Source organism: Qipengyuania marisflavi (assembly GCF_005884405.1).
GTDB lineage: Bacteria > Pseudomonadota > Alphaproteobacteria > Sphingomonadales > Sphingomonadaceae > Qipengyuania > Qipengyuania marisflavi.
In genome coordinates this window covers 397,395-512,737 of the sequence record NZ_VCAO01000001.1, presented here as the reverse complement: position 1 = coordinate 512,737, position 115,343 = coordinate 397,395, and the positions used below count along the sequence as shown (strand labels likewise).

At 62.2% G+C, this 115,343-nt stretch carries 106 protein-coding genes and 1 pseudogene (2 of these 107 cut by a window edge); 77 read left to right on the top strand and 30 right to left on the bottom strand.

Going from position 1 to position 115,343, the window contains the following annotated elements:
- A pseudogene (locus FEV51_RS13275) lies at positions 1-1,751 on the top strand (lipoxygenase family protein) (it extends 1 nt beyond the left edge of the window).
- A 72-nt stretch (positions 1,752-1,823) separates the two neighbouring features.
- Here FEV51_RS13275 and FEV51_RS02500 read toward each other — a convergent pair.
- Positions 1,824-3,089, bottom strand: a complete 1,266-nt coding sequence (locus tag FEV51_RS02500; RefSeq protein ID WP_138615643.1) for a glutamate-5-semialdehyde dehydrogenase — start codon at positions 3,087-3,089, stop codon at positions 1,824-1,826.
- Positions 3,090-3,335: 246 nt separating this feature from the next.
- Here FEV51_RS02500 and proB point away from each other — a divergent pair, with 246 nt between their 5' ends.
- Positions 3,336-4,496 (top strand): glutamate 5-kinase, encoded by a 1,161-nt coding sequence (proB, locus tag FEV51_RS02495; RefSeq protein ID WP_171033012.1) that lies wholly within the window; start codon positions 3,336-3,338, stop codon positions 4,494-4,496.
- 25 nt (positions 4,497-4,521) lie between these two features.
- On the opposite strand, the gene FEV51_RS13450 is transcribed toward proB, so the two are convergent.
- A complete protein-coding gene (locus FEV51_RS13450; RefSeq protein ID WP_425466586.1) occupies positions 4,522-4,620 on the bottom strand; it encodes a hypothetical protein in 99 nt (32 codons plus the stop codon).
- 276 nt (positions 4,621-4,896) lie between these two features.
- On the opposite strand from FEV51_RS13450, the gene FEV51_RS02485 reads away from it, so the two are divergent.
- Positions 4,897-5,700, top strand: a complete 804-nt coding sequence (locus FEV51_RS02485) for an outer membrane protein assembly factor BamD (protein WP_138615642.1) — start codon at positions 4,897-4,899, stop codon at positions 5,698-5,700.
- A gap of 54 nt (positions 5,701-5,754) precedes the next feature.
- Here the strand turns inward: FEV51_RS02485 and FEV51_RS02480 are convergent, their stop codons facing one another.
- Positions 5,755-6,924 carry a GGDEF domain-containing protein gene (locus FEV51_RS02480; RefSeq protein ID WP_171033011.1) on the bottom strand — a complete coding sequence of 390 codons (1,170 nt, stop codon included), beginning with the start codon at positions 6,922-6,924 and terminating at the stop codon, positions 5,755-5,757.
- A 170-nt stretch (positions 6,925-7,094) separates the two neighbouring features.
- Between FEV51_RS02480 and FEV51_RS02475 the strand changes: the two genes are divergently transcribed.
- The 5 genes from FEV51_RS02475 to FEV51_RS02455 all read left to right on the top strand — a co-directional run bounded on the left by FEV51_RS02475 (position 7,095) and on the right by FEV51_RS02455 (position 15,419).
- The gene (locus tag FEV51_RS02475) at positions 7,095-9,158 is read left to right on the top strand and encodes a CapA family protein (RefSeq protein ID WP_138615640.1); all 2,064 of its coding nucleotides are present in this window, start codon (positions 7,095-7,097) and stop codon (positions 9,156-9,158) included.
- Positions 9,159-9,228: 70 nt separating this feature from the next.
- Complete coding sequence (gene recN, locus FEV51_RS02470) at positions 9,229-10,893, top strand: DNA repair protein RecN (protein ID WP_138615639.1); 1,665 nt, start codon at positions 9,229-9,231, stop codon at positions 10,891-10,893.
- A 30-nt stretch (positions 10,894-10,923) separates the two neighbouring features.
- Entirely contained in the window at positions 10,924-11,787 is an 864-nt protein-coding gene (locus tag FEV51_RS02465) for an alpha/beta hydrolase family protein (protein WP_138615638.1), read from the top strand.
- Positions 11,784-13,844, top strand: a complete 2,061-nt coding sequence (gene ligA, locus FEV51_RS02460; RefSeq protein ID WP_138615637.1) for an NAD-dependent DNA ligase LigA — start codon at positions 11,784-11,786, stop codon at positions 13,842-13,844. The genes FEV51_RS02465 and ligA overlap by 4 nt, the downstream gene beginning before the upstream one ends.
- Positions 13,845-13,949: 105 nt before the next feature.
- Entirely contained in the window at positions 13,950-15,419 is a 1,470-nt protein-coding gene (locus FEV51_RS02455; RefSeq protein ID WP_138615636.1) for an FAD-binding protein, read from the top strand.
- Positions 15,420-15,426: 7 nt separating this feature from the next.
- Here the strand turns inward: FEV51_RS02455 and FEV51_RS02450 are convergent, their stop codons facing one another.
- The 3 genes from FEV51_RS02450 to FEV51_RS02440 form a co-directional block, all read right to left on the bottom strand.
- Positions 15,427-16,119, bottom strand: a complete 693-nt coding sequence (locus FEV51_RS02450; RefSeq protein WP_246034398.1) for a DUF2459 domain-containing protein — start codon at positions 16,117-16,119, stop codon at positions 15,427-15,429.
- Positions 16,092-16,994, bottom strand: a complete 903-nt coding sequence (locus FEV51_RS02445) for a 50S ribosomal protein L11 methyltransferase (RefSeq protein WP_138615635.1) — start codon at positions 16,992-16,994, stop codon at positions 16,092-16,094. The genes FEV51_RS02450 and FEV51_RS02445 overlap by 28 nt, the downstream gene beginning before the upstream one ends.
- Before the next feature lie 65 nt (positions 16,995-17,059).
- Positions 17,060-17,770 carry an SDR family NAD(P)-dependent oxidoreductase gene (locus FEV51_RS02440; protein ID WP_138615634.1) on the bottom strand — a complete coding sequence of 237 codons (711 nt, stop codon included), beginning with the start codon at positions 17,768-17,770 and terminating at the stop codon, positions 17,060-17,062.
- Between the two features lie 110 nt (positions 17,771-17,880).
- Here FEV51_RS02440 and sdhC point away from each other — a divergent pair, with 110 nt between their 5' ends.
- From sdhC to FEV51_RS02415, 5 genes are read left to right on the top strand one after another with little or no spacing between them, the layout of a single operon-like run.
- On the top strand, positions 17,881-18,261 hold the full coding sequence (gene sdhC, locus FEV51_RS02435; RefSeq protein WP_138615633.1) for a succinate dehydrogenase, cytochrome b556 subunit: 381 nt from the start codon (positions 17,881-17,883) through the stop codon (positions 18,259-18,261).
- Positions 18,262-18,270: 9 nt separating this feature from the next.
- Positions 18,271-18,657, top strand: coding sequence for a succinate dehydrogenase, hydrophobic membrane anchor protein (sdhD, locus tag FEV51_RS02430; protein WP_138615632.1), 387 nt, complete (start codon positions 18,271-18,273; stop codon positions 18,655-18,657).
- A complete protein-coding gene (gene sdhA / locus FEV51_RS02425) occupies positions 18,657-20,489 on the top strand; it encodes a succinate dehydrogenase flavoprotein subunit (protein WP_171033009.1) in 1,833 nt (610 codons plus the stop codon). Before sdhD ends, sdhA begins: the two co-directional genes overlap by 1 nt.
- 1 nt (position 20,490) lies before the next feature.
- Positions 20,491-21,354, top strand: a complete 864-nt coding sequence (locus FEV51_RS02420) for a glycoside hydrolase (protein WP_246034397.1) — start codon at positions 20,491-20,493, stop codon at positions 21,352-21,354.
- Between the two features lie 56 nt (positions 21,355-21,410).
- Positions 21,411-21,869, top strand: a complete 459-nt coding sequence (locus FEV51_RS02415; protein WP_138615631.1) for a hypothetical protein — start codon at positions 21,411-21,413, stop codon at positions 21,867-21,869.
- Here FEV51_RS02415 and FEV51_RS02410 read toward each other — a convergent pair.
- Complete coding sequence (locus tag FEV51_RS02410) at positions 21,866-22,501, bottom strand: peptidylprolyl isomerase (RefSeq protein WP_138615630.1); 636 nt, start codon at positions 22,499-22,501, stop codon at positions 21,866-21,868. The two genes, FEV51_RS02415 and FEV51_RS02410, sit on opposite strands and share 4 nt — an antisense overlap.
- Positions 22,502-22,628: 127 nt before the next feature.
- Between FEV51_RS02410 and FEV51_RS02405 the strand changes: the two genes are divergently transcribed.
- Both FEV51_RS02405 and FEV51_RS02400 read left to right on the top strand, forming a co-directional pair.
- Positions 22,629-23,018 (top strand): BlaI/MecI/CopY family transcriptional regulator, encoded by a 390-nt coding sequence (locus FEV51_RS02405; protein ID WP_138615629.1) that lies wholly within the window; start codon positions 22,629-22,631, stop codon positions 23,016-23,018.
- Positions 23,015-24,658, top strand: coding sequence for a M56 family metallopeptidase (locus FEV51_RS02400; RefSeq protein WP_138615628.1), 1,644 nt, complete (start codon positions 23,015-23,017; stop codon positions 24,656-24,658). The genes FEV51_RS02405 and FEV51_RS02400 overlap by 4 nt, the downstream gene beginning before the upstream one ends.
- Positions 24,659-24,729: 71 nt before the next feature.
- Here FEV51_RS02400 and ypfJ read toward each other — a convergent pair whose 3' ends face one another.
- The gene (gene ypfJ, locus FEV51_RS02395) at positions 24,730-25,581 is read right to left on the bottom strand and encodes a KPN_02809 family neutral zinc metallopeptidase (RefSeq protein WP_138615627.1); all 852 of its coding nucleotides are present in this window, start codon (positions 25,579-25,581) and stop codon (positions 24,730-24,732) included.
- Between the two features lie 88 nt (positions 25,582-25,669).
- Here ypfJ and FEV51_RS02390 point away from each other — a divergent pair, with 88 nt between their 5' ends.
- From FEV51_RS02390 to FEV51_RS02370, 5 genes are all read left to right on the top strand, one after another.
- Entirely contained in the window at positions 25,670-26,425 is a 756-nt protein-coding gene (locus FEV51_RS02390) for a 3-hydroxybutyrate dehydrogenase (protein WP_222927433.1), read from the top strand.
- Positions 26,426-26,611: 186 nt separating this feature from the next.
- Positions 26,612-28,066, top strand: a complete 1,455-nt coding sequence (gene guaB / locus FEV51_RS02385; RefSeq protein ID WP_138615625.1) for an IMP dehydrogenase — start codon at positions 26,612-26,614, stop codon at positions 28,064-28,066.
- A 15-nt stretch (positions 28,067-28,081) separates the two neighbouring features.
- A complete protein-coding gene (locus FEV51_RS02380) occupies positions 28,082-29,260 on the top strand; it encodes an RsmB/NOP family class I SAM-dependent RNA methyltransferase (RefSeq protein WP_138615624.1) in 1,179 nt (392 codons plus the stop codon).
- Positions 29,261-29,321: 61 nt separating this feature from the next.
- The gene (locus tag FEV51_RS02375; RefSeq protein WP_138615623.1) at positions 29,322-29,828 is read left to right on the top strand and encodes a tetratricopeptide repeat protein; all 507 of its coding nucleotides are present in this window, start codon (positions 29,322-29,324) and stop codon (positions 29,826-29,828) included.
- 2 nt (positions 29,829-29,830) lie between these two features.
- Complete coding sequence (locus tag FEV51_RS02370; RefSeq protein ID WP_138615622.1) at positions 29,831-30,346, top strand: hypothetical protein; 516 nt, start codon at positions 29,831-29,833, stop codon at positions 30,344-30,346.
- Positions 30,347-30,356: 10 nt separating this feature from the next.
- Here the strand turns inward: FEV51_RS02370 and FEV51_RS02365 are convergent, their stop codons facing one another.
- Positions 30,357-30,830 (bottom strand): RNA pyrophosphohydrolase, encoded by a 474-nt coding sequence (locus FEV51_RS02365; protein WP_138615621.1) that lies wholly within the window; start codon positions 30,828-30,830, stop codon positions 30,357-30,359.
- 190 nt (positions 30,831-31,020) lie between these two features.
- Between FEV51_RS02365 and FEV51_RS02360 the strand changes: the two genes are divergently transcribed.
- From FEV51_RS02360 to FEV51_RS02345, 4 genes are all read left to right on the top strand, one after another.
- Entirely contained in the window at positions 31,021-32,958 is a 1,938-nt protein-coding gene (locus FEV51_RS02360) for a 2-oxoacid:acceptor oxidoreductase subunit alpha (RefSeq protein WP_138615620.1), read from the top strand.
- Positions 32,955-33,989, top strand: a complete 1,035-nt coding sequence (locus tag FEV51_RS02355; protein ID WP_138615619.1) for a 2-oxoacid:ferredoxin oxidoreductase subunit beta — start codon at positions 32,955-32,957, stop codon at positions 33,987-33,989. The genes FEV51_RS02360 and FEV51_RS02355 overlap by 4 nt, the downstream gene beginning before the upstream one ends.
- A 135-nt stretch (positions 33,990-34,124) precedes the next feature.
- On the top strand, positions 34,125-34,751 hold the full coding sequence (locus tag FEV51_RS02350) for an EF-hand domain-containing protein (RefSeq protein WP_138615618.1): 627 nt from the start codon (positions 34,125-34,127) through the stop codon (positions 34,749-34,751).
- A gap of 87 nt (positions 34,752-34,838) precedes the next feature.
- The gene (locus FEV51_RS02345) at positions 34,839-35,753 is read left to right on the top strand and encodes a metal-dependent hydrolase (RefSeq protein ID WP_138615617.1); all 915 of its coding nucleotides are present in this window, start codon (positions 34,839-34,841) and stop codon (positions 35,751-35,753) included.
- Between the two features lie 8 nt (positions 35,754-35,761).
- Here FEV51_RS02345 and FEV51_RS02340 read toward each other — a convergent pair whose 3' ends face one another.
- Positions 35,762-36,532 (bottom strand): phosphatase PAP2 family protein, encoded by a 771-nt coding sequence (locus tag FEV51_RS02340; RefSeq protein ID WP_138615616.1) that lies wholly within the window; start codon positions 36,530-36,532, stop codon positions 35,762-35,764.
- Between the two features lie 41 nt (positions 36,533-36,573).
- Between FEV51_RS02340 and FEV51_RS02335 the strand changes: the two genes are divergently transcribed.
- Genes FEV51_RS02335 through FEV51_RS02325 form a run of 3 tightly spaced genes read left to right on the top strand, consistent with a single transcriptional unit; the run spans position 36,574 to position 40,428 of the window.
- Positions 36,574-37,956 carry a cryptochrome/photolyase family protein gene (locus FEV51_RS02335; RefSeq protein WP_138615615.1) on the top strand — a complete coding sequence of 461 codons (1,383 nt, stop codon included), beginning with the start codon at positions 36,574-36,576 and terminating at the stop codon, positions 37,954-37,956.
- Between the two features lie 37 nt (positions 37,957-37,993).
- Complete coding sequence (locus tag FEV51_RS02330) at positions 37,994-39,241, top strand: SAM-dependent methyltransferase (protein ID WP_138615614.1); 1,248 nt, start codon at positions 37,994-37,996, stop codon at positions 39,239-39,241.
- Positions 39,238-40,428, top strand: coding sequence for a serine hydrolase domain-containing protein (locus FEV51_RS02325; RefSeq protein WP_246034396.1), 1,191 nt, complete (start codon positions 39,238-39,240; stop codon positions 40,426-40,428). Before FEV51_RS02330 ends, FEV51_RS02325 begins: the two co-directional genes overlap by 4 nt.
- Before the next feature lie 110 nt (positions 40,429-40,538).
- Here FEV51_RS02325 and FEV51_RS02320 read toward each other — a convergent pair whose 3' ends face one another.
- The 3 genes from FEV51_RS02320 to purF all read right to left on the bottom strand — a co-directional run bounded on the left by FEV51_RS02320 (position 40,539) and on the right by purF (position 43,172).
- On the bottom strand, positions 40,539-40,886 hold the full coding sequence (locus FEV51_RS02320; RefSeq protein ID WP_138615613.1) for a PilZ domain-containing protein: 348 nt from the start codon (positions 40,884-40,886) through the stop codon (positions 40,539-40,541).
- Between the two features lie 103 nt (positions 40,887-40,989).
- Entirely contained in the window at positions 40,990-41,700 is a 711-nt protein-coding gene (locus FEV51_RS02315) for an SDR family NAD(P)-dependent oxidoreductase (protein ID WP_138615612.1), read from the bottom strand.
- Entirely contained in the window at positions 41,700-43,172 is a 1,473-nt protein-coding gene (gene purF / locus FEV51_RS02310) for an amidophosphoribosyltransferase (RefSeq protein ID WP_138615611.1), read from the bottom strand. Before purF ends, FEV51_RS02315 begins: the two co-directional genes overlap by 1 nt.
- Positions 43,173-43,357: 185 nt before the next feature.
- Here purF and FEV51_RS02305 point away from each other — a divergent pair, with 185 nt between their 5' ends.
- From FEV51_RS02305 to FEV51_RS02270, 8 genes are all read left to right on the top strand, one after another.
- Entirely contained in the window at positions 43,358-44,599 is a 1,242-nt protein-coding gene (locus FEV51_RS02305) for a lipoprotein-releasing ABC transporter permease subunit (RefSeq protein WP_138615610.1), read from the top strand.
- Entirely contained in the window at positions 44,592-45,269 is a 678-nt protein-coding gene (locus FEV51_RS02300) for an ABC transporter ATP-binding protein (protein ID WP_138615609.1), read from the top strand. The genes FEV51_RS02305 and FEV51_RS02300 overlap by 8 nt, the downstream gene beginning before the upstream one ends.
- A 107-nt stretch (positions 45,270-45,376) precedes the next feature.
- A complete protein-coding gene (locus FEV51_RS02295; RefSeq protein ID WP_138615608.1) occupies positions 45,377-45,916 on the top strand; it encodes a hypothetical protein in 540 nt (179 codons plus the stop codon).
- The gene (locus tag FEV51_RS02290) at positions 45,913-46,392 is read left to right on the top strand and encodes a glutathione peroxidase (RefSeq protein ID WP_138615607.1); all 480 of its coding nucleotides are present in this window, start codon (positions 45,913-45,915) and stop codon (positions 46,390-46,392) included. Before FEV51_RS02295 ends, FEV51_RS02290 begins: the two co-directional genes overlap by 4 nt.
- Positions 46,393-46,470: 78 nt before the next feature.
- A complete protein-coding gene (gene dnaE, locus FEV51_RS02285) occupies positions 46,471-49,944 on the top strand; it encodes a DNA polymerase III subunit alpha (protein ID WP_138615606.1) in 3,474 nt (1,157 codons plus the stop codon).
- 35 nt (positions 49,945-49,979) lie between these two features.
- Positions 49,980-51,584 (top strand): long-chain fatty acid--CoA ligase, encoded by a 1,605-nt coding sequence (locus FEV51_RS02280; RefSeq protein ID WP_138615605.1) that lies wholly within the window; start codon positions 49,980-49,982, stop codon positions 51,582-51,584.
- The gene (locus FEV51_RS02275; protein ID WP_187695306.1) at positions 51,581-52,129 is read left to right on the top strand and encodes a pseudouridine synthase; all 549 of its coding nucleotides are present in this window, start codon (positions 51,581-51,583) and stop codon (positions 52,127-52,129) included. The genes FEV51_RS02280 and FEV51_RS02275 overlap by 4 nt, the downstream gene beginning before the upstream one ends.
- 10 nt (positions 52,130-52,139) lie before the next feature.
- Complete coding sequence (locus FEV51_RS02270) at positions 52,140-52,568, top strand: DUF1330 domain-containing protein (protein ID WP_138615603.1); 429 nt, start codon at positions 52,140-52,142, stop codon at positions 52,566-52,568.
- 22 nt (positions 52,569-52,590) lie between these two features.
- On the opposite strand, the gene FEV51_RS02265 is transcribed toward FEV51_RS02270, so the two are convergent.
- The 4 genes from FEV51_RS02265 to FEV51_RS02250 are packed head-to-tail and all read right to left on the bottom strand — an operon-like array spanning position 52,591 to position 56,806.
- On the bottom strand, positions 52,591-53,676 hold the full coding sequence (locus FEV51_RS02265; RefSeq protein WP_138615602.1) for a PA0069 family radical SAM protein: 1,086 nt from the start codon (positions 53,674-53,676) through the stop codon (positions 52,591-52,593).
- A 40-nt stretch (positions 53,677-53,716) separates the two neighbouring features.
- Positions 53,717-54,244 carry a molybdenum cofactor biosynthesis protein B gene (gene moaB / locus FEV51_RS02260; RefSeq protein WP_138615601.1) on the bottom strand — a complete coding sequence of 176 codons (528 nt, stop codon included), beginning with the start codon at positions 54,242-54,244 and terminating at the stop codon, positions 53,717-53,719.
- Position 54,245: 1 nt separating this feature from the next.
- Positions 54,246-55,967: a lytic transglycosylase domain-containing protein gene (locus tag FEV51_RS02255; RefSeq protein WP_342773719.1), complete on the bottom strand. Its 1,722-nt coding sequence runs from the start codon at positions 55,965-55,967 to the stop codon at positions 54,246-54,248.
- Entirely contained in the window at positions 55,964-56,806 is an 843-nt protein-coding gene (locus tag FEV51_RS02250) for a hypothetical protein (RefSeq protein WP_171033008.1), read from the bottom strand. Before FEV51_RS02250 ends, FEV51_RS02255 begins: the two co-directional genes overlap by 4 nt.
- 26 nt (positions 56,807-56,832) lie before the next feature.
- Here FEV51_RS02250 and FEV51_RS02245 point away from each other — a divergent pair, with 26 nt between their 5' ends.
- From FEV51_RS02245 to FEV51_RS02215, 7 genes are all read left to right on the top strand, one after another.
- Positions 56,833-58,482, top strand: coding sequence for an electron transfer flavoprotein-ubiquinone oxidoreductase (locus FEV51_RS02245; protein ID WP_138615599.1), 1,650 nt, complete (start codon positions 56,833-56,835; stop codon positions 58,480-58,482).
- 247 nt (positions 58,483-58,729) lie between these two features.
- Positions 58,730-59,545: a 4-(cytidine 5'-diphospho)-2-C-methyl-D-erythritol kinase gene (locus tag FEV51_RS02240; protein ID WP_138615598.1), complete on the top strand. Its 816-nt coding sequence runs from the start codon at positions 58,730-58,732 to the stop codon at positions 59,543-59,545.
- A complete protein-coding gene (locus FEV51_RS02235; protein ID WP_138615597.1) occupies positions 59,542-60,261 on the top strand; it encodes an N-formylglutamate amidohydrolase in 720 nt (239 codons plus the stop codon). Before FEV51_RS02240 ends, FEV51_RS02235 begins: the two co-directional genes overlap by 4 nt.
- A 123-nt stretch (positions 60,262-60,384) precedes the next feature.
- Positions 60,385-62,100 carry a dihydroxy-acid dehydratase gene (gene ilvD, locus FEV51_RS02230; RefSeq protein WP_138615596.1) on the top strand — a complete coding sequence of 572 codons (1,716 nt, stop codon included), beginning with the start codon at positions 60,385-60,387 and terminating at the stop codon, positions 62,098-62,100.
- A 7-nt stretch (positions 62,101-62,107) separates the two neighbouring features.
- The gene (locus tag FEV51_RS02225) at positions 62,108-62,425 is read left to right on the top strand and encodes a hypothetical protein (protein WP_138615595.1); all 318 of its coding nucleotides are present in this window, start codon (positions 62,108-62,110) and stop codon (positions 62,423-62,425) included.
- Positions 62,388-63,806, top strand: coding sequence for an NAD(P)H-hydrate dehydratase (locus tag FEV51_RS02220; protein ID WP_246034395.1), 1,419 nt, complete (start codon positions 62,388-62,390; stop codon positions 63,804-63,806). Before FEV51_RS02225 ends, FEV51_RS02220 begins: the two co-directional genes overlap by 38 nt.
- Complete coding sequence (locus tag FEV51_RS02215; RefSeq protein ID WP_138615594.1) at positions 63,803-64,999, top strand: class I SAM-dependent RNA methyltransferase; 1,197 nt, start codon at positions 63,803-63,805, stop codon at positions 64,997-64,999. Before FEV51_RS02220 ends, FEV51_RS02215 begins: the two co-directional genes overlap by 4 nt.
- Here FEV51_RS02215 and FEV51_RS02210 read toward each other — a convergent pair.
- The 4 genes from FEV51_RS02210 to FEV51_RS02195 are packed head-to-tail and all read right to left on the bottom strand — an operon-like array spanning position 64,991 to position 67,803.
- Complete coding sequence (locus FEV51_RS02210) at positions 64,991-65,764, bottom strand: hydrolase 1, exosortase A system-associated (protein ID WP_138615593.1); 774 nt, start codon at positions 65,762-65,764, stop codon at positions 64,991-64,993. The two genes, FEV51_RS02215 and FEV51_RS02210, sit on opposite strands and share 9 nt — an antisense overlap.
- A complete protein-coding gene (locus FEV51_RS02205) occupies positions 65,761-66,441 on the bottom strand; it encodes an alpha/beta hydrolase family protein (RefSeq protein ID WP_138615592.1) in 681 nt (226 codons plus the stop codon). The genes FEV51_RS02210 and FEV51_RS02205 overlap by 4 nt, the downstream gene beginning before the upstream one ends.
- Positions 66,442-66,777 (bottom strand): phosphopantetheine-binding protein, encoded by a 336-nt coding sequence (locus FEV51_RS02200; RefSeq protein WP_138615591.1) that lies wholly within the window; start codon positions 66,775-66,777, stop codon positions 66,442-66,444.
- A 36-nt stretch (positions 66,778-66,813) separates the two neighbouring features.
- Complete coding sequence (locus FEV51_RS02195; protein ID WP_246034394.1) at positions 66,814-67,803, bottom strand: GNAT family N-acetyltransferase; 990 nt, start codon at positions 67,801-67,803, stop codon at positions 66,814-66,816.
- Between the two features lie 25 nt (positions 67,804-67,828).
- Here FEV51_RS02195 and FEV51_RS02190 point away from each other — a divergent pair, with 25 nt between their 5' ends.
- The 12 genes from FEV51_RS02190 to FEV51_RS02135 all read left to right on the top strand — a co-directional run bounded on the left by FEV51_RS02190 (position 67,829) and on the right by FEV51_RS02135 (position 82,893).
- On the top strand, positions 67,829-69,343 hold the full coding sequence (locus FEV51_RS02190) for an acyl-CoA ligase (AMP-forming), exosortase A system-associated (RefSeq protein WP_138615590.1): 1,515 nt from the start codon (positions 67,829-67,831) through the stop codon (positions 69,341-69,343).
- Complete coding sequence (locus FEV51_RS02185) at positions 69,340-70,566, top strand: pyridoxal-dependent decarboxylase, exosortase A system-associated (protein WP_138615589.1); 1,227 nt, start codon at positions 69,340-69,342, stop codon at positions 70,564-70,566. The genes FEV51_RS02190 and FEV51_RS02185 overlap by 4 nt, the downstream gene beginning before the upstream one ends.
- 165 nt (positions 70,567-70,731) lie before the next feature.
- Positions 70,732-71,376 (top strand): XrtA/PEP-CTERM system exopolysaccharide export protein, encoded by a 645-nt coding sequence (locus FEV51_RS02180; RefSeq protein ID WP_138615588.1) that lies wholly within the window; start codon positions 70,732-70,734, stop codon positions 71,374-71,376.
- Positions 71,377-71,390: 14 nt separating this feature from the next.
- Positions 71,391-72,911 carry an XrtA system polysaccharide chain length determinant gene (locus tag FEV51_RS02175; protein ID WP_138615587.1) on the top strand — a complete coding sequence of 507 codons (1,521 nt, stop codon included), beginning with the start codon at positions 71,391-71,393 and terminating at the stop codon, positions 72,909-72,911.
- 7 nt (positions 72,912-72,918) lie between these two features.
- Positions 72,919-73,935, top strand: a complete 1,017-nt coding sequence (locus tag FEV51_RS02170; RefSeq protein ID WP_138615586.1) for a nucleotide-binding protein — start codon at positions 72,919-72,921, stop codon at positions 73,933-73,935.
- 3 nt (positions 73,936-73,938) lie between these two features.
- Complete coding sequence (locus FEV51_RS02165) at positions 73,939-75,600, top strand: preprotein translocase subunit YajC (protein ID WP_138615585.1); 1,662 nt, start codon at positions 73,939-73,941, stop codon at positions 75,598-75,600.
- Positions 75,601-75,618: 18 nt separating this feature from the next.
- Positions 75,619-76,839, top strand: a complete 1,221-nt coding sequence (locus FEV51_RS02160; protein WP_138615584.1) for an XrtA/PEP-CTERM system-associated ATPase — start codon at positions 75,619-75,621, stop codon at positions 76,837-76,839.
- A 19-nt stretch (positions 76,840-76,858) separates the two neighbouring features.
- The gene (locus FEV51_RS02155; protein ID WP_138615583.1) at positions 76,859-77,731 is read left to right on the top strand and encodes an XrtA system polysaccharide deacetylase; all 873 of its coding nucleotides are present in this window, start codon (positions 76,859-76,861) and stop codon (positions 77,729-77,731) included.
- Positions 77,728-78,792 (top strand): FemAB family XrtA/PEP-CTERM system-associated protein, encoded by a 1,065-nt coding sequence (locus FEV51_RS02150; RefSeq protein WP_425466585.1) that lies wholly within the window; start codon positions 77,728-77,730, stop codon positions 78,790-78,792. The genes FEV51_RS02155 and FEV51_RS02150 overlap by 4 nt, the downstream gene beginning before the upstream one ends.
- A complete protein-coding gene (locus tag FEV51_RS02145; protein ID WP_342773718.1) occupies positions 78,785-80,017 on the top strand; it encodes a TIGR03087 family PEP-CTERM/XrtA system glycosyltransferase in 1,233 nt (410 codons plus the stop codon). Before FEV51_RS02150 ends, FEV51_RS02145 begins: the two co-directional genes overlap by 8 nt.
- A 40-nt stretch (positions 80,018-80,057) precedes the next feature.
- A complete protein-coding gene (gene xrtA / locus FEV51_RS02140; protein ID WP_246034392.1) occupies positions 80,058-80,984 on the top strand; it encodes an exosortase A in 927 nt (308 codons plus the stop codon).
- Between the two features lie 10 nt (positions 80,985-80,994).
- Complete coding sequence (locus tag FEV51_RS02135; RefSeq protein WP_138615582.1) at positions 80,995-82,893, top strand: XrtA/PEP-CTERM system amidotransferase; 1,899 nt, start codon at positions 80,995-80,997, stop codon at positions 82,891-82,893.
- On the opposite strand, the gene FEV51_RS02130 is transcribed toward FEV51_RS02135, so the two are convergent.
- The 4 genes from FEV51_RS02130 to FEV51_RS02115 all read right to left on the bottom strand — a co-directional run bounded on the left by FEV51_RS02130 (position 82,890) and on the right by FEV51_RS02115 (position 86,018).
- Positions 82,890-83,588, bottom strand: a complete 699-nt coding sequence (locus tag FEV51_RS02130) for a pirin family protein (protein WP_138615581.1) — start codon at positions 83,586-83,588, stop codon at positions 82,890-82,892. The two genes, FEV51_RS02135 and FEV51_RS02130, sit on opposite strands and share 4 nt — an antisense overlap.
- Before the next feature lie 68 nt (positions 83,589-83,656).
- A complete protein-coding gene (zapE, locus tag FEV51_RS02125) occupies positions 83,657-84,775 on the bottom strand; it encodes a cell division protein ZapE (RefSeq protein WP_138615580.1) in 1,119 nt (372 codons plus the stop codon).
- The gene (locus FEV51_RS02120) at positions 84,772-85,227 is read right to left on the bottom strand and encodes a PaaI family thioesterase (RefSeq protein ID WP_138615579.1); all 456 of its coding nucleotides are present in this window, start codon (positions 85,225-85,227) and stop codon (positions 84,772-84,774) included. The genes zapE and FEV51_RS02120 overlap by 4 nt, the downstream gene beginning before the upstream one ends.
- An 8-nt stretch (positions 85,228-85,235) precedes the next feature.
- On the bottom strand, positions 85,236-86,018 hold the full coding sequence (locus FEV51_RS02115; RefSeq protein WP_138615578.1) for a succinate dehydrogenase iron-sulfur subunit: 783 nt from the start codon (positions 86,016-86,018) through the stop codon (positions 85,236-85,238).
- Between the two features lie 139 nt (positions 86,019-86,157).
- Between FEV51_RS02115 and FEV51_RS02110 the strand changes: the two genes are divergently transcribed.
- From FEV51_RS02110 to FEV51_RS02100, 3 genes are all read left to right on the top strand, one after another.
- On the top strand, positions 86,158-87,711 hold the full coding sequence (locus tag FEV51_RS02110) for a lipopolysaccharide biosynthesis protein (protein ID WP_138615577.1): 1,554 nt from the start codon (positions 86,158-86,160) through the stop codon (positions 87,709-87,711).
- Positions 87,712-87,797: 86 nt separating this feature from the next.
- Complete coding sequence (locus FEV51_RS02105) at positions 87,798-88,538, top strand: methyltransferase family protein (RefSeq protein ID WP_138615576.1); 741 nt, start codon at positions 87,798-87,800, stop codon at positions 88,536-88,538.
- Positions 88,539-88,567: 29 nt separating this feature from the next.
- On the top strand, positions 88,568-89,236 hold the full coding sequence (locus FEV51_RS02100; RefSeq protein WP_138615575.1) for a nucleoside/nucleotide kinase family protein: 669 nt from the start codon (positions 88,568-88,570) through the stop codon (positions 89,234-89,236).
- On the opposite strand, the gene mobA is transcribed toward FEV51_RS02100, so the two are convergent.
- Positions 89,176-90,000, bottom strand: coding sequence for a molybdenum cofactor guanylyltransferase (mobA, locus tag FEV51_RS02095; RefSeq protein WP_138615574.1), 825 nt, complete (start codon positions 89,998-90,000; stop codon positions 89,176-89,178). The two genes, FEV51_RS02100 and mobA, sit on opposite strands and share 61 nt — an antisense overlap.
- 143 nt (positions 90,001-90,143) lie before the next feature.
- Between mobA and FEV51_RS02090 the strand changes: the two genes are divergently transcribed.
- Positions 90,144-90,779, top strand: a complete 636-nt coding sequence (locus FEV51_RS02090; protein WP_246034391.1) for a class I SAM-dependent methyltransferase — start codon at positions 90,144-90,146, stop codon at positions 90,777-90,779.
- A gap of 85 nt (positions 90,780-90,864) precedes the next feature.
- Here FEV51_RS02090 and FEV51_RS02085 read toward each other — a convergent pair whose 3' ends face one another.
- Entirely contained in the window at positions 90,865-93,687 is a 2,823-nt protein-coding gene (locus tag FEV51_RS02085; RefSeq protein ID WP_138615573.1) for an Rne/Rng family ribonuclease, read from the bottom strand.
- A gap of 446 nt (positions 93,688-94,133) precedes the next feature.
- On the opposite strand from FEV51_RS02085, the gene FEV51_RS02080 reads away from it, so the two are divergent.
- From FEV51_RS02080 to FEV51_RS02055, 6 genes are all read left to right on the top strand, one after another.
- The gene (locus FEV51_RS02080) at positions 94,134-94,988 is read left to right on the top strand and encodes an N-acetylmuramoyl-L-alanine amidase family protein (RefSeq protein WP_138615572.1); all 855 of its coding nucleotides are present in this window, start codon (positions 94,134-94,136) and stop codon (positions 94,986-94,988) included.
- Between the two features lie 69 nt (positions 94,989-95,057).
- A complete protein-coding gene (locus FEV51_RS02075) occupies positions 95,058-97,568 on the top strand; it encodes a penicillin-binding protein 1A (protein ID WP_138615571.1) in 2,511 nt (836 codons plus the stop codon).
- 43 nt (positions 97,569-97,611) lie between these two features.
- Positions 97,612-98,166, top strand: coding sequence for a peroxiredoxin (locus FEV51_RS02070; RefSeq protein ID WP_138615570.1), 555 nt, complete (start codon positions 97,612-97,614; stop codon positions 98,164-98,166).
- A 109-nt stretch (positions 98,167-98,275) separates the two neighbouring features.
- Positions 98,276-99,403: a peptide chain release factor 2 gene (prfB, locus tag FEV51_RS02065; protein WP_138615569.1), complete on the top strand. Its 1,128-nt coding sequence runs from the start codon at positions 98,276-98,278 to the stop codon at positions 99,401-99,403.
- Positions 99,400-100,119 (top strand): class I SAM-dependent methyltransferase, encoded by a 720-nt coding sequence (locus FEV51_RS02060; RefSeq protein ID WP_138615568.1) that lies wholly within the window; start codon positions 99,400-99,402, stop codon positions 100,117-100,119. Before prfB ends, FEV51_RS02060 begins: the two co-directional genes overlap by 4 nt.
- 39 nt (positions 100,120-100,158) lie before the next feature.
- Positions 100,159-101,565, top strand: a complete 1,407-nt coding sequence (locus tag FEV51_RS02055) for an NAD(P)H-dependent flavin oxidoreductase (protein ID WP_138615567.1) — start codon at positions 100,159-100,161, stop codon at positions 101,563-101,565.
- A 48-nt stretch (positions 101,566-101,613) separates the two neighbouring features.
- Here FEV51_RS02055 and FEV51_RS02050 read toward each other — a convergent pair whose 3' ends face one another.
- Positions 101,614-102,633 (bottom strand): 2-hydroxyacid dehydrogenase, encoded by a 1,020-nt coding sequence (locus tag FEV51_RS02050; protein WP_138615566.1) that lies wholly within the window; start codon positions 102,631-102,633, stop codon positions 101,614-101,616.
- A 113-nt stretch (positions 102,634-102,746) separates the two neighbouring features.
- Here FEV51_RS02050 and FEV51_RS02045 point away from each other — a divergent pair, with 113 nt between their 5' ends.
- Positions 102,747-103,214, top strand: coding sequence for an SH3 domain-containing protein (locus tag FEV51_RS02045; protein ID WP_138615565.1), 468 nt, complete (start codon positions 102,747-102,749; stop codon positions 103,212-103,214).
- Between the two features lie 70 nt (positions 103,215-103,284).
- Here the strand turns inward: FEV51_RS02045 and FEV51_RS02040 are convergent, their stop codons facing one another.
- Positions 103,285-103,707 carry a hypothetical protein gene (locus tag FEV51_RS02040; RefSeq protein WP_138615564.1) on the bottom strand — a complete coding sequence of 141 codons (423 nt, stop codon included), beginning with the start codon at positions 103,705-103,707 and terminating at the stop codon, positions 103,285-103,287.
- 108 nt (positions 103,708-103,815) lie between these two features.
- Positions 103,816-105,012, bottom strand: a complete 1,197-nt coding sequence (locus tag FEV51_RS02035) for a thiolase family protein (protein WP_138615563.1) — start codon at positions 105,010-105,012, stop codon at positions 103,816-103,818.
- A gap of 103 nt (positions 105,013-105,115) precedes the next feature.
- Between FEV51_RS02035 and FEV51_RS02030 the strand changes: the two genes are divergently transcribed.
- The 12 genes from FEV51_RS02030 to nuoG form a co-directional block, all read left to right on the top strand.
- Positions 105,116-106,546 (top strand): coniferyl aldehyde dehydrogenase, encoded by a 1,431-nt coding sequence (locus FEV51_RS02030; protein ID WP_138615562.1) that lies wholly within the window; start codon positions 105,116-105,118, stop codon positions 106,544-106,546.
- The gene (locus tag FEV51_RS02025) at positions 106,543-107,805 is read left to right on the top strand and encodes an SMP-30/gluconolactonase/LRE family protein (RefSeq protein ID WP_138615561.1); all 1,263 of its coding nucleotides are present in this window, start codon (positions 106,543-106,545) and stop codon (positions 107,803-107,805) included. Before FEV51_RS02030 ends, FEV51_RS02025 begins: the two co-directional genes overlap by 4 nt.
- A 156-nt stretch (positions 107,806-107,961) precedes the next feature.
- Positions 107,962-108,336 carry an NADH-quinone oxidoreductase subunit A gene (ndhC, locus tag FEV51_RS02020; RefSeq protein WP_138615560.1) on the top strand — a complete coding sequence of 125 codons (375 nt, stop codon included), beginning with the start codon at positions 107,962-107,964 and terminating at the stop codon, positions 108,334-108,336.
- A gap of 1 nt (position 108,337) precedes the next feature.
- Positions 108,338-108,892, top strand: coding sequence for a NuoB/complex I 20 kDa subunit family protein (locus FEV51_RS02015; RefSeq protein WP_138615559.1), 555 nt, complete (start codon positions 108,338-108,340; stop codon positions 108,890-108,892).
- Between the two features lie 10 nt (positions 108,893-108,902).
- On the top strand, positions 108,903-109,829 hold the full coding sequence (locus FEV51_RS02010; protein ID WP_138615558.1) for an NADH-quinone oxidoreductase subunit C: 927 nt from the start codon (positions 108,903-108,905) through the stop codon (positions 109,827-109,829).
- On the top strand, positions 109,826-110,380 hold the full coding sequence (locus FEV51_RS02005; RefSeq protein ID WP_138615557.1) for a hypothetical protein: 555 nt from the start codon (positions 109,826-109,828) through the stop codon (positions 110,378-110,380). Before FEV51_RS02010 ends, FEV51_RS02005 begins: the two co-directional genes overlap by 4 nt.
- Positions 110,377-111,588, top strand: coding sequence for an NADH-quinone oxidoreductase subunit D (locus FEV51_RS02000; protein WP_138615556.1), 1,212 nt, complete (start codon positions 110,377-110,379; stop codon positions 111,586-111,588). The genes FEV51_RS02005 and FEV51_RS02000 overlap by 4 nt, the downstream gene beginning before the upstream one ends.
- Positions 111,589-111,715: 127 nt before the next feature.
- Positions 111,716-112,387, top strand: coding sequence for an NADH-quinone oxidoreductase subunit NuoE (gene nuoE, locus FEV51_RS01995; protein ID WP_138615555.1), 672 nt, complete (start codon positions 111,716-111,718; stop codon positions 112,385-112,387).
- Positions 112,384-112,524 carry a hypothetical protein gene (locus tag FEV51_RS13095; protein ID WP_171033007.1) on the top strand — a complete coding sequence of 47 codons (141 nt, stop codon included), beginning with the start codon at positions 112,384-112,386 and terminating at the stop codon, positions 112,522-112,524. Before nuoE ends, FEV51_RS13095 begins: the two co-directional genes overlap by 4 nt.
- Positions 112,524-113,828 carry an NADH-quinone oxidoreductase subunit NuoF gene (gene nuoF / locus FEV51_RS01990; RefSeq protein WP_138615554.1) on the top strand — a complete coding sequence of 435 codons (1,305 nt, stop codon included), beginning with the start codon at positions 112,524-112,526 and terminating at the stop codon, positions 113,826-113,828. Before FEV51_RS13095 ends, nuoF begins: the two co-directional genes overlap by 1 nt.
- Positions 113,825-114,568: a hypothetical protein gene (locus FEV51_RS01985; RefSeq protein WP_138615553.1), complete on the top strand. Its 744-nt coding sequence runs from the start codon at positions 113,825-113,827 to the stop codon at positions 114,566-114,568. The genes nuoF and FEV51_RS01985 overlap by 4 nt, the downstream gene beginning before the upstream one ends.
- Positions 114,561-115,343: the 5' portion of an NADH-quinone oxidoreductase subunit NuoG gene (nuoG, locus tag FEV51_RS01980; RefSeq protein WP_138615552.1), read on the top strand. The gene runs 1,227 nt beyond the window's last position; the window shows 783 of its 2,010 coding nt (coding positions 1-783); the start codon lies at positions 114,561-114,563; its stop codon lies beyond the right edge, outside the window. The genes FEV51_RS01985 and nuoG overlap by 8 nt, the downstream gene beginning before the upstream one ends.

Genomic DNA, 115,343 nt, shown 5'->3' with positions numbered 1-115,343 from the left:
TGCTGCTGGTGAAGATCGCGCTGGATCTTGTTGTCAACCAGATCGAAATCCAGAAGACCAACGCGCAGGCGGCAGAAGATCCCGAGGCTTTGGCCGTCGTTCAGGCACATCAACCGCTGGTGGGCGCGATTGCCAAGGATGTCTCAGAGTTGGAAAGTCGGTTGAATGCCGCGCGCCCGCCGCACAGCGGACTCGGTCAAGACATTGCAGCAACGGTTGACCATGTCGCGCAGGATATTGAAGTCCTCACGCTTCGCGCACATGCCAAAAAGCTGGCCGCATTGCTCGAACCGACCGGTCTGGACCACAGCGCACAGGGTGCGGACGAACGCTCGCTTGAAGATTATGAAGCGATCTTCAAGACAATTGAATGCCCCCCGATTGCCTATGATTTTCAGGATGATCTCGAATTCGCGCGGCTGCGCGTGGACGGACCGAATCCGATGCTGATCGAAGTCGTCAGCGCGGTCCCTGCGGGTTGCCAGATAACGTCCGATGATTATGCCGCAGTGGTTTCAGGCGATACGCTTGCCGCTGCACTTGCCGACGGGCGGCTGTTCCAGTGTGACTATAAGGATCTCTCAGCGATTGCCGAGATCGGCACCACCAACGGTGTGCAGAAATATCTCGCCAGACCAGTCGCATTGTTCGCCGTTCCCCCGCAATCAGAGGTGCTGGTCCCCGTTGCGATCCGCTGTGAGCCTGACAATCCGGCCTGTCCGGTGGTGACCCCCACCAATTCCACTGCAGGGCAGTGGGGGTGGCAGATGGCAAAGTTCTTCGTCCAGGTGGCCGATGGCAATTATCACGAGCTGTTTGCGCATCTGGCGCGTACCCATCTGGTGATCGAAGGGGTCGCTGTGGCGGCCCACCGGCATCTGGCAAACCAGCATCCGATCTGGGCGTTGCTGGTGCCGCATTTCGAAGGGACCATGTTCATCAACGATGCGGCTGCCAACAGCCTCATCGTCGCCAATGGCCCTATCGATCATATCTTCGCCGGGACGATAGAAAGCAACCAGCAGGCAGCGGCAACGGCGCGGCTCGATTTCGATTTTGCATTAAAGATGCTGCCAACCGATCTGGAGGCGCGCGGTGTCGGCGTTACATCGGCTCTGGCCGATTACCCCTATCGCGATGACGGACTGCTGGTGTGGCAGGCGATCCATGACTAGGTGTTCGCTTATGTCACTGTCTATTACGATGGCGACGAGGCGGTCGCGCAGGATAGCGAGCTGTCGCAATGGGCGATTGCGGTCGCAGGGGAGGGCAAGCTCAAGGGTTTCCCCGATCCGCAGACGGTGGGCGATCTGGTGGCGATCTGCACCATGATCATCTTCACCGCCAGCGCGCAGCATGCCGCTGTGAATTTCCCGCAGAAGGCCATTATGGAATATGCGCCGGCGGTGACAGGAGCAGCCTGGCAGCCGGTCCCCGCCAGCTTCGACGGGCTGACAAAACAGAAATGGCTGGCGCTCATTCCCACGCAGGCGGAGGCGATCGAACAGCTCAAGGTGCTCTATTTGCTGGGATCGCTCTATTATCGCCCGCTGGGTTGCTACAAATCGCCCGACAAACCCTATCCCGACTGGTTCACAGATCCGCGCATAGTCGGGGCTGGCGGACCGCTTCCGGAGTTCCAGTCCGCGCTGCAAACGGTCGAGCAAGAGATTGTCGCGCGCAATTCAGAGCGGCGCTGGCCCTATCCCTTTCTCCAGCCAAGCCTGATCCCGACCAGCACCAATATCTGATCGGGTGAGGTCAGACAGGTAAGCGGGCGGACTTCCGGTTGGATGACCGCCCGCTTGTTATAATCGCAGGGTTCAGGGGCGGATTTGCCCGCTGCCGTGAACCAGATATTTGAAGCTGGTGAGCTGTTCCAGCCCAACCGGGCCGCGCGCGTGCATCTTGCCGGTGGCGATGCCGATTTCTGCGCCCATGCCAAATTCGCCGCCGTCAGCAAACTGGGTGGAGGCGTTGTGCATGACAATCGCGCTGTCGATTGCAGTCATAAAGGCGCGTGCGGCGGCGTCGTCCTGCGTCAGGATGGCATCGGTGTGGTGCGAGGAGTGCTGCTCCACCCAGGCGATGGCATCCTCCAGCCCGGCGACGATCTTTACCGAGGCGATGGGGTCGAGATATTCGGTGTTCCAGTCCGCCTCGGTGGCTGGGACCAGGCGCTGGTCAAGCGCGCAGGCCTCGGCATCGCCGCGAAGCTCGCAATCGGGCGTCATGGCTTCGGCGAGCAGGGGGACAACCTCTGCGGCAATTGCGCGGTCGATGACGATGCTCTCAGTCGCGCCGCACACGCCGGTCCGGCGCAGCTTGGCGTTGCGAATGATGGCGACGGCCTTGGCGATGTCGGCGGCTTGGTGGACATAGCTGTGGCAATTGCCGTCAAGGTGGAGAAGCGTGGGGACCTTGGCAGAATCGCGCACCAGCTCGACCAGTCCGCGCCCGCCGCGCGGGATGACCAAATCGACATGTTCGACCGCCTGCAGCAAAGCGGCGACGGCGGCGCGGTCGGTGGTCTGGACGGTCTGCACCGCATCTTCGGGCAGGCCGGCAGCTTTCAGCCCGGCGCGCATACAGGCGACAATCTCACGCGTGGAATGGCGGCTTTCCGAACCGCCGCGCAGGATGATCGCATTGCCCGATTTCAGGCACAGCGCGCTGGCATCGGCGCCGACATTGGGGCGCGATTCGTAAATCATGCCGATCACCCCGATGGGCACGGCGACACGCTCTATCAGCAGGCCATTGGGCCGTTCAAACCGCGCCAGTTCGCGGCCCACGGGGTCTGGCAGCTCGGCAATCTGTTCCAGCGCGGCGGCCATGCCTTCGATGCGGTCTTCGGTCAGCCGCAGGCGATCGATAAAGCTTTCGGGCTTGCTGCCTGCAACACTGGCAACATCGGCGGCATTGGCTTCCAGAATGGCGGGCGTGGCCTTGCGCAGTGCCACGGCGGCTTCGCGCAGCGCAGTGTTCTTGGCATCGGTGGTGGCGGACAGCAGACGGCGCGCAGCGGCGCGGGCGCGGGATCCGAGTTCGTCAATATGAAGCTGCGGGTCTAGCGTCTCGGTGGTCATGGAAGTCCTTTGGTAAGATACACGATGAATTGCTTGTTTAAACCGGCATGGAAAGACTTATGAAATTGCAAAAGCCTTAGGAAAATCGATTAAAGATTTGCCAAATTGTATTGAGGCTTAGGATTTTTCGCTATCCACAATCCATATGCGATTAAGCGCCGCGCATTCCAATTCTTTCAATCAGCCCGGTTGTGCGCTGCACAATCCCTACCTATAGATCAGGAGACATTTTTCAAGGACAGCATTTTGGATACCGAAACCGAAGCCCGCAGCATTGTCGTCAAAATTGGCTCAGCCTTGCTGGCCAATGCCGATCTGTTGACGCCGCGGTTCGGCTTTATCCAGCGGCTGCTGGAAGATGTCACGCGGCTGCGCAGTCAGGGCTACAATGTGATTCTGTGTTCGTCAGGCGCGGTGGCATTGGGGCTGCGGATCGTTGGCGAAACGCCCGAAAGCGCAGGCGTCAGTGATAAGCAGGCCGCCGCCGCCTGCGGCATGCCGCTGCTGCTCAACGCCTATAAACAGGTGGGGCACGAATATGGTTTCGAGATCGCACAGGTCCTGTTGACGCTGGGCGATTTTGAACATCATCGCCGCTTCCTCAACACCCGCAATACGGTCCACCGGCTGCTGGAGGCGGGCGTGGTTCCGATCGTCAACGAAAACGATTCGATCACGACCGAGGAAATCCGCGTCGGTGATAATGACCGGCTGGCGGCCAAGGTCGCGCAGATGATCGGGGCCAATGATCTGATCATCTTGACCTGCGTCGATGGCCTGTATGATCGCAACCCCGATGAACCGGGGGCGGTGCTGGTCGAAGAGGTCGAAGATGTGTCGGTCTATATGGAGGCGACTATCGGCATGAGCGCGCTGGGTTCGGGCGGCATGACCACCAAGCTGAAAGCCGCCAATATGGCGCAGGAGGCGGGCTGCACGACCTATATCGCCAATGGCGAGGCCGACCGTCCATTGTCCAGCGTGTTGAATGGCGAGCGGCGCTGTACCAAATGCCTGCCGCATCCCAACCCGCTATCGGGCAAGGACAGCTGGATCGCCAACCGTCTGCAGATGGCGGGCAGTCTGGAGATTTCGGGTAAGGTAGCCGCTGCGCTGGCAGGCGGCAAGCGGTCGCTGATGCGCGAAGATGTTGTGTCGATGGACGGTGACTTCACCCGCGGGGACGTGCTGCATCTGTATGATTGCGATGGGGTGGAGCTGGCGCGCGGACTGAGCGATTTCACTTCGGAGGAAATCAGAGTGATGATTTCCAACCCCGATACGCTGGCTGATCAGTTGCTGGGCTATAAAACCAAGGGCGAGATCATTCGCAGCAACAATCTGGTGCTGCTGGACAACCGGCATTTGCTGTGGGCGGCGCCGGAGGCGATGACGCCTGGCGGTTGAGTCGCAAAAAAGGCGATTGCGGCGATCAGGCTGCCGTGGCGGCCCCGTCCATTGCGGAATCGGCTTTGGTCAGTGTGGACGAAAACTCGGTGTCCAGCGCCTGCAACGCGGCAATTATGGCCACTGCTATCAGCGCGACGTTAAGTCCGTATTCGATCGCGGTCGCCCCGCTTTCATCGCGTTTCAGCGTGCCGAAAAATGCCGTAAATGTCCCGTTTGTGCGGTGTCCTGTACCGTCATGAATGTAGATTAACGCGACCCGGTTACCAAGTTTGCGGTGAAGGCGGTAAATCCAAATTTACCATAAGCAGCGATTTTAACGCCCTGTCGCGTCAGCAATGGGGATGTCTGCAACAACTTCACTTGGCGTTCAGCAGGGCGCTGGCTATAGGCTAGCCCCATGACGACATCCGCACGCCGCCCCACCAGGCTTGTCCTCGGCACCGCTCTTGCTGCCGCCACTCTTCTCACCTCCGGCTGTGCCGGGCGCGGCGGGGGTCCGAAGGACACCGCCTATGTCGCGCGCGATGTCGAATCGCTTTATAGCGAAGCGCGCCGCCGGCTCGATCGCGGGCAGCCTGCATTGGCTGCAGCGCTGTTTGATGAGGTGGAGCGTCAGCACCCCTATTCGCCATGGGCGCGCCGCGCGCAGCTGATGAGCAGCTTCAGCTATTATGTGGCCAAGGACTACAACAAGGCGATCCAGGCGTCGCAGCGTTTCCTGTCGATCCATCCGGGCAATAAGGACGCGCCTTACGCCTATTATCTGATCGGCCTGAGTTATTACGAGCAGATTAGCGATGTGCAGCGTGACCAAAAGGTGACCGAACAGGCGCAGACCGCTTTGAACGAAGTGGTGCGCCGCTTTCCGACCACTGAATATGCTGCCGATGCGCGGCTCAAGATCGACCTTGTGCAAGACCATCTGGCTGGCAAGGAAATGGAAATCGGCCGGTATTACCAGCGGTCGGGCAAATGGATCGCGGCGCAGATCCGTTTCCAGAACGTGGTCGATAATTTCCAGACCACTGGCCACACGGCAGAGGCGCTCTATCGCTTGACCGAAACCAGCCTGGCGCTGGGCATCCCTGAAGAAGCGGTGAAATATACCGCCGTGCTGGGTGCCAATTATCCGGGTAATGAATGGTACGAAAAGGCGTTTAAACTGGTTGGCAAGCACGCTGCGGGCGTCACTGCCAGCTAAGCCGGGACACCTGCTGCGGCAGCGGTGTGGGCCAACTTTAACCGATATTACTGCTCAGGCGGCGCGTGATGTGCTTTTCGCGTCGCCAGTGACTTGCGCAGCGTCTTCCAGCGGCGGGCACTGCCCGGTCTGAACCTGATCGCGGCCTTCGCGTTTGGCGACATAGAGCGCCCGGTCAGCCGTCTCATAAACCCGGCGCCAGCTTGGTTCGTCAGTAATGCTGCCCTCGGCCACGCCCACGCTGACCGTCAGCACATCGCCATGTGGCATGGCGGTGCTGCGCACTTCCTCGACCAATTGCAGCGCCACCGCTGCATCAAGCTGCGCCTTGCTGCCGAGCAGCGCGAATTCCTCGCCGCCGATCCGCGCCACGGCAACATCGCCGCGCGCATGGCTGAGCATCAGCTGCGCAACCCGGCGGAGCACCTCGTCACCCTTGTCATGCCCGTAACGGTCATTGACCGCTTTGAAATTGTCGATGTCGACCAGCATCAGGCGCATGGCATCGCCCTGCGCGCCCATCACATAGCCATCGTCCAGAAAGGCGCGCCGGTTGAGCAGCCCGGTCAGCGGATCAAGCCGCGACAGCGTGCGCGCCTCCGCCTTGTGCTCCAGCAATTCGACCAGCAGCGCGTGATGGCGGTCCAGCATGAACAGCTGGAACACACCTGCAATCAGAAAGGCCGTGCCCGCTGCGGCATCCATCCTGTCGCCGGTGGAAAACAGCATGATGGCCAGCGGCACGATCATCAGGAACAGCGCGCACAGCGCGGCGTGGCGAATGCTGGCGAGGCAATATCCCATTGTCAGCGCCCCGACGATCATGATCAGCGGGTAATAGATGCGCGTTTCGGCTGGTGCTGTTGCCCAGCTTGCGATGGCCCAGGTCGTCGCCATGACCGATAAGATACTGCACCAGATCCAGGTCTTGGTCAGCAGCGATTGCGATGATGCAAGTTTTTCGTGCGGCGTAGAATCGCGCAGGGTAATTCCAAGCCCCACCACGCAAATAGCCGCCAGCAACAGCGGCAGGCCAACGCCGATAAACGGCCCGGCATTCTCGCTCGCCGCAGCGATACCCACGGGAATTGACACCAGGAAACCGAAGAACATCAGCCGCCCCTGCGCGCGCAAAAGATCGGCTGCGACAATCGCAAACTCGTCGCGAATATGCGCGGGCACGTGCGGGCGCACCAATTTGTAAAGGCGTGTGAGTATTCTCATCAATGCGCCACCTACTACCCAATGTTTGAAGACTTGGTTAGGGCGCGCGGGATTTTCTGGAAGCGGCAAATCTGCACAGGATGCTCGTCGTGGGCAAATCCCGCCGCCGTCGAGCGTCTTCGAGTGGCGGTTAACCGTTTTTTCCCGCATCAATGCAATAAGCATGGCCGATGCGTGTGTTTCCGACAATTCTTGCCCGTGCCGCTACCGCAGGTGCGCTGCTGCTTGCCGCTATCGGCGCGATGCCGCTTGCCGCGCATACGGATGACGCGCTGGTCGGCGGTGAGCAGCTGGAGCCGGGGCAGGTGCGCTTGGCCGGAGCGCTCGACGCCCGCCGTGACCGGGTCGATCTGTCGGGTATCACAGTTACTGTAAACGGCACGCAGGCGACACTGTCGCGCAACGGACATTTCCAGGCGGACATTGCGCGCGCGGCATCGTACCGGATCGCCATAGACGGTGCGGCGATCTTCCGCATGGTCCAGACTTTTGGCACTGCCGAGGTTTACGCAGCGGCATGCCAATGCCTCGCCATTCCCGCAATTGAGCTGGTGGCGCGCAAGAAGGGCCGGATCGAACTGTTCTTTGGCGGCGACGCGATGGCAGGGCGGCGGTATTTCGCGCCGACCGATGGCGGTCATGTCCTGCTGCATCCCGAAACCGCCGCGACCGATCTCGACCGGCTGCTGGCGCTGATGAAGCCCTATATCGAAAGCGCCGACCTCGCCTCGATCAATCTGGAAACGGTGTTGTCGCATGAACCGCCGGGACCGATGCTGCCGGGCAAGAAGATCGCATTCACCTCCACCCCGGCGCTCGCCGCCGCTTTGGTGCGGGCCGGAGTGGACTACGTCACGCTGGGTAACAATCACGTCTATGATTTCCAGGAGCAGGGCGTAGCCGTGACGCTGGCCGAACTTCAGGGCGCAGGTCTGGCCTATTCCGGTGCCGGACATGATGAAGTGTCAGCAGAGCGGGCCGCGCCGGTCGATATCGGCAAGCAGCGGCTGGCCATGCTGGGCTTTGTCGGTTGGGAAGGCTCCGGCGGCGCACACCAATCGGCCACCGCTGACAAGGGCGGTGCGGCGCTGGGCACGCGCGGGCAGATCCGCCGCAGCACATTGGCGGCCAAAAAGAATCGCCGGATCCCGATCGTCCAATATCACGGCGGTGCGGAATATATCGACCGGCCAAGCGACACGACCATAGGGCGGCTGCGCGCCGCAATCGACAATGGCGCACCGATTGCGTTGGGGCATCACCCGCACATGACAATGGGCGTTGAGGTGTATCGCGGCGCACTGGTTGCCCCCTCGATCGGCAATTTCATGTTCGATCAGGAATTCCTGCGCACGCAGGTCAGCTATGTGGTCAAGGCGTGGCTGGAGAAGGGGCGCTTTATCCGCGCCGAGATCGTGCCCATTGCGCTGGTCGATTATCGTCCCGTTCCAGCGACCGACCGCGCGCGAGAAGCGTCGCTGCGGCGGTTGTTCGGGCTGTCGGCAGAGCGCGGGACCAGACTGGAAATGAGCGGCGGGCACGCGGTGGTACGGCCCAATGCCATGCGGCAAATTGGGCCTGCAGCGAAGTGCGAGCCAGCGGTAACGGACTTCCGGCTCGCCAATTTTGCGCCGCTGTGTTCGGCGGCTGGACGGTTGGGCCGCGAGGTGATCACACGCGGCGATTTCGAACTGGCACTGAGCGGAACGGCGCGAGAACGGGCCTTTGGCGCGCAAAATGCGGCGGTGGATTTCGCCTATGTTCCGGGCGAGGGGCACCACGCCGAGCTGCGCGCGGACAAGGCGGATGATTTCGTGGCGTTCTACACTCAGGGCTATGTCCGCGATGTGCCTGCCGGGGATTACACATTGTCGGCACGGCTGCGCCTGCCCCGCGCCGCGCGGGCCGAATTGCTGCTCAAGGATCAGCCGCGCCGGGGCGACAAACCCAGCGCGCGCTGGCGCGGGGTCACAGTGGGCACGGCGCAATTGGCGGCCGGTGATGGCTGGCAGGATGTCGCCTTTTCTTTCACGCGAGAGGAACAGTCAGCGGGCATGACGCGGCCATTCCGCCCGGTGCTGCGCATCGTCTGGCCCGATGGCACACGCGAATTGCGCCCGGTCGCGATTGACGATTTTGCCATGGTTTCGTGGGGGCGCCCCGGCACGCCAGCGGACATCGCCGCTGCCTGGCGCGCGACCCATGTACAGGGCGATACCGTGGCCGCCCGCTAAGCGGCTGTTCGTATCCTGCACACGGGGCGGTGACGCGCCGCGCAGCTTCGGCTAGAGACTCGCTCTGCCCATGCTGACCCATCTGGCCATCCGTAATATCGTGCTGATCGAAGCGCTTGACCTGACCTTCGGGCGCGGGCTGGGGGTGCTTACGGGTGAGACGGGCGCGGGCAAATCGATCCTGCTCGATGCGCTGGGGCTGGTGCTGGGCAATCGCGCCGACAGCGGTCAGGTGCGCGCCGGTGCGGACAAGGCCAGCGTGGCGGCCAGCTTTGAATTTTCCGCGATGCCAGCGCCGCTCGCCGCATTGCTCGACGATGCCGGGATCGAGATCGAGCCGGGCGAACCGCTGATCGTGCGCCGTCAGCTGAAGGCCGATGGCGGCAGCAAGGCCTTCGTCAATGATCAACCGGCGGGCGTGGCGCTGCTGCGCGAATTGGCGGCGTGGCTGGTCGAACTGCACGGCCAGCATGATGATCGCGGACTGGTCAATCCGCGCGGCCATCGCACATTGCTCGATCGCTTTGCCGGGTCCGATACCGCCCGCGTCGCCAAGACGTGGGACGCGTGGCGCGCGGTCGAGGGTCGGCTGGCTGCAGCGCGCGATGCGCTGGATCAGGCGAAGCTGGATCAGGATCTGTTGCTGGCACATCTTGCCGAACTGACCGCACTCGAACCGCAAGCGGGCGAGGAAGCGCGGCTGGCCGAGGCGCGCAGCTCGATGCAGAAGGGCGAACGGCTGTCGGGCGATCTGGAGGAGCTGCGGCATCTGTGGGAGGGGTCCGATTCTCCGCTCGCCAGTCTGCGCGTCGCCGCCCGGCGGCTCGACCGCATCGCGCCCGAACATCCCATGCTGACCGAAGCGTTGGCAGCGCTGGACCGCGCGGTGATCGAAGCCGGCGAGGCGGAGGACCGGCTGCGCGCTGCGGCAGAGGCGCTGGTTCACGATCCGCAGGCGCTGGATTCCGCAGAAACGCGGCTGTTCGAATTGCGCGCGCTGGCCCGCAAGCATCGCTGCGAAGTGGACGAGCTGCCCGACAAGATGCGCGATTTCCGCATGGAGCTGGACAGCATCGAAGGCGGCGAGGCGGAGCTGGACGCGCTGGAGGCGGCCGCAAAGGATGCGGGCGAACGCTACCGCGCCGCTGCCGAGGCATTGCACGCAGGCCGCGTCACGGCAGCGCAGAAGCTGGATGAGGCAGTCGCGCGCGAGCTGGCACCGCTCAAGCTGGACACCGCGCGGTTCCGCACGGCGATCACCGATTTGCCCGAAGAACGCTGGGGCGCGGCGGGAATGGACGGGGTAGAATTCCTTATCTCCACCAATCCCGGCGCGGATTTTGCGCCGCTGGGCAAGATTGCCAGCGGCGGCGAATTGTCGCGTTTCATTCTCGCGCTCAAGGTGGCTCTGGCCGAACAGGGCGGCGCGGCGACTGTGATCTTTGACGAGATCGACCGCGGCGTGGGCGGCGCTGTCGCCAGCGCCATCGGTGACCGTCTGGCGCGGCTGGCCGACGCCGGGCAATTGCTGGCCGTCACCCACAGCCCGCAAGTCGCCGCACGCGGGGGCACGCACTACATGATCGCCAAAAGCTCCGAAGGCACCGTCACCAAGACCAGCGTCGCGCTGCTCGACGATGCGGGCCGACAGGAAGAAATCGCCCGGATGCTGAGCGGGGCAGAGGTAACGCCAGAAGCGCGCGCACAGGCGGACCGCTTGCTGGAGGGGGTGTGACGCTTTGCCGTGTCGCAACCCATACCTTTGATGCCCACAACCACTGGCAATTCTGAGCAATCGCAATCGGACATTCCGGTGGCAACGGGCGATATGTTCGGCACCGACACGCACCTGTCGCCCAGCGAACCCACATCGATCCTGCGCTATGCCGAACCCTCGCGTGGGTTTGCCGAACTGCGGGTGCCCGGGGGTGCGGGGCCGTTTCCACTGGCGGTGATTTTTCATGGTGGGTGCTGGAAGGCGGGCGTCGCCAATCAGGCCTATATGGCACCGTTGGCGACGCATTTGCAGCAGCAGGGGGTCGCCAGTCTGAATGTCGATTACCGTGAAATTGGTGATGGCGGCGGGTGGCCTGGAAGCTTTGCTGATTGGCAGGCGGCGGCTGGGCTGATCGAGCAGCTTGCGGCGCAATATCCCATTGACCGGGAGCGGGTGACTTTGCTCGGCCATTCGGCGGGTGCGCTGCCGGCGCAGTGGTTGGCGATGGCGCAGGATGCTGATGGGCCGCTGGGCGCGCGTGAGCCGCTGAGCGTGCGGTCGGCGATTGTGCTGGACGGGCCGGCCGATGTGGGACGCGAGCGGATGGCGTTCGATGCTTTGTGCGAGTTTTCCTCTGTCGGGCCATTTATGGGCGGTGATCCTGCGGCCACTTTTGCGCGCCATGCTGCGATTTCGCCGGTGACCCACCCGCCGCAACTGGCGGAATTGCTGTTTGTGCAGGCTGTGCTGCCCCCCGCGCCCAAGGATGTGCAGGACGCGATCCGGGCGAGTGGCACAAAGCTTGAAATTCGCAGCAATCCGGGGGCGGGCCATTTCGCGGTTCTCACACCGGGCAGCGAAGTCTATGCCGCCAACGAGGCTGCTATTCTGAGGGTGTTGCGCGGGCAATGACGGGTTTGAGCGAGGCAGAGGCCGCCAATGAACTGATGCGGCTGGCGCGCAACATTGCGCGGCATGACCGGCTGTATCACGCCGACGATGCGCCCGTAATTACTGACCAGGAATATGATGCGCTGGTGCGCCGCAATGCCGAGTTGGAAGCTGCCTTTCCGCAGCTGGTCCGCCCAGACAGCCCCAGCAGCAAGGTGGGCCATAGCGCCGCCGCCTCACCGCTCAGCAAGGTCCAGCACGCGGTGCGGATGATGAGCCTCGACAATGCCTTTTCCGCCGAGGAAGTCGCCGAATTCGTCGCGCGAGTGCGGCGTTTCCTGGCGCTGGCGGACGATGCGCCGGTGGCGTTCACTGCCGAGGACAAGATCGACGGCCTCTCCTGTTCGCTGCGTTATGAGCGCGGCAGGCTGGTCCGCGCAGCGACGCGCGGTGATGGGATGGTGGGCGAAGATGTCACCGCCAATGTGCAGCATATTGCCGATATTCCTCAGCAACTGGCCACCGCAGCGCCGCCCGAAGTGTTCGAGGTGCGCGGCGAGGTTTATATGGCGAAACAGGACTTTACCGCACTCAATGCTGCACAGGACGCGGCAGGCGGCAAGCTGTTTGCCAATCCGCGCAATGCGGCGGCGGGATCGCTGCGGCAAAAGGATGCCAGCGTCACGGCGCAGCGCCCGCTGCGGTTCTGGGCGCATGGCTGGGGCGCGGTCAGCGCGGTGCCGGGGGATACGCAGCACGCGGTGGTGGAGCAATTGCGCGGCTGGGGCTTCCCGGTTTCGCCGCTGTTTGCGCAGGTGAGCAGTGTTGGCGAAATGCTCAGCGCGTATGAGCGGATCGGCGCGGCGCGTCCTGATCTGCCGTATGAAATTGATGGCGTGGTTTACAAGGTTGACCGGCTCGATTGGCAGGAGAGGCTGGGCTTCGTGGCCAAGGCTCCGCGCTGGGCGCTGGCGCACAAATTCCCTGCCGAGCGGGCGGAAACAACGCTGGAGAGCATCGACATCCAGGTTGGCCGGACGGGCAAGCTGACCCCGGTGGGCAGGCTCGCGCCGGTACTGGTCGGCGGGGTGACGGTCACCAATGTCACGCTGCACAATCGCGATGAAATTGCGCGGCTGGGCGTGCGGCCCGGTGACCGTGTGGTGGTCCAGCGGGCGGGCGATGTGATCCCGCAATTGGTGGAAAATCTGACGCGAGAAGCGCCGCGCGATCCCTTCCAATTCCCCGATCATTGCCCCGAATGCGATAGCGAGGCGGTGGCCGAGGAGGGCGAAGTCGATGTGCGTTGCACCGGCGGGCTGGTGTGCCCGGCGCAACGGACCGAACGGCTGAAGCACTTCGTCAGCCGCGGCGCGTTGGACATCGACGGGCTGGGCGAGAAAACCATCGACCAGTTCTTCGCATTGGGCTGGCTGGAAAGCCCCGCCGACATCTTTCGCCTCAAGGATCGCCGCGAGGAAATCCTCGCGCTGGAGGGGTGGCAGGACAAGTCTGTGGAAAAGCTGTTGGCAAGCATCGAGGTCAAGCGCGCGCCCGACGCCGCGCGGCTGTTGTTCGGGCTGGGCATTCGCCATGTCGGCGTGGTGACAGCACGCGATTTGCTGAAATATCTTCATGAATTGCCCGCAGTACGCGTACTCGCCGAAAAGGCACGCGCTGGCGACGAGGATGCGGCGGCGGAGATCACTGCCATCGACGGGATCGGCCCAGCTGTGGTGGGGGCGCTGGGCGATTTCTTCCATGAAGATCACAATATCGCCGTGTGGGAAGACCTGCTCGGCCAGGTCACGCCGCCGCGTTACGAGGTCGAAACCCGTGACAGCCCGGTCAGCGGCAAGACGGTCGTCTTCACCGGCAAGCTGGAAACTATGAGCCGTGACGAGGCCAAGGCGCAGGCTGAAAGGTTGGGTGCAAAGGCCGCCGGGACTGTCAGCGCCAAAACCGATTTGCTGGTCGCTGGACCCGGCGCGGGGAGCAAGCTGAAAAAAGCCGCCGAGCTGGGCATTGAAGTGATCGACGAAGCGCAATGGGCGCAGATCGTGGCTGCGGCGAAGTAAATCTCCGCCGCATACTCGCTTTCGTAACCGGGCTATTCCCGCGCGCGTCTCGCCAGCACTGGCAATTACTGTTAGGCTGCGCGCTTCACTGGTGGGGCGGGGCAAATGCTGAAATCGGTCGAACGCGCATTGCGCAATCGCAAAGTCGCCAAGGGCGAGGGCAAGGCGGGACTGCGCCGCATCTATTCATGGATGCATGTGTTTCGCGGCGATGCCGAGGCCTGCATTCCGGCGACCGAGGCGGAACTCGCCAGCAAGGTGCGCGAAGGCGGCTTCAGCTGTATCGGCAAGGCGCATTCTTATAACGGGGTGCAGGTGGTGCCGCGTGTCAACGCGATGATGATGCGCGAGGGCGGGCTGACGACGCTGGCATACGACCCGCAATCACATATAGCGACTGTGGGCGCATCGGTTTCGATCGAGGAGCTGAAGCGGTTCCTGCTGACCAAAGACCGCCGGATGCTGAACAGCGGCAATTATATGCAGCAGACCGTGATCGGCGCGCTGCTGACGGGCACGCATGGCTATGGCGCGGAGCCGGTGATGGCGCATGGTCTGGTCTCGCTGACCTTTCTGGACGGAGATGGCCTGCGGGTGCGGCTGACCCGCAACGACCCCGATTTCCGCTATGTTGCGCTGTCGTTCGGGGTGATCGCGCCGATCATCGAGGTGGAATTGCGCACTGCGCCGCTGGAGGCGTTTGAATCGGTTGCGCACATTACGCGGCTGTCGAAGAAGCGGTTGCTGCAAAATGGCGCGGTGGCGTCCAGCTGGGCGGCGGTGCCGTATTCCAGCGCCGCCGACCCGATGATCATGCTGCACACGCTGACCCCGTGCGAGGAGGCGGAGCGGCTGCCCGACTACAAATCCCGCATCTTCTCCGGTGGCTGGCTGGCTGAGGTGTTCCTGAAACATTATTGGGCGTTCGACCGCTTTTTCCCCAGCGCGCGGCGCAAGATGCAGCATTTTGTGGACCGGCTCGACATTACCAAACGGCAGAGCGTCATCACCGACCCGCACGATCTGGATTATCTGTACGACCCGCAGCCGGGGCTGATGAATGAGCGCGGGCCGGATGTACTGCGCGGCGTATTCTCGACCACGCATACCGCTTACAATCTGGCGTTCCATGTCCCGCTCGACCGGGCCGAGGCGGTGGTGAAGTTCATCATGCTGGAGGTGGAGGGTCTGCGCGATCTGGGGTTTTATTTGAAAAGCCTGATCGGGGTGCGCGAGCTGGAGGGCAGTTCGCATCTGCCCTTTGCCGCCAATTTCAAAGGCCCGGTTGCGGCCATCGATCTGTTTGCCGATCCGCGCGATTATGCCTGGCTGGAGCGGATCCAGCGGCAGGTGATGCAATATGAGCCGGATACCCGCCCGCATTTTGGCAAGAGCGCGCTGGTCCCGGGGTTTCGCGCCGCGCTGGGCGAGGACGAGCTGGCCCGGCTGTTCGCCATTCACTGCAAGCATTATCCGCAGCAGCGTTTGATCTTCAACGAAAGCGTGCGCGGATTGCTGGATGTCGGGCGGCCCACAGCGGGCAATGCGGTGGCGGAGGCGGCGCTGGCGGTGTGATGCCGGGTCAGTCGGCGTCAGGAATCCACTTCATCACCCCGCCCGGAAGCGGGGTCCACGATCCGATGCGCACCCCGGCAGCGGCCAGCGTATCGCTGGTCCATTGGTTGCAGGTATTGCCAAGGTGATAGCGGCCGGGCGCGTCGTAAAACACATCCCAGCTGGCATAGCCGCGGTGGCGGATACGCTGCGCTGGCGGCAGCACCTGCGCCTCTATCGCCGCGACCAGCCGCGCATACTGCGGCTCGGTCAGCATCAGCGGGCGATTTTCGGGGCCGGGTGCAGGACGGACATAATGCGCGACATGGAGCAAGCCGTCGCCGCCAATCGCGGCACCCACCGCAGTGGACAGTTTGAGATCTGACCATGTCGGCGTGTTCAGGAACACCTCACGCTCGCCCCAGCTCACCGCGACATGCGTGTAAGCGCGCGCCGGGTCAAGGATATCGGATGCGGGAAAGTCGGCGCGCCAATCCTTGATCGGGGTGACCAGTGGCAGCACCAGTTCGGTGTGGATGCCATTGGTGCCGACCATGATCTCGACCCCCTCGGCAGGTTCGACCCATGCGGTGTTGCGCGACACCGAGCTGCCGACCCAGGTCGCCACGAAGAACCCCGCAACCAGAAATGCGATCACGGCGACAAAGCCGCCAAGCCAATGGCGCAGCCGCGTCACCGCACCAGGCTTCGGCGCAGCCACAGGATCGACCAGTCACCCTTGACCAGACGGTGCGACAGGCGGAAGCCCATCCGCAGATAGGCTGCGCGGATGCGGGGCTCCTGCGTTTCGAGCAGCCCGGCGAGCAGCAGCTGACCACCCGGCGCAACGGCGGCACCCAGTGCGGGTGCCAGCTCCACCAGCGGACCGGCCAGAATATTGGCGATCAGCAGATCGTAAGGGGCCCGGGCGGTCAGCAGCGGGTCGGCCATCCCGTCGGCAATCACTATCGTCAGCGCGCCGGGCGCAGTGCCCATTGGCACGTCGTTAAGCGCCGCATTGTGCACCACTACATCGCTGCAAACCTCGTCAATGTCGGAGGCAATCGCATCGGCTTGCGGCCACAGATGCATGGCGGCAAAGGCCAGCAAGCCTGTGCCCGTGCCGATATCGGCATGGTTGCGCACAACGATGCCGCGCCGCTTCATCAGGTCCAGCATGGCCAGACAGCCCGCAGTGGTCTCGTGCTGTCCGGTGCCGAATGCCTGACTGGCGGGTATCACGAAATCGGCTGTATCTGGCTGCGGTTCATGCTCGGGCGTGCGGACGGTAAAGCGGCCCGCATGGATAGGATCGACACCCAGCTGGCTGGCGACAACCCAATCGGTTTCAGGCAGTTTCTCCGCCTTGAGCGGCGGCGGTGAGGCCCCGAACAGTGCGGCCAGGCGGCGCTTGTCGGCAGCGCTCGGCTTATGCGGCAGGAACACTTCGACCACCCAATCCTCGGGCCGACCGTCAGCGATCTCCATCCCGGTCAGCACCCATTCGCCGGGCCAGTCCGCCGCATCCTCATGCGCCACCAACGCCGCGCGGGCGACGTCCTTGGAAACCTCGGCGGTGATTTTCCAGCTATCCAAAAGTTTTTACCCTCGTCTTCCCCGTGCAGGCGGGGGTTGCGATCGCGTGCCGATGTATTGTGGTCCTACCGCACATAGCTCGCTCCATTGGCATCCAGCGTCGCCCCGGTCAGCGAAGGCGGCGCGTCCAGTGCGCAGAATTCTATCAGTCTGGCGATTTCCTCTGGCTGTGCCACGCGGCCCAGCGGGATGTCGGTGAGTAGTCCGGCGCCGCCGCGGCTTTCCAGATAATCGCCTGCCATCGCGGTATCGGTGAAGCCCGGTGTGATCGCGAAGCTGAGGATGTTTTCCGCAGCATAAGCCCGCGCGATGCTCTTGTGCATGGCCAGCATCCCGCCTTTGGACGCGGCATAATGCCAGTGCGCGGGCGAATCTCCGCGGTGCCCGGCGCGGCTGGCGACGTGGACGATGCGGCCCGCAGTGCCGCGTTCCTGCCAGTGGCGGATCGCAAAGCGGCTCAGCTGGGCCGCAGCGGTCAGATTTATGCGCATCGTATCCTCCCACGCATCCAGCCAGGCGATGTCAGAGCTGGCCACGGGATTGGCGGCGAACAGCCCGGCATTGTTCACCAGCACATCAAGAGTGCCGCCAGCGCGGGCGAGCGCGGCCTCCCACAGTTCATGCGGGGCGGCGGGGTCGCGGAAATCGGCGGGCACGGTGTCGATTGCATCGCTGCGCGTCGCCTGCCCGATAACGCGCACGCCGCGCGTCTCCAGGGCGGTTTTGGCTGCTGCGCCGATGCCGCGGCTCGATCCGGTGAGGAGTATGTTGGTCATGGCCAAGCGCTATCCGAAAATTTCGCTGCCTTGTCGAGCGGGCCTGCCTTGCCTCATGCGCCAGCTTCGCTAAGGGATGACCTTCCAAATTCACCAATCGGACAAGTATCATGGCCGAGCGCCCGCTCTCACCGCATCTTTCGATCTGGAAATGGGGACCGCATATGGCGGTCTCGATCCTGCACCGGGTTACCGGCGACGGGCTGGCGCTGGTTGGTCTGGGCGTGCTGCTGTGGTGGTTGGGCGCGATGGCAGGCGGGGAGGAAAGCTATGCGACCTTTACTGCTGTGATGACCAGCCCGATTGGCTGGATCGTCATGGTCGGCCTGTCATGGGCGTTTTTCACCCATATGATGAGCGGGCTGCGCCATTTCGTGCTGGATATTGGCGCGGGTTACGAACTTGACACCAACAAGATGTGGTCGGTGCTGGCACCGGTCCTCGGCATTCTTCTCACCATCGCCTTCTGGGCGGTCATCTACCTCAAGTGAGCTGCACCCATGGGTAACGGAACCTCAATCGGCCGCGTGCGCGGACTGGGCAGTGCGCATCATGGCCCGCACCACTGGCTGCTGCAACGCTTTACCGCCATCGGCAATCTGGTGCTGATGATGTTTCTGGTTGTCAGCTTCGCGCTGCTGCCAGCATATGATTTCACCACGGTAACAGGCTGGGCGTCCAAGCCGATCCCGGCAACCGCGCTGGCGCTGCTGGTCATCTCGACCTTCTGGCACGCCAAGCTTGGCCTGCAGGTGCTGGCTGAAGATTACGTCCACACACCGGGCAACAAATTCGCCGTGCTGGCGCTGCTCAATCTGGCGGCCATTGGCGGCGGGGTATTCGGACTTATTTGTATTGCGCGCCTCGCGCTTGGAGGAGCCGCCTGATGGCCCACAGCGACACTTTCACCATTGGCGACACGGCCTATCCGATCATCGACCACACCTATGATGTGGTGGTTGTGGGCGCGGGCGGTTCGGGCCTGCGCGCCACGATGGGGGCTGCCGAAGCTGGTCTGAAAACCGCCTGCATCACCAAGGTGTTCCCGACCCGCAGCCACACTGTGGCCGCACAGGGCGGGATCGCCGCATCGCTGGGCAATAACACCCCCGATCACTGGCAGTGGCATATGTATGACACCGTCAAGGGATCTGACTGGCTGGGTGATCAGGACGCGATCGAATATATGGTGCGCGAAGCACCGCAGGCGGTTTACGAGCTGGAGCATGCGGGGGTGCCGTTCAGCCGAAATGCCGACGGCACCATTTATCAGCGCCCGTTTGGCGGGCATATGCAGAATATGGGCGAAGGCCCGCCGGTCCAGCGCACCTGCGCCGCCGCCGACCGTACCGGCCACGCCATGCTGCACGCGCTCTATCAGCAGAGCCTGAAATACGCTGCGGACTTCTTCATCGAATATTTCGCCATCGATCTGATCATGAAAGATGGCGCCTGCGTCGGCGTGATCGCGATGTGTCTGGATGACGGGACGATCCACCGCTTCCGCTCGAAATCGGTCGTGCTGGCAACCGGCGGTTATGGCCGCTGCTACTTCACCGCGACCAGTGCCCATACCTGCACCGGCGACGGCGGCGGAATGGTGCTGCGCGCGGGCCTGCCGATGCAGGATATGGAGTTCGTCCAGTTCCACCCCACCGGCATTTACGGCGCGGGCGTGCTGATTACCGAAGGCGCGCGGGGCGAGGGCGGTTACCTCACCAATTCCGAAGGCGAGCGGTTCATGGAACGCTATGCCCCATCGGCCAAGGATCTCGCCAGCCGCGATGTCGTATCGCGTTCGATGGCGCTGGAAATGCGCGAAGGGCGCGGTGTCGGGCCAGAGAAGGATCACATCTTCCTGCACCTCGACCATATCGATCCGGCCATTCTGGCGGAACGGCTGCCCGGCATTACCGAAAGCGGCAAGATCTTTGCCGGCGTCGATCTGACGCGCCAGCCGCTGCCCGTGACACCCACGGTGCATTACAACATGGGCGGCATCCCCTGTAATTATCACGGCGAGGTCGTGACCATCGGCGCGGACGGCAATCCGGAAACTGTGGTCCCCGGCCTGTTCGCCGTGGGCGAGGCGGCGTGCGTGTCGGTGCACGGTGCCAACCGGCTTGGCTCCAACTCGCTGATCGATCTGGTGGTGTTTGGCCGCGCGACCGGGCACCGGCTCAAGGAATTGATCAAGCCGGGCACCTCCCATGACGAATTGCCCAAGGATTCGGCAGAGATGTCGCTGTCACGCCTCGACCATTTCCGCCACGCCTCCGGCGGTTCGCCCACCGCACAGATTCGCGGCGAGATGCAGAAGACCATGACCCGCCACGCGGCGGTGTTCCGCGACAGCGCACTGTTGTCCGAAGGTGTCGAGAAGCTGACACAGATCAACAGGCGGATGGAGGACGTCCACGTCACCGACCGCTCGCTCATCTGGAACAGTGATCTGATCGAGACACTCGAACTCGACAATCTGATGGCGCAGGCCAATGTCACGATGGCGTCGGCAGAAAACCGTAAGGAAAGCCGCGGTGCCCACGCGCACGAGGACTTCCCCGACCGCAACGATGCTGAATGGATGAAGCACACTGCCGCTTGGTTTGAAGGCTGGGGCGGCAAGGGCGGCGGCGTCAAGATCGACTACCGCCCGGTGCACGAATTCACCCTGACGGATGATGTGGCTTACATCGAACCGAAGAAGCGGGTTTATTGATTTGCAGCGGCGAGTTTTATGGCTCGCCTCGCTGGTGCTGTGCGGCTGCACAACTGTGCCCGCCGCACCACCCAGCGCGCTAGGTCTCGACCCGTTTTACCGGAGCTATCTGGCTGCTGAGGGTATCCCGATCATCGCGTCTGCAAAGGTGCCGCAGGAGGCCCTCCTAGCCGCGCGCGACATGGCGCAAGGGATGATCGCCCATCGCCCTGACCTGGCGCGGTGGCTGGCGGCGAACGATTACCGGATTGCGTTGATTGCCGAGGACGAGGCGCTGCTCGACCTGCCCGAATTGCGCGACTGGAAGAAACCGGCGCGTGATGATGTGCGGCTGACGCGGTGCGAGCTGAAGCATTACGACGTGCGGATCGGCGCGCTGTCCGACCGCGCCTATTGGAATGCCCGCGCACGGGGCACTGGCGGGCGGCATATGGTCGGGTCCGAAGAGGATGTGCTGGGCCTGCCCACCACCCGCTATTGGGGCGAGACGATTTTCGTCCACGAATTTGCGCATCAGATACTCGACGCGGTGCGGCATACCGATCTGCCGCTCTATGCCGAGATTGAGAGCGCCTATGCCGATGCCAAGGCGGCGGGGCGGTTCCAGAACGAATATACTATGACCACGGCAGATGAATATTGGGCCGAGGGCACGCAGTTCTGGTTCAATTCCAACCGGCTGCAGGTGTTTGGCGGGCGCCGCATTTTAAATCACACCGATTTGGCGGAATACGACCCTGCGCTCTACGCCGCGCTGGGGAGGGTCTATGGCGACAACCATCAGCTGAAATCCGATCCGTTCTATATGCATTCGGGCCGCGTACCGCCCGGTCCGCCGCCCGAGAACACTGCCGAAGTCTGCTGAGTGTAACCATTTGCCGTCTTGCCACGAACCTGAGGGGACGTTTCAGGAGGCAAACCATGACGATACGCAATGGAATTATCGCAGGACTGGTCGCGGGGCTGGTGTTTCTGCTGGTCGAAATGATGCTGGTGCCGACCGTTGGCGGCGGAGCATTATGGGGTCCGCCGCGCATGATGGCGGCGATCGGCATGGGGCCCGATGTCCTGCCGCCGCCTGCAACTTTCGATGCAGCTATCGTGATGGTGGGGATGATCATCCACTTTGTGCTGTCAGCCGTGCTGGGCGCGCTGTTCGCTTTGGCGATGCGCAGTCTGGACCTGTCGCGCAACATGGTGATGCTGGTTGGAATGCTGTTCGGGCTGGCAATCTACTTCGTTAATTTTTACGGCTTTACCGCCATGTTCCCGTGGTTCGCGATGGCGCGCGGCGCGATCACCGCTTTCGCGCATCTTGTGTTTGGCGGCGTGCTGGGCTGGTGTTTGGTGCGCAATAAGAGTGCGGGTGTTTCCACTTAGTCGGACGTAGCAGAGGCCTCCACCCGCCGGGCGCTGATGATCGTTACCGGATCGGCCAGCATCTGGCCTTTCATCCAGCCTTCGCCCTTATCGGGATCGGTCGGCGCGGCGTGTATTGCCTCGATCACAGCCATGCCTTCGGTGACGAAGCCGAACACCGCATAGCCATCGCGCCAGACCTGCTCCTCCGCCTCGGGATTGGCGTCCAGAGCGGGCTGGTCCTGTACCATGATCGAGAAATCGCCGGTCGAACTGCCCGGCAAATCCATCGCCATTGAAACCGCGCCGCGCGTGTGGCTAAGCCCGGTCAGCGTGGTCGGCTCATGCGCGATCGGCGGCAGAATACGGTCAGGGTCATACTGCGTGCCCGCCTGCACCAGGCCATTTGGCTGCTCGCCAAAATCCAGCCGCATCGCGCGATAGAACACTGTGCCATCGAAGCGTCCATCGTCGACATAGCGCAGGAAATTTGCCGCCGTGATCGGCGCGCGCTCGGCCTCCAACGTGATCGTGATCGCGCCCAACGAGGTTTCCAGCACGACCTGCGGCAGCGGCGCAGCATCATCATGCGCGGCCAGCGGGGCGGTGAAGAACAGCGCAAGCAGCGCGACGAAGCGGGCAAATGAAGTCATTCGTCTATCGTGATCACTCACTGGTCGAGAAGCAAGCGTGATCGCGTCTGGTTCATCTGTGGTTTAGATTTACAGGCGTAATCGTAATGGCTACAGACGTAATCGAGAACGAGGCGCGGGAGGTCCCATGAGGAAGCGTAACGAAGCCAAGGGTGAACGGATCAGCGAGGCTGAGCTGGCCATTATGGAAGCCCTGTGGAGCCAGAGCCCGCTCACCGCCTCCGAAGTGTGCGACGAAGTTTGCGCCGCGCGGGGCTGGTCGATGCCCACCGTCAAAACGCTGCTCAGCCGGCTGGTTGCCAAGGCCGCAGTGGCGACCGAGCCGCAGGGCCGCCGCTTTCTCTATCGCCCGCTGATTGCACGTGCCGACTATGTTGGCGGCGAATCCCTGCGGCTGGTCGACCGCCTGTTCGGAGGCCGCGCAGCACCCTTGTTCGCGCATCTGGCCGAGCGGGAGGCGTTGACCGATGAAGACCTCGCCGAAATCGAGGCGCTGCTCAAGGAGATGCGCAAATGAGCCCGCATCTCTCCCAATTCCTGATCGACACCCTGCTGTGGACCGGTGCGCTGGTCGCGCTGGTCCTTGTCCTGCGACGCCCGGTGGCCCGGTATTGCGGGGCGCGTGCGGCCTATGCCCTGTGGCTGCTGCCCGTGCTGCGCCTCGTGATGCCGCCGCTGGTACTGCCCCGCTGGTTGCAGCCAATTGGTGAAGCGCAGGCCCCGGTGCAGGGATTGGCTGGCGAGGCGATGACCGTGGCGGCTTCGGGCGCTGAAATTGCCGGACGGGTCGGCGCTGTGCCGGAAGCGCTGCCATCCCCCGTCGATCTGACCACACCGCTGTTGACGCTGTGGCTGGGCGGTGTTGCGATCTTTCTGGCGCGGCGTTTTGCCCTGTATCACCAATTGCGCCGCGAATTGCTGGACGAGGCGCGCCCGGTGGGCGAATCCGGCCGGGTCCGCCTGATCGAAACCCCCGCCATCTCCGGCCCGATTGCCTTTGGCGTGCACGACAAGGTTATCGCCTTGCCGATGGGTTTTATGGTCAGCCGGGACAAGCTGTCGCGCGATCTGGCGCTGGAGCACGAGCTGGCGCATCACCGCGGGCAGGATCTTCTGGTCAATATTCTGGTCCAGCCACTGTTCGCGCTGCACTGGTTCAACCCGCTGGGCTGGGCCGGTTGGCGCGCGCTGCGCCGTGATCAGGAGGCGGCCTGCGATGCCCGCGTGGTCGCCGCCCGGTCCCAGACAGAGCGCGCCGCTTATGCCGGTATCATCGCCGATTTCGCGCGCCGTCCGGGGGCAGCCCCGCGCTTTGCTCTGGCTGCGCCCATGGCGTGCCCGGTGCTGGGTGACAAATCGATTATTCACCGTTTGAGGAGCCTGTCCATGTCCGATATTTCCCCGCGCCGCCGCTTGGCCACCCGGCTCGCCTTTGGCACTGCGCTGGTGGCGCTGCCACTGACGGCATCGATCAGCTATGCGGAGATTCCGGCTCCAGAGGTGCCGATTGCACCGGCACCGCTGGTTTCGCTGACCTCTCCGGTCCCGCCAATCGCGCCACTTGTGCCGCCCGCTCCCGAAGCCCCTGCTGCGCCGGACGTTCAGAGTGTCGAAATCGATACCATGGCCTGGACCAGTGAGAGCGATGAGCTCGAAGAAGAATTGTCCGAACTGGATGAGGAATTGCGCGAAGTCGATCGCGAGCTTGCAGCAGCCGAGCATGAGATCATCCACGTCCAGCGCAAGATTGATAAGAAAGGTCACAAGCATGTGACGCGCCATATCCATCGCCGGTCTCACGACGGGATGACCGCGGAACAACGGGCAGAGCTGCGCACCGAAATGAAAGAACTGCGCAAGCAATTCGGCGAAAATGGCGAAGTGCGCCGTCAGATGCGGATTGCCATTCGCGAGGCTAAGGCCAATGCGCCTGAGGTTGTGGTCAGCTGCCGCAGTCCCGACAAGCCAGTGACATCCGAGACCACCGCCGATGGCAAGACCCGGCTTTACGTCTGCGAAAGCGCCGCAGCCAATATCTCGCGCGATGCGATCAGCAAGGCGCGTGCGGCCATCGCGGCGGAGCACAATATTCCCGCCGAAGCCCGCGCCGAGGCATTGAGCGCTCTGGACGAGGAATTGGCACAACTGCCGCGCTGACAAGAGGTCCCCCAAGGAAAGGGCGCCGCCAGCGATGGCAGCGCCCTTTTTTGTGGCTCGATTAGGTCAGATTACCCGATATTCGTGATCCGGTCACAGGCGCGGTCATCGCCCTGAAGCCCCAATCGCAGGGCATCGCTGCGCTGCTTGCTGGTGCCGTGGGTGAAGTTTTCCTTGCTCACCCGTCCGCCGGTTAGCGCATCGTCGCCAATAGCAGAGGCGGCGCGCAGACCTTCCTCCATATCACCCGGTTCGATCAGATTGCGGTTCTTGCCCGCCCAGACCCCGGCATAGCAATCTGCCTGAAGTTCCATCAGCACCTGCAGCTGGTTGGCCTGACGCTGGTTTTGTTGCTGCGCACTGGCAATCTGGCCCGCGATGCCGGTGATCGTCTGGATGTGATGGCCATACTCATGCGCGATTACGTAATAGCGCGCGAAATCACCCGGCGCGCCCAGCTTGCGGTCAAGCGTCTCATAAAAGCTGGTGTCGATGTAAATCGTCTGGTCGCCGGGGCAGTAGAACGGCCCCATTGCTGCGCTGCCCGAACCGCACGCGGTCCGAACGCCGCCCTTGAACAGGTCCAGCGCGGGTTGTTTGAACTGGTATCCCTGTTCCTGAAACACGCGGCCCCAGGTCTGGTTGAGCGATTGCAGCGCGTTGCATGCCTCGTTGGAATATTGGCTGCTGGTGCAGATCGCCTGTTCGTCTGTGCTGGATGGACCGGCTTGCTGGGTGCCCTGAACGCCTTCGACCACACCGATGGTCTGCATGGGGTTGATCCCGAAGACCAACGCACCGATGGCCGCGATAACCAGCGTGCCGCAGCCCACTTTACCGCCGCCACCACCAGGAAACCCGCCGCCTCCTCCGCCACTTGAACGGACATTGATGTTGCCGGTGTTGAATGGATTGAGACGCATGAATTCCCCCAAAATTTAGGCCGCTGGACAGCGCGGCAAAACCACGCGATGGCCGCTGTCGATATTTCTTAAACGCATGGAGGCCATTTTGTTTCTCGAAGGAAAGCGCGCACTTGTTACCGGCTCCACCTCGGGCATCGGCCTGGCGATCGCTCGGGCGCTGACGGCGGAGGGTGCGAAAGTGGTGCTCAACGGCTTTGGCGATGCGGACGAGATCGCTGGATTGTGCGAAGAACTGGGCGCCACCCATTCGGGTGCCGACCTGACCGATGTGACTCAAGTCGAAGCGTTGATGGCAGAGGCTGGGCCGGTTGATATCCTGGTCAACAATGCCGGAATGCAGCACGTCGCGCCGGTTGAGGAATTCCCGGTGGATCGCTGGGATTTGATCATGGCGCTCAATCTGACCGCCGTGTTTCACACCTCGCGGCTGGCAGTGCCGGGCATGAAGGCCAAGGGGTGGGGGCGGATCATCAACACCGCCAGCGCGCATTCCAAGACCGCCTCGCCCTTCAAAAGCGCCTATAACGCCGCCAAACACGGGCTGGACGGATTCACCAAGACCATCGCACTGGAACTTGCAACACACGGCGTTACCGCCAATTGCATCAGCCCAGGCTATGTCTGGACCCCGCTGGTCGAAGGCCAGATACCCGACACGATGAAAGCGCGCGGCCTGTCGCGAGACGAAGTAATCAATGACGTGCTGCTGGCGAAGCAACCGACCAAGAAATTCGTTCAGCCCTCCGAAGTGGGCGCATTGGCCGTGTTCCTATGCCGCGAGGAAGCGGGCAATGTGACAGGCGCAAACTGGAGCATCGATGGCGGGTGGACGGCGGGATGAGGATTTAAGGCCTCTGCAATACGATCACCCCGGATCAAGTCCGGGGTGACGTTTGGAGGGGGTGGCGGGAAGCTGTGGGTTTGATGGAGTGGGTTCTGCACTAGCGCCCGCGCCAAAGCGTCGTTACATGGGCCGCCACGAATCCTCCCCTGCATCGGGGGCGCGAAGCACTAGAAAGTGGCAGTTATGGACATCCCTATTGGCCTGACATTTGACGACGTTCTGCTGCGTCCGGCCGAGAGTGATATTCTGCCCTCTATGGCCAACACTGCCACGCGGCTGACGCGTTCTATCTCGCTCAATATTCCCATCGTATCCTCAGCAATGGATACCGTGACCGAGGCGGATATGGCGATTGCTATGGCCCAGCTGGGCGGGATTGGCGTGCTCCACCGCAATATGGAAGTGGACGAGCAATGCGCCGCTGTGCGCGCGGTCAAGCGGTATGAGAGCGGCATGGTGGTCAATCCGATCACCATCCTGCCCGACGCCACGCTGGGTGATGCGCAGGCGCTGATGACGCAGCACCGCATCAGCGGCATCCCGGTTACCGATCGCGGCGGCAAGCTGGTGGGTATTCTGACCAATCGCGATGTCCGCTTTGCCGAAAACCCGCGCCAGCCGGTTCACGAACTGATGACCGTTGAAAATCTCGCCACCGTGCCGCTGGGCACCGGGCAGGAGGAGGCACGCCGCCTGTTGCACCAACGCCGGATCGAAAAGCTGCTGGTGGTCGATGATGCGGGCAAATGCGTTGGGCTGATCACGGTCAAGGATATCGAAAAGGCGGTCGCCTATCCCAGCGCCACCAAGGACGAAACCGGCCGCCTGCGCGTCGCCGCAGCGACCACTGTGGGCGACAAGGGGTTCGAACGGACTCAGGCACTGATTGATGCCGAGGTGGATGTGATCGTGATCGATACTGCGCACGGCCACAACAAGGATGTCGCGCGCTCGGTTGAGCGGGTGAAGAAACTCTCCAACGCGGTGCAGGTTATTGCCGGCAATGTCGCCACCGCAGAAGCCACTCGGGCGCTGACCGGAGCGGGTGCGGATGCGATCAAGGTGGGCATAGGCCCGGGATCAATCTGCACCACCCGTGTGGTGGCGGGCGTCGGCGTGCCGCAGCTGACCGCGATCATGGATTGCGCCGAGGCGGCGGACAAGGATGGCGTGCCGATCATCGGCGATGGCGGCCTGCGCACCAGCGGCGACGCGGCCAAGGCTCTGGCGGCGGGCGCATCCTGCGTCATGGTCGGATCAATGCTGGCGGGCACTGAAGAGGCGCCGGGCGAAACCTTTATCTATCAGGGCCGCAGCTACAAAAGTTATCGCGGGATGGGCAGCGTCGGCGCAATGGCGCGCGGCAGCGCCGACCGCTATTTCCAGCAGGACGTCAGCGCGCAAAAGCTGGTGCCCGAAGGGATCGAGGGGCAGGTGCCTTACAAGGGCTCTGCCGCGGTTGTGATCCACCAATTGGTGGGCGGCGTTAAGGCTGCAATGGGTTATACCGGCGCGGCCACCATTGAAGAACTGCGCAAGCGCGCCAAATTCGTCAGGATTACCAATGCAGGTCTCGCCGAAAGCCACGTCCACGACGTTGCCATCACGCGTGAAGCGCCCAATTACCCCTCACGCTAAGACCGGGGCAGTACTGTGACGCCCGCCGCGCGGGTCCAGACCGCCATCGAATTACTCGATTCGATCATTGAGGCGGCACGGGGCAAGGGCGCGCCTGCCGACCGCATTCTGGCTGAATGGTTCCGCTCGCACCGCTTCGCCGGGTCCAAGGACCGCCGCGCGATCCGTGAACTGGTGTACGCCGCCATCCGCGCTTGCGGCCCGGTGCCCGCCAATGGCCGCGCCGCGCTGTTGCGACTGGGCGAGGTGGATGCTTCGATAGTCCCGCTTTTCGACGGGTCGAATTATGGCCCCGCCGCCTTGGAAGATGACGAGCAGGCCGCCAAAGGCGGTATCGCGCCAGAGTGGCTGGAGCAGCGGCTCGCCGCCTCTGATGTGACCGGCGATGAAGCTGCCGCAATGCTGGGCCGGGCACCGCTCGACCTGCGCGTCAACACGCTCAAGGCGCAGCGGCCGACGGTTGAACTGCCCGTGGATGCCGAGCCAACCGCAGCGCCCAATGGTCTGCGGATGGCAACCGGCACGCAGGTTGAACAATGGGCGCAGTGGCGTGACGGGTTGGTCGAAGTGCAGGACACCGGTTCGCAGTTGGCATGCCTCGCCGTTGATGCCAAACCGGGTGAGAACGTGATCGATTTGTGCGCTGGCGGCGGGGGCAAGACGCTCGCGCTGGCGGCGATGATGGACAATCTGGGCGCGCTGATCGCTGCCGATACCGACCGTGGCCGCCTCTCGCGCCTGCCCCCGCGTGCCGGACGGGCCGGGGCCACTATGATCGAAAGCCGCCTCCTCGATCCGGGCCGCGAAATGGACGTGCTTGCCGATCTGGCGGGACTGGCCGACGCGGTGCTGGTCGATGCTCCGTGCTCGGGCACCGGCACATGGCGCCGCAATCCTGAGGCACGCTGGCGGTTGGACGAGGCAGAGCTGCAAAAGCTGGCCGCCACGCAGGCGCATATCCTCGATCTGGCGGCACAGCTGGTCAAACCCGGCGGGCGGCTGGTCTATGTCACCTGTTCGCTGCTCGATCAGGAAGGGGCGGGGCAGTTCGATGCATTCCTGACGCGCCACCCCACTTTCGCACCGCATCCGCTAACCCTTCCGCTGGGCACGCCGCGCGGCCACGGTGTCCGGCTCAGTCCGCTGAGCGACGGGACCGACGGATTTTTCATCGCCTGTGCAGCAAGAGCATGATAGCCTGAGCATCATGGCCGACTTGCCACCACGCGAACGATCTGCCGCTTTGGAGACAATCATGCGTTTTGCCCCCGCTGCCGCCGCGCTGTCGCTGGCCCTTGCAATCACCGCCAGCACCAGTTGGGCGACCGAACGTGATCCCGATCCGCGCGCCGGTGTGCTGATCGCCGAAGGCCGCGCCGCACTGGCCAATGACCAGCCGCAAGAGGCGATTGACGCCTTCGAAGCCGCATTGGCAGTCGATCCCGGCTACACCCCGATCTTCCTTGAACTGGCCGCTGTCGCGCGCAGCGAGCAATTGCAGGGCAAGGCAATCCGCTATTACCGCGAAGCACTGACGCGCAATCCCGGCAGCCTGGCCGCGATTGCAGGCGAGGGTGGGGCGCTGTTGGAAAAGGGCGCAGTCGAGAAAGCGCGCGCCAATCTGGCCAAGCTGGAAAGCCTGTGCGGAACGAATTGCCCCGAAACACAGCAACTGGCCACGATCATCGCCGCCGGTCCGCAGCCGCGTGTGCTGACTGCCGAGGCAGTGCTGCCGGAAACACAGGTTACTCAGGACAATTGAGCATGGACCGCCGCCATGCGCTTGGCCTGGCTGTTGCCCTGCCTGCGCTTGCAACCGCGGGGCGCGCTGCCGCCTGCTCCATCGCAGTCGACAGCCCTGAAGTTTACGCCGAGCGTGTCCCGCAAGTTGTGAAGCTGTTCAACAGCTGGTGGCAGCGCGATGAAATCGGATTTCTCGGCGCGCTGGTCGGTCCGCGCAATACCGACGGCACACCCACTGAAGCAATGATCCGCCAATACATCGCAGTGGCGGAAGATCGCGAACCGCAACGGCTGTTCGACACGATGTTCACTGAAAAGAAAACCTACAAGCAGCTTGTCACTGTGACAGCCGTGGGCGAGCGGGTGTTCGTCGCCGCAAGCGAGCAGGGCGCTGGCGGGATCGGCCCGGATTGTTCCAATATGCCAATCCTGCACTTGTTTCTGGTCGGGTATGAATACGGCCGTCCGCGAACAATTCGCCTGATCGAAAGCGAAGTGTGGAGCGGTTACGGACAGGCTTCCAGCTGGAATTTGTAAAACAAGCCGGTCAAACCAGCTCGCGGAATGCCTCGACCACGGCGCGATAGACGCGTTTTTTGAATGGGACGATCAGCTCGGGCAGCTGGTCTGCATCAACCCATTTCCACTCGCAGAATTCGGCGGGATCGTGCGCGTCCAGGTCGATATCCTCGTCCTGCCCGGTAAACCGCGCCAGAAACCACACCTGTTCCTGCCCGCGATATTTGCCGCCCCACAGCTTGCCAATCAATTCTCCGGGCAGATCATAGCGGATGGATTCGTCCATCTGGCGCAGGATCGTGACGTGTTCCGCCCGCGCGCCGGTTTCCTCGGCCAGTTCGCGCAGCGCCGCCTCGCGCAATTCCTCGCCCGGATCCACGCCGCCTTGCGGCATCTGCCAGAAATCGCCCTCCCGGTTGTCGATCCGGCGGCCGACGAAGGCCTTGCCGTCGCTGTTCACCAGCATGACCCCGACACAGGGGCGATAAGCCAATTTCGTCATTTCGCGTGATTGCCCCTGACATTGCATGGTTTCGTTGCTTTTCGGGACTTAGCGAAGCGACAAGGCTTTGCCAGCCGTGAATTTGCAGGTAGCAGAGAAATTGTTGATTGCGAGAGGCAGGGGCGGCCCCTAGGTCGCCGTCCCGACACAAGGGCGCCAATTTCGACGGCGCGCAACAAGGATACAACGGATGGCCACTGCCGCCGCCACGCCTCAAGAGGCGCTTCCCCATTCTCCCGAGGCCGTAGTCGTGCGTTTTGCCGGCGATTCGGGTGACGGAATGCAGCTGACCGGCGGACAGTTCACGCTGTCAACCGCGCTGGCGGGCAATGATCTGGCGACTTTCCCTGATTTCCCCGCCGAAATCCGTGCGCCGCAAGGCACGTTGTTCGGCGTGTCGGCGTTCCAGATCAATTTTGGCAGCCGCTCTATCGACACTGCGGGCGATGCACCCGATGTGCTGGTGGCGATGAACCCGGCGGCGCTGAAGGTGAATGTCTCCGCGCTCAAGCCCGGCGGACTGATCATTGCCGACACTGGCGAGTTTTCGAAGCGCAATCTCGACAAGGCGAAATACGACAGCAATCCGATTGAGGATGGCAGTCTGGCCAAATGGGATGTGCTGGCCTTCGACATAAGCGAGCGCACGATCGAGGCGGTCAAGCCGTTCGGCCTGGGCAAGAAGGACGCGCTGCGCTGCAAGAATATGTGGACGCTGGGGCTGGCGCTGTGGATGTTCGACCGTCCGCGTGAGCCGATCCATGACTGGCTGCGTGCCAAGTTCAAAAGCAAGCCCGATCTGGCAGAGGCGAATATCGCGGCGCTGGATGCGGGCCATGCCTATGGCGAAACGGCGGAAATCGCCGGGCCGCTGCGGCAGGTGCATGTCGATCCCGTACCGTCGGAGCCGGGTCTCTATCGCACGATAACCGGCGCGGAGAGCGTTAGTCTGGGTCTGGTCGCAGGCGCGCAACTGGCCGAACTGCCGATGTTCTTCGGCGGCTATCCCATCACGCCCGCCAGTGCGATTTTGCATCATCTGGCGCGGCTCAAGGAATTTGGCGTCACGACCTTCCAGGCGGAAGACGAGATCGCCGCGATCTGTGCTGCCATCGGCGCCAGCTATGCCGGTCAGCTGGGTGTCACCAGTTCCTCTGGCCCCGGCATCGCGCTTAAGGGCGAGGCAATGGGGCTGGCGATCATGACCGAGCTGCCGCTGGTCATCGTCAACAGCCAGCGCGGCGGGCCAAGCACCGGCCTGCCCACCAAGACTGAGCAGAGCGATCTCTATCAGGCGGTCTATGGTCGCAATGGCGATGCGCCGATGCCCGTAGTGGCAGCGTGCAGCCCCGGCGATGCGTTCGATTGCGCGATCGAGGCATGCCGCATTGCGGTGGAATATATGACCCCGGTGATGCTGCTGACCGATGGCTATATCGCCAATGCGGCGGAGCCGTGGAAAGTGCCAGATCCGGCGACCTACACGCCGTTTCCGGCCAAATTCCTCGAACAGAAGAACGCTGGCGACACTCTGCTGCCCTACAAGCGCGATGCCAAGGGCGCGCGGCCGTGGATCAAGCCCGGCACACCTGATCTGATGCACCGCATCGGCGGGATCGAAAAACAGGTCGACACTGGCCATATCGACTATGCGCCCGACAACCATCAGGCGATGACCGACGCGCGCCGCGACAAGGTGCTGGGCGTCCGCATCCCCGATCAGGAGGTCTGCCTGGGCGAGACTTCGGGCAGGCTGGCGGTCGTCGGCTGGGGTTCAACCTTCGGCCCGATCCATCAGGCCGTGGGCCGCGCCCGCGCCAAGGGGCTGGACGTCAGCCACATCCACGTCCGCCACATCTGGCCGTTGCCCGCCAACCTTGGCGATTTGCTGAAAAGTTTCGATCATGTGCTGGTGCCGGAAATGAACACCGGCCAATTCAAGACCGTATTGCGTGACCAATATCTGGTCGATGCGCAGCCGCTGACCAAGACCAGTGGGCAACCCTTCCAGATCGCCGAAATGGAGGCGGCTATCGCCAAGTTCTTTGACGGTATCGAGGGCAATGAGGGCGGCGAGGTGCCAGCGAACAATCAGCAGCTTCCGAGCACAGAGGGCGGAAATCCATGAACGCACCCGTAAAATTTGAAACCACGCTCAAGGACTGGGAAACCGATCAGGAAGTGCGTTGGTGCCCCGGATGCGGGGACTATGCGATCCTGAAGGCGGTGCAACGCACTTTGCCGCAGCTGGGTGCTGATCCGAAGAACACCGTGTTCATCAGCGGTATCGGCTGTTCGAGCCGGTTTCCCTATTACATGGAGAGCTACGGCTTTCATACCATCCACGGCCGCGCGCCTGCTGTGGCGACGGGGGTAAAGCTGGCCAATCCCGATCTCGATATTTGGTTGGTGACGGGCGACGGTGACGGATTGTCTATTGGTGGCAATCACTTGATGCATGTTCTTCGGCGCAATGTGAACATGCAGATCATGCTGTTCAACAACGAGATTTACGGACTCACCAAGGGCCAGGCATCGCCGACTAGCCGCGAGGGGACCAAATCGCCTTCCACCCCCCTGGGCAGCTATGACCATCCCGCTCGCCCCGCCGCGTTTGCGCTGGGCGCGGGGGCGCGCTTTGTCGGGCGCGGGTTCGATGTGTCGAAGAAACTGCCCGAAGTGCTGACCGCAGCGCACGCGCATCAGGGTGCTGCCTTCATCGAGATTTTCCAGAACTGCATCGTTTACAACAAGGACGTGTTCGAAGATTTCGCCGCGCCCAAAGGCGCCGAAGATCGCCAGCTATGGTTGGAAGATGGCGAGCCCATGCTGTTCGCCAAGGATAGCAAGGGCATTGCCGTGGACCGCGACCGGCTGGAATTGAAGGTCGTCGATGTGGTCGATGGGGACTGGCAGGCGGCGGGCGTGATCGTCCACGACGCCACCAACCGCTCGATCGCACACATGTTGGTTGAAATGCCGTTTGGCCCATACCCGATGGCGCTGGGCGTGCTCTACGACGATCCGCGTCCGACTTTCGAAGCTGCCGTAATCGACGAACGCGCGCGCTCTAGCGAGGGCAAGGAACCCAATCTGGCGCGGCTGCTGGCCAAGGGGCAGACTTGGACTGTGGACGGGACTGCCCAAGATCCGATCTGACTTGGCATAGCGCGGGCAAATTTTGGCTGCCGAACAATTGGTTAGCGCTCCGGACGCCTTTTTTTGAACAGAATTGAGAATACTGCGTTGTCATATCATCGAAGCCGAAAATTCGGCTTTCAGACGCAGGAGACGATGATGACCAACAAGCTTCTTTTTGCCGCAGCCAGCGGCATGGCACTGATGTTGTCGGCGTGCGGCGATGCCGACACGGTCGACAATACTGACATGGCGGCTAGCGAAATGGACACTGGCGATTTGACCAACATGGACGGTGATATGGCTGCAGTGAACGATTTCGATCCAATGAGCCGCGACTACACGTTGTCGGCCGAACAGAAAACACGCCGCGATGCTTTTGACATGGCCGCTTTTCGTACCGATTACGACAAGTATCGTATGGAAATGGACAAGGATAAGTCCATGAGCGAAATGACGCGCGACAAGTGGGAATATTCCGCGCTTGACCGCAACCGCGACGGCAAGCTCTCGGCAGCTGAATACGCGTTCTATGCCGCTCCGATGGGTTCTACCAAGATGGATGATGCCCAGCTCGGTAAACTGGCGGATTCGTACTATTTCTACGACGCCGATGGTGATGGTTATATTTCGGATAGCGAATTTACCAGCATTCGCAGTGGCAGCATGAATGACGACAAGACGATGTCCGATGGCAACATGTCGGGTGACAAGATGGGTAACGAACGCCCAATGACCGGCAAGGACAAGAACGATCCGACCTACGGTCAGCCGCAAACCTGAGCTGCCGATAAATAATCTGAGGGCGGCGGGGTAATTTCCGCCGCCCTTTTTTGTTGCACGCGTTCGTTGCAGTGACAAAATGCGGCGATGGACAATCTTACCCACTCACTCGTCGGGGCGCTGCTGGGTCAGGCGGGGCTGAAGCGCAAGACTGGACTGGCGATGCCCGCGCTGATTATTGGCGCGAATTTGCCCGACGTGGATGCGGCGTGTTTCCTGTGGCTGGAGGGGGTGGAGCATCTCGGCTTCCGGCGCGGGATTACGCATGGGCCGATTGCCTGGGTGCTGCTTCCGCTGTTGCTGGCCGGCGCGCTGTGGTGGTTCGACCGCTGGCAGGACAGGCGCGGTAAGCGGCCCGAGGGGCGGCTGCCAATGCATTTCGGCTGGCTCTACGCGCTCGGCTTCATCGCCTGCCTCACCCACCCGGCTCTCGACTGGCTCAATGTTTACGGCATCCGTTTGCTGGAGCCATTTTCCAGCCAGTGGTTCTATGGCGATGTGCTGTTCATTATCGACGTCTGGCTGTGGGCGCCGATGGGCTTTGCAACATGGTTTTCGCTGCGGCGGGAGAAGCGGGGCGGGGAATGGCGGAAGCCTGCGCGCGTGGCGATTGCAGTGGCACTGGGGTATGTTGGGGTGAATGGCGCGATAACCTTTGCAGAAGAAAAAACTGGACCGCAGATATCCGGTTACACAACTATCGAAAGCCCTGTGCCGCTCGCATGGTGGCGTCGTGAGACACTCACCAAGGAATCCACTGGCAGATGGTGGATCGAGAGTGAAATCGTCGGAGAATGCGATGTTGCAGCGATACTTATGGAGCGGAACGGTGGAGACGCGCTAAACGCCTTCCTCTTCTGGTCCCGCGCACCCTTCGCTGAACGTGCGCCAGACGGATCGGTCCTGCTCCGCGATGCGCGCTTTTATGATCCCCGTGCACGTGATCGGTTTACTGTCGCGCTACCCGATGTGAAATGCGAGCCGCTTGCTCCCCTTCCTTGAGGGAGGGGTTAGTCCGTCGCCGGGTCCAACTTCTCCGCCGTGGGACTATCGGCTGCGGCCTTGGCGGGCTTGTACAGCAATGCTGCCGCCAGAAACGCCCACCCAGCGCCGCCCAGCCACCCGGCGGTCACATCGCTGGGGAAGTGCACGCCCAGCATCACGCGGCTCCAGGCGACCATCGCGGACAGCACCATGGCCGCCACGATAATCGTGTAGCGCACCGAATGACGCTGGCTCAGCGCGGCAAAGGCGAGCGCCATGCCGATATAGACGACGGCGGCACTGAAGCTGTGACCGCTGGGGAAGCTCTCGCCGCCGGCATGGGTGAGGTGCGGGACAATTTCAGGACGCTCGCGCCCGATCAGCGATTTGACGGCTGTATTGGCGATCCAGCCGCCCACCACGGTCAGCGCGAACAGTACCGCCTCGCGCCGCAGCTTCAGGAACAGCAGCGCCGCCACAGCGCCGATGGCGATCAGATTGCGCAGGAACACCCCGCCCAGCGAGGTCAGGTCGCGGACAGATTCCAGCAGCAGCTCGGACCCGCGCGGTCCCAGCTCGTCACCCGTGCGATAGGCGAGCAGGCCCATCTCGTCGAAGCTGCCGGTCTTCCCGTGCGTCACCAGATAGACCATGATCGCCCATCCGGCCCAGCACACCGCCGCAGCGATCAACGCCTTGTTACGGTTGATGGTGAACCCGCGTTCCGGCAGCCGCACGGTTTCGGCGGGGACGGGGGGCTCTTCGGGCGTGACAGTGTCGCTGGATGGGCTTTGCATGACAGGGGAACCAGCAGGCGTGGGCTTGGGTTCCTTGGGACATGACATCCCCGCAAATCGTATGGCTGCGGCGCGACCTGCGCCTGGCCGACCAGCCCGCCCTTTATGCCGCCGCACAGGCTGGCCCGGTGATCCCGGTCTATGTGCTCGATGATGATGCAGCAGGCGATCACGCCTATGGCGGGGCGTCGCGGTGGTGGTTGCACCATTCGCTCGAAAGTCTGGGCAATTCGCTGGCCCGCCGCCACTCGCAGATCGTGCTGCGACGGGGTGATGCGGTGGAGCAATTGCTGAAGGTCGCGGAGGAGGCCGGCGCCAGCTGTATCCATGCAATCCGTCATTACGAACCGTGGTGGCGCAAGGCGCAAGGGCGGCTAAAGGACAGCATCGAGCTGTGCCTTCATGACGGCAATTATCTGCTTCCCCCCGGCGCGGTGAGGACAGGGGCAGGCACGCCGTACAAAATCTATACGCCGTTTTCCAAATCGCTGCTGGACCATATGCCGCCGAACGACCCTATGCCCGAGCCGGAGACGATTTCCTCGCCAGAGAAATGGCCACAGAGCGACAGCTTGGACGATTGGCAATTGCTGCCAACCAAGCCCGATTGGGCGGGCGGGATACGCGAGTTCTGGCGGGTTGGCGAAGCCGCTGCGCATGAGCGGCTGGCCGAGTGGGAAGACGAGGTTGCGGACTATGACGATGCGCGCAATCTGCCGTCGGTCGATGGCTCCAGCCGGTTGTCCCCGCACTTGCACTGGGGCGAGATTTCGCCCGCGCAAGTGTGGCACGCGTTGGATGGTCGGCGGGGCAAGGGCTGGGAGGTCTATGCCAAGGAGCTGATCTGGCGGGACTATGCGCAGAATGTGATCTGCCAGACGCCCGACTATGCGAAGCAAAGCTACCGTGATGGCTATGCGGATATATGGCGCAACCCCAATCGCGGGCATCTGATCGCGGAGGATCTGCAGGCGTGGCAGCGCGGCCTGACCGGATATCCTATTGTCGATGCCGGAATGCGGGAGTTGTGGCAGACCGGGTGGATGCACAACCGGGTCCGCATGATCACCGCCAGCTTTCTGGTGAAGCATCTGCTGATCGACTGGACCCACGGCGAGCAATGGTTCTGGGATTGTCTGGTCGATGCCGATTACGGCAGCAACGGCGTCAACTGGCAATGGACCAGCGGGACCGGCGTCGACAGCAATATGTTTGTGCGGATCATGGCGCCGCTGACCCAGAGCAGCAAATTCGATGCGGCGGACTATATCCGCGAATATGTGCCGGAAATTTCGCATCTGTCGGATGATGACATCCATGATCCAGCAGATGAACTGCGCGGTGACTATCCGGTCAAGATGATCGCCCACCGCGAAGCACGCGAACGCGCGTTGGCCGCCTATCGGCAGAGCAGGAACGGCTAGCTTGCGTCCCGCCGCGCTGCACAGCATAGGGACGGCAATGGATGCCATCACCACGTTCCGCGGCCGCGAATTGATCGAAGGCGCCAACAGGTTCGCGCGCAAGCCCGGACTGCTTGCGCGTCTGGTCGCGCCGCGCTTTGAAAAGATGCTGGACCGGATCGATGCGGGACTGACTACAGGTTCGCTGAAGGTGATCCTGCCCGATGGTACGCCGCGCATTCTGGGTGGCCGCGCGGCGGGGTTCGATTGCACTGTGGAATTGCGCAGCTTCAACGCGCTGGTGCGGCTGGCCAGCAATGGCTCGGTTGGCTGGTATCAGGCGTGGGAGGCCGGCGAATGGGTCAGCCCCGACCCGATGTTACTGTGCGCCCTGTTTGTGCAGCACGCGCAATCGCTGGGCGACACAGCGCGGGCCAAGGGGCCGTTCCGTCACGCACTGAAGCTGGCGCATCTGGTCAATCGCAATACACATCAGGGCGCGCAGAAAAATATTTCTGCGCATTACGATCTGGGCAATGATTTCTATCAGGCGTGGCTCGATCCGACGATGAGCTATTCCTCCGCCGTTGCTGTGTCCGGCGATGATCTCGAGACAGCGCAACGGGGCAAGTGGGACGCACTGGAGCGGCGGATCGGCAATCCGGATACGCTGCTGGAAATCGGCTGCGGTTGGGGCGCGTTGGCGGACCATTTTGCGCAAGGCGGCAGCGCGGTTACCGCAATCAGCCTGTCCGACGAACAATTGGCCTGGGCGCGAACGGATCACCATTCTGACGTGGATTTCCGCAAGCAGGATTACCGCGATGTCGCCGGGCAATATGATGCCATCGTCAGCGTTGAAATGGTCGAGGCGCTGGGGCGCGAATACTGGCCGACTTTCATGGACAGCATCGCACGCAATCTGAAGCCCGGTGGGCGTGCGGCGATCCAGTATATCTCTCTGCGCGATGATCTGTTTGACGAATATGCCCGCAGCGCCGACTTCATCCAGGCCTATATTTTCCCCGGCGGGCTGTTGATCCGCACCAGCGAATTTCGCCAATTGGCAGAGGAACGCGGGTTGGCATGGCGGGATCAGGCCGATTTCGGTCTCGATTACGCGGAGACCTTGCGGCTGTGGCGCGACAATTTTGAACGTGCGGTGGCAGATGATCGGCTGCCGCAGGGGTTCGACACGCAATTCGTCGATCTGTGGCGCTTCTATCTGATGTATTGCGAAGGCGGGTTTCGTGGGGGCGGGATTGATGTCCACCAAGTGACTTTGATCAAAGGGGAACAGGAATGATGCGCAGGGTATTTGTCTCGGCATTGGCGGTCGCGCTGGCGGGCTGTGCCACGGCCTATGAAACGCCGATTGCCAAAACGCCGCCAGCGGTGACGCAGAGCACCCCAAGCCAGCAGCTCAGCTTTGCGGAGCAATCCTCGATCCTGTTCTGGAACGACCCGCGCCGGTCGGCCGCGTTCCGCAATATGGAGGGATCGTTCGCCGGTCTGGAGATCGCACCAGCCAATGCGCCGCGTGTATTGCAGCAGTCCAGCAATCCGCTTCCTGCCGAAGTTCAGCAGGCGATCCGCACGCATATGACGCAGACCAGCGCGGCGGGCTTCATGGTGCTGGATGATGGCGAGGTGGTGTTCGAGGAATACGGGCTTGGCTTTACGCCAGAAGGGCGCTGGACCAGCTTCTCGGTGGCGAAGAGCTTTACCTCGACCCTGCTGGGCGCGGCGATTGAGGATGGCTTTATCGGCAGCCTTGATACCCGAGTTACCAGCATCGTCCCGGCACTTGCGGGCACCGCCTATGACGGCGTTACCGTCGGGCAGGTCGCCTCGATGACCTCGGGCGTCGCCTGGAACGAGGATTACTCCGATCCGAACAGCGATGTCGCCAAAATGCTGGCGGTTACGCCTGTGGCGGGGGAATCGCAGGCGGTGACCTATGCCAAGACGCTGCGCCGTGAAGCCCCGGCGGGGGAGAAGTGGGTTTACAAGACGCTGGAGACCAATCTGCTGGGCCTGCTGGTCGAACAGGCGGCGGGCAAGTCGCTGGCGGCCTATGCAGCGGAAAAGATCGTCGATCCTGCTGGCTTTGCAGGCGGCATGTTCTGGATGCAGGATCTGACCGGCAACAATATCGGCGGCTGCTGCCTGTCCTTGCGGCTGTCGGACTATGCGCGCTTCGGCCAGTTCGTGCTGGAAGGCGGAGAGGGTGTGGTGCCGCAGGGCTGGTTCGCCGCTGCTGGATCGCCGCAAGTCGCATTCGACACGCCCGGCTACGGCTATGGCTATCAGTGGTGGAGCTATCCCGGCGGCAATTACGGCGCGCGCGGGATCTTTGGCCAGGCGATTGTGCTGGTGCCGTCAAAGCAGCTGGTGATCGCGCTGGTCAGCAATTGGCGGACCGCATCAAGCGGCCCGAACAATCGCCAGATGGCGCAATTGGTTGAACAGATCGCTGCTGTGCGCGACTGATTATTCAGGGATAAAAGTGGTGGCGGTGGTCGGCAAGCGGCGCACCGCCACCGACGACGAACGCGAAGCGCATGGTTCAGGCCAGCGCCCCGACGCGCCGCCGTCAAACCTTAGTAAGGGCGATAAGCACCTTCGCCGCTGTAGCGGGCGAGGATGTTGTCATGCACGATCGGGCTGAGCAGCTCGCTAAAGGCGCAGCCGACCATGCAGTTTTCCCACCAGACAACCTGGCCCTGAAGCGATTCGAGGCCGGGCAGTGTTAGCCAGCATAGCTGACCATCATGCATCCGGTTGATCGCCGCGGCGGAAAAGCCCGAAATCGACAGATCGTGAACCACAGTCTGAAACGCGCGGCCACCCGAGGCGCGCAGCTGGCCCGGAATGGTCAGCTTGGTGCGCGGCGAACAACGATCTTCCTGCGCGGCGAGCGTATAGCTGTCCTGGGTTTGATAGTTCATGGCGATGTCTTCCTGCCTGAATATGGCCCCGCATCGGGCGCGGGTGCCTAAGGGAGGAATCTGGGCCAGCGAGGTTGCCAAAACCTTTGCGGCGTTGGTTAATTCAACCTTCTACGCGCCCTCGGTGGAATGACGAATAATCATTAACAAGCAGCTTTATGAGCATATCTGCCACATCCTGCGGCGGCTTGACCGTTTGCGGGTCTTCGCCCGGATAGGCTTTGGCGCGCATGGCGGTGCGGGTTTTGCCCGGATCGATCAGAGCCACACGGACCTTGGAAATCTTCTCGACCTCCTGCGAGTAGCTTTCGAGCAGATTGTCGAACGCCGCCTTGGTCGCGCCATAGGCCGCCCAATAGGCGCGCGGGGCCGCGCCGACGCTGCTGGTCAGGCCAACCACCCGCGCGGCATCGGCGCGTTTGAGCAGCGGATCGAACGCCGCAAGCAGTGCCTGCGTTGCCAGCAGATTGATCGTAACCGCTTGCCCGAATTGCTTGGCATCAATCTGGGTAACCGATGTAAGGGTTGGCAGGTAAGCTGCGGATATTACAAGAATATCCAACTTATCCCAGCGTCCTGAAATGGCTGCGGAAAGGCGCGCGATACCGTCGCTTTCAGCCAGATCTATGGGGGCGATTGTGGAACTGCCGCCTGCCGCATGGATCCTGTCTTCAACCGCCTCCAAAGCTCGGACATCGCGGCCCGTCAGCACGACATGCGCGCCCTCTGCCGCCAGTGCCACGGCAGTGGCTGCGCCGATCCCCTTGCTCGCCCCGGTGATCAGGGCAAGCTTTCCATCCAGCCGCTTCGCCATCAGCTGGCCTTCGCTGCCGGAAATGCGAGCTGCTGCTGGCGTTCGTCACGCCGCGCCAGATCAGTGAGCGAGGTGGGATAATCGCCGGTGAAGCAGGCATCGCAAAACTGCGGGCAGCTGCCCTCGCGCGGGCCTTCACCCACGGCGCGATAGAGGCCGTCGATGGATACAAACGCCAGACTGTCGGCGCGGATAAACTGGCGCATCGGCTCAAGCTCCATCCGTGCGGCGAGCAGTTTGGAGCGTTCGGGTGTGTCGACCCCGTAATAGCAGCTGTGCGCAGTGGGCGGGCTGGCGACGCGGAAATGCACCTCGGTCGCGCCCGCATCGCGCATCATTTCGACAATTTGCAACGAGGTGGTGCCGCGCACGATGCTGTCATCGATCAAGACGATTTTCTTGCCTTCGACCAGCGCGCGGTTGGCGTTGTGCTTGCGCTTGACGCCCGCATGGCGCGCGCCGTCCGAAGGCTGGATAAAGGTGCGCCCGACATAGTGCGAACGGATGATGCCAAGCTCGAACGGAATGCCCGATGCCTGAGCATAACCGATAGCCGCCGGAACGCCGCTGTCCGGCACCGGCACCACCAGATCGGCATCCACCGGAGCCTCGCGCGCCAGTTGCTCGCCAATGGCTTTGCGAGCCTCGTAAACGCTGCGGCCGTCAAAGACCGAATCGGGGCGGCTGAAATAGACATGCTCAAAAATGCACGGGCGCGGGCTGTGCTTGCCGAAGGGATGCAGGCTTTCGACATTGCCGTCGAAATCCACCCGCACCAATTCGCCCGGTTCGACCTGGCGGACGAATTCGGCACCGATCACGTCGAAGGCGACGGTTTCCGAAGCGAACAGGATGGCGTCGCCGATGCGGCCCATTTGCAGCGGGCGGATACCCAGCGGGTCGCGGCAGGCGATCATGCCCTCTGGCGTCATCACGACCAGCGCATAAGCGCCTTCGAGCATCCGCAGCGCATCGACCAGCCGGTCCACAATCGTGGGATAGCGGCTGGTGGCGACGAGGTGAATGATAACTTCGGTGTCGCTGGTGGACTGGAATATCGAGCCGCGCTGGACCAGTTCGGACCGGAGCGATCCGGCGTTCGAGATATTGCCATTGTGGGCCACCGCAAACCCGCCGCTGGCCAGTTCGGCATAGAGCGGCTGGACATTGCGCAAGCCCGCGCCGCCGGTTGTCGAATAGCGCACATGGCCCGCAGCCATGAAGCCCGGCAATTCGGCAATAGCGTCAGAGGATGAGAAGTTCTCGGCAACATGGCCCAGCCCGCGCCGGGCGTAAAATTCTGCCCCGTCAAAGCTGATAATGCCCACCGCTTCCTGACCGCGGTGCTGCAAGGCGTGCAGCCCCAGCGCGGTTGCGGCGGAGGCATCGGTTGCGTTGATCGCGCCGAAAACGCCGCATTCTTCGCGCAGGCTGTCGCCATCCGCATCGTGAAAGGGGTGAGTTAGGTTCATGCCGCTGCGCGCGCCCGCTTTTGGTACCCTGAAGATGCCCAGCCCAATGGCGATGTTACAGCACTATTACAAGGCTGGTGCGGTAACCTTGCGGTGGGTTGCTGGCGGATAGCCGTTGCGCGCCGCCGCCGCCGTGCCTAAACGCTGGCGCAAGCTTCCTGTAAAACCATAGCAATCGAGCCGTCTTGATCCTCTCCCCCTTCGAATGGACGATTACCAAACGCTACCTGCTTCCGGGCCGGAGCGAGGCTTTTATCGCGCTGGTCGCGGGCATTTCGATCACGGTCGTGATGCTCAGCGTGGCGATGCTGGTGATCGTGATGAGCGTGATGAACGGCTTCCGCGCCGAATTGCTCGACAAGATTGTCGGCCTCAACGGCCATGCCATCGTCCAGGCCTATGGCGGGCGGATGGATGATTGGGAGGATGTCCTTCAGGAAGTGCGCAAGACACCCGGCGTGGTCGAAGCATCGCCGCTGATCGAACAGCCGCTGCTGACGACCTTCAATGGCCGGGTGGAAGCGATCCTGCTGCGGGGCAATACCATGCAGGACATCGCCGATCTGGGCACCAAGGTGGTCAGCGGCAATATCTCCGAGCTTAAGGCAGGCGCCAGCAAGGTCGCCATTGGGGTCCGGCTGGCCGAGAATATCGGCGCGCGGGTCGGCGATACGATCACGATCATCAATCCGCAGGGCCGCAGCACGCCCTTTGGCACTGTGCCCCGGCAGGTCGGCTATGAAGTCGCTGCGATCTTTGAAGTGGGCGTGTACGATTACGACGGCGCGTTTGTGGTCATGCCGATGCAGGATGCGCAAACGCTGCTGCTGATCGGCGAGACTATCGGCATGATCGAGGTCAAGGTGGAGGATCCCGATAAGGTTGGCGAGATCCTCGAACCGGTGCAGCGCGCGGTGGCGGGCCGGGCGGTGGTGTCCGATTGGAAGACCATCAATTCCACCCTGTTCGAAGCCTTGCAGGTTGAACGGGTGGCAATGGCCTTTGCCTTGAGTTTCATGGTTTTGGTTGCGGCCTTTAATATCCTGTCGAGTCTGGTCATGCTGGTCCGCGCCAAAACCCGCGATATCGCGATCATGCGCACGATGGGGGCGACGCGGCAGAGCCTGCTTAAGATATTTGTCACCACCGGCTTCACCGTCGGGGCAATTGGAACTGTCGCCGGATTGATCCTCGGCTTCGTGGTACTGTATTTCCGCGAAGGCATTGTGGAAGTGATCGGCGCTGTAACCGGGCAGGAGCTGTGGGACCCCAGCGTGCGGTTCCTGACCACGCTGCCGTCCAAGACCGATCCGGTCGAAGTGGCGATGATTGCTGGTCTGGCGCTGGTGCTTAGCTTCCTGGCCACGCTGTACCCCGCGCTCAAGGCGTCGGGCACCGATCCTGTGCAGGTGCTGCGTTATGAGTAATGTCCCGGTGGTCGAATTGCGCGGCCTGACCCGCAGCTTTGAACAGGGCGGAGAGCGCATCGACGTGCTGCGCGGGGTCGATCTGGCGGTGCAGCCGGGCGAGATTGTGGCGCTGCTCGGCCCCTCGGGCTCCGGCAAATCGACTTTGCTGCAAGCGGTCGGCCTGCTGGAAGGCGGCTTTGGCGGCGAGATCGTGATTGCCGGGCACGCGGCGGAGAAAAGCAACGCCCGCGCGCGGACCACGCTGCGCCGCGATCATCTGGGCTTTGTCTATCAATTCCACCATTTGCTGCCGGATTTTGACGCGCGCGAAAACGTCGTGCTGCCGCAATTGGTTGCTGGCAAGCCGCGTGAAGAAGCGCGAGAACGCGCCGAACTGCTGCTCACCGCGCTGGGGCTGGGGCACCGCATGACCCACCGGCCCAGCCAGTTGTCAGGGGGCGAACAGCAACGTGTCGCGGTTGCGCGCGGGCTAGCTAACCGGCCTGCACTGGTGCTGGCCGACGAGCCAACCGGGAATCTGGACGAAGCCACCGCTGATAAGGTGCTGGCGCAATTCCTCGAACTGGTGCGCGGCGAAGGCAGCGCAGCGCTGATCGCGACGCATAACGAGCGGTTGGCAGCCAAGATGGACCGTGTGGTCCGCCTGCATGAAGGGCTGTTCGAATAACTCTGCGGTAAGGCCCGTTCGCAGGATTGACTGCGCATCCGGTCGAAAGCGGTTTTCGACCGCTCCCATGATCTGCCAGCGTCATTCGTATCAGGGAAGTCTGCACCATGCTTTACGCCGCCATCGCCCTTATGCTTGCCCAGTCCGCCACTGCTGCGGCACAAGCAGCCGCACCGCCGCCGCGCCCGCCGCAATGCGACAGCGCGGCCCATGCAGCGTTCGATTTCTGGGTTGGTGAGTGGGATGTCTATCCTGCCAGCGGCGACACGCCAGTGGCCGCAAGCCGCATCGAACGGCTGTATAATGGCTGTGCGGTGCGCGAAAACTGGATGCCGCTGAAGGGGACGGGCGGGGGCAGCCTGAACAGTCTGGACCCGGATACGGGCCGCTGGCACCAGACCTGGATCGGCAGCGCGCCGGGGCGGGTTGAATTTGTCGGCGGGCCAACCGGCGCGGGCCGCATGGTGTTGACCGGCTATTGGGACAATGTGAACGGGCCGGGGCAGGATGCGCTTGTGCGGATGAGTTATACGTTGCAGGACGATGGCTCGGTCCGCCAGCATGGCGAGGCCTCGACCGATCACGGGCTCAGCTGGCAAACCAGCTTCGACCTCATTTATCGTCCCAAGGGAAGCACCGCGCCATGACCACCATTGCCGATTTCACCGCCAAGACCAATCGCGGCGAGGAACTGGATCTGAGCGACAAGCTGGGCAAGGTGCTGTTGGTGGTCAACACCGCCAGCAAGTGCGGCTTTACCCCGCAGTACGAAGGGCTGGAAAAGCTCTATCAGGATTTTGGCGACGATGGTTTTGAAGTGATCGGCTTCCCCTGCAACCAGTTCGGTGCGCAGGAACCCGGCGATGCGGACGAGATCGACCAGTTCTGCAAGGTCAATTTCGGCGTGACCTTCCCGCTGATGCAGAAGGTGGACGTCAATGGCGGCGATGCCAGCCCGCTGTATGACTGGATGAAGGCAGAAGCGCCCGGCCTGATGGGGTCGAAAACCATCAAGTGGAACTTCACCAAATTCCTGATCGACCGCGAAGGCAATGTGGTGAAGCGTTACGGCCCCGCCGATGCGCCTGCAGGGATCGCCAAGGATATTAAAAAGCTGCTGTAAATGCGGAGCTGTCCACAAGTGGACAAAATCACCACGTCTGGCTCTATCGAATCGCGCCACTCGTCCTAATGTAAGCGAATGCCTTACAAGCCCTTCGTCCCGCTGCGCGTGCTGTCCGCCTATTCCATGCTGGAGGGCGCGATTGAGCCCAAGGCGATGGCCAAGCTGGCGAAGGAACGCGGCTTCCCCGCTATCGCCATTTGTGACCGCAACGGGCTGTACGGCGCGGTGATGTTCGCCAATGCCTGTATGGCCGAGGGTATCCAGCCGATCATCGGGACATTGCTGGGCGTCGTGCGCGAGCATGAGGGCCGCCATGTCGATTATTTGCCGCTCTATGCGCAGGACGAGGCAGGCTACGATAATTTGTGCCATCTGGTCAGCAAGGCGCATCTGGGCCGCCCGCTTGAACTGGAGCCGCATGTCACGCTGGATGATCTGGAAGGTCATACCGACGGGCTGATTGCGCTGACCGGCGCGAGCGAGGGCGGGGTGACGCGGTTGCTGGCAGAGGGGCAACGCGATCATGCCGAGGCGCTGCTGACCCGGATCGAGGCACTTTTTCCCGGCAGACTGTACATCGAGTTGTCACGACGCGGCGATCCGGTGGAGGAAGCGGCGGAGGCGGCGCTGGTCGACCTTGCCTATGCCCGCGATTTGCCGCTGGTGGCGACCAACCCTGCCAATTACGCCGAACCGCATATGCACAAGGCGCATGATGCGATGCTGTGCATTGCCGGTTCGACCCATGTTGATGCCGAGGACCGGGCGCGCTCCAATCCGGAAAGCTTCGTCAAAACCGCACATATGATGGAAGAGGGCTTTGCCGACCTGCCCGAAGCGGTGGAGAATTCGCTGGTCATCGCCCAGCGCTGCGCCTTTGCGCCGCCCTATCGCAAGCCGATCCTGCCCAGTCTGGCAGGCGATATCGAGGGCGAAGCGCGGATGCTGGCGGCGGATGCGCGCAAGGGTCTTGAGGCCCGGCTGGCGCCTTATGGCGAATTGGGCGAGGATGAGCGCCAGGCCTATTTCGACCGGCTGGATTTTGAAGTCGGCATCATCAACCAGATGGGTTTCCCCGGCTACTTCCTGATCGTTGCAGACTTCATCAAATGGGCCAAGGATCACGACATCCCGGTAGGTCCGGGGCGCGGTTCGGGCGCTGGTTCAGTGGTCGCCTGGGCGCTGACGATTACCGATCTCGACCCACTGCGGCTGGGGCTGCTGTTTGAACGCTTCCTCAACCCGGAACGCGTGTCGATGCCTGACTTCGACATCGACTTCTGCGAAACCCGCCGCGGCGAAGTGATCCGTTATGTGCAGGCGAAATATGGCCACGACCACGTCGCGCAGATCATCACCTTCGGCAAGCTGAAGGCCCGTGCGGTGTTGCGCGATACCGGGCGCATCCTGCAAATGAGCTACGGCCATGTTGACCGCATCTGCAAGATGATCCCGAACCATCCAACCGATCCGTGGACCCTGCCGCGCTCGCTCAATGGAGCGGCCGAATTCCGCCGCGAATATGACAATGATGATCAGGTGAAACGACTGGTCGATCTGGCGATGCAGCTGGAGGGTTTCCCGCGCAATTCGTCCACCCATGCGGCGGGCGTGGTGATTGGCGACCGGCCGCTGGCGCAGCTGGTGCCGCTATACCGCGATCCGCGTTCGGATATGCCGGTGACGCAATACGACATGAAGCATGTCGAAAGCAGCGGGCTGGTAAAGTTTGACTTCCTTGGGCTGAAAACCCTGTCAGTGCTCAAGAAAGCGGTCGATCTGCTGGAAAAGCGCGGCGTGACCATTGATCTGGCGGGTCTCGAACTGGACGATCCGCGCGTTTATGAACTGATGAAGGCGGGCAATACGGTTGGTGTGTTCCAGCTGGAATCCGAAGGGATGCGCCGCACGCTGACGGCAGTGAAGCCCACCAATTTCGGCGACATTATCGCGCTCGTTTCGCTCTATCGCCCCGGCCCGATGGACAACATCCCGCTGTTCGGCAAACGCAAGGCGGGCGAGGTGCCGATCGAATATCCGCACCCCAAGCTTGAGGGCATTCTCGCCGAAACCTACGGCATCTTTGTCTATCAGGAACAGGTCATGCAGGCCGCGCAGATCCTGGCCGGATACTCGCTGGGCGATGCCGATTTGCTGCGCCGTGCGATGGGCAAGAAGGTTCAGGCCGAAATGGATTCCCAGCGTCTGCGGTTTGTCGATGGCTGCGGCAAGGTCAGCGGGATCGAACCGGCAAAAGCCAATGAGCTGTTCGATTTGATCGACAAATTCGCCGGCTATGGCTTCAACAAATCGCACGCTGCGGCCTATGCGTTGCTGGCGTATCAGACCGCGTGGCTGAAGGCGCATTATCCCGAGGAATTCTTCGCCGCATCAATGTGCTTCGATATGCACCAGTCGGAAAAGCTGGCGGTGTTTGTCGATGACGCACGGCGCAGCGAAGTGGCTGTGCTGGCCCCGTCGATCAATCATTCCGAAGCAGAATTCACTGTCGAACAGACCGACGAAGGATACGGCGTGCGCTATGCGCTGGCAGGCATCCGCAATGTTGGTGAGAAGGCGATGGAGGCGATTGTCGCCGAGCGCGAGGCCTCCGGCCCGTTCGACAGTCTGCAAGATTTGTTTGAACGGCTGCCCAAGGGCGCGATGAACTCGCGCCAGCTGGAAGCGCTTGCCAGTGCCGGTGCGCTTGATGATCTTGAACCGGACCGGGCCAAGGTGTTCGGCAATGCCGATATGCTGCTGGCCGTGGCCGACGCTGCTGAACGCGAGCGGTCGAGCGGGCAGCACGGGCTGTTTGGCGGCGAGGACACGCAGGGGGAAACCCTGCGGCTTAAACAGGTGGAGCCGTGGTCCCGCGCTGATCAGATGGCGAACGAGAAGGAATGCTTCGGCTTCTATTTCTCCGCCCACCCGGTCGAGGCATTCCGCCAGATCGCCTCGGCACAGGGTGCGCGCAGCTATGCCTCGTTGATGACCAGCGGTGCGCCATCCGGCGGGCGGTCGGGCGCAGTGATGGCGGCGATGGTGGAAGGCGCTAAGAAGGGCATGACCCGGCGCAACAAGCCGTTCGTGCGGGTCGATTTCTCCGACAGTTCGGGCCAGTTCAGCGCCGCCTGTTTTGAAGAGGGCATGGTCGACAGCTTCCTGAAATGGGCGGACGAGCAGACCTGTGTGAAGCTTTCGGTAGAACTCGACAGCCCCAGCCCCGATGAACCGCCGCGCATCACTGTGCGCGGCGCAGTTCCGCTCAGCGAAGTGCGCGGATCGATGCCGATGCAGCTGACACTCGACGTTACCGATGTGGCGGCGTTCGAGGCGCTTAAGCTGGAATTGGGCGCAGGCGGCAATGGCAAGGACGAGGTGCTGGCGACGCTGATGACCGGCGCCGATGTGCCGCCGCTGCTGCGCCTGACTGGCGGCTATACGCTGGACGGCGACATGGCGGAGCGCTTGGCAAGTGTGCCGGGGCTTGGCAGAGTGGAATTATCGGCGCGGCGCGGTGCGCCCAATCTGCGACTGGTCGCTTAACCGCGAACCGGCGCACTCACAGGAGAGACAGGCGAATGCTCGGAGCGATGCAGGACTGGACCATGCGTGTCACCACGGTGATCGACCACGCGGCGCGGGAAGCGGGCAGCCGCGAGATTGTCACTCACTGGGGAGATGTTAGCGAAACCCGTACCGATTGGGCCGGCATTCGCCGCGACGCACTGAAAATGGCGCAGGCCTTGCAGTCACTGGGCGTCAAACCGGGCGACCGCGTGGCCAGTCTGGCGATGAACCATTCGCGCCATCTGGTCAGCTGGTACGGCGTGGCGGGCATGGGCGGGGTGCTGCACACTGTGAACCCGCGCCTGTTCGATGATCAGCTGGAATATATCGTCGGCCATGCCGAGGACCGCGTGCTGCTGTATGATGCCGCGTTTCAGCCCATCGTTGACCGGATGCGCAGCAAATGGCCAACCATCGAGCATTACATCTGCTACGACCCGCCAGCCGGGGCCGATGCCACCGGCTTTGAGGATTGGATCGGCGCACAGGACGGCGATTTTGCCTGGGTGCAGGGCGACGAGCGTGATCCCTGCATGCTCTGCTACACCAGCGGCACCACCGGCAATCCCAAGGGCGTGCTGTACGAACACCGCTCCACCGTGTTGCACGCGATGGCGGGCTTGCAGCCTTCTGCGTTCAACTTCAGCGCGTCCAGTGTGATGCTGCCCGTGGTGCCGATGTTCCACGCGGCCAGCTGGGGCCTGCCCTATGCGGGTGCGATGGCGGGTGTGAAATTCGTGTTCAGCGCAGTCAACGATCCGGCGGTGCTGGACGATCTGATGAAGCGCGAAAACGTGACCGACAGCGCAGGCGTGCCCACCGTATGGCTCGCGCATTTCCAATATTGCGATGCGCAGGGGATCGAACTGCCCAAACTGCACGCCGCCACCATCGGCGGATCGGCCGCACCAAAGTTCATGATCGAACGGCTGATGAAAAACGGCACCCGCGTCCAGCACGCCTGGGGAATGACCGAGACCAGCCCCATCGGCACGGTCGGCGGGCCAACACATGATTGGGACCAGCTCAGCTTTGACGAGAAAGTCGCCAAAACCGCCATGCAGGGCCGCCCGGTCTTCGGCGTGGAACTGCGTACAGTCGATCTCGACGATTTCACTAAGGAACTGCCCCGAGATGGCGAGAGCAGCGGTGCGCTGCAAATTCGCGGGCCTTGGGTGATCCGGCGCTATTTCAAGGCTGAGCAGGATGCAGTCACGGCGGATGGCTGGTTCGACACCGGCGATGTTGGTATCATCCACCCCGACGGCACGCTGCAATTGACCGACCGCACCAAGGACGTGATCAAATCGGGCGGCGAGTGGATCAGCTCGGTCGAACTGGAAAACGCCGCCGTCGGGCACCCCGCAGTGGCGGAAGCCGCAGCGGTGGGAATGTACCACCCCAAATGGGACGAACGCCCGGTACTGTTCGTGGTTCGCAAGGCAGGCGCTGATCTGAGCGCGGATGAGGTGATCGACCATCTCAAGCCGCTGGTCGCCAAATGGTGGCTGCCCGATGCGGTCGAATTCGTCGACGATATCCCGCACACGGCGACGGGCAAGATCAGCAAAAAAGACCTGCGCGAACGCTTCGCGGATTATGTTCTGGCAGAGTGAGCCGGCTGATCCTCCTCAACAAGCCGTTTGGCGTGCAGTCGCAGTTCAGCGGCGGCGCGGGCGGTGATGCGCGCGATACGCTGGCGCATTTGGTGGCGGTGCCCGATGTCTATCCCGCCGGGCGGCTCGACAAGGATAGCGAAGGGCTGCTGTTGCTGACCGATGACGGGCGGTTGCAGGCGCGCATTGCCGAGCCCCGGCACAAGATGCCCAAGACCTATCTGGCACAGGTGGAGGGTGTTGCTGACGAGCCGGCGCTGGCCCAATTGCGCGGCGGAGTGATGTTGAAAGACGGCATGACCCGGCCCGCTCAGGCCGAGGCTATCGAGCCGCCCATGCTGTGGGAGCGTGATCCGCCGGTCCGCTATCGCAAGACTGTGCCTGATAGCTGGCTGTCGCTGACCATTACCGAAGGCAAGAACCGCCAGGTGCGACGCATGACCGCAGCGGTTGGCCTGCCCACGCTGCGGCTGGTCCGCTGGCGCGTGGGGGATTGGACTGCCGATGGATTGGCACCCGGCGAATGGCGCGAACTGTACGTATGAGGAGATCCGCATGACGCAGTATATCGATCCTAGCCCCGCCAATTTCGCGCGCTTCAAGGACTTGCCGCGCGACCAGCCGATCCACATGCTCAACCTGCTGCGCTACCGCGATCAGGCGGCCTATCCCGAGGGGCACGGACATGCTGGCAAAGGCTGGAGCGGCCAGCGCGCCTATCAGGAATATGGCAAAACCAGCGGCCCGATCTTCCGCCGCGTGGGCGGCAGCATCGTGTGGCGCGGCGCGTTCCAGACGATGGTGACCGGGCCGGATACGCAGCGATGGCACGATGGCTTCGTGGCGCAATATCCCAATGCGGACGCATTTTTCGAGATGATCAAGGACGCGAATTACCAGCAAGCGGTGGTCAACCGTACGGCGGCGCTGGCGGACAGCAGACTGATGCGGTTTGAACCGGGCGAAGGCGGGGCGGGGTTTTAATCTTCTGTGGCACCGGGAGTGGTCACAACAACCGCAACTGCCCGCCCATCGCTGGGCGTCTGAACTGTGTGCAATCCAGCGCGAATTTCGCCTTGCCCAACCCCGCGCGTTTGCAGGCCAGAGCGAATCGGGCGCGGAAGAGGTCGGCCCATACGCCGCTGGGTTTGAAGCGGGTGTGGAAATTGGGATCGTTGTCTTTGCCTCCGCGGATTGAGCGGACGATGCTCATCACCTTGTCGCCGCGCTCAGGGTAATGGACTGACAGCCATTCGCGGAACAACGGGGCGACTTCATGCGGCAGGCGCAGTGGTATCCAGCCCACGCTGTCCACGCGCAGCGCAGCGGCGCGGCTGACGATGTCCTCCATATATTCGTCGGTGATTGCGGGGATAACAGGCGATATCATGCAATGCGTCGGAATGTCTGCTTCGGACAGTTTGCCCAGTGCTGCCAATCTCTTGAGCGGCGATACTGCGCGTGGTTCTAACTTGCCAGAAAGCCTGGCATCAAGGCTGGTAACCGAAATTGCGACGGCCACCAAATGTCGCTCCGCCATGACTTTCAAAATATCGAGATCGCGCAGTACGCGGTCGGATTTTGTGGTGATGGTCACCGGGTGGCGAGCATCAAGGCAGACCTCCAGCACGCTGCGTGTGATCCGATAACGGTCCTCGATCGGCTGGTAGGGATCGGTGTTGGTCCCCATCGCGATGGGGCGGGGGCGGTATTTCGGCTTGGCGAGAGTGGCGCGCAGGATTTCTGCGGCATCGGGCTTGGCGAACAGCTTGGTTTCGAAATCCAGCCCCGGCGAAAGATCGTGATAAGCGTGGGTGGGGCGGGCAAAACAATAAACACAGCCATGCTCGCACCCGCGATAGGCGTTGATTGAGCGGTCGAACCCGATGTCGGGCGACTGGTTGAAGGTGAGGATGGTGCGCGGCCGTTCCTCGGTCACAGTGGTGCGAAGTTTCACCGGCGGTCCGTCGAGCGCCTCCATATGATCGCGCCAGTCGCCATCGGCCTCGCGAGTCGCCAGTCCAAAGCGGGTCGAAACCGCCGCAGACTGCGCACCGCGTCCTGAAACTGATGGGTCTTTTGGTTGCTCCATGCATGAGAACATACATGGAACATGTTATGTAGGATAGAGCCTACCGCTCGCGCAGGCGGGGCATGAGATCGACGAAATTGCAGGGTTGGTTCCGGCTGTCGAGTTGTTCGGCAAGGATGCGGTCCCAGCCGTCCTTCACAGCGCCATTCGAACCCGGCAGCGCAAAGATATAGGTGCCGCGTGCCAGCACTGCACAGGCGCGGCTCTGGATGGCGCTGGTGCCGATGGGTTCATAGCTGATCCAGCGGAATAGCTCGCCAAAGCCGGGGATGTCCTTGTCCTTGACGCGGTCCAGCGCCTCGGGTGTGACATCGCGCCCGGTCAGGCCGGTGCCGCCAGTGGTGATGACGCAATCGACCTGATCGTCATCGATCCAGCGGTGCAGATGCGCGGCGATCTCGTTCTTGTCGTCCTTGCTGATCTCGCGGTCGACCAGTTCGTGACCCGCATCGGTCAGGCGCTGCACCAGAATATCGCCCGAGGTGTCGTCCACCGGCTTGCGCGTGTCGGAAATGGTCAGCACCGAAATCCGTACCGGCTTGAAACTGCGCTTCTCGTCAATCGGCATATCAGCGGGTCCTTGGGAACATGGGCCAGTCATTTTCGGCCAGATCGATGCGGCTGGGCGCCTCGGCATCGGCCTGGCGCAGGTACATCCAGTAATTGCGCATCACGATGGCAACATAGCCGCGCGTTTCCCAATAGGGGATCGATTCCATATAGAGCAGCGGATCGCCCTGATCGCGGATTTCGCTTTCCCAGCGGGCCACGGGGGTGGGGCCGGCGTTATAGGCGGCCATGATCTTGGGCAGGCGGCCCTGCGTAAAGCCTGACTGGCTGAGCGACTCAAGCGCGCGCTGACCGAAGGCGAGATTGGTGGCCGGGTCTTTCAGATCGGCATAACTGGCGTCGAGATTGATCGAGGCGGCGTATTCGCGCGCGGCGATGGGGCGGATCTGCATCAACCCGATGGCATTGGCGGGGCTGACCACGCTCTCGCGGAAGTTCGATTCCTGCAGCGAATGCGCGAAGGCCAGCGCCGGATCGACGCGCCAGCCGCCGCGCGGGACGTGGGCGGCGATCGGATAGCGCAGGCTGGGTTGCGATGACGCTCCGCTGGGCGCATTGTAAGCCATGAAGTTCTGTGTGCCCGCCAGCCCCAGCGCGCGCGCCAGCCGGGACAGGGCGGCGTAATCGCCCGGCTCGCCCACACGCGCCTGCCAGCGCAAGGCCTCGTCAGCCTCATCGCGGCGACCCAGCTCTGCCAGCATCACCGCCTGCCGCACTGCTGCCTGATCGGCGATGGAGGACCAGTCGCTGGCGGTCAGATCGGGGCTGGCGTGGGTGGCGGGCAGCGTCTGGCCCAGCTGTTCATGCGCCAGCATCCCATAGAGCGTTTCGGGAAACCGTGCTGCGCCGCGCAATTGCTCGTCGGCGTTCTCAGGGGCGCGGCAACGGATGAAGGATCGACTGGCCCAGTAATGTGCCGCCGCCGTCAGCGCCGGGTTATAAGAAGCGCCAGCAGCGCGCTGGAACGCCGCAGCGGCCTGGTCGCAATCGCCCAGCCGCCATGCGGCCAGTCCGGCGGTCCAGTCACCCTCCGCAACCCATGCACCGGTCCCGCCGTTGCGCACGGTTTCCGCCAGCGCGAAAGCCTGCGCATCGCGATTTTCGATATAATAGCTCCAGGCGACCTTTTGCCGCCATTCGGCGCGTGTCTCGCCAGAAAGCCCCGCATCGATCCCGTCCAGCAGGACCCGCGCGCCGTCGGGGTCGTCATTCTTGATCCGGTCATTGATCGCGGCGCTGACATCGCCGGGCATGGACCCGTCGCTGATCGACGACGGGCGGATACGCTTGATCATTCCCGGCTGCCGGACCAGTTCACGTTTGCGCGGCAGATCGGGCGTAAACTCCAGCCCGCGGGTCTGGCCCAGCCGGGCAATGCTTTCCGCCTGCGGCAGACGGCTATAGCGCGCCAGCCAGTCCTCGATACGCGGCAGGGCGACGCGCGGGCTGTCGGGATGCAAATAATAGGCCGCCAGCGCCGCGCCATGCATCGGCCCGTCGCCGCGCTGGGCGAGCATGACCTCGACCCGGTCCCAGTTCCTGCCGTCGATCGCCTCGAACAGGGAACTGTAATACAGCCGGTCATCGCTGCTGAGCAGCTTTGGCAGCCCGGCGGCGTGCGTGCTGGTGAAATATTTGACGCTGGCGTCCTGCGCCTGTGCAGCGAGGGGAGCAGCACCTGCGAGCAGCAGTGCGGCGAGAAGTGCGGTGCGTATCATCATCGGGTCCAGTCGAGCCAGGATTGCCAGAACCGCTGCCGCCTGCCTGCGGAGCGGGCCAGCTCGGCGAGTTCGGGAGCGAGAAGGAAGGGCATATTCGTACCGCCGCAATCGAGCAGGAACGGCGTGCGAGCTGCATCGGGGGGCGCGCCGAACAGCGGCGCCATCGCGCGCCCGAACACCAGCACACGTTGCGGCGCGGCAATTGCGATGTGGTGGCAGGTGACATCGCCCAGGCCGCGCGCCGCCAGCCGGTCCCATTCTGGCAAGGCCATCGGTGCGGGCAGCGCGCTGGCAAGGTAAGCCTCATGTTCGCCAATCCCCATTGCGCGCAGGATCGCGGTAAGCATGTGCCCCGCACCGCCGGACAGCAGCGACTCGCCATCGTCGCGTTCCGGCTGTCCGACCAGCACCAGCAGCCGTGCACCCGCCGCGCCGCGCGGCGGCAGACGGGTATCAAGCGCACCGGGCGACAGCGAAGGCTCCGTCATCCACCATTCGCGCAATTTGGTGAGATCATTTGGCCAGGTGTCGCGCGGACCGCCAATCTGCTTGTCAGCCTCATCCGGCGCGAGCGCGCGTTCGAGCGGTGTCGAGCGGACCGGGGCAGGGGGTAGCTTGGGTTTGGGCGCCGTTACGGCCTGCTCCGCTTCTGGCTGTTTCAGCCAGCTCTCCGGCTCGTCGTGAAATGCGGTGTCGACACCCGCCTCACGCCACCAGTCGAGCGCCGCCTCAACGGCTTCGAGCGGCGCGAAATCGCGCGAAATGGGGGGTGTGGTGTTCATCATCCGTCCGGCGAGGGTCTTGACCTCATCCGCCCCAGCAATCAAGGCATCCGGCAAGGTTCTTGCGACGAAAAGAGAGACATATGAGCGAACGCGAATCGATGCCCTGCGATGTGGTCATCGTCGGTGGCGGCCCGGCGGGCCTTTCGGCGGCGATCCGGTTGAAGCAGCTCAACGAGGAACTGGAAGTCGTCCTGCTCGAAAAGGGCAGCGAAATAGGCGCGCATATTCTCTCTGGCGCCGTAGTCGACCCCAAGGCTTTGGACGAGCTGCTGCCCGAATGGCGGACCATGGATTGTCCGATGGCGGAAACGCCGGTCGGCGAAGACCTGTTCTACACGATCAGCGAAACTGGCGCTTCGGCCATGCCACACATCATGTTCCCGCCATTCATGTCGAACGCGGGCTGTTACACCGGATCGCTGGGAAACCTGTGCCGCTGGCTGGCCGAACAGGCCGAGGAAATGGGCGTCATGATCTTCCCCGGCTTTCCGGCTGCGGAAGTTTTGTTCGATGATAACGGCGCAGTAGCCGGCGTCGTGACGCAGGATATGGGCATCGCTGCCGACGGTAGCCAGAAGGCCGATTACCAGCCCGGCATGGAAATCCACGCGAAGTACACCCTGTTCGCAGAAGGTGTGCGCGGCAACCTCACCAAGCAGATGAAAGCCAAATACGACCTTGAGGCTGATTGCCAGCCGCAGGTTTACGGCCTCGGCATCAAGGAGCTGTGGGATATCGATCCCGAGCTGCACGAGCCGGGCAAAATCGTCCACACTCAGGGCTGGCCCTTGAACGAGAGCGACAGCAACGGCGGCGGCTTCCTCTACCACCAGGCCAACGGACAGGTCGCATTGGGCCTCGTGACATGGCTCGATTATTCCAACCCCTATGTCTCGCCTTATCAGGAATTCCAGCGCTGGAAGCACCATCCGTTGATTGCCGATACGCTGAAAGGCGGCAAGCGCGTCGCTTACGGTGCGCGCGCGATCAACGATGGCGGATGGCAGTCCGTGCCCAAGCTCGCCTTCCAGGGCGGCGCATTGATCGGCTGCGCGGCAGGCTTCGTGAATGTCCCCCGCATCAAGGGCAGCCATACTGCCATGAAGAGCGGGATGCTGGCAGCTGAAAGCGTGGCCGCTGCAGTTGCTGCGGGGCACGAAAAGACCGAGCTGATGGATTACGATACGAACCTGCGTGACAGCTGGATCGCCAAGGAACTCAAGCAGGTCCAGAATGCATTGCCCGCAATCGAGAAGTTCGGTGCCGATATCGGCACCGTGCTGGGCGGCATCGACATGTGGATGCGCTACCTCAAGATCGGCCTGCCGATCAGCATGGACCATCACCGCGATTACGAGCAGCTTCAGCGTGCGGATCTGTACCAACCCATCGCATATCCCAAGCCTGACGGGGTTCTGAGCTTCGACCGGCTGACCAGCGTCAGCTTCAGCTATACCAACCATGCGGAAGACCAGCCGGTTCACCTCAAGGTTCAGGATATGGAACTGCAGAAGCGCAGCGAGTTGGGTGTTTTTGCCGGTCCGTCGAACCGCTATTGCCCGGCTGGCGTATACGAATGGCTGACCGACGAGGCGACGGGTGAGCCCAAATTCCAGATCAATTCGCAGAACTGCGTCCACTGCAAGACCTGCGACATCAAAGACCCCAACCAGAACATCGAATGGACCACGCCCGAAGGCGGCGGCGGCCCGAATTATCCGAATATGTGATGGGCCTGCGATATGATGGATTTCGCGCTTCTACTCTCTCCCCTTGCGGGAGAGATACGAGACTTTGGGCAGCGTCAGCAGGCCATAGTCGCAGTTGAGAGGGGGCTCTGGCCGAAGCTGGCGCTTCGAGCCCCTCTCCCAACCCTCTCCCGCAAGGGGAGAGGGCTTTGAGCATTGCATTCAATTCACCCGTAACCCCGGACGTGAACCGGGGCGACGAAGATGGGTTGAAGGTAATGATCGTCGCATGAGTCGCGAAACCGCCTTCGCCAAGATCAACCTCGCGCTGCACGTCCGCAGGCGCCGCGAGGATGGCTATCACGAGCTTGAGACGTTGTTCGCCTTTGTTGATGCAGGCGACACGCTGACTGCTGCCGGTGCAACACAGGACAGTGTGCAGGTTACGGGCGAGTTTGCTGGCGGTCTGGACAATCCCTTCGACAATCTGGTGATGCGGGCGCTGGGCAAATTGCCGCGCCCCGATGGGCTGGCGCTGACTTTGGACAAGGCTTTGCCGGTCGCGGCGGGGCTGGGCGGAGGATCGGCGGATGCAGGGGCAGTGTTCCGCATCGTGCGCGAACGACACGGCCTGCCCGATGACTGGCAACAACGCGCGGCCAAGCTTGGCGCGGATGTTCCCGCCTGTGTCGAAAGCCTCACCTGCATCGGGCGCGGGACCGGCACAGAACTGGAGCCGCTGACGGATGATGAGAGCCTTGCCGGTACACCAGTGCTGCTGGTCAATCCGCGTACTCCGCTGGCCACCGGGCCGGTCTATGCGCATTGGGACGGGCAGGATCGCGGCGGCTTGCCGGATGGTGATGCGCGCGCCATCGCGCTGGCGGGCCGCAATGACCTCGCCGCGCCTGCTATCGCGCTGTGCCCGCCAATTGCCGGAGTGCTGGCGGCGCTGGCCGAAACCGCGCCGTTTCTCGCCCGTATGTCGGGATCGGGCGCAACCTGTTTTGCGCTTTATGACAGCGCCGCCGCGTGCGATGCCGCCGCTGCGCGCCTTGCCGCCGATCATCCCGGTTGGTGGCAGCTGCAGGGGAAGCTTAGATGATTGACGGAATGCCCTACCGCCAGGTCGGTGAAATGCGCCCCGGCGGGCTGGTCTGTGTGGCGGACCATGCCTCCAACCATGTGCCAGAGGCGATCCAGCTGGGCATCGACCGCAGCTTGCTGGACGACCACATTGCGGTTGATATCGGGGTGGAGGGGCTGGCCGACCGGCTGGCGCGGAGGCACGAAATTCCCGCGCATATTGCCACGGTCAGCCGCCTTGTCTGTGACTTCCACCGCCGCGAGGATGAACCCGCCGTGGTTCCGACGCAAAGCGACGGCCATCTGATCCCCGGCAATATCGGCGCGGATGTGGAAAACCGTTTGCAGCAATATCACCGCCCCTATCACGATGCGCTGGCAGCTTTCCTGACCGCGGCGCGGCCCCGGCTGATCGTCTCGCTGCACAGCTTTACACCCAGCCTGGCGACCAGTGACGAGCCGCGCCCGTGGGAAGTCGCCTTGCTGTACAATCACGATGATCGCGCGGCGCGTCATGCAATCCGGCTGTTCGCACAGCAGGGCCTGATGGTCGGCGATAACCAGCCCTATTCTGGCAAACAGCTCAACGCCACGATGGACCGCCATGCCGAGGCGCATGGCATCCCTTATTGCACCGTGGAAATCCGGCAGGATCAGATCGCCAGTGAGGCGGGTCAGGCGCGCTGGGCGGTTATGATCGCCGATGTGATGGGCAGGGTCGCGCTGGAAGTTTGAGCGCATCAATCAAAGCTACTCGGCAGCGGGCTTGAAACGCAGCGTCATCCCAGCGAAAGCCATTGGCGCTATCGGCCGGGTGCATTGTGCAGGCAGGCCGGGATCAACGCCGGGATGACAGCCATGAAGTTCGACAAATCCAGATTGCCCAGCCGCCATGTCTCGGTCGGTCCCGAGCGTGCGCCGCACCGGTCCTATTATTACGCGATGGGTCTGACCGAGGAAGAGATCGCGCGGCCCTTCGTCGCAATTGCCAGCGCTGGCAATGACAGCGCGCCGTGCAACACAACTCTGGATGCGCAGGCCAATGTGTGCCGGTTGGGCGTGGACGAGGCGGGCGGAATGCCGCGCCGGTTCAACACCATCACCGTGACCGATGGCATCGCGATGGGCCATCAGGGCATGAAAAGCTCGCTGGTCAGCCGCGAGGTGATTGCCGATTCGGTCGAGCTGTCAGTGCGCGGCCATTGCTATGATGCGCTGGTGGGTTTTGCCGGATGCGACAAAAGTCTGCCGGGAATGATGATGGCGATGCTGCGGCTCAATGTGCCCAGCATCTTTGTCTATGGCGGCTCGATCCTGCCGGGGACTTACAAGGGCCACGATGTCACCGTGGTCGATGTGTTCGAGGCGGTGGGTCAGCACGCGGCCGGCAATTGCCCGCTCAAGGATCTTACCGCACTGGAGAAAGTGGCGTGTCCCGGCCATGGCGCGTGCGGCGGCCAATTCACTGCCAACACTATGGCGTGTGTGGGCGAAGCGATCGGATTATCATTACCGAACAGCAATATGACTCCGGCTCCTTACAAATCACGTGAAGAGATTGCGATGGCTGCCGGGCGGCAGGTAATGATGCTGATCGCGGAGAATATCCGTCCGCGCGACATTTGCACCCGTGCCGCTTTCGAGAATGCAGCGCGCGTGGTGGCGGCCACTGGCGGGTCGACCAATGCGGCTTTGCATCTGCCCGCTATGGCACATGAGGCAGGGATCGCCTTCGACCTGTTCGATGTCGCCGAAATCTTCAAATCGACGCCGTACATCGCCGATCTCAAGCCGGGCGGGAAATATGTCGCCAAGGATATGCACGAGGCGGGCGGTGTCTACATGGCGATGCGAACGCTGCTGGATGGGGGCTTTATCGATCCCGAACCCATGACGGTGACCGGCAGGACTCTGGGCGAGAATATCGACGAGATTACCTGGAACCCCGACCAGAAGGTGTTTTACGATGTGGCCAGCCCGATCACTCCGACCGGCGGCGTGGTCGGCCTCAAGGGCTCGCTCGCGCCCGAGGGAGCTATCGTCAAGGTCGCCGGGATGAAGCGGCTGCAATTCACCGGCCCGGCGCGGGTGTTCGACTGCGAAGAAGATGCGTTCAGCGCTGTGAAGAAGCGCTTGATTGACGAGGGGAGCGTGATCGTGATCCGCTATGAAGGCCCCAAGGGCGGCCCGGGAATGCGCGAAATGTTGTCGACCACCGCTGCACTCTACGGGCAAGGAATGGGCGAAAAGGTCGCGCTGATAACCGACGGCCGCTTCTCGGGCGCCACCCGCGGTTTCTGCATCGGCCATGTCGGACCGGAGGCGTCAGACGGCGGACCCATCGCGCTGGTGGAGGATGGCGACAGCATAGCCATTGATGCCGAAGCGGGCACAATAGACCTGCTGGTGGAGCCAGCGATACTGGACGAACGCCGCAAGGCATGGCAGCCGCGTCAGCATGATTATCAGTCCGGTGCCCTGTGGCGCTTTGCGCAAAATGTCGGTCCGGCCGCCAAGGGCGCGGTCACGCATCCCGGCGCCGCGCAGGAAACGCACGTTTTCGCCGATATTTAGCGCGGCCTTGCTGGCGCTGGCGGGTTGTTCTGCCGCCAGTCCCGGAATTGCCGAAGCGGGCGGCGTCACCATCGGTTGCGCACTCAACGGGGCGGCGGCGTTTTCCGAAGAATGCCGCCTGGTAGAATTGGTTGAGGGCCGCGACACCAGCTTCGTGATCCTGCATCCTGATGGCGGCTTTCGCCGGCTGGATCTGGCAGAAACACCCAGCGGCTTTGTTTCGCGCGATGGTGCCAGCGAGGCGGTGAGCGAGTTTGTTGGCGACTATGTGGTCATGACCATCGAAAATGACCGCTATCGCTGGATTGAGCCGCAAGGTGGCTGATCCTGTTCTGACAGTCGCGCAGATGCAGGCCGCCGAGCGCGCGGCGATGGCCGCTGGCACCAGCTCATGGGAACTGATGCGGCGGGCTGGCGAGGGCGCGGCACAATGGGTGGCGCGGGCAGCGGCTGGCCGCGCGGTGACGGTGCTGTGCGGTCCGGGTAACAATAGCGGCGACGGCTATGTCATAGCCGAAAGCCTCCGACGGCGCGGAACCAGCGTGACAATGGTCGCCCCGGTCGAGCCAAAGACCGAGACAGCGCGAACGGCTCGCAGCGCTTACAGCGGCGAAGTTCTAACCCACGCAGATGGCCTCGACGCTCCTATTTTCGTCGATTGCCTGTTCGGATACGGCCTGTCGCGCGAAGTCGGTGGTGAGTTTGCCAAAACCTTGCAGAAATGCGCTGCAAGTCATTCATACAAAATAGCAATTGACGTTCCCAGCGGCGTGGCAAGTGATACTGGAGCATTGCTGGGTGATATTTCACAGTACAATCTCACACTGGCGCTGGGCGCGTGGAAGCAGGCGCATTTCCTGATGCCCGCCGCGCCGCTGATGGGAGAGCTGAAGCTGGTCCCCATCGGTCTGGATTTCCCGCAACATACCGCATCGCTCTCGTCCCAACCGCATCTGTCGCCGCCAGCCGCCGACGCGCACAAATACCGCCGCGGGCTGCTGGCCATTGTCGCAGGAACTATGCCCGGTGCGCCCTTGCTGGCGGCACAGGCCGCGATGCACAGTGGCGCTGGCTATGTGAAGCTGATGAGCGCGCATTCGCATCCCGACGCTCCTGCCGAGCTGGTCATTGAAGGTGGCAACCTCTCCGGAACACTTGCCGATGATCGCATTGCGGCTCTGCTGATAGGGCCGGGACTTGGCCGCACGAACGACGCCCGAGACCGGCTGTCCGCCGCACTCGAGACCGGCAAGCCCTGTGTGCTTGACGCCGATGCGCTGCACCTGATTGATGAGGATATGCTCGAAGGCGTAGACGCGACCCGGCTGATCGTGACCCCGCATGAAGGCGAATTGGCGTCACTGTGTCGCAGCTTTGGCGTCACGGCGCAGGGCAAGCTTGCCAGCGCCCGCGCGCTTCACGGCGTCACGGCGCTGACCGTGCTGGCCAAGGGACCTGACACGGTTCTGGTGGGACAGGGTGCCGTGCGGTTCTTCCCGCGCGGGTCCAGCTGGCTCTCGGTCGCGGGGACGGGTGATGTGCTCGCCGGGATACTTGCCGCGCGGCTGGCGCATCATGGCGATCCGGTGCGCGCTGGTGAGGAGGCGGTGTGGCTGCATCACACTGCGGCATGCCTTGCTGCCCCCGCCTTTACAGCTGGACAGCTTGCCGCCGCTGTCAAACCCGCTATCGCCCGCCTTCTGTGAGCAATTCAGAAACTATCATCCGCATCGCCGCCAAGGGCGATGGCGTCACGGCGCAGGGTCGCCACGTCGCCGGCAGTGTGCCCGGCGATGTCGTGGCAGCCGACGGCACTCTGACGCCAGGGCCGCACCATGTCGCGCCGCCCTGTCGGCACTTTGGCAAATGCGGCGGGTGCCAGCTGCAATATGCTGACGATATTGCACTGGCTCAGTTCGTGACCGAGCGAGTTATGTACGCCGCAGAGGGGCAGGGCGTGGCGGTGGGCGAATTGCTTGCCACCCATCTCTCCCCGCCGCGCAGCCGCCGCCGCGCGACGCTGCACGGCCTGCGGCGGGGCAAGAGCGCCGAGCTGGGCTTTCGCGAGGGCGGCTCGCATCGCATCGTCGATATGCGCGAATGCCATATCCTGACGCCCGAACTGTTCGCGCTGGTCGCGCCGCTGCGCGCCCTGATCGCGGCGCATGGCGGCAAGCGCCCGGTCGATGCCGCGTTGACGCTAACCGATCAGGGAATCGACTGCACGCTGACTGGATTGGCGGTCGAAGGTCTGGGACCGACCGAGGCGCTGCTTGATTTCGCGCGTGACAACCGTCTCGCCCGATTGGCGATGGATGAAGGCTACGGGCCGGAAACCACCTGGGAGCCGGACCCGGTCACCATGACATTGGGCGGCGTGGCTGTGCCGTTTCCGGCAGGCGCTTTCCTTCAGCCCACCCGCGATGGTGAGGACCGCCTGATCGCCGATGCGCGCAGCTTTCTGGAAGGTGCGGGCACGATTGCGGATTTGTTTTCCGGCCTTGGTACATTCGCCTTTGCACTGGCAGGCCCGGCCAAGGTGCTGGCCGCCGAGGCCGCGCGCGATGCACATCTCGCTTGCAAGACCGCCGCCAATGCGCGCGGCGTGCCGGTTCACGCGTTGCACCGCGACCTGTTCCGCAATCCATTGCAGGCCGATGAGGCCGGACGTTTCGATGCGCTTCTGCTTGATCCGCCGCGTGCCGGAGCGCGTGACCAGATCGCCGCAATTGCCGCCAGTACAGCCAGCCGCGTAGCCTATATCAGCTGCAATCCGGCAAGCTGGGGGCGCGATGCCAAGACCTTGCAGGATGCGGGCTTCAGGCTTGAGAAACTGCGCCCGGTAGGGCAGTTCCGCTGGTCATCGCATGTCGAGCTGACCAGCCTGTTCCTACGCTAACGCTGCGAGGATTTGTTCGCGCAGCCATTGGCGCGCGTGCGGTTCGACATAGGCATGACCCGCGTGGGGGCAACGCGCGATACGCGCATCCTTGCTGTCCCAATTATCGGTGAACACCTGCGCGGTGCGATCGTTCTCGGCCAGAAGGATCCGCACCGGCCCGGCAAATTGCTGCAGCCCGCTGCGCATTTCTTCTGCCAAACTGCTGGGTGCGGATTTGGGCCGCGCAGCCTGCATAACGCCGCGCGCCAGCTTTCTGAGATTGACCCTGCCAGTGACCAGCCGCGCCAGTTCGCGCGGATTCTTGAGCTTCTCGGCATAGCGTGAGCGCACTGCGGAGGGGGGCGGGGTGTCGTCGGATGCATCCTCTATTGTCCACGGATTGCTCAGCAGCAGCGCATCAAACCCTGCGCCGCCAGCCAGCATCAATGCACTGGCCGCATCGCAATTGCCGAAAGCGACCACGCGAGTCAGTTGCGGGGCCATTGCCCGAAAGGCTTGCAGCGCGGCGGCGATGTCCCTGCTGGCTTTGCGAAAACCGCGATTTTCGCCTTCGCTGTCGCCAATCCCGCGGCGGTCGAACCGGAACACAGGATAACCGGCTGCGGCGATCTCTGCGGCGAGCCGAGCCTGTCCGTTGAAAGCCCCCGCGCGAATTTCATTGCCCCCGCTTACCAGCAGCAGCCCCGTGGTGCCGCGCGCTGTGTCCAGCGTCGCGCCCAGCCGCGAGTGGCCGCATTCGAAGACCAGCGGCAGACGGCTCATGCGCCGAGCATCCCGTTGGCGACCACACCGGCCAGCGCATCAGCCTGAGCCGCATCCTCATCAGGTTCAGCCCGCAGCCACAGCGGCGCGCCGCTGATTACGGCCTGTTCGATGAGGATATGCGTTTCGGCGGGGGCAAATTCTCCAGCTTCCAGCTCGCGCACCAGTTTATGGCCAAGCTGCCATCCGGACAATTCGATCCCGGCGATGCGTGCCTCTGCCATTAGCGTCTCGGCTGTCTCTTCGCGTCCCGCCTCACGGGCAGCGAGCGTGCGGGCGCGGACCATTCCCCGCAGCACCTGTTTTGGCTTGGCGGGGGCGTATAGCCAGCCGGGCACCGCAGGCGGGGCCAGCCAGCAGCCAGACCTGATCGCAAAGCAATGCGTCGCGCGAATATGTTTGGCAGCCGCCATTGCAGCGCTGCGCCAAGTGGCAAGCGATTGCTCAGTCAGAGGCGTGGAACTCTCGTTGCAACCCGGCAGATCAGGAAGGAAGCTGTCGATCCCCTCAGCGTCCAACCTGCGCATGATTTCAAGGGTTTGGCGACGAAACTTGTTGGCTTCATCGAAGAGTGGTGCGATGACCAGCAGCCGCAATTCTCTCGCCTGATCAAAACCCAGCATCATCTCCTCGACCGTTCCGCCAGTGACGCGCGGGCAGGGCCAGGCAGAATACATTCAGGACGTGACCGACTTGGCCTCGGCAAAGGCCAGCAGGCCGCCGTAGGTTTCGAGCATCTCGCCATCGACGTCTTCGTCATCGATCACGATGTCGAGACGGTCTTCCATTTCGGTCAGCACACCCGCGACGGCCATGCTGTCGAGCTCAGGCAGATGACCGAACAGGCCGGTATCGCCATCAAAGCCAGCGACCTGATCTTCGTCCAGCGCCAGAACATCACGCAGGATCGCGCGCAAAGCGGCGTCCACTGCGCTGCGACTGGGGCCGGTCGGCTCCTCAGCGGCGACACTCGGTGTGTCGGTAAGCGGGGTGGCGGCATTCTGGCCGGTCATTGAAAAATATTCCCCTCCATGCAAGCGGCGATGCCCTTAGCCGTGCCCGATAGCGCGTGCAAGGCGGCGCAGTCGCGACTTGGTCAGTGCGGGCCACGCCCGGGGCTGGCGCGGATCAAGGCAGGTCAGGCGATAGCGGGGGCGGTTCAGCTCCATCCAGTCGCGCTTGTATGCGTCCGACCCGGTACCAAAATCGACCAGACCCACTTCATCCTGGTCAATCACATACGCAAACAGCGCGGCGCTCAGCGTGGTCCCGGCAGAGAGTGGCTTGGCGGCTTCGACATGCGCCAGTTTGTGGATGTAGGCAGTGCCATCCTCGACCGTCCAGAACTGCGCCGCCACTGGCGCGCCATCGTGCCGCGCCACGCCCAGCCGCAGGCGGCCCGCGTCACCCTCGGCGCGGGCAAAAGCTTCTAGAAGGTCGGCGCGCTCTTCCTCTGGCTTCCAGCTATTGTCATAGACGGATTGGTAGGCGCGCCAGCCACCTTCATCAAATTGCGTGTAAATTTCTGTTTCGACCTTCTTGGCCTTGCGCTTCAATGTGGTGCGCATCTTGCCTGGTCTGGTATCCCAATAGGCGGCGAAATCGCGGCCTTGGACGGGTAGGACATGGTTCTCGTCACACACTTCAAGCTGGACGTGCCAACCAGCTGCGCGGAAAGCGGTTTCGAGCCGGGTTGCCGAGCCATCCTCATCGGGGATGGGGGCAAGCGTGAGTTGATGCGTCTGCTGCTTCAGATCACGAGCAATTGCCGCAAGCAGCGTGTCACAATGCTCGCCCGCTGGCACCAATGGACGCCAGGTGAAGCTGAACCAGTTGCTCAGGCTTTCCAGCCCGTGTTCGCCATGCATCAGTGGCAGCGCAGCACAATCCGCTCCGTCCTGCGCCATCACCGTCAACGGGCGTGCGCCGTGGCTGGCGAGCAATGCGAACCATTCCGCGCGATCGAACGGCCCCTGCGAAAGCGCTGACAGCGCTTGCAGTTTGGTAACCGTGTCGTGATAGCTGACCGCGATATCCACCGGAATTCCTTGTACGGAAGCGTTAATGCCAGATCCCACGCCGCACCCTCTGGATCAACTGGCCGAACGAGGCGATGCACAGGCGCCTGCGCTGGTGCTGCGCGACCGGACGCTTAGCTATGAGGCGTTAAGGAGCCGGGTTGCGCTGCTCGCCGGATGGCTGGCCAGTCAGGCCGAGCCGGGTGCGCGGGTGGCCAGCTGGGGCGCTAAGGGCGAGTTGACGTGCCTGTTGCCGCTGGCGGCGGCGCGTGCGGGCATGGTCCATGTGCCAATCAATCCGCTGCTCAAACGCGCGCAGGTCGCGCATATTCTAGCCGATAGCGGCGCGGCGCTGCTGATGGGCACTCGCGCACGGCTGGCCACGCTGGAAGAGAGCGATGCGCCCGCGCCCTGCCAGCAGTTTGAGGAAGCCGAAGTGTTTGCCGCTGCCGAGGCGCTGGACGCGCGGCTTGCGCCTTCCGATCACGATCCCGATGCGCTGGCGGCTATCCTGTATACCTCCGGCTCCACCGGCAAACCCAAGGGCGTGATGCTCAGCCATGCCAATATGTGGCTGGGTGCAGTCAGCGTGGAGCATTACCTTGGCATGGCGGCAGACGATATGACGCTGGCGGTGCTGCCGCTGTCCTTCGATTATGGTCAGAACCAGTTGCTATCCACGTGGTATGCGGGCGGCTGCGTTGTGCCGCTCGATTTCTTGTTCGCCCGCGATGTTGTGAAGGCCTGTGCGAAGCACGGCGTGACCACGCTGGCCGCGGTGCCCCCGCTGTGGGTGCAACTGGCGGAGATCGACTGGTCCGCCGAGGCAGTCACGCCGATGCGTCGCCTGACCAATAGCGGGGGTGCGCTGACGCCAGATCTGGTGAAAGATTTGCGGGGTATCTTCCCGCAGTCACAGGTTTTTCCAATGTACGGCCTGACCGAGGCGTTCCGTTCGACCTATCTCGACCCGCATCTGGTGGACAGCCACCCGACCTCGATGGGCAGTGCCATTCCCTTCGCCGAGATCCTGGTGATCGGAGACGATGGCGAGCTGTGCGGGCCGGGGCATGAAGGAGAGCTGGTGCATTGCGGGCCGCTGGTGGCGCAGGGCTATTGGCAGGATGCTGAGCGCACTGCCGAGCGGTTCCGTCCTGCGCCGGATGTGTCGGAATATGGCGGCACTGCGGTGTGGTCGGGCGATCGGGTGACCCGTGATGAAGACGGCCTACTGTATTTCGTCGGTCGCCGCGATGCGATGATCAAGAGCGCAGGCAACCGGATCAGCCCGCAGGAATTGGAAAGCGCCGCTGTGGCAACCGGTCTGGTTGCCGAGGCTGCCGCGCTGGGAGTTGCCGATGACCGATTGGGTCAGGCGATCCATCTGGTCGTGCGTGCAGTTGCCGGGGCAGAGGCGCCGCAGCAGGCTCTGCCCAAGGCATTGCAGCGCGAATTGCCCAATTTTATGCAGCCCCACGCAATTCATTGGCTGGATCGGCTGCCGCTTAACCCCAATGGCAAGATCGACCGAACTGCCATTGCCAAGGAGATTGGCAAATGAAGCCGTTAGGACCCATTCCCGCAGGCTATTCGGCGCTGAATGGAGAGCTTGCCATCGGCGGGCGCACGGCCAGCGCGCTGGCAGAGGAGGCGGGCCAGACCCCGCTGTTTGTATATTCCAGCGCGATGATCGCGCAGCGCATCGCCGATTTACGCTCCGCACTGCCTGAACGCCTAAAAATCAATTATGCAATTAAAGCCAATAGTTTCGCGCCGGTTCTTGATTTCATATCACCGCTGGTCGATGGCCTCGATATCGCATCAGGCGGCGAGTTGGCGATGATTCAGAGCGCAGGCATCGACACAAGTCGGGTCAGCTTTGCCGGACCCGGCAAGCGCGACAGCGAGCTGGAAGCGGCGATTGCGGCGGGCGTGACGCTTAATCTGGAAAGCGCCAACGAGGCCCGCCGGGCGCTGGCGATTGCTGAGCGTCTGGGACGCACGCCCGCTCTGGCCATACGCGTGAACCCTGATTTCGAGCTGAAAGGCTCGGGCATGAAGATGGGCGGCGGGGCCAAACCCTTCGGAATCGATGCCGATCAGGTCCCGGCGCTGGCCCGCGAAATCATCGCCGCTGGGTGCAATTGGCGCGGCATGCATATCTTTACCGGAAGCCAGGCGCTGTCTGCAGAGGCAGTGATCGACATGCAGGGCAAGGTGCTGGCATTGGCGGACCGGATCGCAGGCGAGGCCGGAACAGTGCTGCCCAAGTTGAACATGGGCGGCGGGTTCGGTATCCCCTATTTCCCCGGCGATACCCCGCTTGATATCGGCATGGTGGGTAAAGCGCTGGAGAAGCGCTTTGCAGACCTGCCTGACACGCTCGCAGAAGCTGAACTGTTTGTGGAGTTGGGCCGCTATCTTGTTGGCGAAGCAGGCGTTTATCTGACTCGCATTGTCGATCGTAAGGTAAGCCACGGCGAGACCTATCTGGTCACCGATGGCGGGCTGCATCACCAACTTGCCGCGTCGGGCAATTTCGGAACCGTGGTGCGGCGCAATTATCCCGTCGCCATCGCCAGCCGCTTCGATGCCGAGCCGGAGGAGGAAGCCAATGTCGTTGGCTGCCTGTGCACCCCGCTGGACCGCCTCGCTGACAAGGCGCATTTGCCGCCGGCTGAGGTGGGCGATCTGGTCGCGGTGTTCTGCGCCGGGGCATACGGGGCCAGCGCGTCACCCAGCGCGTTTCTGGGGCAGGGACCGGCGGTTGAAGTGCTGGTCTGAAACTCACGCGCCAAACCCGCCGATTCCAGCGGAAATCTGCGGCAAAACAAGGTATGACTAACGGTATGTTCACCTTTTTTGGGCAATAAACTGTCCAAACATGGGGGAAGTGGGGCACCGGCCGGTCGCCCTGCATATCTCCACACGATGCCAGGGAATTGATTTATGCGCAGCTTTCGCAGTGCCTTTCTTCTCGCCGGATGCGCCGTATCCGCGCTTGCGCTTGCCGGGTGCAGCCGCAGCACCGGGACCGAACTACCGCCAGCAACCTTCGTTGCTATGCAGGAGGGGCCGGGCGAGGCCTATGTCATCGGCCCACTCGATCAGCTGACGATCCACGTTTGGCGCAATCCTGAACTGGGTGCCGAGAAGATCCAGGTCCGCCCTGATGGCCGCATCACTATTCCTCTGGTCAAGGATATGCCCGCTGTCGGCAAAACGCCGTCGATGCTGGAAGAGGATATCCGCCTCCAGCTGTCGCAATATATCGAAGACCCGCTGGTTTCGGTGATCGTCAACGAATTCGCCGGCACATTCAGCCAGCAAATCCGCATTGTCGGTGCAACCGAAAAGCCAGCTTCGCTGCCGTACCGTGCCAATATGACCGTGCTGGATGCCATGATCGCGGTTGGCGGGATGAGCGAATTTGCTGCTGGCAACCGGGCCAAGCTGATCCGTTTCGACAAGCAGGTGGGCCGCCAGCGCGAATTTGCATTGCGCCTGACCGACTTGCTCAAGCACGGCGACAGCAAGGCCAATGTGCTCCTCCAGCCGGGCGATGTTATCATCATCCCCGAGTCAACGTTCTGAGGGGCTGACGGGACATGGAAGCCGTCATCGACGAACTGCGCAGCGCGCTGCACACGATCTGGAACCGCCGCTGGCTGGCGTTGGCAGTGGCCTGGGGCGTGTGTGTAGCAGGCTGGCTGTTCGTGGCGATGATTCCCAACAGCTATGAAAGCCGCGCGCGGATTTACGTTGAGTTGGACGATATGCTGTCCAAACAGCTCGATATTGCAGGCAGCGGCAAACAGGATATCGAACGCGTGCGCCAGACGCTGGCCAGCGCAGTCAATCTGGAGAAGGTCGTCAAGGCGACCCAGCTTGGCGAAAAGGTCGAAACCCAGCGCGAAATGCAGAGCGCGGTCGATGGCCTGACCAAGGCGGTCACGGTCAAGAGCCAGGAAGACAATCTGTTCGAACTGACCGCGACGCTGGGCAAGAGCAATCTGTCCGAAGCGGAAAACGCCAAGCTGGCGCAGGACGTGGTGCAGAAACTGATCGACATCTTTCGCGAGGAAAATGTGGCGGGTAGTCGCGGCGAAGTCGCCGATACGATTGCCTTTCTTGACCAGCAGCTGGAAGCGCGCAAGACCGAGCTGGAAAGCGCAGAACAGCGGCGTCTGGCATTCGAAGCACAAAACCCGGATTTGATTGGCGGCACTGGAACTATTTCCGGGCGGCTTCAGGGCCTGCGCGCCGAAATGCGCGGTGTGGACGCTGATATTGCCGCCGCGCAAAGCGCACTGGCCGCAATCAATGGCCAGATTGCCAGCACTCCGCGTTCAATTGCCGGGAGTGAGAACCTTGGCGGCGCACGCGGCGCATTGGCTCAGGCCGAGGCACAGCTGGGCGGCATGCGGGCACGCGGGCTGACTGACAGCCATCCCGATGTTCAGGCGCAAAAACGCCAGATAGCGCAGCTTCAACAACAGGCGGCCAGAGAGCCTTCGGGTGCCTCGGGCATGCCTAATCCAGCCTACACCTCGCTGGTGTCGATCCGCGCCGAGCGGCAGGCCAATGTTCAGGCGCTGTCAGCACGCAAGGCTGCGTTGCAGTCCGATATCTCGGGCATGATCGCTACACAGGCAGACGAGCCTGCTGTGGCCGCAGAAGCCAACCGCATCAGCCGCGATTACGAAGTGCTCAAGGACAAATATGACGAGCTGCTCAAGGACCGCGAGGAAATGCGTCTGCGCGGTCAGGTTGAAACCGAGCGCAGCGCCTTCCGCTTCGATGTCGTCGATCCGCCCACCGCGCCGCGCAAACCGGTTGCGCCCAATCGCCCGATCCTGTTGATCGGCGTGCTGATGCTTGGCGTTGCTGTTGGAAGCGGTGTTGCATTCGTGATGGGCCAGCTCAAATCCAGCTTCACCACAGCCGACCGCCTCGAACGCGCGCTCGACTTGCCGGTGCTGGGTACGGTATCACGCTCGATAACCGATGCGACGCGGAGCCATGACAAGCGGCGCCTGAAGCAATTTGTCGCTGGTAGTGCCGCACTGGGGGGCGTGTGTCTGATGTTGCTGGTGGTCGAAGTTATCCAGGTCGGAACGGTGGCCTGAGGGGGATATGTCCGTGAACAAGCCCACCAAGATTACGCCGCCCGATGATGGCGAGAAGACCGCCAAGCGCGGATCGCTGTTCGAGCGTGCGAGCGGTGCCTTCGGGCTAGACCGTCTGGCGCCCGCTGCGGTGCCTGACCGGCTGGCCAGTGACAAGGCCAAGAAGTTTGCCCCCCGCCGCGAAGCCCCGCTGGCCCCGTCTGAGCCGCAGCCTGTTCCGCAAGCCGCGCCGGTCGCTGCTCCGGTGGTGACACCACCTGTTGACCCGGTCGAACCCGAACAGCCAGCAGTCCGCTTTAATGGCGACAAGCAGGAAATCGTTCGCTCGCTGTTGCGCGAACAGGGTCTGATTGATCCCGATGGCGGCGCATCGACGCTGCTGGAAGAATTTCGGATCATCAAACGCCAACTGCTCGCCGCCGCCAAGGCCGAGAACACGCCGCAATCGCGCCGCGTGCTCGTTTGCTCGCCGCATTCGGGGGAGGGCAAGACGTTCTGCGCGCTCAATCTGGCGATGGCGATGGCGGGCGAACGGGACAGCGAAGTGCTGTTGATCGACGCCGATTTCGGCAAGCCGTCCATCCTGGCGCGGCTGGGTCTTGATGCCGGCAAGGGTTTTATGGACGTGCTGGCCGATCCCAAAACACACGTCGAAGACTACGTGATCGGCACCGACATCCCAGGCCTGTGGGTTCTGCCCGCCGGTGCGCGGACCGGGCGCGACAGCGAATATCTGGCCAGCGAGCGGACGTGGGAAGTGCTCAACCGCCTGACCAGAGGTGCACCTAGGCGCACGCTGATCTTCGATAGTCCGCCCGCGCTGGCGGCGTCACCTGCCGCAGAACTGGCCAAGCACGTCGGTCAGGCGCTGCTGGTGGCTCGTGCCGATATGACCGGGCGCGCTGCACTGGAAGACGCGGTTGATCTGCTGTCGGCCTGTCCGGATATTAAATTGCTGCTCAATGACGCGACGTTCAGCCCGAGCGGTCGCCGCTTCGGCAGCTATTACGGTTATGGGGAGTAACCCATGCGAAATACCAAACCACTCGCGCTGATTGCACTGGCTGCGCTGGCCGTTGGCGCGCCGTTGCAGGCGCAATCCTATCAAGGCGTTGGTGCCGCTGACGATGTCGAAGCCGACAGCGAAACGCCGCGTGTCGTCCGGACTCGCATCGATCCCTATGTCGAGGTCTCGCAGATTTTCAATTGGCAGCTCTCGCCAGTGGATGATTTCGTCACCTTCACACAACTGGCTGCGGGCGTGGATGCCTCCATTGCCGGGCGCAATAATGGCGGCACGGTCTCGATCCGTTACGAACGCAATATCGCCTGGGAAAACGGTGCGTCCGATTCCGACAGTATCACCGGTATCGCGCGCGGCTATGCCTCGATTGTGCCGCGCGTGCTGACGCTGGAGGCGGGCGCATTGGCCAGCCGTACGCGGGTGGATTCCAGCGGTGCTTCGGTGTTCAATCCGCTGATCGGCGATGACCTGACCACGCAGACCTATGCTGTCTATGCCGGACCCACGCTGCAAACGCGAGTCGATGATGTCGATGTCAGTGCCAATTACCGCATCGGCTATACCCGCGTTGACGGCCCCGATTTCGTTACGCCCGGGGGCAATGTCTCCGACGTGTTCGACGACAGCGTCACGCATAGCGCGAATTTGCGCGCCGGGACCCGTCCGGGCCAACCGTTTCCGGTCGGTGTGGGCGTGGGCGCAGGCTATTATCAGGAAGACATCAGCAATCTGGATCAGCGCGTGCGCGATGCCTATGTGCGCGGCGATGTGACGATCCCCATTTCTCCCACGCTGGCGATTGTCGCCGGTGCGGGCGTTGAGGATGTCGAAGTGTCGAGCCGCGATGCGGTGCGTGATGCTGCGGGCAATCCCGTGATCGGCGCGGATGGCCGCTATGTCACCAACAAGGCATCGCCCCGCGTGATCGCCTATGAAGCTGATGGGCTGATCTGGGATGTCGGTGTGATCTGGCGGCCCAGCAGCCGGACCGCGCTGGAGGCGCATTTCGGCCATCGCTATGACAGCGAGACTTTCTACGGCAGCTTTACCTGGCAGCCCGACAGCCGCAGCAATTTCTCGCTGGGTGTCTATGACGGTATCCAGGGCTTTGGCGGGCGGCTCAATTCGGCGCTGGCCGCGCTGCCGACTGATTTCACAGTCGTGCGCGACCCGGTGACAGGTGATGTGACCGGCTGCGTAAATTCACTCGACGGTTCCAGCTGTCTGGACGGGGCGCTGGCCTCGGTCCGCTCGGCCGTGTTCCGCGGCCGCGGTGTGGCTGCCAATTACAGCCGCCGGATCGGCCGCATGACCGCTGGGGTTGGCGCAGGCTACGATCGCCGCAACTTTATCGCTGCGCCAGGCACAGTGCTTGCCGCAGCCAATGGCGTGGTCGATGAAAGCTATTACGTCACGGCCAATGTCAGCGGACCAATTGGCGAGCGGGCCAGTTTCGCCGTTAACAGCTTCGCCAGCTGGTTTGACAGCGGCGTGCCGGGTGCGGGCGATGTTTTTGCGCTGGGCACCTCGGCATCCTATAGCCAACAGCTCTATCGCAGCCTGTCAGCACGCGCCGCAGTGGCGCTGACCATGCTGGACAGCGACTTGACCGCCGACGATCTGCGCACTGCCTCTGCGCTGGTTGGCCTGCGCTACGATTTCTGATCCGAAGGACGCTTGAGAATGTACGAAGATTTCTACGGTTTCAGCGAGCGGCCATTCCAGCTCACCCCCGATCCGGCGTTCTATTTTGAGAGCGTGACGCACAAGAAGGCGTTGTCCTATCTTGGCTATGGCTTGAACCAGGGTGAAGGCTTTGTGGTCATCACTGGCGAGGTTGGCGCGGGCAAATCGACGCTGGTCGCGCATCTCAAACAGAAGCTTGAAGATGATCAGATGACGGTTGGTGAAGTCGTCACCAGCGCGCTGGATGGTGAGGAGATGATCCATGTCGCAGCGCGCAGCTTTGGGCTGGACGTGGGCGGCAATGACAAGGCCGGTGCTTTGGCCGCGATCGAACTGTTCCTGCACGAAGAAGCCCGCAATGGCCGCCGCGTGCTGTTGATCGTTGACGAGGCGCAGAACCTGTCGATCAGCGCGCTGGAAGAGCTGCGGATGCTGTCGAACTTCCAGCTGGGATCACACCCGCTGCTGCAGACATTGTTGCTGGGCCAACCCGAATTCAAGCATCTGCTCGCCCAGTCGGACGAACTGGAACAGCTACGCCAACGCGTGATCGCGGCGCATCATCTTGACCCGATGCAGCCCGGCGAGATCGAACCCTATGTGATGCACCGCCTCGGCCATGTTGGCTGGGACGGCAATCCGGAACTGGATGGGGCGATCTGGAACAGACTGCACAAGGCGACCGGCGGGATTCCGCGCAAGGTCAATCAGGTGATGAGCCGGTTGCTGCTGCTGGGCGCGGTCGAGGAACAGGCGGTAATCGAGGTTGATATGCTTGATGCCGTGCTGGACGAAATGGCCGGAGACAATGCCCCTCAGGTTGACGAGCAGCGGGTTCGCCCCGACCGCAGCCTGCCCGCCAGCGAAGCCATAGCGCGGGCCAAGGTCGATGCCCTCCAGAATGTCGCTTCCGCACCAGAGCCTACTAGCGAAACCGCTGCGCCAGCTCCGGCGGAGTCCGGACTGCTCGATTTGCAGATCCAGGCCATCGAACAGGCCTTTGCCGAGCGCGACAAGCATATGGCGGGCATGCGGCGCGAGATCGAGCGCCTGTCAGCGCCACCCGCCACTCAGGCGGCGAGCGAACCCGGCAGCGATGTTGCGGCCAGACTGGAGCAGATCGAACTTCGGCTGGACGAGCAGGAGCAATCCTTGCGCCAGGTGCTGGCCATGATGATCGACCATTTCGAAACGCAAGGCACGCGCGCGGCGGCGTGATGCCGCAGGCGGGACCGGGATGAGCGAACCACCGATCATCAACGGCCTGTCGGTCGATGTCGAAGACTGGTTTCAGGTCGGTGCGTTCGAAAACACGATTACCCGCGCTGACTGGGATTCGCTGGAACTGCGTGTTGGCGACAATGTTGCGCGTATTCTCGACCTGTTTGATGCCGCCGGGGTGAAGGCAACATTCTTCACTTTGGGCTGGATTGCCGAACGCAATCGACAGGCGATGCAGGCCATCGTGGCCAGAGGACATGAACTGGCCAGCCACGGCTATGATCACACCCGCGTATTCACTTTGACTCCGGAGCAGTTTGCACAAGATCTCGCCAAATCGCGCGCCATTCTGGAAGATACTGGCGGTGTCGCCATTTCGGGCTATCGCGCGCCCAGCTTTTCGATCGACGCCCGCAATCCTTGGGCGCACCGCGTGCTGGCCGATCACGGCTATGCCTATTCCTCCAGCGTCGCGCCGATTGTGCATGACCATTACGGCTGGCGAGATGCGCCGCGCTTTGCCTTCAATCCGGTGCCGGGCAGCGAACTTGTGGAAATTCCCGTGACCACCGCGCTGTTTCGCGGACGGCGGCTGGCGGCAGGGGGCGGCGGATTTTTTCGGGTGTTGCCCTATGCTTTCAGCCGCTGGGCCATCCGGCAGGTCAACGGTACCGAAGCGCGTCCAGCGGTGTTCTATTTCCATCCATGGGAAGTCGATCCTGGGCAGCCACGCGTTGCTGGTGCACCGCTGAAATCGCGCCTGCGGCATTATACCAATCTAGGCCGGATGCAGGGCAAGCTGTCCGAATTGCTTGGCGATTTCAGCTGGGGCCGAATGGATGAACTGGCTGCGCGTGAGGCGGGACGAAGCCTGGACTGGGCAGCGTGAACGCACCGATGACCCTTGAGCGACCATGCGTGCGGCTTGCGGATCTTGGAGATCCTGGTGAGACGTCGCGGATCGAGGATTTTGTCGCCGCACAGGATGGCTCGGTGTTTCATCGTCCGCTTTGGTTGCGGGCAATCGAGCTGGGGACTGGGCAGAAAGCACTTGGACTGGTTGCAGAACGCGGCGGGCATCTGACCGGGTGGTTGCCACTGACCGATGTGCATTCGCCGCTGTTTGGCCGGGCGCTGGTTTCGAGCGGTTTTGGCGTGGGCGGCGGCATCCTTGCCGAACTGCAGGAAGATGTGGATGCTCTCAGCCAAGCCGCGCAGGAACTGGCGCAGCGCCGCAGTGCGATCAGTATTGAATTGCGCGGCGGTGAAGCGGCGAGCCATTGGCACAGGATTGAAGACAAACACGCTGATTTCGCCGCTGATCTGGCGGAGGACGACGAAAGTCAGCTGAAATGGATCACCCGCCGCGCCCGTGCCGAAGTGCGCAAGGGTCTGCGCAATCCGCTCGAAGTTGTTGTCGGTAATGATCAAGCAGACCGTAATGCTCATTTCGCGGTGTATGCGGAGAGCGTCCGCAATCTTGGCACGCCGGTTTTCCCGCGCAGCCTGTTCGCTGCCGTGCTCGATGCGTTTGGCGATGACGCGGATATCACCACGATGCGCCATGAAGGGCGCCCGATCTCAAGCGTGTTGTCGCTTTATCATCGCGGCACCGTGCTGCCGTTCTGGGGCGGAGGCACCCTTGCGGCGCGCCAGCTGCACGCCAATGAGCGGATGTATTACGAGCTGATGTGCCATGCCCGCAGGCGCGGGTGTACGCGGTTTGATTATGGCCGCTCGAAAACGGGAAGTGGACCCTATCGGTTCAAGAAAAACTGGGGCTTCACGCCAGAACCGCTAACCTATTGGAGCTGGAGCGCGCCCGGCGTCACCGCGCGCAATATCGACCCCGACGATGCGGAATATTCGGCCAAGATCGCCCTGTGGAAGCGCCTGCCGCTGCGGTTGGCCAATGTTATCGGGCCGCTGATCGCGCGCGGGCTTGGCTGAGACGATGGGCGAAATCCTGTTCCTTGCACACCGGATGCCGTTTCCCCCGGACCGTGGCGACAAGATCCGCTCGCACCATTTGCTCAAAGCGCTGGTTGCGTTGGCACCAGTGCACGTCGGCACCTTCTGCGAAAGTCCGCAAGACCGGGCGCATAAAGAAGAGCTGGCGAAACTAGCCAAGACCCACTGCCTGCGGGACCGCACCAAGCCGTTATGGCGCGCCGGTATCGAGGCTGTGGTGGCACGCAAGCCGGTCAGCCTGACCGCCTTTGACGATACTGCACTGCGGGGATGGGTGTCGCAGACTCTGGCTGATCATCCCATCGATACGATCTTCGTCTTCTCCGGCCAGATGGGGCAATACATCCCCGATGATTTTACAGGCCGCGTGGTGTTTGACCTGTGCGATGTCGATTCCGCCAAATTCGATGCCTATGCCGATCAGGGCGAGCGGCGCTGGATCAACCGGCGCGAAGGGCGATTGCTGGGCCGCGAGGAAGCGCGGCTGGCGCGGCGCGCGGATAACACTCTGCTGATTACCGAGGCGGAGGCGGCACTGTTTCGCTCACGGCTGGGTGACATTTCCGGCACGCAATTGACGGCTCTGGGCAATGGCATCGACGCGGATTTCTTCGATCCTGCTGCCACGACACCGCATCCCGAGCTTGCCACCGATGAAGGCCCGCATCTCGTCTTCACAGGCCAGATGGACTACCGGCCCAATGTCGAGGCTGCGTTGTGGATCATGCGCCAACTGATGCCGGTGCTGCGCCAGCGCCACCCGCACGCATTTTTTCATCTGGTCGGACGTGCGCCAACATTGTCATTGCGCGCGCTGCATGGCGAAAACGGCGTTCGGGTGTGGGGCGAAGTCCCCGATGTGCGCCCGTTTCTCGCCGCTGCGCATATGGTGGTGGCCCCGCTGATTATTGCTCGCGGAGTGCAGAACAAGGTGCTTGAAGCGATGGCGATGGCGCGGCCGGTGGTGCTGACGCCCGAAGCCGCGACCGGCATCGATGCCCAGGACGGGTTGAACTTCGCGATCTGCCCCGCCGATCCCCATGCCATGAGTGATGTGATTGCAGTCATCTACGCCGATGCGGAACGGGCCGGGCAGATGGGCCGCGCTGCGCGGCAATTTGTGCTCGACACCAAGAGCTGGGGTGCGGTGCTCGCGCCGCTGGCCGGCATTGTGCAGCGCCGCAGTGCCCGCGATGAAGCCTGAGGTTACGGAGAATAGCGCATGGCCGGCGGCACTGTTCCGATTGGCCATTGCGGTCGCAGCGTTGTTTGCGCTGACCTTTGCCGACTGGCGCGAGATGGCACATCAGTGGTGGGACATCGACACCTACAGCCACATCCTGCTGATCCCGCCGATCATCGCATGGCTGGTGTGGATTCGCCGTGCCGCGCTGGCGGCGGTCGGCCCGCGCAATTGGTGGCTGGGGCTGGCGTGGCTGCTGGCCGGGCTTGCGCTGTGGCTGGCGGGCCGGAGTATGGACATCAACACTTTCGCTCAGGCGGGTGCGGTTATTGCCCTCCAGGGTGCGGTGCTGACGACACTTGGCCTGCGCACTGGACTACTGCTCGCCTTCCCACTGGCCTATGCGTTTTTCCTCGTCCCGTTCGGTGACGAGATCATTCCGCCGCTGCAAACCATAACTGCGATTTTGGCCACCACGCTGACGCAGTGGAGCGGCATCGAGACCGTCGCCAATGGCATACTGATCGACACACCTGCGGGACTGTTTATCGTGGCGGAGGAATGTTCAGGAGTAAAATTCCTGATTGCCATGGTGGCGCTGGGCGTGCTGGTGGCGTGGTCCAGCTTTACCAGCTGGCGCCGCCGCGCGCTATTCCTGCTTGCCTGCGTAATTGTGCCGATCCTTGCCAATGGCGTGCGCGCGTGGGCGACGATTTTTATCGCGCAATATATCGGCGCCGAGGCTGCGGGGAGCTTTGACCACATCATTTATGGCTGGGTGTTCTTCGCCATCATCATCGCGCTGGTGCTTGGCGCCGCTTGGCGCTGGTTCGAGCGTGAGCCTGAGGATGCCGGATGGAGCGTGGCTGAAATCGCGGACATGCCAGCCGTCGCGCGCTGGGAAGGCAAGCCGGCCGCCGCCCTGCCGGTCCTGGTTGCGATACTGGCCGCCGCAGCAGCCTTTGCCGTGCTGGCACGGCTGGTCTAGGCAACGGCCTATGTGCGGGATCGCGGGAATTTTTCATTATCAGACTGTCAAGCCGGTCGATCCCAAGCGGGTCGAGCGGATGACCACGGCACTGGCGCATCGCGGGCCTGATGGGGCGGGGGTATGGACCGCGCCGGGCATAGGTTTGGGTCATCGCCGCCTGTCGATCATCGATCTGGCCGGATCGCCGCAACCGATGCATTCCGCCGATGGCCGCGCGGTCATTGTCTTCAATGGCGAGATTTACAATTTCCGCCAATTGCGCCGCGAGCTGGAGCAGGGCGGGGCGCGGTTTCGCACCGATGGCGACACCGAAACCATTCTGGCCGCATGGCAGAAATGGGGACCCGATTGCCTCAAGCGGCTCGACGGGATGTTTGCCTTTGCGCTGTACGATTTGGACAAGCGTCAGCTATTCCTCGCGCGGGACCGGCTGGGCGTCAAACCGCTCCACATGGCGCGGCTGGGCGATGGTAGCCTGATCTTTGCCAGCGAGCTTAAGGGCCTGACCGCACACCCGATGTTGCGGCGCGAAATCGATCCGCTGGCGATCGAGGATTACATGACCTGGGGTTATGTTCCCGATCACCGCTCGATCCTGAAGCGGGTTGAGAAGCTTCCTGCCGGGCACTTTATGCTGCTCGAACATGGCCGGGAACCGGGGCCGCCGCAGCAATGGTGGGATGTCGGTTTTGCTGAACGTGAGAAGGGCTCGACCGCAGATCTTTCCGCGCAATTGCTGCATCTGATACGCGAAGGCGTGACCAGTCGCATGGTTTCCGACGTGCCGCTGGGCGCGTTTCTGTCGGGCGGAGTCGACAGCTCCAGTGTTGTGGCGCTGATGAGCGAAGCCAGCGCGCGGCCGGTGGCGACCTGCTCAATCGGCTTCGATGTGGCCGCGGTGGACGAGACCAGCCATGCGCGCAATGTCGCACAATTGTTCGGCACCGATCATCACGAGCGGATCGTCTCGTCCGACCAGTTTGGTAAACTGGGCCGGATCGCCGGTATGTTCGATGAACCCTTCGCGGACGCCAGCGCGCTGCCCACATTGCGCGTGTGCGAATTGGCGCGGGAGCACGTTACTGTGGCGCTGTCGGGTGATGGCGCGGATGAGGCGTTTGCCGGATACCGCCGCCAGCTGTTCCAAGCGCGTGAGGAGCAGGCGCGCATGGTGCTGCCCGCACGGCTGCGCAAACCGATCTTTGGAGCGCTTGGCGCGATCTGGCCCAAGGCCGATTGGGCGCCGCGTCCTCTACGGGCTAAAATCACCTTCTTGGCGCTGGCTGAGAGCGGCGAGGCGGGATATGCCCGCGCACTGGCGATCCTGGCACCCGAGCAGCGGCAGGCATTGTTTGGCGAGGCTATGCTGCGCGAGCGGGGCGATTACCGCGCAGAACAACCGTTTATCGCAACGATGCGAAAGGCGCCCGCGCGTACCGGGCTGGACCGGGCGCAATATGCCGATCTGAAGTTCTGGTTGCCCGGCGATATACTAACCAAGACCGACCGCACCAGCATGGCGGTGGGGCTGGAGGCTCGCGAGCCACTGCTTGACCACCGGCTGATTGAATTTGCCGCGCGCCTGCCGCTGCGCCAACGCATTCGCGGTACGCAGGGCAAGTGGCTGGTGAAGCATACGATGGAGCGGTATCTGCCGCAGGACATCCTCTATCGCCCGAAACAGGGTTTCGTGACCCCGCTGAGCCAGTGGTTTCGCGGGCCGCTGGCGGGCGAAGCGCGGGCGATTGCGGGCAGCGAATTGCTCACCGGCAACGGATGGTTCGACCGCAAGGCTCTCTCACGCCTTGCGGTCGACCATATTTCCGGCCGGTCGGACAATGGCCGGGTCTTGTGGCAATTGCTGATGTTGGAGAAATCGCTCCGGCATCTGTCGCCCAGCGCTTAGGCTGCGTCGACCAGCACGATTTCTGTATCCTCGATAGCTTCCACCAGGATGGCGGTTTCTCCGGTGATTGCGATACCGTCACGCGGGTTGGCCTCAACCCCGTTGACCCGGATGCGGCCAGTGGGCGCAACCAGATAGGGGTGGCGGCTTTCCGATGTCTGCCAAGTTGCGGTCTGGCCCGCTTTCAATGTGGCCGCAGCAACCTTGGCGTCGGTGCGAATGGACAGTGCGTCATCGGCTTCGGGCGTGCCGCTGGCCAGCACCACGAACCCGCCTTGGCGGCCCGGATTGGGAAATGTGCGCTGGCCCCAGCCGGGTTCCTCGCCCGCGCGGTCCGGGATGATCCAGATCTGGAACAGCGTGGTTGCATAGTCTTCCACATTGTATTCGGCATGGGTGATGCCGGTGCCAGCGCTCATCACCTGAACGTCGCCCGCGCCGGTGCGGCCCTGATTGCCAAGGCTGTCCTTATGCGTGATTGCGCCGGTCCGCACGAAGGTGATGATCTCCATGTCATTGTGCGAATGGGGCGGGAAGCCGGATTGCGCGGCGATGGTGTCGTCATTCCACACGCGAATAGCGCCCCAGCCCATGCGGGCGGGATCGTGATAGCTGGCGAAACTGAAGTGGTGGCGTGCATCAAGCCAGCCGTGGTCGGCATGGCCAAGCGTGGCAAAGGGTCGGATATCGATCATGGATTGTCTCACATCGGCGGGGTGTTATCGCCGGGATGATTATGAGATAAGATCACATACCGGCATGTTCAACCCTGCACGCCATGCCCGCGCGCCATGTACTCCGTGCTCTGCATTTCGCGCAGGCGGCTGACTGTGCGGTCGAATTCGAACGCACCATCGCCAGCGGTATAAAGCGTTTCCGGCTCCGCAGCGGCGGTGGCGAACAGCTTGACGTTGTTTTCGTAAAGCGCGTCGATCAGCTTGGTGAAGCGGATCGCTTCATTGCGATTGTCCGGCCCCATGTCGGGGATGCCGACCACGATGACCGAATGATAAGCGTGCGCAATCGCAAGGAAATCGGCGGCACCCCTATTCTCGCTGCACAGCCGCTTGAAACTGAACACGCCAACGCCTTTGAGGCTTTTGGGCACGCGCATTGTTCGGCCGCCGCCCAGATCAAGTTGGGCGGAGGGCACATGCGCGGCGTCTTCGGGCTTGTAATCGGTCAGGCGGAAGAACGCTTCGCGCACCTGCTCTGTCGCCGCATCGCCCAATGGGGTGTGCCAGCTGTCGAGATCGCCCAGCCGGTCAAGCCGGTAATCGGTCGGGCCATTGAGCGATACGACATCCAGCTCGGCCTGCACCAGATCAATGAACGGCAGGAACAGCGAACTGTTCAGCCCATCCTTGTACAGGTCGCGCGGCGGGCGATTGCTGGTGGTGACAACTGTGACCCCCTCGTCACGGATCAGCGCAGTGAACAGCCGGCTCATGATCGCGGCATCGGCGGTGTTGTTGACCACCATTTCATCAAAGGCGAGGCAGCGAATACCCGATGCCAGACGGGCCGCCACCGGAGCAATTGGATCACCCGCTTCCTTGGAGCGCTCTTCGCGGATCAGCCTGTCGACTTCGAGCATGAATTCGTGGAAATGGACGCGGCGCTTGTCGGTTATGCCCAGCGTCTGGACAAACAGATCCATCAGCATGGACTTCCCGCGCCCCACACCGCCCCACATATAGACGCCGCGCGGCTGCTCAGCTTTGCCGCGGCCCAGCAATTTGCCCAGGAAACCGGAGCTGGCCACTGTCTCAAGGCTGCGTTGCAGGGCGTCCAGTCGCTCTGTTGAACCGCGCTGGTCGGGATCGGGTCGAAGCTCGCCGCCAGCGACCAGCGCATCATACCGCTCCAGCATCCCGCTCACTTGCGGTGCATCTTCTTGACGATACCCGAATAGGCGGCAACGCGGTGCTCATCCTGTTCGACCGTACCGCGAATAAACACCAGGCTGCCCGTTTCCCGCACAATTTCGCTAATAGCATCCAGCGGCTGCGACGGATCGCCTGCGCCGACAAATTGCGTTGACAATTCCAGCGTAACCGACGGGCCAGCGCCGCCGCTGCCCACTGTGTGCATTGTGGTGAACAGCGAGATGTCGATCAGCGACAATGTCACCGCGCCGTGGATGATGCCCTGCAAGTTTTCATGCTTGCGCTCAGGAAACATGCGTAGGCGGCAACTGGTGCCTTCAATGCGGGTGATGAGCTTGCCCATCACCGCACCATTAAACAGCGTTTCGTCTTTCAAATTCCAGTGCTGCCAGCCCGGATTATCGGGATCCGGTCCGTGCTGAAACAAAGTATCGGGGAGCGCCATCGCCGGCGTCAGAGCGCCCGTTCGGCCATCATCTTCTTGGTTTCCGCAATCGCCTTCGCCGGGCTCAGGCCCTTGGGGCAGACGTTCGAGCAATTCATGATCGTGTGGCAGCGATACAGGCGGAAAGGATCTTCCAGCTGGTCAAGCCGCTCACCCGTCATCTCGTCACGGCTGTCAGCCAGCCAGCGATAGGCCTGAAGCAGGATTGCGGGGCCAAGGAATTTGTCCGAATTCCACCAATAGCTGGGGCAGGCGGTCGAGCAGCAGGCGCACAGGATGCATTCGTACAGTCCGTCAAGCTTCTCGCGTTGTTCGGGGGACTGGAGGCGCTCCTTGCCGCTCGGCGTGGTGGAGACGGTCTGCAACCACGGGCGGATCGAGGCATATTGCGCGTAGAAATGCGTAAAGTCGGGAACCAGATCCTTGATGACTTCCATATGTGGCAGCGGCGTGATGCGAATTTCGCCATTGAGATCTTCGATCGCGGTGGTGCAGGCGAGGCCGTTCTTGCCGTTCAGATTCATTGAGCAAGAACCGCAAATACCCTCGCGGCAGCTGCGACGGAAGGTCAGCGTCGGGTCGACTTCGTTCTTGATCTTGATCAGCGCGTCCAGGACCATTGGTCCGCAGGCATCAAGGTCCAGTTCGAACGTGTCGTAACGCGGGTTTTCGCCACTGTCGGGATCGTAGCGATAGACCTTGAATTTCTTCACGCGGCCGCCGCTGTCCGCCGAATGCGCGCGGGTCTTGCCAGTGATCTTGGAATTCTTGGGAAGTGTGAAGGTGGCCATTTACGGGGCTTTCCTGGAAGCTGTTGCGGCTCCTTCTAGCGGCTGCTTCGCCAAGGGCAAGGGTGCCTTGGCCCTGCTTTTAGCCATCCCGCACCGCACGCTTTCCATAAGCCGCATTTGCCCCTAGTGGCCGCAACCGATGAGCGAGATTGGTCAGCCCCCCGATACCATCGACAACCGCCGCGTTGCGCGCGGTCTGGGCTCGACCATATTGGGCCGCCTTGGCGCGGTTATCGAGATTGTTGCCCAGCCACTGTATGTCGTGATGTTCGGGCTCGCGGGATACGGGCTTTACGCAGTGCTATGGGCAGCAGTGAACTTGATCGAGAACATTTTCGATCTCGGCATGACCAGCGCGATGCAGCGCACGGTGCCCCAATCGGCAAGCCATGCCGATGCAGCCGAGGCGCTGCGTACTGCTCTCCTATTCGGAGTGGGGCCATGCATTCTGGTCGCCACCGGGATTTCGCTATCTGCCGATCAGATCGCGCCGCTGCTGAATGTGGCGGCAGAGGATCAGGCATTGGTTACCCCGGCAATCCGGCTGTTTGTCTGGACATTGCCGCTGTGGGCCTTAGTTGAAATTACCACCTCAGCATTGCGCGCGCGGATGGTGTTTGGCCCGGAAATCCGCCTGCGGATCATGTGGGAGCAGATGATGCGACTGGGCTTTGCTGCGCTGTTCTTTGCTATGGGTATGGGGCTGCGCGGATTGTTCATTGCGCATATCATTTCGCTGACACTGACCGCGATCCTGTGTGTGCGGTTGCTTCAGCGGTATTACCAGTTTGCCGAGCTGAGGCGGGGCAAGCTTTGGGGTAAGACCGCGCAGGACACCGTGCGTGCGGGTCTGGCGATCCTGCCGTCCAATGTAATCGCGCGGCTGTTCGGGGATTCGCCTGCGCTGATCCTCAATCTGCTGCTGCCGGGCGCAGCAGGCGCAAGGGCGGCGGGCCTGTTCACGATTGCGCGCAAGCTGTCGAGCGTGGTGCAATTGGTGCGGATCGCCTTCGTCTATGTGATGGCCCCGTTGGCCGCGAGTGCGGAGAAGGCGGACCGCGCTCAGGTCAAGGCGATATACTCCTATGCCCTGCGACTGGTGCTGGCGATTGCCTTCCCGCTGGCCGCAGTATTGGCCGCCGGGCGCAGTTCGCTGCTCAGCCTGTTTGGCGATCAGGCGCAGGTGGCACAGGCGGCGGTGGCGATCCTGTTGTTCGCGCGCGCCATAGAGGCTTTGCTGGGTATCTCTGTTCCGGTGCTTCAGGTTATCTCAGCCTACCGGCACCAGCTGACAGCCAGCCTGATCGGCGTGCTGGGCGCACTTGTGGCCGCATGGCTGCTGGTCGGGCGGATTGACCCGCTGACCGGCATCACTTTGGCGATGTCGTTCGGCATCGTTGTGATGGCGGGTATTCCGATGCTACAGCTGATGATCAACGATGGCCTGCACCCGTTCGACCGCCGCTTCCCCGCTGTTGCCATGACGGTCATGGCGATATCGCTGGGAGCGGGCGCGGCGGCGTGGCTTGCTAGTGGCCTGCCCGATCCGGCAGCCATCCCCGCAGTCGTATTCATCGCTGCTGCTGCGATCTGGGCATCGCTGCGATTTGCCCTGCCGTTTGATGACCGTGCGTCGCTGGGCAAGGTCGGGCGCAAAATGCGGTTGGTTCCTGCCGGTCTGGCGGACAGTTGACGCGGCGCCGCACCGCCAGCTAAAGGCGGGCACCCCGCCACCGACCGCCCGGATATGCGCGGCCAAACAAGCGAACAACCGACCTCATGTACCAGCACGAACTCGCCCGTAGCGGCAAGCGCCTGTTCTTTATCCGCGGGACGTACATCTACACCGTCATTGCGATTGCCACATTGATTGCGTGGTGCAGCGGCGATCTCGGCCCCTTTGCTGCGCGCGCTGCTGACCAGGCATGGTTCTGGATCTCGCTGGCAGTGGCCTCGACCGGGGCGCTGATCCGCGTATTCACCAGTGGCTGGGCCGCGCTGGGCACCTCAGGCCGCGCCAAGGTCGCTGCCGAGGCGTCGGAATTGAACACCACCGGGCCTTACAGCCTGGTGCGCAACCCGCTTTATCTCGGACGGATCCTGAATTTCACCGGGCTGGCGATGCTGTCGGGCAGCTGGGTGTTCGGCGCGCTGGTGTTCCTGATTGCAGTGCTGATCTACGAACGTATCTCGACCTATGAGGAAGAATTCCTGCGCGAGAAATTTGGTGAGGCGCACGGCCAATGGGCCAAGGATGTACCATCGCTGTTGCCGCGCCTGACGGGGTGGGTCAGCCCGAAATATCCGTTCTGGTGGAAGCGCATGATCTGGCGTGAACAGAACAAGCTGTTCCTGCTGGCGACGGCAGTATTCCTCACCTGGCTGGCGCGGCTCGATTTCAATTTAGCCGCCATTCCCACCATTATGATGGGCTGGGTCTATGCCTATGCGTCCCTGGTGGTGATCCGCTTTATTATCGGCGGGCTCAAGATGATCGGGTTCTTCAAGGAATTGAGCTGATCGCGATCTCCGGCGAACCTCTTGCCCCGGTGATTGCCGTGGTGGGCAGCGACGGGTCGGGCAAATCGACGCTGTCGGCGGATATTCTCCAGCATATTCGCAAGACCCGTCCGGCAGAAGCGGGATATCTCGGGCTTGGCTCGGGTGAGCAGGGCAGGGCGATTGGCCGCTGGCCAATGATCGGACCGCGCCTTCATGCGTATCTCGATAGCGTTGCGGACCGCCTGCGTGATCCGCAGCAGACCATCCCCGGCATTCTCCCCGCGCTGTATGCCCTGCGCAAATCGCGCAAACGTCATGCGCAATTTGACACTTTGCTGGAACAGCGGCGCGCCGGGATTGCGATTGTCACCGACCGCTATCCGCAAAGCGAAGTGCCCGGCCTGCATGACGGACCGATCATGGCCGGGATTGCAGCCACGCCCCGGATCGCCGCGCTGCAAGCCGAAGAGCGCGCGCTTTATGCCGAGATGGCGCAGTCTCAGCCGACGCTGGTGATCCGCCTTAATGTCGATGTCGATACCGCAATGGCGCGCAAGCCGGACCATGTCCGCTCGCTCATCGCCCGGAAGGTTGAAACCGTTCGCCAACTGACATTTGCCGATGCGCCGATCGTCGATCTCGACGCGACGGTTCCTTACGAGGAAGAATTGGCTGCTGCATTGGCGGCGGTGGATGCGGCGCTGGCGGTCGTCTGACGGGCGGCCATGATCGCTTCGATTACTGGCAAATCGCTGGGCTTGTCGGCATCGATACAGGCCTCTGGCGCGGCCATTGCCACCACCTTCGCCGTCAATCCAAACCGTTTGGCGACGCGGCGGGCGAAGCTGTGGATGTCGATCAGGCGCAGGGCCGCGCCCAGCAACAGAGCGGGGCCAAATGCGCCGAGGATTTTCCAGCGCTTCTTGCGGTCCTGCTCGATAGTTTTCCAAAACTCGACCAGCAGCTCTACTTGCGGCCCGCCAAGATAGAACAAGTTGGCACCCGACCAATGCCCGCCGCGAAAGGCGAGCCAAGTGCGGATCGTCGAATGCCCCGCATCGCGCACAGCTTCGCGCTCCACCAAGCCGACCGCCAGATCATGCCCGCTCGCTTCACTCAGAAATTGCGCGATCATTTCCGGTGTGAGCAGCACATTGTCGGCGGTGGTGACCAGCAACGGACCTGGCGCCTCACGCAGCGCCGCCTGCACAGCATCGGCGATCCCGCCACGCGATGTTGTCCAATCAGCCAAGCCTGCGGCGGCAATTTGCGGATTGTCCTTAAGCGTGGAAGTATCCTGCGCCGCGATGACGATGCGACCGATTTCCGGGGCAGCGCTGAGCGCGGTAAGGACGTGCGCGAGCATGGGTGTGCCTGCAATCGGCAACAGCGCTTTGCTGGCAAGCTCCGTACCCGCCAAAAGCGGGTCAGGACCGGGCCGCGATCCGGCCAGAACTAGCGTGGTGAGAGGTTGTGACACAGCGCGCGCTTAGCCTGATTTCGCGGTGCGACGCCAGACCCTGGGCCACCTGCACGCGGAACCTCAATTGTGGGTCGTGGAACGAAACTTATTCACAAGCGTGCAAAACACGATAGGTCTGTGGTGGGTCTGGAGGGAAAGCAGTGGGATTGCGCCAGATATATGACCGGCACATCATGCCGCGATTGGTGACGCTGGCTTGTGGGCAGCCAGCCATTGAGGAACGGCGGCGCATGGTCGTGCCGCTTGCCAAGGGACGCGTGTTCGAGATCGGATGCGGCGGCGGGCTCAACCAGAAACTCTATGACCGCGACCGGGTGACTGCGCTGGCGGGGATTGATCCGCATGGCGGCCTGCTTGCCAACGCCCGCGCTCAGGCGATGGAATATGGCTGGGATGCCGATCTTCGCGAGGCCAGCGGGGAGGCGATCCCGTTTGCTGATGGCAGTTTTGATACGGTCCTGTGCACTTACACGCTGTGCTCGGTGGATGACCCGGCGCAGGTGCTGTCCGAAATGCGGCGCATCCTGAAACCCGGCGGGCGGCTGCTGTTTCTCGAACATGGGCGCGCGCCCGATGCAGGCGTGGCGCGGTGGCAGGAGCGTATCGAGCCGGCTTGGAAGCCGATTGCAGGCGGGTGCCATTTGACCCGCCCGATTGGTGCGTCACTCAGGCGCACTGGCTTTGAGGTCGAACCGCTGGGGCAAGGCTATCTGCCCAAGACACCCAAGGTGATGGGCTGGATGGAGTGGGGCGCGGCGCGCAAGGCTGGCGTGTAATGGGACTGCTGCCTTAAGCCGCTGCCCGCGTGAATAAATGACCTCGCCCGCACCGCCACACTGGCGATGCGGGCGCTTTGTCATTCTACTCGCCGAAGGTGCGCTGCCACCAGCCGCGACGCTGTTTGCCAGCCTCGGTTGCGGGCTGCTCTGCTTCCGGCTGTTCGGACTTGGCCGCTGGAGCCTTGGGCTTGGCGGCCTTCGTGGGTGCCGGAGCAGCTGTTTCAGTCGGTGCCCCCTGTGCTTCGGGTTCGGCGGCCTGCTGCTTGGGCTGCGCTTTCTTGCGGACCCGCTTGGGCTTTTCAGCAGGAGTGTCAGCCTTGTCAGCCGGTGCCTCTACCGCATCAGCGGCGGGGGCATCGACCTTCTTGCGGCGCGTGCGCTTTGGCTTGGGAGCGGGCTCAGCAGCAGCTTCTTCTGCTGCTGCCGGCTTGTCACCCGTTTCCGGCGCTGCATCAGCATCGGCTGGTTTTTTGCGGCTACGCGGCGCGCGCTTCTTGGGCTTGGGCGCGTCTTCCTGGGCCATAACTTCGGCAGTTTCCGGAGCATCATCTGGCCCGGCAACCACTGCCATATCGGCAGAGACCTGCTCGGAAACTTCGCTCAGCTGTGCTGCGTCATCCGCACTCACATCATCGCGCTGTTCACCGCGTCCGCGGCCACCCCGGCGGCGGCCACCCCGGCGGCGGCGCTTCTTTGGCCGGTCCTCGCCATTCTCGTCATCCGAACGCGTTTCGCTTGCATCGTCGCTGTCGTCAGATGATTTGTCGCCATCGTCAGAGGTCTTGGCGCCGCGTCCGTTATCGGTGCGATCATCGCTGCGATTGTCGTCGTCACCATCACGGCTGCGGGTGCGGCCACGGCCACCACGGCGGCGGCGGCGCTTCTTGCGGTCACGCGAATCGTCGTCGTCATTGTCGGCATTGGAAGTACCGCGATCGCTGTCCTCTGCGGCGTCATCCACATCGTCATCATCGTCGTCGTAATCATCGACTTCTTCGACCATTGGTTCGAACTTGGGCGCGTGGGTCGGCTTGGGTCCGGCGCTGGCGACAGCCATCTTTGCGCCTTCTTCTTCGCCTTCGGGACGCACTTCGACGGAGACGCCGTAACGCTGTTCGATCTCCATAAGATCGGCGCGCTTTTCGTTGAGCATATAGACCGCAGCTTCGGTGCTGGCAGACAGCACGATTTTGGTCCCCTTGCCCTTGGCGGCTTCCTCTTCGATCAGGCGAAGCGCTGACAGACCAGCGGAGGATGCGGTGCGGACCAGCCCGGTGCCGTCACAATGTGGGCATTCGCGGGTGGTGGCTTCCAGCACGCCGGTGCGGAGGCGCTGGCGGCTCATTTCCATCAGGCCGAAGCTGGAAATGCGGCCAACCTGGATGCGGGCGCGGTCGTTTTTCAGCGCGTCTTTCATCGCCTTTTCGACCTTGCGGGTGTTGCCGCTGCGATCCATGTCGATGAAATCAATAACGACCAGACCGGCCATATCGCGCAGGCGAAGCTGACGGGCGATTTCGCGGGCTGCCTCAAGATTGGTGGCAACCGCGGTCTGCTCAATCCCCAGTTCCTTGGTGGAGCGGCCCGAGTTGATGTCGATCGACACCAGCGCTTCGGTCGGGTTGATGACCAGATAGCCGCCGGATTTCAGCTGCACGACGGGATCATACATCGCCTTCAGCTGGTCTTCGGCACCGAACCGCTGAAACAACGGCACGGGATCGACATACTGCTTCACCCGCCGTGCGTGGCTGGGCATCAGCAGCTTCATGAATTCCTTGGCCGATTTGTAGCCCGGTGCGCCTTCGACGACGACTTCCTCGATTTCGCGATTGTAGATGTCGCGGATGGCCCGCTTAATCAGATCGCTGTCCGAATGGATCAGGGCAGGGGCCGCCGATGACAGGGTGCGCTCGCGAATTTCGTCCCACAGGCGGGCGAGGTAATCGAAGTCGCGCTTGATCTCGGTCTTGGTGCGGCTGAGCCCAGCGGTGCGGACAATCAGGCCCATCGATTTGGGCAGCGAAAGGTCGCCGACAATCTGCTTGAGACGCTTGCGGTCACCAGCATTGGAAATCTTGCGGCTGATCCCGCCGCCGTGGCCGCTATTGGGCATCAGCACGGTATAGCGTCCGGCCAGGCTCAGATGGCTCGTCAGTGCAGCGCCTTTATTGCCGCGCTCTTCCTTGACGACCTGGACGAGCAGCACCTGACGGCGCTGGATGACATCCTGGATCTTGTAACGGCGGCGCAGTTCGAGGCGGCGGGCGCGGGCATCATCGACATCCTTGGCGCGGCTACGGCCCTTGCTCTGCTGGAGGTGACCACGGCCACGTCCGCGTGACGAGCGGCGACCCTTGTTGTCGTCATCGTCCTCACTGTCGTCTTCGTTGTCGTCGCCATCGTCATCGTCGCTGTCATCATCATCGCCGTTTTCGACGTGACCTTCTTCGATGGTGGAGACGTGGTCCTTTTCAGAGGTGTCGATTTCCTCAAGCCCGTCTTCGGCGAGGTCTTCGGCCAGCGCTTCGGCGCTTTCATCGTCGGCGTCATATTCGTCGCCCGGCATTTCGCCGCGCTCTTCTTCGTCATCGCGCAGGCGTGCCTCTTCCTCGGCCACTTCGGCCTCGGCAGCGAGCAGCGCTTCGCGGTCTTCCTTGGGGATCTGGTAATAGTCGGGATGGATTTCGCTGAAAGCGAGGAAGCCGTGCCGGTTGCCGCCAAAGTCGACGAATGCCGCCTGCAGCGACGGTTCGACGCGCGTTACCTTTGCAAGGTAGATATTGCCTTTGATTTGCTTCTTGTCGGCTGATTCGAAATCGAATTCTTCAATTCGGTTGCCTTTGAGGACCGCCACCCGGGTTTCTTCCTGGTGGCGCGCGTCGATTAGCATGCGCGTTGCCATAGTAAATTCTCCACACGCAGCGGGGCGGGGCGAGCCCGGCCTTCACGCTGCGTAACTTTGTTGGGACACCGCGCCCGCCAAGCGGGACGACGGCATTGCGTGGCCGGCAACCGTGCATCAGTGCGCGGGGCCGGTTATTCGTGTCTGCAGCGCTGCCTTGGCGCGAAAATTGCGCTGTCCGGCCCGGCGAAAGCGCAGCGCAGGCAGAGGCCTGAACTACGATTTTCGGGGAGGAACTGGGCATGGGCTGCATCAACCTGTGATGTGACGGCGCATAAGATTCGCGCCGCCTGGAAGGGCCGGTCAGGGAGGGGAACCTGCGTCTTCGCGAAGCTTCGCGTTGATTGCAGGCACCGTCTAACCGGAGCGCGTGTCGCTAGCACCGTGGGTTTCGCACGGCAACCTTATTGCGTGTAGACCCCATACCGCCGTAACCACCCGTCCAGATGACCGATCGCGCGCGCATTCTTTTGTTTTTGTTGGTGCCATTGGCGCTGGTGGCCGGAGTGGTCCTGGCGGTGCGCGGCACAGCTTTTGGCATGGGCAATGATTACGTGCTGCGGGTGCAACTCACGGCGGTGGATACGGCCCCGCCGCTGCCCGAAGTGGGGGGCGACGGTCGCTTGCCGCTGGTGGTAATTGATCCGGGGCATGGCGGTCATGACCCCGGCGCATCGGGCGAAAACGTAGTGGAAAAACGCCTGGTTCTGGCGCTTGCGCAGACCTTGCGCGACACGCTGGAGCGCGAAAATATCGCCCGTGTGGCGCTGACACGTGACGATGACCGCTATCTGCTGCACACCGAACGTTATGAAATTGCACGGCGTCTCAATGCCGATCTGTTTATTTCGATCCATGCCGACAGCGCAGGAGAATCCAGCGAGGTCACGGGCGCCAGCGTCTATACCCTGTCCAATGACGCATCGAGCGAGGCCGCACGCCGGTTCGCAGAGCGAGAAAACGCTTCAGACCGCTTGAACGGGATCGAGATCGGTACGACCAGCGACGCGGTCAGCGATATTCTGGTCGATCTGTCACAGCGGCGCACGCAAGAGGAATCAGCGCTGTTCGCCAGCATGATCCGCCGCGCCGGGGAGGGGCAAATCCAGTTTCACCCGCAGGCCCGCCGCTCCGCTGCGCTGAAGGTCCTGCGCGCGCCGGATGTGCCGTCGGTGCTGTTCGAAAGTGGATACATCACCAATGTGGATGAGGCGCAGCGGCTGTCTTCGGAGGAGGGGCGCACCCGCTTCGCCGAGGTGATGGTGCGCAGTATCCGCAGTTATTTTGCGCGGCAGAGATAATCTGCTCACCTGCCTGCCGGTTGTATCTGGCGAAGTGCGCAGACAGCATGCTAAGGGCCGTTTCAGACCATGGAAAACCTCTCCGCTCTTGCTTACGCCCGTCACCGCCTGCGGCGTGATCCCGCAATGCTTTACGCATGGTTTGGGGAGAACTGGCACAAGAGCCGCAAACTGCGTGTCATCAGCTATATTGCGGGGATCGGGCTGGTTCTGCTGGCGCTCGCCTGGACGACTTTGGCGCGCAATTTACCCGATGCCGAATCGCTGCTGGATTATGAAACTCCCTTGCCCACCGTGGTGCGCGGCGTGGATGGTCAGATCGTCCACTCTTATGCGCGCGAACGGCGCGTCCAACTGCAATATGCCGATTTCCCGCAACAGTTGATCGAGGCGTATCTGTCGGCGGAGGACAAGACGTTCTTCAGCCATAGCGGCGTGGATTTCACCGGCACGCTGAATGCGGTGTTTGATTATGCCACCAAGCTGGGGTCGGGTGACCGCGCAGTGGGCGGTTCGACGATCACCCAGCAGGTCGCGAAGAATCTGCTCCTGGGTGATGAATACTCCGTGACGCGCAAGCTAAAAGAAATGGTGTTGGCGCAGCGGATCGAGGGGGTGCTGACCAAGCGCGAAATCCTCGAACTGTATTTGAACGAGATCCCGCTGGGCCGCCGCAGTTTTGGTGTGCAGGCCGCCAGCCGTGCCTATTTTGACAAGGATGTAGGCGAGCTGGAATTGAACGAGCTGGCATTCCTGGCAATCTTGCCCAAGGCACCGGAACGCTATGGCCGCACCAAATACACCGACCTGGCGATTAGCCGCCGCAATTTCGTACTCGACCAGATGGTCGCGAATGATTTTATTACTGCGCCGCAGGGTACTGCGGCCAAGGCCAAGCCGCTTGGTCTGGTTGAACAGCGCAGTGAACGGTCTGCCGATGCCGGTTATTTCCTTGAGGAAGTTCGCCGCCAGTTGATCGATCGTTTCGGTGAGACTGCCGACACGGGCGCGAACAGTGTTTATGCGGGCGGCCTGTGGGTGCGCACGTCGCTGGATACTGAATTGCAGGATGCGGCGCGCGATGCGCTACGTGCAGCGCTGCTGCGCTATCACGGCAATCGCGGCTTCTCCAAGCCGGTGGCGACGCTGGACCCAGAGAATGGCGACCTGCATTCGCAGCTGGCATCCTCGAACCTCGCCATCAATTACAAGGATTGGCGCATCGGCGTCATCACCGCCACCGGGCCAGTGAAGATCGGCTTCACCGATGGCGAAGATTATGCGCTGGCGGGCGCGCCAGCTGCCTTGAAAATTGGCGATGTTGTCGCGGCGGAGAAATCGGGCGAAGGTTTCCGCCTTCGTGTGGTGCCGGAAGTGTCCGGCGCGTTTTTGGCAGAGGCACCGCAGACCGGCCGCGTTCTGGCCATGCAGGGCGGCTTTGACAGCCGTCTGGGTAGCTTCAACCGCGCGACACAGGCACTGCGCCAGCCGGGGTCGACTATCAAACCCTTCGTCTATGCCAGCGGGCTGGATCAGGGCCTGACCCCGGCCAGCCAGGTGCCCGATCAAACCTTTTGCTTCTGGCAGGGCGCAAATCTTGGCGAGAAATGCTTCCGCAATTTCGGCGGCGGCGGCGGCGGGGTTCACACCATGCGCTGGGGCCTTGAACAGAGCCGTAATCTGATGACTGTCCATATTGCGATGGAAGCGGGCATGGAAAACGTTACCGGCACTTTCAAGCGAGTGGGGATCGGCGATTACAAGAATTATCCCAGCTTCGCGCTGGGTGCGGGTGACACCACGGTGGCCAAGATGGTCAACGCCTATGCTGCGCTGGCCAATTGGGGCCGCCAGAACAAGGGTTCGGTCATCGACTATGTCCAGGACCGGCGCGGCAAGGTGATCTATCGTTCGGACACGCGCGCCTGCACCGGCTGCAACATGGACAAATGGGATGGGCAGCCGATGCCGCGGTTTGAACCGGGCGGCAAACAGGTCCTTGATGCGCGCACCGCGTTTCAGGTGGTCCACATGCTGCAAGGCGTGGTCACGCGCGGCACCGCAGTGCGACTGCGCGGGCTGAACCTGCCGCTATTCGGCAAGACCGGCACCACCAGCGGACCAACCAATGCGTGGTTCGTCGGCGGATCGCCGGATATGGTTGCCGGGATGTATGTCGGCTTTGATCAGCCGCGCAATCTGGGCGGCTGGGTTCAGGGCGGCAACACTGCCGCGCCGATCTTCAAACAGTTTGTCGAACAGACCCGCGATCGCTGGAACGACGAGGATTTTGTCGCGCCGCCGGGTGTGCGCATGGTCAAGATCGACCGCCGCAGCGGCAAGCGCGTGTTTGAAGGTACGCCCTCCAAAGATCCCACTGCCGCGATTATCTGGGAGGCATTCAAGCCTGACACTGAACCGCCTCGCGCCACCCGCTCTGATGCCATCGCGTCCAAGCGCAACGAGATACTCGAGATGATCCGCCGGGGTCGGCAGACTTCGCAAAGCTCGCAGCAGCAGCAGCGTCAGGCGGCGGAGCAGAATCCCGACTTCGTTGAAGAACAGGGCGGTATCTACTGATTTGCGGTTGGCAGGTGCGGCGCGGCGGTTCATTATGCTGCGCATGACCAGAACCCGCAAAGCAATCGCCGCTTCGCTTGCCGCCGTGCTCGCGTTCGCAACCACGCCTTCATTCGCTGCACTCAAGGGCGGGGCGCAGGCACCGTTGTTTACGGCATCGGGGGCGATGGCGGGCAAGCCGATCACTGTCGATCTGGCGAAGGCGCTCAAGCGCGGGCCGGTGGTGCTCTATTTCTTCCCGGCAGCGTTTACCGGCGGCTGCAATATCGAAGCGCAAGCCTTTGCCAATGCGATGGACGGTTTCAGAAAAGCTGGCGCCACCGTAATCGGCATGACCGCAGGAAACACCGATCAGCTGGCGGCATTTTCGGCGGAAAAATGTGCGGGCAAGTTCGCGGTTGCGGCAGCTACGCCCAAGCTGATCGCCAGCTATGATGTTGCCTTGACCAAAGCCGATGGCTCAAAAACTGATTGGAGCGACCGCACGACCTATGTGATCGGACAGGACGGGCGTATCGCCTTTTCCTATTCCAACCTCAAGCCGAACGAGCATGTCGCCAAGGCTCTCGCGGCGGTGCGCGGGCTGGCATATAACTAACCGTACAATTTCGTAGCCGCCGGGCAGTGCACGGTGCGTCAGGGTGGCTTTCCCCGCCCGCCGCTCTGCGCTAGGCGCTGGCGCGATATCTGATTTCAGGAGAAACCGCATGCGTGCCGAAGGGCAGGCCCATATTGACCGGATCGAGGCTGCGCTGGAGCTGGTGCGTCAGTCGCTCGACTGGGAACGCGCGCTGCGGCGGCTCGAAGAGCTGAACGCACGGGTCGAAGATCCAACTCTGTGGGACAAGCCGAAAGAGGCCGAAGCCGTCATGCGCGAACGGCGCACGCTCGACAGCGCGATTGGCACAGTCCGCGAAATCTCGGCAGAAATGGCCGATGCAATCGAGTTTATCGACATGGGCGAGGCTGAGGGTGACGACGAAGTGGTGACCGATGGTCTCACCTCGCTCGCCAATCTGGCTGCCCGTGCTGACCGTGACAAGGTGCAGGCCCTGTTGGCTGGTGAAGCCGATGGCAACGACACTTTCATCGAAATCCATGCTGGCGCAGGTGGCACTGAAAGCCAGGACTGGGCCGAAATGCTGTTCCGCATGTATGGCCGCTGGGCAGAGCGCAAAGGCTTCAAGGTCGAAACGGTGGAATATCAGGCCGGTGACCAGGCGGGCATCAAGGGCGCAACGCTGCTGGTTAAGGGCGAAAATGCCTATGGCTATGCCAAGACCGAAAGCGGCGTCCACCGTCTTGTCCGAATCAGCCCCTATGACAGTTCAGCACGGCGGCACACCAGCTTCAGCTCGGTCTGGGTTTATCCGGTCATCGATGACGATATCGATATCCAGATCAATGAAAGCGATCTGAAAATCGACACCTATCGCGCCAGCGGCGCGGGTGGTCAGCACGTCAACACCACCGACAGCGCGGTGCGCATTACACACCAACCCACCGGCATTGTCGTCGCCAGCCAGAACGATCGCAGTCAGCACAAGAACCGCGCTACTGCCATGGGAATGCTCAAAGCCCGCCTGTTTGAACGGGAAATGGCGGAGCGTGAGGCAGTTGCCTCGGGTGAGTATCAGGAAAAGAGCGACATTGGCTGGGGCCACCAGATCCGCAGCTATGTCTTGCAGCCATATCAGATGGTCAAGGACCTGCGCACAGGCGTAACCTCACCCACTCCCGACGATGTGCTGGACGGCGCGATCGACGATTTCATCTCCGCCGCACTCGCCCAGCGCGTGACCGGGGAGACCGTCGAAGTGGATGACGTCGAGTGAGGCTGGCTGCGCTGGTTCTGCTGGCAAGCGGACTGCTTGGCGCTTGCGACCAGACGCTTGCCCCCACCGATGGCGCAGTGGAATTTCCGCAGCCGGACCGGCCCGTGTCCGATCTGGGTTCGAACCAGTTTTCCACCGAGGTCCAGCGAGACAGCCGAGGTGAAGCGCAGACTGTGATGAAGCTGGCCGAGATCGAGCCCGGCATGACCGTGGCCGATATCGGCGCAGGCGAGGGCTATTACACAGTGCGTCTGGCCGAAGCTGTGGGCACCGATGGACGCGTACTGGCGCAGGATATCGACCGCGATGCGCTAAGCCGGTTGGCGCGGCGGGTTGAACGCGAGCGGCTGGACAATGTTTCGATCCGGCTTGGCCAGGCGGGTGATCCGCGGCTGCCAGAAAACAGCTTCGACCGGATTTTCATGGTCCATATGTACCACGAGATTGCCGATCCCTATGCCTTTATGTGGCGGATGTGGCCCGCACTGCGCGCTGGCGGTCAGGTGGTGGTGGTTGATATCGACCGGCCCACCGATGCGCATGGGATCGATCCCCTGCTGTTATCCTGCGAATTTGAACGGGTTGGTTACGAGCTCGTGGAGTTCAAGGACGCGCCGGAGCTTTCGGGGTACTATGCACAGTTCAAGGCAGCGGCTAACAGGCCCCAGCCAGGAGAGATCAGGCCCTGCCGTAGCGACCGCGCGGACAAGGGCTGAGGGCGCTCTGCGACCCGCACTGAAAAGGTAGAACAGAAAATGAGCTTCAAGGGTCTTAAACCGATCATTTATGGCGGACGCGAAGTCTGGCCATTGATCGAAGGCGGCAAGGGCGTTTCGGCGACCAATCACAAAAGCTCGGGCGCCTGGGCGGCAGCTGGCGGCATCGGCACTGTGAGTGCGGTGAATGCCGACAGCTATGATGCCGAGGGCAAGATTGTTCCGCAAATCTATGACCAGCTGACGCGCAAGGAACGCCACGAACAGCTGATCCGCTACGCCATCGACGGTGCCACCGAACAGGTGAAGCGCGCCTATGAGATGTCGAACGGCAAGGGCGCGATCAACATCAATGTGCTGTGGGAAATGGGCGGCGCGCAGGAAGTGCTCGAAGGCGTGCTGGAGAACACGCGCGGTATGGTCACCGGCGTGACATGCGGCGCGGGTATGCCCTACAAGCTGGCCGAAATCGCGCAGCGGTTTAATGTCTGTTATCTGCCCATCATCAGTTCGGCGCGCGCTTTCCGCGCATTGTGGAAACGCAGCTATAGCAAGGTGCCCGAATTGATGGCGGCAGTGGTCTATGAAGACCCGTGGCTGGCGGGCGGTCATAACGGCCTGTCGAATGCCGAAGATCCGCTGAAGCCCGAAGATCCCTATCCCCGCGTGAAAGCGCTGCGCGAAACAATGCGCAAGGAAGGCGTATCGGAAGATACCGCGATTATCATGGCGGGCGGCGTGTGGTTCCTGCGCGAATGGAGCGACTGGATCGACAATCCAGAGCTCGGCAAAATCGCCTTCCAGTTCGGCACGCGTCCGCTGCTGACCGAAGAAAGCCCGATTCCGCAGGGTTGGAAGGATATGCTGCGCACGGTCGAGCCGGGCGATGTGCTGCTGCACAAATTCTCACCGACCGGGTTTTATTCCTCGGCGGTCAAGAACCCGTTCCTGTATGATCTGATCCACCGCTCTGAACGGCAGATCGCCTTCGCCAAAACCGAATGCGGGGTGCACAGCAAGCTTCTCGACGTGGGTGTGCGCGGCAAGAACATGTGGGTCGCGCCAAGCGATTATGACAGCGCCAAGGCATGGTTCGCGCAGGGCCACACCGAAGCGCTCAAGACGCCTGACAGCACCATCGTCTATGTCACGCCAGACAGCCGCGACACTATCCGCAAGGACCAGAAAGATTGCATGGGCTGCCTGTCGCATTGCGGGTTCTCATCATGGAAAGACCACGATGATTACACCACCGGACGTCTCGCCGATCCGCGCAGTTTCTGCATTCAGAAAACCCTGCAGGACATCGCGCATGGCGGCGACACGGACGACAACCTCGCCTTCGCCGGACACGCAGCATACCGGTTCAAGCAGGACCCGTTTTATTCGAACAACTTCACGCCCACGGTGAAGCAATTGGTCGATCGGATTTTGACGGGGGATTGAGCGGGCTGCCTTACGTCGCCCCGGATCAGGTCCGGAGTGACGGTGAGCTTAGGGGTTGAGCCCAGTCAGCACCTGGTCCGGTGGCCTATGTCCGTCGGCCCACATCCGAATATTGGCGATGACTTTCATCCCCGATTCCTCGCGGCCTTCGCGGGTGGCGCTGCCGATGTGGGGCAGGGTCATGACATTGGGGTGCGCCAGCAAACGCGGGTCGACATTGGGTTCGTCGGGATAGACGTCCAGCCCGGCTCCGGCGAGGTGACCAGCCCTTAGCGCCGCAATCAGCGCCTCTTGGTCGATCAGCTCTCCCCGCGCGGTGTTGATGATGCTGGCCTCGGGCTTCATCATCGCCAGCCGCCGTGCGTCGATCATGCCGATGGTGTTCTCTGTCGCCGGGCAATGCAGCGTCAGAATATCCGCCTCAGCCACCAGCGCGTCGAGACTGTCGACATAGCGGGCGCCGAATATCCGCTCGACCGCTTCGGGTAGCGGCTTGCGGTTGTGATAGGCAATCTCCAGCCCGAATGCCCGCGCCCGGTGTGCGACGGCCTGACCGATCCGGCCCATGCCAACGATCCCCAGAACCTTGCCGCCCAATTTGCGGCCCAGTAGCGCGGTGGGTGTCCAGCCGGTCCATTGCTGGCTGCGGATCAGCTCGACTCCTTCACGGACACGGCGGGGAACGCCGATAATGCCTGCCATCGCAATATCGGCGGTGTCATCGGTGAACACGCCCGGAGTGTTGGTGACGAGGATTTTGCGTGCAGCGGCGGCCTTGAGATCGATGTGATCGGTCCCCGCGCCGAAGCTGGCGATCAGTCGCAGCCGGTCGCTGGCGCTGGCGATAAGGTCGGCATCGATGCTGTCAGTGACAGTAGGTACCAGCACATCGCAATCCTGCACCGCCGCTTGCAGCTGCTCGCGCGACATGGGGCGGTCGGTCTGGTTGAGCGCGGTGTCGAACAGTTCGGACAGCCTCTGTTCGACAGTAGGCATCAGGTGCCGGGTGACCACCACACGCGGTTGATGGTCGAGGCGTTTGGCGGAGGGAGAAGTTGGCGTTTCCATGCAATTCAGAGCGCTAGGCGGTGGGTAAGGGTCGGGTCAAGCGTGCCGCTGTGAGACGCCAGCCCAAGGGGCACTTGCAGCGCGACTCGCAACTGCTTAGGAACGCACGCTCTATGGTCGCCCGTATAATCGCCTTTATGCTTGCTTGTCTGTGCCTTGCCATGCCCGCAAGCGCGCAGGACCGCGCCGTGCCCTATTGGGCGACGATCCGTGCGAGCGAGCTGAATATGCGGGTTGGTCCCAGCGCCGATTACAAGATTGCGTGGGTCTATCGCCGTCCCGGCCTGCCGGTAAAGGTCATCAGGGTGATGGAAGGCTGGCGGTTGATCCAAGACCCTTCTGGGGATCGCGGTTGGGTCGTGGCGCGCCTTTTGAGCCCTGATCGCGGGGCGATTGTTGTCGGGGAAGGGATGGCCCAGTTGCGGTCTGATCCGGCAGACAATGCGAAGATCAAATGGCGTTTGCAGCCGGGCGTTGTCGGCGTGCTTGGCGATTGCAGCCGCGGATGGTGCGATCTCAATGTCGGCAAGCGATCGGGCTGGATCCGCGCTGAACGACTATGGGGCGCCAGCAAGCCCTGATCAAATCAATAGCTGAACAAAAAAGGGCGGCCCGTGCTGGACCGCCCTTTCGTGTTTATCGTGCGAAGGCTTATTCAGCCGGCATCATCTGATTGCCCGCATCGACTTCGATCTTGCGAACCGTCGATCCGGTTTCCATGCCATCAGGGCCAATGGTCGTGAAGGTGCCATCTGCGCCCGGTGCGGTTGCGGAATAGCATGCTTCGGCACCATCGCCGGTCGGGTCGAAGCACATCTTGTCGCCCTCGGCGCGCCATGTGCCGCGTTCGGTTTCGGTGCCATTGGTCATATCGACATAGGTGCCATCGGGATTGACGGTCTGCATGACTACCGAACCATCGGCCATCTTGACCTCATAGGTCCCGCTCATATCACCAGTGGCAGTTGCCGGATCGGCTGCTACGGTCGTGTCGACCGGCTCAACCTCAGCCGTCTCGTTCGAACCGCAAGCGGCCAGTGCGACACAGGCCGCCATCATAACAAATTTCTTCATTCAAAATGCTCCCTCAATCCCATCCGATCCGGGATGTAACAGGTTTTTTGCCCGCTAGATAGCGAGGCGGACACGCCCAGCCGTGCTGCTGCGCATAACTCTTTCAGATCAGACCAGCTCCACCGCCACGGCAGTTGCCTCGCCGCCGCCAATGCACAGTGCCGCGACGCCGCGGGTCTTGCCCTGCTGCTTCAGCGCGTTGAGCAGCGTCACTATGATGCGTGTGCCGCTGGCCCCGATGGGATGGCCCAGCGCAGTGCCGCCGCCATTGATATTGATCTTGTCATGCGGGATGCCGATGTCGCGCATGGCGAACATCGCGACGCAGGCGAATGCCTCGTTCACTTCCCACAGCTCGACTTCGTCCGCTGACCAACCGGCCTTTTCAAGCACCTTCTCGATCGCGCCGATGGGGGCAACCGTGAACTGTGCAGGCTCCTGCGCGTGCGCGGCCATTGCGACGATCTTGGCGACTGGCTGCTGGCCATTGTCCTTGGCCAGGCTGGCGCGCGTCAGCACGACTGCGGCCGCACCGTCCGAGATTGAACTGGAGGTAGCAGCTGTGATGGTCCCGTCCTTGGCAAAGGCGGGGCGCAGCTGCGGGATCTTGTCGGGCTTGCCCTTGCCGGGCTGTTCGTCATGTTCGACCGTCACCTCGCCTTTGCGGGTCGAGAAGGTGACCGGAACCACCTCGTCAGCAAACGCGCCGCTTTCGATGGCGGCATTGGCGCGGCGCAGCGATTCGATAGAGTAGTCGTCCATTTCCTCACGCGTCATCTGATATTCGTCGGCAGTGCACTGTGCGAAAGTGCCCATGGCGCGGCCTTCCTCATAGGCATCTTCCAGCCCATCCAGGAACATATGGTCATAGGCGGTGTCATGTCCGATCCGCGCGCCGGAGCGGTGCTTCTTAAGCAGATAGGGTGCATTGGTCATGCTCTCCATCCCGCCCGCAACGACATAATCGGCGGTGCCGCTGGCCAGTGCCTCGGCGCCCATTATGACCGTCTGCATACCGCTGCCGCAAACCTTGTTGACCGTGGTTGCCTGTACGGATTTGGGCAGCCCGGCCTTGACCATGGCCTGGCGGGCAGGGGCCTGACCAAGCCCCGCCGGGAGGACGCAGCCCATATAGGCGCGGTCAAATTTCTCGCCCGCAACGCCCGACCGCTCAACCGCCGCCTTGACCGCAGTGGCCCCCAGATCGGTTGCGGAAACTTCCGCAAGGGCGCCCTGCATTCCGCCCATCGGGGTGCGGGCATAAGACAGGATGACGATGGGGTCGGCTGCGCTGAACTGGGTCATGCTTGTGCTGGTCCTTGTGATCTGGGATATCGGTTGCCAAAGGCGACCTTTCGGTTCGCCTACAAGTTAGTGCTGCAATGCAGCAGAATCAACGGAGAGTATAATGGCCGACGATCAGACGAGCGTGATGGAAGCCGTCCTGCGCAAACAGCGTGCGGCACACAACCAGATGCGGCCCGAACCAATGAAGCTGCGCAAGGACCGCGTTGAGCGGGCGATGAAGCTGCTCAAGGAACACGCCGACGACCTGTGCAAGGTGATGAGCGCCGATTTCGGCAATCGCAGCCCGCAGCAATCGATGATTACCGACATTGCTGGCACGGTCAGCTTCGGCAAATATTGTCTCAAGAATATGGAAAAATGGTCACGGCCCGACAAGCGCCATGTCCAGTTTCCGCTCGGCCTGCTGGGGGCCAAGGCCGAGGTGCGGTACGAACCCAAAGGTGTGATCGGCATTCTCAGCCCATGGAATTTCCCGGTCAATCTGACGTTCGGCCCGTTGATGCAGATATTTGCCGCAGGCAACCGGGCGATGATCAAGCCGTCCGAATTTACCGAGAAAACCAGCCTGCTCATGAAAGAACTGGTGGCGGAATATTTCACGCCTGACGAATGCGTCGTGTTCACTGGCGGGCCAGAAGTGGCGCAGGCCTTTTCGGGTATCGCATTCGACCACCTCGTATTCACCGGCTCGACCCCGACCGGGCGCAAGGTGATGGAGGCTGCTTCGGCCAATCTGGTGCCTGTCACGCTCGAACTTGGCGGGAAATCGCCAGTGATCATGGGCGAGAATGCGGACTTCACCAAGGCCGGTGAGCGCGTGGCGTTGGGCAAGATGATGAATGCCGGACAAATCTGCCTGGCACCTGACTATCTGTATGTCCCCGAAAGCAAGCAGGACGAGGCGATCCACGGCGTGTGGCAGGGGGTCGCCAATATGTACCCCGCGCTGCTCGAAAATGATGACTATGCCAGCGTCGTTACCGATCGGCATTTCGATCGGCTCCAGTCGTTGGTCGCCGATGCACGGGACAAGGGTGCCGAGGTGATCGAGGTCAATCCGGGCAATGAGGATTTTTCCAACACCAACACCCGCAAGATGCCGCTCACGATCCTCAAGAATGTCACCGAGGATATGACGGCTATGCAGGAGGAGATTTTCGGTCCGATCCTGCCAGTCAAAACCTATTCACAGATTGATGAGGCCATCGATTATGTGAACGAGCATGACCGTCCGCTGGGCCTGTATTATTTCGGGCAGGACACAAAGGAGCGCGAGAAGGTGCTGCAGAGGACAATCAGTGGCGGCGTGACTGTGAATGACGTTGTTTTCCATGTCTCGATGGAAGATCTGCCGTTCGGCGGCGTCGGCGGGAGCGGGATGGGCAGCTATCACGGCATCGAAGGTTTCCGCGAGTTCAGCCATGCCCGCAGCGTCTATACGCAGTCGAGACTCGACATCGCCAAGCTCGGCGGGTTCAAGCCGCCTTATGGTTCGTCTGCAGACAAGGCTGCAAAAGCGCTGATGAAATGAAGGCGCTGGCCGTTCTTGCTGCGGCTGCGCTTGCGCTGGCGGGATGTTCTGGTGGAGCAATGCCTGTCAGCGTGGGTGTAACGCCCGCTCAGGAATGGACGGCCACCGACGCATTGACGGGCAAGATTTCAGATGTCGCCGGGCTGGTGGCTCTTGCCCGCAATTTTCCCGATAGCGGGTCTGTGCGCTTACGATTGCTGAACGCGCGGCTGGGCTCTGACGATCTGGCGGGCAGCTTTGACGATCTCGTCTGGCTGACAGCGCGCGGCTACCGCTTTGGTGATGCCGCGCGCGAGCAATTGCTGTGGATGTATGAGGGCGCGCAACGCGACGCGCTCGCTGCCGCTTTCGCAAACACGCCGCCAGTTATTGTGACCAGTCGGACGCTGGCGACAGTTCCGGCAAAGGCATTGCTGGTGGAAAGCGTCATCCGCGATCCTGCAAATGGTCGGTTGCTGGTAACCTCGGTGCTTGGCAAGCAGGTGTTTGGCCATGCACCCGACGGCGGTTTTCGCGGGGTATCCCCCACCGGAGCCGATAATCTGAGCGGTATTGTCCGCGACCAGACAACGGGCGCGGTTTGGGTCTCCTCGGGAAATATCGACCAGTCGACGGATAGTGTGCCGGGGTTCGCCGGCCTGATCCAGCTGACACCTCTTGGCGCGAAAGCTGTGCGCATGGCAGCGCCCGATGGCGCCAGCCCCTCGGACCTCGCGATTGGACCGGACGGGATGCTCTATGCCAGCGACCCGATCACTGGCGCGGTCTATCGCGGCAAGCGTGGCGCGAGCGATCTGGATACGCTCATCCCCGCAGGCAATTTGCGCTCACCCCAAGGCATCGCAGTCGATCCCGAGGGACAATATCTGCACGTCAGCGATTATCGCTATGGATTAGCGCGCTATGACTTTCAGACGGGCGCGCTGACACGCGTTCGAGTGAGCGAAGGCCTCATGATCATACTCGATGGGATCGACGGGCTTTGGCGGCACGGTAGCGAATTGATCGCCATGCAGAACGGCACCAGCCCCATGCGGATCGCCGCGTTCAAGCTCTTGACAGATGGCCACCGGATTGTTGGCCACCGCATTCTGGAACAGGCGAATCCGGCCTGGACCGAACCGCTTGGCGGCTCGGTCGACAGCGGCGAACTGGTCTATGTCGCGAACGGCCAGTGGGACGTCTTTGGCGATGACGGCGTCGTCCGCGAGGGTAAGCAGCCGAAACCCACAGAAATCAGAGTGCTGCCGCTGGATTGACCACGCCGATTGTTTCGCCGCGGCACTGCGTCCGATGCAACCAATTGTGCGTGAATTGCGCCTTTCCCGCCCTTGCACCGCGCGGGCGAGGGGCCTAGAGGCGGGGCCAAACACGCCTCCTGTGATGGAATCGCCTGCACCGGCAAGGAAAACTACGTGGTCGACCTCGAACAATATCTCCCGATCCTGATCTTCCTGTTTATCGCCGTTGGCTTGTCCGCGCTCTTCGTGTTTCTGCCGATGGGCGTGGCACGGTTGACCGGCGCGCACAGCCCCGATGCGGAAAAGCTTAGCGAGTATGAATGCGGCTTCCCCGCCTTCGAGGATCCGCGCAGCCGCTTCGATGTACGGTTCTACCTGATCGCGATCCTGTTTATCATCTTCGACCTTGAAGCAGCGTTCCTGTTCCCCTGGGCGGTCAGTCTTGATCTCACCGGCTGGGCGGGGTGGATCACCATGATGGTGTTCCTGTTCGAACTGCTGGTCGGGCTTGCCTACGCCTGGAAAGTCGGCGCGCTGGAGTGGGAATGATATGAGCACCTCCAGCATCATCATGCCGCCTGCGGCACAGGGCGGCGAAGTGCGCCATCCCGATGCGGACTATTTCCGCGCGGTCCAGACCGAGGTGAATGACAAGGGCTTCCTGGTCACCAGCACCGAAGATCTGTTCCAGTGGGCACGCACCGGCAGCCTGTGGTGGATGACATTCGGCCTGGCCTGCTGCGCGGTCGAGATGATCCACGTCAACATGCCGCGCTATGATATGGAGCGGTTTGGCGTCGCCCCGCGCGCCAGCCCGCGCCAGAGCGATGTGATGATTGTCGCCGGCACGTTGTGCAACAAGATGGCCCCGGCATTGCGCAAGGTTTACGACCAGATGTCGGAGCCGAAATACGTGATTTCGATGGGCAGCTGCGCCAATGGCGGCGGCTATTATCACTACAGCTACAGCGTTGTGCGCGGCTGTGACCGGATTGTTCCGGTCGATATCTATGTGCCCGGATGCCCACCCACGGCAGAGGCGCTGCTGTATGGCGTGATGCAATTGCAGCGGAAAATCCGCCGCAGCGGCACGATCGAGCGATAGGGGCGAGGGCATGGCAACATTGCATTCCGCACCGCGCTTTTCCGCGATTGAGGGGCTGAAGGACACGCTGGCCACAGCGCTTTCGGCCCATCTGGTCGAGGCGGGTGAAGAGCATGGCGAGCTATCTTTCACGGTTGAGCGTGACAGCATCGAAGACGTCCTGCGCACGCTGCGCGATGATTTCGACTATCAGCAGCTCATGGAAATTGCCGGGGTGGATTACCCCGCACGGGCTGAGCGGTTTGAAGTGGTTTACATGCTGCTCAGCCTGACCAAGAACAATCGCATCATGGTCAAGCTGGCCGCCAGTGAAGACACACCGGTGCCCACGGTCACGACCTTGTGGCCCAACGCCAACTGGCTCGAACGTGAAGTGTTCGACATGTATGGCGTGCTGTTCGCGGGCCATCCTGATCTGCGCCGCATCCTAACCGATTATGGCTTTGAAGGGCATCCGTTCCGCAAGGACTTCCCGCTCACCGGCTATACCGAGCTGCGCTATTCCGAAGATCTGAAACGCGTGGTTTACGAGCCGGTCGAGCTTGCTCAGGACCTGCGCCAGTTCGATTTCATGAGCCCGTGGGAGGGCGCAAATTACGTCCTTCCGGGTGACGAGAAAGCGGCCACTCCGCCGGTTGACGAGCCCAAGACGACCGAAAGTCCAAAGCAGACCGGTGCTGGCAAGAAAACCGATGCGAAGGCTGCGGAAAAGGTCAGCAAGGGCGCTCCGGCAGAGGACGACAGCGGCAAGGCCGATGCGCCGCCGCCTGAACCGACCGAAGACCGTCCATCACGCAAACCCCGCAAGGGCAAGACCACAGACACCAAAGCGGCTACCCAGCCAAAGGCCAAAAAAGCTCCTACGAAGAAGAAGCCTGCTGCCAAGAAGCCCGCCGCCAAGCGCGCTACGCCCAAGAAGAAGGATGCTGACGAATGATTGGCCGCCTGACTTTTCCCGCCGCGCTGCTGATGCTCGCAGCGTGTTCGCAGCAACCTGCCGAGCAGGAGAGCGCCGACGACTTCGCCGCGCGCATCGGGGGTGAAGCCACGGCTGAGAGCACCAGCGCCGCCAATGATCCATCGCAGCCGACGATGGATATGCCCAACAAGGCACAGGCCGCCCCGCCAGCGGGCGCTGATGTGACGCAGCTGGAACAGCTGGGCGATGTCGGCGGGGTCAACCTCGGCCCGCGTGAGGGTGGCTGCACATTCATGACCGGCGGTAAGGAAATGATCATCGCCGCTGGCCTGCGCGACAAGGGCATGAGCGGTAAGGGCGTGATCCGCGTCGGCGATGGCCTGGTGCTGCTCGACAGCGGCCCCGGCGGCCTCGACCGGATCAAGCGCGGCACGAACTTTTCGGGCGAAGGCGTGACGGTCACTGTCTCGCCCGCCGCAGGTGAGGCCCAGACCCGCCCCGCAAATGTCACTGTGACCGGCGCGGATGGCAAGGCGGCAAGCTACTCCGGCAACTGGATCTGCGCATGAGTATGCAACTCGAACAGTCGCCCACAACCGGCGACGAAGTCATCAGCAATTACACGATCAATTTCGGGCCGCAGCACCCTGCGGCACATGGCGTGCTGCGCATGGTGATGGAGCTGGACGGCGAGATTATAGAACGGATCGATCCGCATGTCGGCCTGCTGCATCGCGGCACGGAAAAGCTGATCGAGCACAAGACCTATCTGCAGGCGCTGCCCTATTTCGATCGTCTCGATTATTGTTCGCCGCTGTGTCAGGAGCACAGTTACGTTCTGGCTATCGAGAAGATGCTCAACATCGAAGTGCCGATCCGCGCGCAATATCTGCGGGTGCTGTTCGCCGAGCTGACACGCATTTCCAACCACATGCTCAACATCGGCGCGCACGTCATGGATGTTGGCGCAATGACGCCCAATCTGTGGGTGTTCGAGCTGCGCGAAGATACGCTCAATTTCTTCGAGCGCGCGGCGGGCGCACGGATGCACATGGCATGGTTCCGGCCCGGCGGCGTGCATCAGGACGTGCCGCTCAAGCTGCTGACCGATATCGGTGACTGGCTCGATGGCCGCCTGCCCGAACTGTTTGGCGATGCGATGAGTCTGGTGCTCGACAATCGCATCTTCAAACAGCGCAATGTCGATATCGCCGTGGTCAGCAAGGAAGACGCAATTGCCTGGGGCTTCTCCGGCCCTATGATCCGCGCGGCGGGCATCCCGTGGGACCTGCGCAAGTCGCAGCCCTATGATGTGTATGACCGGATGCACTTCGACATTCCCGTCGGTACCAATTCGGACTGCTATGACCGCTTCGTGGTGCGCGTGAAGGAAGTCTACGAGAGCGCCAAGATCATCAAGCAGTGCCTTGCGGAAATGCCTACCGGCCCGATTGCGAGCGATGACCGGAAGGTGTCGCCCCCCAAGCGCGGCGAAATGAAGCAATCGATGGAAGCGTTGATTCATCACTTCAAGCTCTACACAGAGGGCTTTCATGTGCCCGCTGGCGAAGTCTACGTGGCGACCGAAAGCCCCAAGGGCGAGTTCGGCGTCTATCTCGTGTCGGACGGGTCGAACAAACCCTACCGCTGCAAAATCCGCCCGACCGCCTTCAGCCACCTGCAGGCGATGGACTTCATGTCCAAAGGCCACATGCTACCTGATGCGACCGCGATTCTCGGCGCAATCGACGTGGTGTTCGGGGAGTGTGATCGGTGAGTTGGCTTTACGACAAAAAGGTCGGTCGAGTAATCTCGACAGTTTTTGTGATTATCGGGATTTACGCTTCAATTCGCTATGGTGCGGAATGGGCCTATGAGCTCGGCAAATTCGTCGGATCGAACTGATGGCTGACCGCGCCCCCGCACCCGATACGCCCGAACTGCGCGAGCGGTGGGGGTCGTTCGCCTGGACCGCCGAGATTGCGGCACTCGCGAAGGAGATCGTCGCGCGCTATCCCGAGGGGCGGCAGCGCTCGGCGGTGATGCCGCTGCTCGATCTGGCGCAGCGACAGGTCGGTGCGGAAACCGATACGCAGGGCTGGCTGCCGCTGCCGGTGATCGAATATGTCGCTGACTATCTCGATATGCCCGCCATCCGCGTGCTTGAGGTTGCCAGCTTCTATTTCATGTACAACCTTGTTCCGGTTGGGAAATTCCACGTGCAGGTGTGCGGCACGACACCGTGCATGCTGCGCGGGTCGGATGCTCTGTTCGAAACATGCAAGGCGCGCGGGATGCGCAAGGGCCATGTCTCGGAAGACGGGCTGTGGACGCTGACCGAGGTCGAATGCATGGGCAATTGCGCCACCGCGCCGATGGTCCAGATCAATGACGACAATTTTGAAGATTTGACGCCCGAACGCCTCGACACCGTGCTCGACGCGCTGGCCAAGGGTCAGAATCCTAAGGCAGGCACGCAGGAGCCGGGTCGCCATACGTCCGAGCCTTCGGGCGGACCGACCACGCTGACGGACATGGTTGAAGAGAACCACGATTATCGGGACGAATGGGCATGACTATCACCACCATCCTGATCGCGCTGGTCGTGATTTTCATCGCCTGGAAAGTGCTCACCGGCATGATCAAATTCGGCCTGATCGCTGCGGTCATTCTTGGCGCGCTGTATTTCCTCTCGCAGGGAGGCGCGTTCTGATGCTTCAGGACAAAGACCGCATTTTCACCAATCTCTATGGCTTCCAGTATTGGGGCCTGAAAGCTGCGCAGCAGCGCGGCGATTGGGACGATACCAAATCCTTGCTAAGTCGCGGACAAGATACGATAATTGAAGAAATGAAGGCCAGCGGTTTGCGCGGGCGGGGCGGGGCGGGCTTTCCAACTGGCCTGAAATGGTCATTCATGCCCAAGGAAAGCAAGGATGGCCGCCCCAGTTTTCTGGTCATCAATGCGGACGAAAGCGAGCCAGGCTCCTGTAAAGACCGGGAAATCATCCGCCACGATCCGCACAAGCTGATCGAAGGAGCGCTGGTCGCTGGCTATGCCATGCGGGCGCGGGCGGCGTATATCTACATTCGCGGTGAATATATCCGCGAGGCCGAAACACTGCAAAAGGCTGTCAATGAAGCGTATGATCAGGGACTGATCGGCAAGAATGCTTGTCGTTCGGGGTATGATTTCGACGTGTTCGTCCACCGCGGCGCGGGCGCTTATATCTGCGGCGAAGAAACCGCGATGATCGAAAGCCTTGAAGGCAAAAAGGGCCAGCCCCGGCTCAAGCCGCCATTCCCGGCCGGCGCGGGCCTGTATGGCTGCCCGACCACGGTGAACAATGTGGAAAGCATTGCGGTGGTCCCCACGATCCTTCGGCGCGGTGCCAGCTGGTTCGCGGGATTTGGGCGTGAAGGCAATGCGGGCACCAAGCTGTTCCAGATCAGCGGCCATGTCGAAAAGCCCTGCGTGGTCGAGGAAGAGATGAGCATCCCGTTCAAGGATCTCATCGAAAAGCATTGCGGCGGCATCATTGGCGGGTGGGACAACCTCCTCGCGGTGATCCCCGGCGGTTCCTCGGTACCTCTGGTGCCGGCAGACCAGATCATGAATGCGCCGATGGATTTCGATGGACTGAAAGAGGTCGGCTCGGGACTGGGCACGGCGGCGGTTATCGTGATGGACAAATCCACCGATATCGTCCGCGCGATCAGCCGCCTCAGCTATTTCTACAAGCACGAGAGCTGCGGCCAGTGCACGCCCTGCCGCGAAGGCACGGGCTGGATGTGGCGCATGATGGAACGCCTGCGCACCGGCGATGCAGCGATCGAGGAGATCGATATGCTGCAGCAGGTCACCAAGCAGGTGGAAGGCCACACCATCTGCGCGCTGGGCGATGCCGCAGCATGGCCGATCCAGGGCCTGATCAAACACTTCCGCCCCGAGCTGGAGCGGCGCATTCACGAACACAACGCGCAATTTGCGCCTGCAACCTTGGAGGCGGCGGAATGAGCAAATTTCTCGCGATCATCCTTGCCGCAGCAGTGGCTTATCCGGTGCAGGCGCAGCAGGTGCCCTTCCCGGAAAGCGATCTGGCAACCGGCACCCGTTTCAAGCGGCTGCCGGAAAATGTCGCGCGTGATGAATCGCGCATGATGCAGAAGCGCATCGTGAAATGTTCGGTTTACCGAAACAAGGATCTGGCGCGGCAAATTCTGATCAACAGCGATCCCGTTACCATCGATTTTGTCGCGCTGGACGTGGACAAAGATGATTTAATGGACGAGCTGGACATCAGCGATTGCATTGGACGGTCAATGAAAAATTCGACCTATCGTATGCAGATGCGATTTCAATATCAGACGTTGCGCGCGCTGATGGCGGAAGAAGTATATCTGATGGATTTCAACGCCCCGCCGGCCCCGGCTGCAACCGCTGGGACCGCCGTGTCTGGCCGTAGCAAGGACCGGTTGGTCCATCCCCGTGCCGAACAGATTGCCGGGCTGGCCGACTGCCTGGTGTTTCACGGACCGGCAGCAGCCGATGCTCTGCTGCGCTCGACCATCGCCTCTGACGCTGAACACGAAGCGATTGAGGCATTGTATCCCGCGCTGCAAAGTTGCGGAATGAACAGCACCGAAGAGGTGGTTCTGGATTATTCGATGGTTCGCCAGGTCATCGCAGATGGATTGTGGACACGCAGCCATTATGGCGATGAAGGCAGCCCGCAAGCGAGTGAAGACGATGCCTAAAGTCACCGTAGACGGCCAGGAAATCGAAGTTCCGGACGGCGCGACCGTGTTGCAGGCTTGTGAGCTGGCGGGGAAGGAAATTCCGCGCTTCTGCTATCACGAACGTCTCAGCATTGCGGGCAATTGCCGGATGTGTCTGGTCGAAGTGAAGCCCGGCCCGCCCAAGCCGCAGGCCAGCTGTGCGCTGCCCGCCACCGATGGGCAGGAAATCCGCACCGACAGCGAAATGGTCAAGACCGCGCGGGAAGGGGTGATGGAGTTCCTCCTGATCAACCATCCGCTCGATTGCCCGATCTGCGATCAGGGCGGCGAATGCGATCTGCAGGACCAGTCGGTGGCGTATGGCCGCGGCGGTTCGCGTTATGACGAGAACAAGCGCGCCGTTACTGAAAAGTACATGGGGCCGCTGATCAAGACGGTCATGACCCGCTGCATCCATTGCACCCGCTGCGTGCGCTTCTCCGAGGAAATCGCTGGAGTCGATGAAATCGGCGCGATTGGCCGCGGCGAGGATATGCAGATCACGACCTATCTGGAGCAGGCCGCCGAGCACGAGCTGTCCGCCAATGTGATCGATCTGTGCCCGGTCGGCGCGCTGACCAGCCGCCCTTATGCCTTTGAAGCGCGTCCGTGGGAGCTGAAGAAAACCCACAGCATCGACGTGTCCGACGCGGTCGGCGCGAACATCCGGCTCGACAGCCGGGGCCGCGAAGTGATGCGCGCGCTGCCGCGCAACAATGACGACGTCAACGAAGAATGGTTGAGCGACAAGGGC

Coding starts and splice junctions, on each gene's coding strand:
- ligA (WP_138615637.1), top strand. CDS start 11,784: ATGACGGGTTTGAGCGAGGCAGAGGCCGCCAATGAACTGATGCGGCTG.
- FEV51_RS02010 (WP_138615558.1), top strand. CDS start 108,903: ATGGCAACATTGCATTCCGCACCGCGCTTTTCCGCGATTGAGGGGCTG.
- FEV51_RS02155 (WP_138615583.1), top strand. CDS start 76,859: ATGAGCGAACCACCGATCATCAACGGCCTGTCGGTCGATGTCGAAGAC.
- FEV51_RS02085 (WP_138615573.1), bottom strand. CDS start 93,687: ATGGCAACGCGCATGCTAATCGACGCGCGCCACCAGGAAGAAACCCGG.
- FEV51_RS02335 (WP_138615615.1), top strand. CDS start 36,574: ATGACATCCCCGCAAATCGTATGGCTGCGGCGCGACCTGCGCCTGGCC.
- FEV51_RS02370 (WP_138615622.1), top strand. CDS start 29,831: ATGGACCGCCGCCATGCGCTTGGCCTGGCTGTTGCCCTGCCTGCGCTT.
- FEV51_RS01985 (WP_138615553.1), top strand. CDS start 113,825: ATGAGCAAATTTCTCGCGATCATCCTTGCCGCAGCAGTGGCTTATCCG.
- FEV51_RS02180 (WP_138615588.1), top strand. CDS start 70,732: ATGCGCAGCTTTCGCAGTGCCTTTCTTCTCGCCGGATGCGCCGTATCC.
- FEV51_RS02110 (WP_138615577.1), top strand. CDS start 86,158: ATGAGCGAGATTGGTCAGCCCCCCGATACCATCGACAACCGCCGCGTT.
- FEV51_RS02415 (WP_138615631.1), top strand. CDS start 21,411: ATGACGATACGCAATGGAATTATCGCAGGACTGGTCGCGGGGCTGGTG.
- FEV51_RS02290 (WP_138615607.1), top strand. CDS start 45,913: ATGACCACCATTGCCGATTTCACCGCCAAGACCAATCGCGGCGAGGAA.
- FEV51_RS02160 (WP_138615584.1), top strand. CDS start 75,619: ATGTACGAAGATTTCTACGGTTTCAGCGAGCGGCCATTCCAGCTCACC.
- FEV51_RS02185 (WP_138615589.1), top strand. CDS start 69,340: ATGAAGCCGTTAGGACCCATTCCCGCAGGCTATTCGGCGCTGAATGGA.
- ypfJ (WP_138615627.1), bottom strand. CDS start 25,581: ATGCGTCTCAATCCATTCAACACCGGCAACATCAATGTCCGTTCAAGT.
- FEV51_RS02035 (WP_138615563.1), bottom strand. CDS start 105,012: ATGACCCAGTTCAGCGCAGCCGACCCCATCGTCATCCTGTCTTATGCC.
- FEV51_RS02410 (WP_138615630.1), bottom strand. CDS start 22,501: ATGACTTCATTTGCCCGCTTCGTCGCGCTGCTTGCGCTGTTCTTCACC.
- FEV51_RS02170 (WP_138615586.1), top strand. CDS start 72,919: ATGTCCGTGAACAAGCCCACCAAGATTACGCCGCCCGATGATGGCGAG.
- FEV51_RS02220 (WP_246034395.1), top strand. CDS start 62,388: ATGACCGCTATCGCTGGATTGAGCCGCAAGGTGGCTGATCCTGTTCTG.
- FEV51_RS02400 (WP_138615628.1), top strand. CDS start 23,015: ATGAGCCCGCATCTCTCCCAATTCCTGATCGACACCCTGCTGTGGACC.
- FEV51_RS02005 (WP_138615557.1), top strand. CDS start 109,826: ATGATTGGCCGCCTGACTTTTCCCGCCGCGCTGCTGATGCTCGCAGCG.
- dnaE (WP_138615606.1), top strand. CDS start 46,471: ATGCCTTACAAGCCCTTCGTCCCGCTGCGCGTGCTGTCCGCCTATTCC.
- FEV51_RS02440 (WP_138615634.1), bottom strand. CDS start 17,770: ATGACCAACATACTCCTCACCGGATCGAGCCGCGGCATCGGCGCAGCA.
- FEV51_RS02175 (WP_138615587.1), top strand. CDS start 71,391: ATGGAAGCCGTCATCGACGAACTGCGCAGCGCGCTGCACACGATCTGG.
- sdhD (WP_138615632.1), top strand. CDS start 18,271: ATGGGTAACGGAACCTCAATCGGCCGCGTGCGCGGACTGGGCAGTGCG.
- FEV51_RS02015 (WP_138615559.1), top strand. CDS start 108,338: ATGAGCACCTCCAGCATCATCATGCCGCCTGCGGCACAGGGCGGCGAA.
- FEV51_RS02315 (WP_138615612.1), bottom strand. CDS start 41,700: ATGGCGAAGCGGCTGGATGGAAAGCTTGCCCTGATCACCGGGGCGAGC.
- FEV51_RS02345 (WP_138615617.1), top strand. CDS start 34,839: ATGGACAATCTTACCCACTCACTCGTCGGGGCGCTGCTGGGTCAGGCG.
- FEV51_RS02135 (WP_138615582.1), top strand. CDS start 80,995: ATGTGCGGGATCGCGGGAATTTTTCATTATCAGACTGTCAAGCCGGTC.
- FEV51_RS02210 (WP_138615593.1), bottom strand. CDS start 65,764: ATGAGCCGTCTGCCGCTGGTCTTCGAATGCGGCCACTCGCGGCTGGGC.
- FEV51_RS02365 (WP_138615621.1), bottom strand. CDS start 30,830: ATGACGAAATTGGCTTATCGCCCCTGTGTCGGGGTCATGCTGGTGAAC.
- FEV51_RS02485 (WP_138615642.1), top strand. CDS start 4,897: ATGACGACATCCGCACGCCGCCCCACCAGGCTTGTCCTCGGCACCGCT.
- FEV51_RS02500 (WP_138615643.1), bottom strand. CDS start 3,089: ATGACCACCGAGACGCTAGACCCGCAGCTTCATATTGACGAACTCGGA.
- FEV51_RS02340 (WP_138615616.1), bottom strand. CDS start 36,532: ATGCAAAGCCCATCCAGCGACACTGTCACGCCCGAAGAGCCCCCCGTC.
- FEV51_RS02325 (WP_246034396.1), top strand. CDS start 39,238: ATGATGCGCAGGGTATTTGTCTCGGCATTGGCGGTCGCGCTGGCGGGC.
- FEV51_RS02245 (WP_138615599.1), top strand. CDS start 56,833: ATGAGCGAACGCGAATCGATGCCCTGCGATGTGGTCATCGTCGGTGGC.
- guaB (WP_138615625.1), top strand. CDS start 26,612: ATGGACATCCCTATTGGCCTGACATTTGACGACGTTCTGCTGCGTCCG.
- FEV51_RS02165 (WP_138615585.1), top strand. CDS start 73,939: ATGCGAAATACCAAACCACTCGCGCTGATTGCACTGGCTGCGCTGGCC.
- FEV51_RS02265 (WP_138615602.1), bottom strand. CDS start 53,676: ATGGAGCAACCAAAAGACCCATCAGTTTCAGGACGCGGTGCGCAGTCT.
- ilvD (WP_138615596.1), top strand. CDS start 60,385: ATGAAGTTCGACAAATCCAGATTGCCCAGCCGCCATGTCTCGGTCGGT.
- FEV51_RS02055 (WP_138615567.1), top strand. CDS start 100,159: ATGAGCTTCAAGGGTCTTAAACCGATCATTTATGGCGGACGCGAAGTC.
- FEV51_RS02480 (WP_171033011.1), bottom strand. CDS start 6,924: ATGAGAATACTCACACGCCTTTACAAATTGGTGCGCCCGCACGTGCCC.
- FEV51_RS02300 (WP_138615609.1), top strand. CDS start 44,592: ATGAGTAATGTCCCGGTGGTCGAATTGCGCGGCCTGACCCGCAGCTTT.
- FEV51_RS02405 (WP_138615629.1), top strand. CDS start 22,629: ATGAGGAAGCGTAACGAAGCCAAGGGTGAACGGATCAGCGAGGCTGAG.
- FEV51_RS02040 (WP_138615564.1), bottom strand. CDS start 103,707: ATGAAGAAATTTGTTATGATGGCGGCCTGTGTCGCACTGGCCGCTTGC.
- FEV51_RS02375 (WP_138615623.1), top strand. CDS start 29,322: ATGCGTTTTGCCCCCGCTGCCGCCGCGCTGTCGCTGGCCCTTGCAATC.
- FEV51_RS02330 (WP_138615614.1), top strand. CDS start 37,994: ATGGATGCCATCACCACGTTCCGCGGCCGCGAATTGATCGAAGGCGCC.
- FEV51_RS02190 (WP_138615590.1), top strand. CDS start 67,829: ATGCCAGATCCCACGCCGCACCCTCTGGATCAACTGGCCGAACGAGGC.
- FEV51_RS02080 (WP_138615572.1), top strand. CDS start 94,134: ATGACCGATCGCGCGCGCATTCTTTTGTTTTTGTTGGTGCCATTGGCG.
- FEV51_RS02350 (WP_138615618.1), top strand. CDS start 34,125: ATGATGACCAACAAGCTTCTTTTTGCCGCAGCCAGCGGCATGGCACTG.
- FEV51_RS02280 (WP_138615605.1), top strand. CDS start 49,980: ATGCTCGGAGCGATGCAGGACTGGACCATGCGTGTCACCACGGTGATC.
- FEV51_RS02200 (WP_138615591.1), bottom strand. CDS start 66,777: ATGACCGGCCAGAATGCCGCCACCCCGCTTACCGACACACCGAGTGTC.
- sdhC (WP_138615633.1), top strand. CDS start 17,881: ATGGCCGAGCGCCCGCTCTCACCGCATCTTTCGATCTGGAAATGGGGA.
- FEV51_RS02105 (WP_138615576.1), top strand. CDS start 87,798: ATGTACCAGCACGAACTCGCCCGTAGCGGCAAGCGCCTGTTCTTTATC.
- FEV51_RS02205 (WP_138615592.1), bottom strand. CDS start 66,441: ATGTATTCTGCCTGGCCCTGCCCGCGCGTCACTGGCGGAACGGTCGAG.
- FEV51_RS02355 (WP_138615619.1), top strand. CDS start 32,955: ATGAACGCACCCGTAAAATTTGAAACCACGCTCAAGGACTGGGAAACC.
- FEV51_RS02465 (WP_138615638.1), top strand. CDS start 10,924: ATGCCCACAACCACTGGCAATTCTGAGCAATCGCAATCGGACATTCCG.
- FEV51_RS02030 (WP_138615562.1), top strand. CDS start 105,116: ATGGCCGACGATCAGACGAGCGTGATGGAAGCCGTCCTGCGCAAACAG.
- nuoF (WP_138615554.1), top strand. CDS start 112,524: ATGCTTCAGGACAAAGACCGCATTTTCACCAATCTCTATGGCTTCCAG.
- FEV51_RS02360 (WP_138615620.1), top strand. CDS start 31,021: ATGGCCACTGCCGCCGCCACGCCTCAAGAGGCGCTTCCCCATTCTCCC.
- FEV51_RS02235 (WP_138615597.1), top strand. CDS start 59,542: ATGATTGACGGAATGCCCTACCGCCAGGTCGGTGAAATGCGCCCCGGC.
- FEV51_RS02115 (WP_138615578.1), bottom strand. CDS start 86,018: ATGGCCACCTTCACACTTCCCAAGAATTCCAAGATCACTGGCAAGACC.
- FEV51_RS02295 (WP_138615608.1), top strand. CDS start 45,377: ATGCTTTACGCCGCCATCGCCCTTATGCTTGCCCAGTCCGCCACTGCT.
- FEV51_RS02075 (WP_138615571.1), top strand. CDS start 95,058: ATGGAAAACCTCTCCGCTCTTGCTTACGCCCGTCACCGCCTGCGGCGT.
- FEV51_RS02240 (WP_138615598.1), top strand. CDS start 58,730: ATGAGTCGCGAAACCGCCTTCGCCAAGATCAACCTCGCGCTGCACGTC.
- FEV51_RS02045 (WP_138615565.1), top strand. CDS start 102,747: ATGGTCGCCCGTATAATCGCCTTTATGCTTGCTTGTCTGTGCCTTGCC.
- moaB (WP_138615601.1), bottom strand. CDS start 54,244: ATGCCGATTGACGAGAAGCGCAGTTTCAAGCCGGTACGGATTTCGGTG.
- FEV51_RS02000 (WP_138615556.1), top strand. CDS start 110,377: ATGAGTATGCAACTCGAACAGTCGCCCACAACCGGCGACGAAGTCATC.
- FEV51_RS02070 (WP_138615570.1), top strand. CDS start 97,612: ATGACCAGAACCCGCAAAGCAATCGCCGCTTCGCTTGCCGCCGTGCTC.
- FEV51_RS02475 (WP_138615640.1), top strand. CDS start 7,095: ATGCGTGTGTTTCCGACAATTCTTGCCCGTGCCGCTACCGCAGGTGCG.
- nuoE (WP_138615555.1), top strand. CDS start 111,716: ATGGCTGACCGCGCCCCCGCACCCGATACGCCCGAACTGCGCGAGCGG.
- FEV51_RS02050 (WP_138615566.1), bottom strand. CDS start 102,633: ATGGAAACGCCAACTTCTCCCTCCGCCAAACGCCTCGACCATCAACCG.
- FEV51_RS02120 (WP_138615579.1), bottom strand. CDS start 85,227: ATGGCGCTCCCCGATACTTTGTTTCAGCACGGACCGGATCCCGATAAT.
- sdhA (WP_171033009.1), top strand. CDS start 18,657: ATGGCCCACAGCGACACTTTCACCATTGGCGACACGGCCTATCCGATC.
- FEV51_RS02320 (WP_138615613.1), bottom strand. CDS start 40,886: ATGAACTATCAAACCCAGGACAGCTATACGCTCGCCGCGCAGGAAGAT.
- prfB (WP_138615569.1), top strand. CDS start 98,276: ATGCGTGCCGAAGGGCAGGCCCATATTGACCGGATCGAGGCTGCGCTG.
- FEV51_RS13095 (WP_171033007.1), top strand. CDS start 112,384: ATGACTATCACCACCATCCTGATCGCGCTGGTCGTGATTTTCATCGCC.
- purF (WP_138615611.1), bottom strand. CDS start 43,172: ATGAACCTAACTCACCCCTTTCACGATGCGGATGGCGACAGCCTGCGC.
- FEV51_RS02130 (WP_138615581.1), bottom strand. CDS start 83,588: ATGATCGATATCCGACCCTTTGCCACGCTTGGCCATGCCGACCACGGC.
- recN (WP_138615639.1), top strand. CDS start 9,229: ATGCTGACCCATCTGGCCATCCGTAATATCGTGCTGATCGAAGCGCTT.
- FEV51_RS02025 (WP_138615561.1), top strand. CDS start 106,543: ATGAAGGCGCTGGCCGTTCTTGCTGCGGCTGCGCTTGCGCTGGCGGGA.
- FEV51_RS02270 (WP_138615603.1), top strand. CDS start 52,140: ATGACGCAGTATATCGATCCTAGCCCCGCCAATTTCGCGCGCTTCAAG.
- FEV51_RS02455 (WP_138615636.1), top strand. CDS start 13,950: ATGCTGAAATCGGTCGAACGCGCATTGCGCAATCGCAAAGTCGCCAAG.
- FEV51_RS02255 (WP_342773719.1), bottom strand. CDS start 55,967: ATGATGATACGCACCGCACTTCTCGCCGCACTGCTGCTCGCAGGTGCT.